This window comes from Loktanella salsilacus (genome assembly GCF_024206795.1).
Taxonomy (GTDB): Bacteria; Pseudomonadota; Alphaproteobacteria; order Rhodobacterales; family Rhodobacteraceae; genus Loktanella; species Loktanella salsilacus.
This window is the reverse complement of the sequence record NZ_CP072994.1, coordinates 2,979,621-3,092,063: the sequence shown is the minus strand read 5'-3', so window position 1 is coordinate 3,092,063 and position 112,443 is coordinate 2,979,621. Positions and strand designations below refer to the sequence as shown.

At 59.8% G+C, this 112,443-nt stretch carries 116 protein-coding genes and 1 riboswitch (2 of these 117 running past the window's edge); of the genes, 58 read left to right on the top strand and 58 right to left on the bottom strand.

Features of this window, described 5'->3' with window-relative positions:
* The 12 genes from KBW81_RS14930 to KBW81_RS14875 all read left to right on the top strand — a co-directional run.
* On the top strand, positions 1-63 hold the end of the coding sequence (locus tag KBW81_RS14930; protein ID WP_254247711.1) for a carbohydrate ABC transporter permease. Its footprint begins 867 nt before the window's first position; the window shows 63 of its 930 coding nt (coding positions 868-930); the start codon falls outside the window, past its left edge; its stop codon occupies positions 61-63.
* A 7-nt stretch (positions 64-70) separates the two neighbouring features.
* Positions 71-1,003, top strand: a complete 933-nt coding sequence (locus tag KBW81_RS14925) for a carbohydrate ABC transporter permease (protein ID WP_254249077.1) — start codon at positions 71-73, stop codon at positions 1,001-1,003.
* Positions 1,004-1,007: 4 nt separating this feature from the next.
* Positions 1,008-2,096 (top strand): ABC transporter ATP-binding protein, encoded by a 1,089-nt coding sequence (locus KBW81_RS14920; protein WP_254247710.1) that lies wholly within the window; start codon positions 1,008-1,010, stop codon positions 2,094-2,096.
* A gap of 62 nt (positions 2,097-2,158) precedes the next feature.
* The gene (locus KBW81_RS14915) at positions 2,159-4,477 is read left to right on the top strand and encodes a beta-mannosidase (RefSeq protein ID WP_254247709.1); all 2,319 of its coding nucleotides are present in this window, start codon (positions 2,159-2,161) and stop codon (positions 4,475-4,477) included.
* A gap of 9 nt (positions 4,478-4,486) precedes the next feature.
* A complete protein-coding gene (locus KBW81_RS14910; protein WP_254247708.1) occupies positions 4,487-5,230 on the top strand; it encodes a sugar phosphate isomerase/epimerase family protein in 744 nt (247 codons plus the stop codon).
* A gap of 12 nt (positions 5,231-5,242) precedes the next feature.
* Positions 5,243-6,385: a Gfo/Idh/MocA family protein gene (locus KBW81_RS14905; RefSeq protein ID WP_254247707.1), complete on the top strand. Its 1,143-nt coding sequence runs from the start codon at positions 5,243-5,245 to the stop codon at positions 6,383-6,385.
* Positions 6,382-7,425, top strand: a complete 1,044-nt coding sequence (gene mgrA, locus KBW81_RS14900; protein WP_090186196.1) for an L-glyceraldehyde 3-phosphate reductase — start codon at positions 6,382-6,384, stop codon at positions 7,423-7,425. The genes KBW81_RS14905 and mgrA overlap by 4 nt, the downstream gene beginning before the upstream one ends.
* A gap of 3 nt (positions 7,426-7,428) precedes the next feature.
* Positions 7,429-9,018 (top strand): glycoside hydrolase family 43 protein, encoded by a 1,590-nt coding sequence (locus tag KBW81_RS14895; RefSeq protein WP_254247706.1) that lies wholly within the window; start codon positions 7,429-7,431, stop codon positions 9,016-9,018.
* 57 nt (positions 9,019-9,075) lie between these two features.
* Complete coding sequence (locus KBW81_RS14890; protein ID WP_254247705.1) at positions 9,076-10,101, top strand: LacI family DNA-binding transcriptional regulator; 1,026 nt, start codon at positions 9,076-9,078, stop codon at positions 10,099-10,101.
* Complete coding sequence (gene xylA / locus KBW81_RS14885) at positions 10,098-11,393, top strand: xylose isomerase (protein WP_254247704.1); 1,296 nt, start codon at positions 10,098-10,100, stop codon at positions 11,391-11,393. Before KBW81_RS14890 ends, xylA begins: the two co-directional genes overlap by 4 nt.
* A gap of 11 nt (positions 11,394-11,404) precedes the next feature.
* Positions 11,405-12,457 (top strand): sugar phosphate isomerase/epimerase family protein, encoded by a 1,053-nt coding sequence (locus tag KBW81_RS14880; RefSeq protein WP_254247703.1) that lies wholly within the window; start codon positions 11,405-11,407, stop codon positions 12,455-12,457.
* A gap of 82 nt (positions 12,458-12,539) precedes the next feature.
* Complete coding sequence (locus KBW81_RS14875; protein WP_254249076.1) at positions 12,540-13,670, top strand: Gfo/Idh/MocA family protein; 1,131 nt, start codon at positions 12,540-12,542, stop codon at positions 13,668-13,670.
* Here KBW81_RS14875 and KBW81_RS14870 read toward each other — a convergent pair.
* Together KBW81_RS14870 and KBW81_RS14865 are read right to left on the bottom strand one after the other, a co-directional pair.
* A complete protein-coding gene (locus KBW81_RS14870) occupies positions 13,664-13,984 on the bottom strand; it encodes a hypothetical protein (RefSeq protein WP_175499175.1) in 321 nt (106 codons plus the stop codon). The two genes, KBW81_RS14875 and KBW81_RS14870, sit on opposite strands and share 7 nt — an antisense overlap.
* 22 nt (positions 13,985-14,006) lie before the next feature.
* The gene (locus tag KBW81_RS14865; RefSeq protein ID WP_254247702.1) at positions 14,007-17,486 is read right to left on the bottom strand and encodes a chemotaxis protein CheB; all 3,480 of its coding nucleotides are present in this window, start codon (positions 17,484-17,486) and stop codon (positions 14,007-14,009) included.
* Positions 17,487-17,568: 82 nt separating this feature from the next.
* Here KBW81_RS14865 and KBW81_RS14860 point away from each other — a divergent pair, with 82 nt between their 5' ends.
* Complete coding sequence (locus tag KBW81_RS14860) at positions 17,569-18,090, top strand: PAS domain-containing protein (RefSeq protein WP_254247701.1); 522 nt, start codon at positions 17,569-17,571, stop codon at positions 18,088-18,090.
* Here the strand turns inward: KBW81_RS14860 and KBW81_RS14855 are convergent.
* The 16 genes from KBW81_RS14855 to KBW81_RS14780 all read right to left on the bottom strand — a co-directional run bounded on the left by KBW81_RS14855 (position 18,087) and on the right by KBW81_RS14780 (position 31,747).
* Complete coding sequence (locus KBW81_RS14855; RefSeq protein WP_090186220.1) at positions 18,087-18,818, bottom strand: proteasome-type protease; 732 nt, start codon at positions 18,816-18,818, stop codon at positions 18,087-18,089. The two genes, KBW81_RS14860 and KBW81_RS14855, sit on opposite strands and share 4 nt — an antisense overlap.
* A gap of 30 nt (positions 18,819-18,848) precedes the next feature.
* Positions 18,849-19,646 (bottom strand): transglutaminase family protein, encoded by a 798-nt coding sequence (locus KBW81_RS14850; RefSeq protein ID WP_254247700.1) that lies wholly within the window; start codon positions 19,644-19,646, stop codon positions 18,849-18,851.
* Between the two features lie 8 nt (positions 19,647-19,654).
* The gene (locus KBW81_RS14845) at positions 19,655-20,596 is read right to left on the bottom strand and encodes an alpha-E domain-containing protein (RefSeq protein WP_254247699.1); all 942 of its coding nucleotides are present in this window, start codon (positions 20,594-20,596) and stop codon (positions 19,655-19,657) included.
* A 3-nt stretch (positions 20,597-20,599) separates the two neighbouring features.
* Positions 20,600-22,027, bottom strand: coding sequence for a circularly permuted type 2 ATP-grasp protein (locus KBW81_RS14840; protein WP_254247698.1), 1,428 nt, complete (start codon positions 22,025-22,027; stop codon positions 20,600-20,602).
* Positions 22,028-22,089: 62 nt separating this feature from the next.
* Positions 22,090-22,866, bottom strand: a complete 777-nt coding sequence (locus KBW81_RS14835) for a transglutaminase-like domain-containing protein (RefSeq protein ID WP_254247697.1) — start codon at positions 22,864-22,866, stop codon at positions 22,090-22,092.
* 66 nt (positions 22,867-22,932) lie between these two features.
* The gene (gene ureG / locus KBW81_RS14830) at positions 22,933-23,553 is read right to left on the bottom strand and encodes an urease accessory protein UreG (protein ID WP_090186233.1); all 621 of its coding nucleotides are present in this window, start codon (positions 23,551-23,553) and stop codon (positions 22,933-22,935) included.
* The gene (locus KBW81_RS14825) at positions 23,550-24,185 is read right to left on the bottom strand and encodes an urease accessory protein UreF (RefSeq protein ID WP_254247696.1); all 636 of its coding nucleotides are present in this window, start codon (positions 24,183-24,185) and stop codon (positions 23,550-23,552) included. The genes ureG and KBW81_RS14825 overlap by 4 nt, the downstream gene beginning before the upstream one ends.
* Entirely contained in the window at positions 24,175-24,624 is a 450-nt protein-coding gene (locus KBW81_RS14820; RefSeq protein WP_254247695.1) for an urease accessory protein UreE, read from the bottom strand. Before KBW81_RS14820 ends, KBW81_RS14825 begins: the two co-directional genes overlap by 11 nt.
* 28 nt (positions 24,625-24,652) lie before the next feature.
* Entirely contained in the window at positions 24,653-24,877 is a 225-nt protein-coding gene (locus KBW81_RS14815; RefSeq protein ID WP_090186241.1) for a hypothetical protein, read from the bottom strand.
* Positions 24,878-24,997: 120 nt separating this feature from the next.
* Complete coding sequence (gene ureC / locus KBW81_RS14810) at positions 24,998-26,707, bottom strand: urease subunit alpha (protein ID WP_090186245.1); 1,710 nt, start codon at positions 26,705-26,707, stop codon at positions 24,998-25,000.
* A 4-nt stretch (positions 26,708-26,711) separates the two neighbouring features.
* The gene (locus tag KBW81_RS14805; RefSeq protein WP_090186247.1) at positions 26,712-27,029 is read right to left on the bottom strand and encodes a hypothetical protein; all 318 of its coding nucleotides are present in this window, start codon (positions 27,027-27,029) and stop codon (positions 26,712-26,714) included.
* Position 27,030: 1 nt separating this feature from the next.
* On the bottom strand, positions 27,031-27,336 hold the full coding sequence (locus KBW81_RS14800) for an urease subunit beta (RefSeq protein ID WP_254247694.1): 306 nt from the start codon (positions 27,334-27,336) through the stop codon (positions 27,031-27,033).
* 42 nt (positions 27,337-27,378) lie between these two features.
* A complete protein-coding gene (locus KBW81_RS14795; protein WP_090186253.1) occupies positions 27,379-27,681 on the bottom strand; it encodes an urease subunit gamma in 303 nt (100 codons plus the stop codon).
* Between the two features lies 1 nt (position 27,682).
* On the bottom strand, positions 27,683-28,507 hold the full coding sequence (locus KBW81_RS14790) for an urease accessory protein UreD (RefSeq protein WP_254247693.1): 825 nt from the start codon (positions 28,505-28,507) through the stop codon (positions 27,683-27,685).
* Between the two features lie 83 nt (positions 28,508-28,590).
* Positions 28,591-30,681, bottom strand: coding sequence for a TRAP transporter permease (locus KBW81_RS14785; RefSeq protein WP_254247692.1), 2,091 nt, complete (start codon positions 30,679-30,681; stop codon positions 28,591-28,593).
* A gap of 55 nt (positions 30,682-30,736) precedes the next feature.
* Positions 30,737-31,747 (bottom strand): TAXI family TRAP transporter solute-binding subunit, encoded by a 1,011-nt coding sequence (locus tag KBW81_RS14780; RefSeq protein WP_090186257.1) that lies wholly within the window; start codon positions 31,745-31,747, stop codon positions 30,737-30,739.
* Between the two features lie 164 nt (positions 31,748-31,911).
* Between KBW81_RS14780 and KBW81_RS14775 the strand changes: the two genes are divergently transcribed.
* The 7 genes from KBW81_RS14775 to KBW81_RS14745 all read left to right on the top strand — a co-directional run bounded on the left by KBW81_RS14775 (position 31,912) and on the right by KBW81_RS14745 (position 38,401).
* Positions 31,912-32,418, top strand: coding sequence for a copper chaperone PCu(A)C (locus tag KBW81_RS14775; RefSeq protein ID WP_254247691.1), 507 nt, complete (start codon positions 31,912-31,914; stop codon positions 32,416-32,418).
* A 189-nt stretch (positions 32,419-32,607) separates the two neighbouring features.
* A complete protein-coding gene (locus KBW81_RS14770) occupies positions 32,608-33,060 on the top strand; it encodes a c-type cytochrome (protein ID WP_254247690.1) in 453 nt (150 codons plus the stop codon).
* Positions 33,061-33,206: 146 nt separating this feature from the next.
* Positions 33,207-33,689 carry a tryptophan-rich sensory protein TspO gene (gene tspO / locus KBW81_RS14765; protein ID WP_254247689.1) on the top strand — a complete coding sequence of 161 codons (483 nt, stop codon included), beginning with the start codon at positions 33,207-33,209 and terminating at the stop codon, positions 33,687-33,689.
* A gap of 42 nt (positions 33,690-33,731) precedes the next feature.
* Positions 33,732-35,531, top strand: coding sequence for an adenine deaminase (gene ade, locus KBW81_RS14760; RefSeq protein WP_254247688.1), 1,800 nt, complete (start codon positions 33,732-33,734; stop codon positions 35,529-35,531).
* Positions 35,528-37,003, top strand: coding sequence for an AMP nucleosidase (locus KBW81_RS14755; protein WP_254247687.1), 1,476 nt, complete (start codon positions 35,528-35,530; stop codon positions 37,001-37,003). The genes ade and KBW81_RS14755 overlap by 4 nt, the downstream gene beginning before the upstream one ends.
* Before the next feature lie 135 nt (positions 37,004-37,138).
* The gene (locus KBW81_RS14750) at positions 37,139-37,429 is read left to right on the top strand and encodes an HU family DNA-binding protein (RefSeq protein WP_090186270.1); all 291 of its coding nucleotides are present in this window, start codon (positions 37,139-37,141) and stop codon (positions 37,427-37,429) included.
* A 66-nt stretch (positions 37,430-37,495) separates the two neighbouring features.
* Complete coding sequence (locus KBW81_RS14745) at positions 37,496-38,401, top strand: DMT family transporter (protein WP_254247686.1); 906 nt, start codon at positions 37,496-37,498, stop codon at positions 38,399-38,401.
* A gap of 153 nt (positions 38,402-38,554) precedes the next feature.
* On the opposite strand, the gene KBW81_RS14740 is transcribed toward KBW81_RS14745, so the two are convergent.
* Positions 38,555-38,932, bottom strand: coding sequence for an ArsR/SmtB family transcription factor (locus tag KBW81_RS14740; RefSeq protein ID WP_090186276.1), 378 nt, complete (start codon positions 38,930-38,932; stop codon positions 38,555-38,557).
* Between the two features lie 207 nt (positions 38,933-39,139).
* Here KBW81_RS14740 and KBW81_RS14735 point away from each other — a divergent pair, with 207 nt between their 5' ends.
* From KBW81_RS14735 to KBW81_RS14715, 5 genes are all read left to right on the top strand, one after another.
* Positions 39,140-39,496 (top strand): AtpZ/AtpI family protein, encoded by a 357-nt coding sequence (locus tag KBW81_RS14735; protein ID WP_090186278.1) that lies wholly within the window; start codon positions 39,140-39,142, stop codon positions 39,494-39,496.
* A 73-nt stretch (positions 39,497-39,569) separates the two neighbouring features.
* Positions 39,570-40,331, top strand: coding sequence for a F0F1 ATP synthase subunit A (locus KBW81_RS14730; protein ID WP_090186631.1), 762 nt, complete (start codon positions 39,570-39,572; stop codon positions 40,329-40,331).
* A gap of 65 nt (positions 40,332-40,396) precedes the next feature.
* On the top strand, positions 40,397-40,633 hold the full coding sequence (locus KBW81_RS14725) for a F0F1 ATP synthase subunit C (protein ID WP_090186282.1): 237 nt from the start codon (positions 40,397-40,399) through the stop codon (positions 40,631-40,633).
* Between the two features lie 85 nt (positions 40,634-40,718).
* Positions 40,719-41,240: a F0F1 ATP synthase subunit B' gene (locus KBW81_RS14720; RefSeq protein ID WP_254247685.1), complete on the top strand. Its 522-nt coding sequence runs from the start codon at positions 40,719-40,721 to the stop codon at positions 41,238-41,240.
* A 3-nt stretch (positions 41,241-41,243) separates the two neighbouring features.
* On the top strand, positions 41,244-41,801 hold the full coding sequence (locus KBW81_RS14715; RefSeq protein ID WP_254247684.1) for a F0F1 ATP synthase subunit B: 558 nt from the start codon (positions 41,244-41,246) through the stop codon (positions 41,799-41,801).
* A 63-nt stretch (positions 41,802-41,864) separates the two neighbouring features.
* Here KBW81_RS14715 and KBW81_RS14710 read toward each other — a convergent pair whose 3' ends face one another.
* The 3 genes from KBW81_RS14710 to KBW81_RS14700 form a co-directional block, all read right to left on the bottom strand.
* Positions 41,865-42,632: a FadR/GntR family transcriptional regulator gene (locus KBW81_RS14710; RefSeq protein WP_090186292.1), complete on the bottom strand. Its 768-nt coding sequence runs from the start codon at positions 42,630-42,632 to the stop codon at positions 41,865-41,867.
* Between the two features lie 111 nt (positions 42,633-42,743).
* Positions 42,744-43,400, bottom strand: coding sequence for an OmpA family protein (locus KBW81_RS14705; protein ID WP_372803695.1), 657 nt, complete (start codon positions 43,398-43,400; stop codon positions 42,744-42,746).
* 93 nt (positions 43,401-43,493) lie between these two features.
* Entirely contained in the window at positions 43,494-44,348 is an 855-nt protein-coding gene (locus KBW81_RS14700; protein WP_254247683.1) for a methylated-DNA--[protein]-cysteine S-methyltransferase, read from the bottom strand.
* Positions 44,349-44,428: 80 nt separating this feature from the next.
* Between KBW81_RS14700 and nth the strand changes: the two genes are divergently transcribed.
* Positions 44,429-45,073 carry an endonuclease III gene (gene nth / locus KBW81_RS14695; protein ID WP_254247682.1) on the top strand — a complete coding sequence of 215 codons (645 nt, stop codon included), beginning with the start codon at positions 44,429-44,431 and terminating at the stop codon, positions 45,071-45,073.
* Here the strand turns inward: nth and KBW81_RS14690 are convergent.
* Positions 45,052-45,765: a hypothetical protein gene (locus KBW81_RS14690; RefSeq protein ID WP_254247681.1), complete on the bottom strand. Its 714-nt coding sequence runs from the start codon at positions 45,763-45,765 to the stop codon at positions 45,052-45,054. The two genes, nth and KBW81_RS14690, sit on opposite strands and share 22 nt — an antisense overlap.
* 328 nt (positions 45,766-46,093) lie before the next feature.
* Positions 46,094-46,912 carry a sulfotransferase family protein gene (locus tag KBW81_RS14685; RefSeq protein WP_254247680.1) on the bottom strand — a complete coding sequence of 273 codons (819 nt, stop codon included), beginning with the start codon at positions 46,910-46,912 and terminating at the stop codon, positions 46,094-46,096.
* A 154-nt stretch (positions 46,913-47,066) separates the two neighbouring features.
* Between KBW81_RS14685 and KBW81_RS14680 the strand changes: the two genes are divergently transcribed.
* Both KBW81_RS14680 and KBW81_RS14675 read left to right on the top strand, forming a co-directional pair.
* Entirely contained in the window at positions 47,067-48,644 is a 1,578-nt protein-coding gene (locus KBW81_RS14680; RefSeq protein ID WP_254247679.1) for a DUF5928 domain-containing protein, read from the top strand.
* A gap of 8 nt (positions 48,645-48,652) precedes the next feature.
* Entirely contained in the window at positions 48,653-49,015 is a 363-nt protein-coding gene (locus KBW81_RS14675; protein WP_090186309.1) for an HIT domain-containing protein, read from the top strand.
* Between the two features lie 63 nt (positions 49,016-49,078).
* Here KBW81_RS14675 and KBW81_RS14670 read toward each other — a convergent pair whose 3' ends face one another.
* On the bottom strand, positions 49,079-50,011 hold the full coding sequence (locus tag KBW81_RS14670) for an ABC transporter ATP-binding protein (RefSeq protein WP_254247678.1): 933 nt from the start codon (positions 50,009-50,011) through the stop codon (positions 49,079-49,081).
* Positions 50,012-50,119: 108 nt separating this feature from the next.
* Between KBW81_RS14670 and KBW81_RS14665 the strand changes: the two genes are divergently transcribed.
* From KBW81_RS14665 to KBW81_RS14650, 4 genes are all read left to right on the top strand, one after another.
* Entirely contained in the window at positions 50,120-50,302 is a 183-nt protein-coding gene (locus tag KBW81_RS14665) for a zinc-finger domain-containing protein (protein ID WP_090186315.1), read from the top strand.
* A 48-nt stretch (positions 50,303-50,350) separates the two neighbouring features.
* Positions 50,351-53,161: a DNA polymerase I gene (gene polA, locus KBW81_RS14660; protein WP_254247677.1), complete on the top strand. Its 2,811-nt coding sequence runs from the start codon at positions 50,351-50,353 to the stop codon at positions 53,159-53,161.
* Between the two features lie 100 nt (positions 53,162-53,261).
* Positions 53,262-54,743 carry a Na+/H+ antiporter NhaC gene (nhaC, locus tag KBW81_RS14655; RefSeq protein WP_090186320.1) on the top strand — a complete coding sequence of 494 codons (1,482 nt, stop codon included), beginning with the start codon at positions 53,262-53,264 and terminating at the stop codon, positions 54,741-54,743.
* A gap of 78 nt (positions 54,744-54,821) precedes the next feature.
* The gene (locus KBW81_RS14650; protein WP_254247676.1) at positions 54,822-55,304 is read left to right on the top strand and encodes a pyridoxamine 5'-phosphate oxidase family protein; all 483 of its coding nucleotides are present in this window, start codon (positions 54,822-54,824) and stop codon (positions 55,302-55,304) included.
* A 69-nt stretch (positions 55,305-55,373) separates the two neighbouring features.
* Here the strand turns inward: KBW81_RS14650 and KBW81_RS14645 are convergent, their stop codons facing one another.
* The 5 genes from KBW81_RS14645 to KBW81_RS14625 all read right to left on the bottom strand — a co-directional run bounded on the left by KBW81_RS14645 (position 55,374) and on the right by KBW81_RS14625 (position 60,822).
* Entirely contained in the window at positions 55,374-55,841 is a 468-nt protein-coding gene (locus tag KBW81_RS14645; protein ID WP_090186327.1) for an Hsp20 family protein, read from the bottom strand.
* Positions 55,842-55,974: 133 nt separating this feature from the next.
* On the bottom strand, positions 55,975-56,787 hold the full coding sequence (locus KBW81_RS14640) for a trypsin-like serine peptidase (protein WP_254247675.1): 813 nt from the start codon (positions 56,785-56,787) through the stop codon (positions 55,975-55,977).
* 55 nt (positions 56,788-56,842) lie between these two features.
* Entirely contained in the window at positions 56,843-58,246 is a 1,404-nt protein-coding gene (gene glcF / locus KBW81_RS14635) for a glycolate oxidase subunit GlcF (protein WP_254247674.1), read from the bottom strand.
* Positions 58,246-59,328: an FAD-binding protein gene (locus tag KBW81_RS14630; protein ID WP_254247673.1), complete on the bottom strand. Its 1,083-nt coding sequence runs from the start codon at positions 59,326-59,328 to the stop codon at positions 58,246-58,248. The genes glcF and KBW81_RS14630 overlap by 1 nt, the downstream gene beginning before the upstream one ends.
* 60 nt (positions 59,329-59,388) lie before the next feature.
* Positions 59,389-60,822: an FAD-linked oxidase C-terminal domain-containing protein gene (locus KBW81_RS14625; RefSeq protein WP_254247672.1), complete on the bottom strand. Its 1,434-nt coding sequence runs from the start codon at positions 60,820-60,822 to the stop codon at positions 59,389-59,391.
* Between the two features lie 82 nt (positions 60,823-60,904).
* Between KBW81_RS14625 and KBW81_RS14620 the strand changes: the two genes are divergently transcribed.
* The gene (locus KBW81_RS14620; RefSeq protein ID WP_254247671.1) at positions 60,905-61,603 is read left to right on the top strand and encodes a DUF599 domain-containing protein; all 699 of its coding nucleotides are present in this window, start codon (positions 60,905-60,907) and stop codon (positions 61,601-61,603) included.
* Positions 61,600-61,947 (top strand): hypothetical protein, encoded by a 348-nt coding sequence (locus tag KBW81_RS14615; RefSeq protein WP_254247670.1) that lies wholly within the window; start codon positions 61,600-61,602, stop codon positions 61,945-61,947. The genes KBW81_RS14620 and KBW81_RS14615 overlap by 4 nt, the downstream gene beginning before the upstream one ends.
* On the opposite strand, the gene KBW81_RS14610 is transcribed toward KBW81_RS14615, so the two are convergent.
* The 4 genes from KBW81_RS14610 to KBW81_RS14595 all read right to left on the bottom strand — a co-directional run bounded on the left by KBW81_RS14610 (position 61,944) and on the right by KBW81_RS14595 (position 68,877).
* Positions 61,944-64,025: a hypothetical protein gene (locus KBW81_RS14610; RefSeq protein WP_254247669.1), complete on the bottom strand. Its 2,082-nt coding sequence runs from the start codon at positions 64,023-64,025 to the stop codon at positions 61,944-61,946. The two genes, KBW81_RS14615 and KBW81_RS14610, sit on opposite strands and share 4 nt — an antisense overlap.
* 79 nt (positions 64,026-64,104) lie before the next feature.
* Positions 64,105-66,873: a DUF4159 domain-containing protein gene (locus KBW81_RS14605; protein ID WP_254247668.1), complete on the bottom strand. Its 2,769-nt coding sequence runs from the start codon at positions 66,871-66,873 to the stop codon at positions 64,105-64,107.
* Positions 66,874-67,003: 130 nt separating this feature from the next.
* A complete protein-coding gene (locus KBW81_RS14600) occupies positions 67,004-67,876 on the bottom strand; it encodes a DUF58 domain-containing protein (RefSeq protein WP_254247667.1) in 873 nt (290 codons plus the stop codon).
* Positions 67,873-68,877 carry an AAA family ATPase gene (locus tag KBW81_RS14595; protein WP_254247666.1) on the bottom strand — a complete coding sequence of 335 codons (1,005 nt, stop codon included), beginning with the start codon at positions 68,875-68,877 and terminating at the stop codon, positions 67,873-67,875. The genes KBW81_RS14600 and KBW81_RS14595 overlap by 4 nt, the downstream gene beginning before the upstream one ends.
* Positions 68,878-68,935: 58 nt before the next feature.
* On the opposite strand from KBW81_RS14595, the gene KBW81_RS14590 reads away from it, so the two are divergent.
* The gene (locus KBW81_RS14590) at positions 68,936-69,529 is read left to right on the top strand and encodes a DUF1285 domain-containing protein (protein WP_254247665.1); all 594 of its coding nucleotides are present in this window, start codon (positions 68,936-68,938) and stop codon (positions 69,527-69,529) included.
* Here KBW81_RS14590 and KBW81_RS14585 read toward each other — a convergent pair.
* Together KBW81_RS14585 and KBW81_RS14580 are read right to left on the bottom strand one after the other, a co-directional pair.
* Positions 69,526-70,620 carry a sensor histidine kinase gene (locus KBW81_RS14585; RefSeq protein ID WP_254247664.1) on the bottom strand — a complete coding sequence of 365 codons (1,095 nt, stop codon included), beginning with the start codon at positions 70,618-70,620 and terminating at the stop codon, positions 69,526-69,528. The two genes, KBW81_RS14590 and KBW81_RS14585, sit on opposite strands and share 4 nt — an antisense overlap.
* Before the next feature lie 158 nt (positions 70,621-70,778).
* A complete protein-coding gene (locus KBW81_RS14580; protein ID WP_254247663.1) occupies positions 70,779-72,257 on the bottom strand; it encodes an NAD-dependent succinate-semialdehyde dehydrogenase in 1,479 nt (492 codons plus the stop codon).
* Positions 72,258-72,326: 69 nt separating this feature from the next.
* Here KBW81_RS14580 and KBW81_RS14575 point away from each other — a divergent pair, with 69 nt between their 5' ends.
* The gene (locus KBW81_RS14575) at positions 72,327-73,103 is read left to right on the top strand and encodes an alpha/beta hydrolase (protein WP_254247662.1); all 777 of its coding nucleotides are present in this window, start codon (positions 72,327-72,329) and stop codon (positions 73,101-73,103) included.
* A gap of 6 nt (positions 73,104-73,109) precedes the next feature.
* Here the strand turns inward: KBW81_RS14575 and KBW81_RS14570 are convergent, their stop codons facing one another.
* Positions 73,110-73,580: a hypothetical protein gene (locus KBW81_RS14570; RefSeq protein WP_090186364.1), complete on the bottom strand. Its 471-nt coding sequence runs from the start codon at positions 73,578-73,580 to the stop codon at positions 73,110-73,112.
* Between the two features lie 263 nt (positions 73,581-73,843).
* Here KBW81_RS14570 and KBW81_RS14565 point away from each other — a divergent pair, with 263 nt between their 5' ends.
* The 8 genes from KBW81_RS14565 to KBW81_RS14530 all read left to right on the top strand — a co-directional run bounded on the left by KBW81_RS14565 (position 73,844) and on the right by KBW81_RS14530 (position 81,838).
* Positions 73,844-74,674 (top strand): L,D-transpeptidase, encoded by an 831-nt coding sequence (locus KBW81_RS14565; RefSeq protein WP_245754133.1) that lies wholly within the window; start codon positions 73,844-73,846, stop codon positions 74,672-74,674.
* Positions 74,675-74,777: 103 nt separating this feature from the next.
* Entirely contained in the window at positions 74,778-75,860 is a 1,083-nt protein-coding gene (locus tag KBW81_RS14560; protein ID WP_254247661.1) for a coiled-coil domain-containing protein, read from the top strand.
* 209 nt (positions 75,861-76,069) lie between these two features.
* Entirely contained in the window at positions 76,070-77,191 is a 1,122-nt protein-coding gene (locus tag KBW81_RS14555) for a hypothetical protein (protein ID WP_254247660.1), read from the top strand.
* A 63-nt stretch (positions 77,192-77,254) separates the two neighbouring features.
* Positions 77,255-79,192 carry an AAA family ATPase gene (locus KBW81_RS14550; protein ID WP_254247659.1) on the top strand — a complete coding sequence of 646 codons (1,938 nt, stop codon included), beginning with the start codon at positions 77,255-77,257 and terminating at the stop codon, positions 79,190-79,192.
* Positions 79,189-79,521: a hypothetical protein gene (locus tag KBW81_RS14545; protein WP_090186372.1), complete on the top strand. Its 333-nt coding sequence runs from the start codon at positions 79,189-79,191 to the stop codon at positions 79,519-79,521. The genes KBW81_RS14550 and KBW81_RS14545 overlap by 4 nt, the downstream gene beginning before the upstream one ends.
* A 10-nt stretch (positions 79,522-79,531) precedes the next feature.
* Positions 79,532-80,851 (top strand): DUF6638 family protein, encoded by a 1,320-nt coding sequence (locus KBW81_RS14540; RefSeq protein WP_254247658.1) that lies wholly within the window; start codon positions 79,532-79,534, stop codon positions 80,849-80,851.
* A gap of 9 nt (positions 80,852-80,860) precedes the next feature.
* Positions 80,861-81,130: a hypothetical protein gene (locus KBW81_RS14535; RefSeq protein WP_245754134.1), complete on the top strand. Its 270-nt coding sequence runs from the start codon at positions 80,861-80,863 to the stop codon at positions 81,128-81,130.
* Positions 81,131-81,151: 21 nt separating this feature from the next.
* Entirely contained in the window at positions 81,152-81,838 is a 687-nt protein-coding gene (locus tag KBW81_RS14530; protein ID WP_254247657.1) for a DUF1523 family protein, read from the top strand.
* Between the two features lie 100 nt (positions 81,839-81,938).
* Here KBW81_RS14530 and KBW81_RS14525 read toward each other — a convergent pair whose 3' ends face one another.
* From KBW81_RS14525 to KBW81_RS14510, 4 genes are all read right to left on the bottom strand, one after another.
* Positions 81,939-84,245 (bottom strand): aldehyde dehydrogenase family protein, encoded by a 2,307-nt coding sequence (locus tag KBW81_RS14525; RefSeq protein ID WP_254247656.1) that lies wholly within the window; start codon positions 84,243-84,245, stop codon positions 81,939-81,941.
* A gap of 42 nt (positions 84,246-84,287) precedes the next feature.
* Positions 84,288-85,286, bottom strand: a complete 999-nt coding sequence (gene deoC / locus KBW81_RS14520) for a deoxyribose-phosphate aldolase (RefSeq protein WP_254247655.1) — start codon at positions 85,284-85,286, stop codon at positions 84,288-84,290.
* A gap of 20 nt (positions 85,287-85,306) precedes the next feature.
* Positions 85,307-86,146 (bottom strand): AraC family transcriptional regulator, encoded by an 840-nt coding sequence (locus KBW81_RS14515; protein ID WP_254247654.1) that lies wholly within the window; start codon positions 86,144-86,146, stop codon positions 85,307-85,309.
* Between the two features lie 102 nt (positions 86,147-86,248).
* Positions 86,249-87,868, bottom strand: a complete 1,620-nt coding sequence (locus KBW81_RS14510) for an alpha-glucosidase (RefSeq protein WP_254249075.1) — start codon at positions 87,866-87,868, stop codon at positions 86,249-86,251.
* A gap of 202 nt (positions 87,869-88,070) precedes the next feature.
* Here KBW81_RS14510 and KBW81_RS14505 point away from each other — a divergent pair, with 202 nt between their 5' ends.
* From KBW81_RS14505 to KBW81_RS14480, 6 genes are all read left to right on the top strand, one after another.
* A complete protein-coding gene (locus tag KBW81_RS14505) occupies positions 88,071-88,463 on the top strand; it encodes a rhodanese-like domain-containing protein (RefSeq protein ID WP_254247653.1) in 393 nt (130 codons plus the stop codon).
* A 51-nt stretch (positions 88,464-88,514) separates the two neighbouring features.
* On the top strand, positions 88,515-89,534 hold the full coding sequence (galE, locus tag KBW81_RS14500) for a UDP-glucose 4-epimerase GalE (protein WP_254247652.1): 1,020 nt from the start codon (positions 88,515-88,517) through the stop codon (positions 89,532-89,534).
* Positions 89,535-89,672: 138 nt separating this feature from the next.
* The gene (locus KBW81_RS14495; protein WP_254247651.1) at positions 89,673-90,209 is read left to right on the top strand and encodes a hypothetical protein; all 537 of its coding nucleotides are present in this window, start codon (positions 89,673-89,675) and stop codon (positions 90,207-90,209) included.
* Between the two features lie 2 nt (positions 90,210-90,211).
* Positions 90,212-90,610, top strand: a complete 399-nt coding sequence (locus tag KBW81_RS14490; protein WP_090186393.1) for a phage holin family protein — start codon at positions 90,212-90,214, stop codon at positions 90,608-90,610.
* Positions 90,600-91,172 (top strand): DUF3618 domain-containing protein, encoded by a 573-nt coding sequence (locus KBW81_RS14485; RefSeq protein WP_254247650.1) that lies wholly within the window; start codon positions 90,600-90,602, stop codon positions 91,170-91,172. The genes KBW81_RS14490 and KBW81_RS14485 overlap by 11 nt, the downstream gene beginning before the upstream one ends.
* Before the next feature lie 45 nt (positions 91,173-91,217).
* Positions 91,218-91,811, top strand: coding sequence for a hypothetical protein (locus KBW81_RS14480; protein WP_090186399.1), 594 nt, complete (start codon positions 91,218-91,220; stop codon positions 91,809-91,811).
* A gap of 54 nt (positions 91,812-91,865) precedes the next feature.
* Here KBW81_RS14480 and KBW81_RS14475 read toward each other — a convergent pair whose 3' ends face one another.
* Both KBW81_RS14475 and KBW81_RS14470 read right to left on the bottom strand, forming a co-directional pair.
* On the bottom strand, positions 91,866-92,684 hold the full coding sequence (locus tag KBW81_RS14475; protein WP_254247649.1) for a Crp/Fnr family transcriptional regulator: 819 nt from the start codon (positions 92,682-92,684) through the stop codon (positions 91,866-91,868).
* Positions 92,685-92,800: 116 nt separating this feature from the next.
* Positions 92,801-93,706 carry a LysR family transcriptional regulator gene (locus KBW81_RS14470; protein ID WP_254247648.1) on the bottom strand — a complete coding sequence of 302 codons (906 nt, stop codon included), beginning with the start codon at positions 93,704-93,706 and terminating at the stop codon, positions 92,801-92,803.
* 99 nt (positions 93,707-93,805) lie between these two features.
* Here KBW81_RS14470 and KBW81_RS14465 point away from each other — a divergent pair, with 99 nt between their 5' ends.
* A complete protein-coding gene (locus tag KBW81_RS14465) occupies positions 93,806-94,732 on the top strand; it encodes a VOC family protein (protein ID WP_254247647.1) in 927 nt (308 codons plus the stop codon).
* 63 nt (positions 94,733-94,795) lie between these two features.
* Here the strand turns inward: KBW81_RS14465 and KBW81_RS14460 are convergent, their stop codons facing one another.
* Positions 94,796-95,605, bottom strand: coding sequence for a division plane positioning ATPase MipZ (locus KBW81_RS14460; RefSeq protein WP_090186648.1), 810 nt, complete (start codon positions 95,603-95,605; stop codon positions 94,796-94,798).
* A gap of 350 nt (positions 95,606-95,955) precedes the next feature.
* On the opposite strand from KBW81_RS14460, the gene KBW81_RS14455 reads away from it, so the two are divergent.
* Positions 95,956-97,296: a DEAD/DEAH box helicase gene (locus tag KBW81_RS14455; RefSeq protein WP_254247646.1), complete on the top strand. Its 1,341-nt coding sequence runs from the start codon at positions 95,956-95,958 to the stop codon at positions 97,294-97,296.
* Positions 97,297-97,409: 113 nt separating this feature from the next.
* Positions 97,410-97,796: a four-helix bundle copper-binding protein gene (locus KBW81_RS14450; RefSeq protein WP_254247645.1), complete on the top strand. Its 387-nt coding sequence runs from the start codon at positions 97,410-97,412 to the stop codon at positions 97,794-97,796.
* A gap of 76 nt (positions 97,797-97,872) precedes the next feature.
* On the opposite strand, the gene rpmE is transcribed toward KBW81_RS14450, so the two are convergent.
* From rpmE to KBW81_RS14385, 13 genes are all read right to left on the bottom strand, one after another.
* Positions 97,873-98,094: a 50S ribosomal protein L31 gene (gene rpmE, locus KBW81_RS14445; RefSeq protein ID WP_090186414.1), complete on the bottom strand. Its 222-nt coding sequence runs from the start codon at positions 98,092-98,094 to the stop codon at positions 97,873-97,875.
* Between the two features lie 11 nt (positions 98,095-98,105).
* Positions 98,106-98,483, bottom strand: a complete 378-nt coding sequence (rplS, locus tag KBW81_RS14440; protein WP_090186417.1) for a 50S ribosomal protein L19 — start codon at positions 98,481-98,483, stop codon at positions 98,106-98,108.
* A 49-nt stretch (positions 98,484-98,532) separates the two neighbouring features.
* Positions 98,533-99,360: a tRNA (guanosine(37)-N1)-methyltransferase TrmD gene (trmD, locus tag KBW81_RS14435; RefSeq protein WP_254247644.1), complete on the bottom strand. Its 828-nt coding sequence runs from the start codon at positions 99,358-99,360 to the stop codon at positions 98,533-98,535.
* Positions 99,361-99,405: 45 nt separating this feature from the next.
* Positions 99,406-99,567 (bottom strand): DUF1328 family protein, encoded by a 162-nt coding sequence (locus KBW81_RS14430; RefSeq protein WP_090186422.1) that lies wholly within the window; start codon positions 99,565-99,567, stop codon positions 99,406-99,408.
* 58 nt (positions 99,568-99,625) lie between these two features.
* The gene (locus tag KBW81_RS14425) at positions 99,626-100,438 is read right to left on the bottom strand and encodes a hypothetical protein (protein ID WP_254247643.1); all 813 of its coding nucleotides are present in this window, start codon (positions 100,436-100,438) and stop codon (positions 99,626-99,628) included.
* Positions 100,438-101,241: a sulfotransferase family protein gene (locus tag KBW81_RS14420; protein WP_254247642.1), complete on the bottom strand. Its 804-nt coding sequence runs from the start codon at positions 101,239-101,241 to the stop codon at positions 100,438-100,440. The genes KBW81_RS14425 and KBW81_RS14420 overlap by 1 nt, the downstream gene beginning before the upstream one ends.
* Complete coding sequence (rimM, locus tag KBW81_RS14415) at positions 101,238-101,765, bottom strand: ribosome maturation factor RimM (RefSeq protein WP_090186428.1); 528 nt, start codon at positions 101,763-101,765, stop codon at positions 101,238-101,240. The genes KBW81_RS14420 and rimM overlap by 4 nt, the downstream gene beginning before the upstream one ends.
* Positions 101,766-101,865: 100 nt before the next feature.
* Entirely contained in the window at positions 101,866-102,264 is a 399-nt protein-coding gene (gene rpsP / locus KBW81_RS14410) for a 30S ribosomal protein S16 (RefSeq protein ID WP_175499181.1), read from the bottom strand.
* Positions 102,265-102,306: 42 nt separating this feature from the next.
* A complete protein-coding gene (locus KBW81_RS14405; protein WP_090186431.1) occupies positions 102,307-102,603 on the bottom strand; it encodes a chorismate mutase in 297 nt (98 codons plus the stop codon).
* Positions 102,600-103,172: a GNAT family N-acetyltransferase gene (locus KBW81_RS14400; RefSeq protein ID WP_090186434.1), complete on the bottom strand. Its 573-nt coding sequence runs from the start codon at positions 103,170-103,172 to the stop codon at positions 102,600-102,602. The genes KBW81_RS14405 and KBW81_RS14400 overlap by 4 nt, the downstream gene beginning before the upstream one ends.
* A 24-nt stretch (positions 103,173-103,196) precedes the next feature.
* Positions 103,197-103,724, bottom strand: coding sequence for a GNAT family N-acetyltransferase (locus KBW81_RS14395; protein ID WP_254247641.1), 528 nt, complete (start codon positions 103,722-103,724; stop codon positions 103,197-103,199).
* Between the two features lie 80 nt (positions 103,725-103,804).
* Complete coding sequence (gene ffh, locus KBW81_RS14390; protein ID WP_254247640.1) at positions 103,805-105,298, bottom strand: signal recognition particle protein; 1,494 nt, start codon at positions 105,296-105,298, stop codon at positions 103,805-103,807.
* A gap of 173 nt (positions 105,299-105,471) precedes the next feature.
* Positions 105,472-106,395 carry an alpha/beta hydrolase gene (locus tag KBW81_RS14385; protein WP_254247639.1) on the bottom strand — a complete coding sequence of 308 codons (924 nt, stop codon included), beginning with the start codon at positions 106,393-106,395 and terminating at the stop codon, positions 105,472-105,474.
* Between the two features lie 127 nt (positions 106,396-106,522).
* On the opposite strand from KBW81_RS14385, the gene KBW81_RS14380 reads away from it, so the two are divergent.
* From KBW81_RS14380 to KBW81_RS14370, 3 genes are all read left to right on the top strand, one after another.
* Positions 106,523-107,401 carry a LysR family transcriptional regulator gene (locus KBW81_RS14380; RefSeq protein ID WP_090186445.1) on the top strand — a complete coding sequence of 293 codons (879 nt, stop codon included), beginning with the start codon at positions 106,523-106,525 and terminating at the stop codon, positions 107,399-107,401.
* Positions 107,401-108,309, top strand: a complete 909-nt coding sequence (locus tag KBW81_RS14375) for a DMT family transporter (RefSeq protein WP_090186451.1) — start codon at positions 107,401-107,403, stop codon at positions 108,307-108,309. Before KBW81_RS14380 ends, KBW81_RS14375 begins: the two co-directional genes overlap by 1 nt.
* 99 nt (positions 108,310-108,408) lie before the next feature.
* A complete protein-coding gene (locus KBW81_RS14370) occupies positions 108,409-108,756 on the top strand; it encodes a PRC-barrel domain-containing protein (RefSeq protein ID WP_254247638.1) in 348 nt (115 codons plus the stop codon).
* A gap of 20 nt (positions 108,757-108,776) precedes the next feature.
* On the opposite strand, the gene aroC is transcribed toward KBW81_RS14370, so the two are convergent.
* Entirely contained in the window at positions 108,777-109,883 is a 1,107-nt protein-coding gene (gene aroC / locus KBW81_RS14365; RefSeq protein ID WP_090186456.1) for a chorismate synthase, read from the bottom strand.
* A 250-nt stretch (positions 109,884-110,133) separates the two neighbouring features.
* Here aroC and KBW81_RS14360 point away from each other — a divergent pair, with 250 nt between their 5' ends.
* Together KBW81_RS14360 and thiB are read left to right on the top strand one after the other, a co-directional pair.
* The gene (locus KBW81_RS14360; protein ID WP_254247637.1) at positions 110,134-111,426 is read left to right on the top strand and encodes a dicarboxylate/amino acid:cation symporter; all 1,293 of its coding nucleotides are present in this window, start codon (positions 110,134-110,136) and stop codon (positions 111,424-111,426) included.
* 72 nt (positions 111,427-111,498) lie between these two features.
* Positions 111,499-111,596: riboswitch (TPP riboswitch) on the top strand.
* 35 nt (positions 111,597-111,631) lie between these two features.
* Positions 111,632-112,443, top strand: partial view of a thiamine ABC transporter substrate binding subunit gene (gene thiB, locus KBW81_RS14355; RefSeq protein WP_254247636.1) — the 5' portion only. The gene runs 163 nt beyond the window's last position; the window shows 812 of its 975 coding nt (coding positions 1-812); the start codon lies at positions 111,632-111,634; its stop codon lies off the right edge, out of view.

The window sequence follows — 112,443 nt, the reverse complement described above, 5'->3', positions numbered from 1 at the left end:
ATGGTCGTCATTATCCTGATCCCTTGGGCTTACCTAGAATTCGGAGGCAAGAAGCATGGCTGATACCGGCATGTTAAACGCGGCTGCCGCCGTCACGCAGCCCTTGCGCGGCACGCTTGCTGCCGGACCGCGTGGTCCGAAACCAAAGAACAAGTTCAGCCGTAGCAACATCATCATCTACGGCACGCTGTTCGTTGTCGCGCTGTATTACGCGCTGCCGCTTTATGTGATGATCGTCACCTCGCTGAAAGGCTTGCCCGAAATCCGCATGGGCAACATCTTTGCCCCCCCGCTAGAGGTCACGTTCGAGCCTTGGGTCAAGGCATGGCAAGAGGCCTGCACTGGCATCAACTGCGATGGCCTGTCGCGCGGGTTCTGGAATTCCGTCCGTATCCTGATCCCGTCGGTGATCCTGTCCGTCGCGATTGCGTCAGTGAACGGTTACGCCCTGTCGATGTGGAAGTTCAAAGGGTCAGAGGTGTTCTTTACCATCCTGATGATCGGTGCCTTCATCCCCTATCAGGTGATGCTGTATCCCATTGTGATCCTGCTGCGCGAGGCTGGGCTTTATGGCTCGCTGACGGGGCTGGTGCTGGTGCACGTCGCCTTCGGCATGCCGATCAACACCCTGCTGTTCCGCAACTATTTCGCGTCCATTCCAGAGGAGCTGTTCAAGGCCGCCCGCGTCGATGGGGCAGGCTTTTGGGCGATCTTTTTCAAGATCATCTTGCCGATGTCCCTGCCGATCTGCGTGGTGGCGCTGATCATTCAAGTCACGGGCATCTGGAACGACTTCCTATTCGGCGTGACCTATATTTCGTCCCCTGATCGCTACCCGATGACGGTGCAGCTGAACAACATTGTCAACTCTGTGCAGGGGGTAAAGGAATACAACGTCAACATGGCGGCGACGCTTCTGACCGGCCTCGTGCCCCTCGTCATTTACTTTGCCTCGGGCAAGCTCTTCGTCCGCGGGATCGCCGCTGGTGCGGTAAAAGGATAAGATAGTGACCATTCAAAACGCTTCCGTTTCGATCAAGAACCTCGATCTGTCGTTTGGTGCCGTGAAGGTGCTGCAAAACCTGAACCTTGATATTGGGGACGGTGAATTCCTTGTGCTGCTGGGGTCATCCGGTTGCGGTAAATCGACCCTACTCAACGTGATTGCGGGACTGCTTGAACCCACGGACGGGCAAATCTGGATCAAGGACAAGAACGTCACATGGGCAGAGCCGTCAGAGCGGGGCATCGGTATGGTGTTCCAAAGCTACGCGCTTTACCCCCAGATGACGGTCGAGGGGAACCTGACCTTTGGCCTGAAAAACGCGAAGGTGCCTAAGGCTGAAATCGCCAAACGGGTCGCCCGCGCTGCGGAAATCTTGCAGATTGAGCCGCTGCTGAAACGCAAACCCGGTGCCTTGTCCGGCGGCCAGCGCCAGCGCGTTGCCATCGGCCGCGCTCTTGTGCGCGACGTAGAGGTGTTCTTGTTCGACGAACCTTTGTCGAACCTAGACGCCAAGCTGCGCGCCGATCTGCGGGTCGAGCTGAAGCGCCTGCACAACAACCTGAAAAACACAATGATTTATGTGACCCACGATCAGGTCGAGGCGATGACCCTTGCCGACCGGATCGCGATCATGAAGGGCGGCAAGATCATGCAACTTGGCACCCCAGCCGAGATTTATGGCAAGCCGCAGAACTTGTATGTCGCCGACTTCATCGGTTCGCCCTCGATGACGTTTTTTGATGGCACGGTGGACGGCGATATCATGCGCATCCCCGGTCACGATCTGCCGCTGGGCCGCTATGAATTCACGTCCCAACCCGCCCCCGGCACCCCGGCGATCATCGGTATCCGGCCAGAGCATGTGATGACCGGCGATAACCTACGTTCTGCGCCCTACACGACGGTGGTCGAAATTGATCTGGTCGAACCTATGGGCTCGGACACGCTGGTCTATTGCAAGTTCGGCGGCCAGACGATGCGGGTCCGGATGGACGGACAAGCGCAGGTCGCTGTTGGTGACCGCCTGACCATAGGTATTGATCCCGCCGCCGCATCCTTGTTTGACAAAACGACAGAGGTGCGTTTGTGACACCTTGCGACCTTAGGGGCGGCTGGACGCTTCAATCAGCCTCTGGCGCGATGCGTGCGGCAATGACGTTTCCAGGCGACGTCGTATCCACGCTGCATGACGCCGCGCTGATCCCCGACCCTTATGCGGGGCAGAACGAATACGATCTACGCTGGATCTGCGAGGAAGACTGGACCGTGTCGCGGACCTTTGATCTGGCTGATCCGAACGTTGATCTGGTGATCTCGGAACTCGACACCGTGGCTACGGTGCGGGTGAATGGCACGGCCGTCCTGCATGCGGCGAACGCGTTCCGCAGCTACCGCGTGCCTTTAAATGCTGCGGCGAAGGTGGGGGCAAATGATATTGCGATCACATTTCATTCGCCGGTGGTGGCTGGCAAGGCGCTGGCAGACGCCCACCCCTTCGACGTGCCGTGGTCCAAGAACTGCCCGATCCCCTATGGAAATTTCCTGCGCAAACCGGCCTGCGACTTCGGCTGGGACTGGAATATCGCGCTTGCCACGTCTGGCATCTATGGTGCCCTGCATCTGGAGCCGTCAAAGGCCGCGCGGATTGACCGGCTGGCAATCAGCCAAGATCACAGCGATGGCGTCAGCGTCACGGTAGCAGTCCACACCAGCCACCACGATGGTCCCGTGACTGTGACACTGGGTAACCAAGTGGTCACGGCCAACAGCGCCGGCGGCATGTGTCAGGTGACAATCCCTGTTCCGGACCCCCAGCTTTGGTGGCCCGCTGGATTGGGTCATCAGCACCTATACGATCTGAAGGTGACCGCTGGCACCGCAACCACTACCCGCAGCGTCGGTCTGCGGCAGATGGAACTGGTGGCAGAGCCCGACGCCGCTGGCCTTGGCTTTAAGATCAGAGTCAACGGGCACGATGTGTTCTGCAAAGGGGCCAACTGGATTCCTGCTGACGCATTGCCGGGGCGGATCACGGACGAAAAGACGCGTGCCCTGCTGCAATCGGCAGTCGACGCCAACATGAACATGGTGCGCGTCTGGGGCGGCGGGCGCTACGAGCCGGACAGCTTTTACGACGCCTGCGACGAACTTGGCCTACTGGTCTGGCAGGACTTCATGTTCGCCTGCAACCTTTACCCATCAGACCCCGCCTATTTGGCCGAGGTAAAGGCAGAGGTGCGCGATAACGTCGCCCGCATGCATCATCACGCCTGCCTTGCCCTGTGGTGCGGCGACAATGAACTGGTCGGCGCGTTGACGTGGTATGACGTCAGCATCAACGACCGCGACCGCTACTTGGTCAACTACGACCGCCTGAACCGCTGTATCGAAGATGCCCTGCGCGAGACCGACCCAGCCGCAAATTGGTGGCCCTCTAGCCCCTCGACCGGGCCGCTATCGTTTGGCGATGCATGGCATGATGATAGCAGCGGCGACATGCACTTTTGGTCCGTCTGGCACGAAGGGCGCGACTTCGACCACTACCGCGATGTCGCACCCCGCTTTTGTTCAGAGTTCGGCTTTCAAAGCTATCCGTCGATGGACATCATCCGCCAGTTCGCGGACCCCAAGGATTTCAACATCGCCGCCCCGGTAATGGAGAGCCATCAAAAGAACGAGGGCGGCAACGCGCGTATTGCCGAAACCATGTTCCGCTACTTCCGCTTTCCCGTGGATTTCGAAAACTTCGTGTATGTCACCCAAGTCCAGCAAGCGCTGGCGATCAAGACGGCCGTGACTCAATGGCGCGGGCTAAAGCCCCACTGCATGGGTACGCTTGTCTGGCAGTTGAATGACACTTGGCCTGTGTGTTCTTGGGCTTCGCTTGACTATGGTGGGGGCTGGAAGGTGCTGCATCATCTGGCGCAGGATTTTTATGCGCCTGTGACGGTGGTCGTGATGCCTGATGGCGACGATCTGGTGCTGCGCGGCGTCAATGACCTGCGCGAGGCTGCCCGCATCGATGTCACCGCCTATGCCTGCGCGATGGACGGCATTGCCCGCGTGTTAGGGCAGGGCGAAGGCACCATCGGTGACAGTGCGGTTGAACTGCTGCGCATCAAGCTGGCCGATTTGGGCGCGCAAGAGATGCTGAGTTTTGGCTGGACGGCGAGCGATGGCAGCAAAGGCGGGGATGTTTTCGCGCCGCGATCCTATAAGACCTACGATCTGTTGCCGCCGCAGCTGACCTGCCATACCGAGGCAAAAGCAGGCACGCACTTGTTGCAGATCACCGCGCAAGCCATGGCATTCTATGTCACTGCCGAAGCATCTGTGCCGGGCCGGTTTAACCGCAACGCGGTCCACCTTGGGCCGGGGCATACGGCGACGCTGACCTTCACACCCGCCGATCCCGGCGCCACCCCGACCTTTACGCTGCGCGATCTGCATAGCGCGACTTATAACGATTAAGGACACCCGATGACCGATTTCTCCTATCAGCTTTACAGCTCTCGTGACTTTGGACCGACGCCGGAAACCTTCGGAATGCTGGCCGCGCTGGGCTATGCGCATGTCGAAGGCTACGGTCCCGTTTACGAAGATCTGGACGCCACCAAAAAGGCGCTGGACGAAACGGGCCTGACCATGCCGTCCGGCCATTTTGCAATGGATATGGTGGAAAACAACCCGGACCGCGTCATTGAAATTGCCAAGGCGCTAGGTATTCGGAAAATCATTGTGCCCTACCTGATGCCCGCGGACCGTCCCAAGGATGCCGCAGGCTGGACCGCTTTTGGCAAGCGTCTGGCCGCAGCAGGCAAGCCGCTGCAAGATGCAGGTTTTCAGTTTGGCTGGCACAACCATGACTTTGAATTCATCGCCCTACCAACCGGAGAGTTGCCGATCGACCTGATCCTTGCGAACGAAAGCGTCGGTTTCGAGTTCGACGTCGCATGGGCCGCCGTTGCAGGCAAAGACCCTGCGGATGTGATCGCCCAATACGGGGACCGCATTATCGCCGCCCACGTCAAGGACCGCGCGCCAGCGGGTCAGAACGCGAATGAGGACGGCTGGGCCGATGCAGGTCACGGCACACTGGACTGGCCGGGCCATTTCAGCGCATTGAAGGCGGCTGGCTGCGATCTGTTCATCATGGAACATGACAAGCCCGCAGACGACAACCGTTTTGCCAGCCGCGCGCTGGCCTACATGACCTCTCTTTAAGGACTGCGATCCATGACTATTCTGAACGTGGGCCTGATCGGCTGCGGCAACATCTCGACCGCTTATCTGACGCTGGCCCCGACCTTTAAAAATATCCGATTTGTCGCTGTGTCCGACATGAACGAAGAGGCCGCGCTGGCGCGGGGCAAGGAATTCGGCATCAAGGCGCGTACTGTCAGTGACCTGCTGGCGTCCGACGATATCGACATCGTCGTGAACCTGACGATCCCTGATGCGCATTACGATGTGACCCGGCGCATTCTGGAATCTGGTAAGCACGCCTACACCGAAAAGCCGCTGGTGCTGACGCTGAAGCAGGCGAAATCGCTGGCGGATCTAGCCGCAAGCAAAGGCCTGCGCATCGGCTCTGCCCCGGATACCTTCCTTGGCGGTGCCCATCAGCAGGCGCGCCAGATCATCGACGCTGGCGGTATCGGCACAGTCACATCCGGCACCGCCCACTTTATGGGCCCAGGCATGGAGATGTGGCACCCGAACCCCGATTTCTTTTTCAAGCCCGGCGGCGGCCCAGTGCTAGACATGGGGCCGTATTACATCACGAACCTTGTGCAGCTGATCGGCCCGGTCAAACGCGTCGCGGCGCTTAGCTCTTCTGCGCAAAAGCAGCGGACCATCACGTCAGAGCCCCGCGCGGGAGAGACGATTCCGGTGCAGACGCCCACCAACATCCATGCGCTGTTGGCGTTCGAGAATGGCGCGACGATCACCCTGTCTACCAGCTGGGATGTCAAAGCGCATCGCCATGCGAACATGGAGCTATATGGCACGACAGGTACCTTGTTCGTGCCCGATCCCAACCACTTTGGCGGCGCGCTGGAACAGGCCGACGCAGAAGGAACGATTACGCAGGTTCCGGTCTGGGATCACCCGTTTGGGCAAATGAACTGGGATCTGGACAAGGACACGCCGCGCGCCAATTATCGCACCGCCGGGCTGGCCGATATGGCCGCCGGTATCGTCGACAACAGGCCGCACCGTTGCGCCTTGGAACTGGCCGTTCATGTGACTGACGTGATGACCAGCATCTTGAAATCCGGCGAGACGGGCCAGTTTGTCGATATGACGACCACCTGCGACCGCCCGGCAGCCCTTGGCCCCGATGCGGCGCGTGACCTGTTAAAGGAAGATGCATGACCTATACACCCGCCGAAGACCGCTATGAAAAGATGACCTACCGCCGCTGCGGCGCATCGGGGGTCAAGCTGCCCGCCGTGTCGCTGGGGCTGTGGCACAATTTCGGCGGCGATAGCCCGCACGAAAACAAGCGCGATATGTGCCGCACGGCGTTTGATCACGGCATCACGCACTTTGACCTCGCAAACAATTACGGCCCGCCCGCAGGCAGCGCCGAGGAAGCCTTTGGCGAGATCCTCAAAACCGATTTCGCCGGCTACCGCGACGAGCTGATTATCAGTTCCAAGGCCGGCTACCGCATGTGGCCCGGCCCGTATGGAGAGTTCGGCAGCCGCAAGTACCTGATGGCGTCCTGCGATGCGTCGCTCAAGCGGATGGGCCTCGATTATGTCGATATCTTTTACTCCCACCGTTTCGACCCTGAAACGCCTCTTGAAGAAACGATGAGCGCGCTTGCCGATATCGTGTCGTCGGGCCGTGCGCTTTATGCCGGTATCTCTAGCTACAACACCGAGAAAACCCGCGAAGCTGTCGCGATCTTGGACGAGATGGGCGTGCCCATGCTGATCCACCAGCCCAGCTACAACATGTTTAACCGCTGGGTGGAAACCGACGGGCTAAAGGACGCGTTGGCCGATCTTGGCGTTGGCTCCATCGCCTTTACGCCGCTGGCGCAGGGCATGCTGACCAAGAAATACCTTGGCGGTATTCCTGCTGACAGCCGCGCCGCGCAGGGTAAATCGCTGGCGCAAAGCCTGATCACCGAAGAGGCGCTGAACTCTGTCCGTGCCCTGAACGATATCGCAGAAGCGCGCGGCCAGACGCTGGCGCAGATGGCGATCGCTTGGGTGCTACGCGACAACGGCATCACCACGGCGCTGATCGGCGCAAGCAAATCCAGCCAGATCGTCGATTGTGTGGGCGCTGTCAGCAACCTTGAGTTCACCGCTGACGAACTTGCCCAAATCGACAAGCACGCAGGCGATCAAGCGATCAACCTGTGGGCCAAATCCAGCCTGTCTGACAACGCACCGGAGTAACCGATGATCCGTAATCCCATCCTGCCCGGTTTTAATCCTGATCCTTCGATTTGCCGGGTAGGCGGGGATTATTACATCGCGACGTCCACCTTTGAATGGTATCCCGGCGTCCAGATTCACCACAGTACGGACTTGGTGAATTGGACGCTGGTAGCGCGGCCTCTGAACCGGGCCGCGCTGCTGGATATGCGCGGAAATCCCGACAGCTGCGGGGTTTGGGCCCCCTGTTTGTCCCATGCGGACGGCAAGTTCTGGTTGATTTATACCGACGTGAAGCGGCTAGAGGGCGACTGGAAAGACGCCCATAACTACATCACCACCTGCGAGACGATAGACGGCGACTGGACTGACCCGTGGTACGTCAACTCTAGCGGTTTTGATCCGTCGCTGTTCCACGACGAAGACGGCCGCAAGTGGTTCGTGAATATGCAATGGAATCACCGCGCAGCGGGCACGGGTGTAAACCCGGCGCATGACCGCTTTGACGGGATCATCTTGCAGGAATGGTCGCCGGATCGCGGGTTGTTCGGTCCGGTCAAGAATATCTACGCGGGCACCGATCGCGGTCTGACAGAGGCACCGCACATCTTTCGCCGCAACGGCTGGTATTATCTGACAACGGCCGAAGGCGGCACCGGCTATGATCACGCGGTGACGCTGGCGCGGTCTAGGGCTATCGACGGCCCCTACGATACGCACCCCGATAAGCACGTCATGTCAACGCAGGGCGCACCGGATCATCCCGTGCAGCGCACCGGTCACGGGCAATATGTCGAAGCGCCAGACGGCACCGCGTGGCATACCTATCTGATGGGCCGCCCAATGGTGCATGACGGCAAACCGTTCTGCGCCACAGGAAGAGAGACCGGCATCGGGCGCTGCGTCTGGCGGGACGATTGGCTTTATTTAGAGGATGGCAGTCTGCTGCCGCCCGAGACGGTAGATGCCCCCGCGGATGCAGCGCCGCGTGGTCCGGTCGTGCATGCGCGCTTCGACAGCTTGCCGCCGGAATTCCAGTGGCTGCGCACGCCTGATCCGGATCGACTGTTTGCGGTTGAAGACGGCGCGCTGGTCCTGACGGGGCGAGAGAGCATTGGCAGCTGGTTTGAACAATCCCTTGTCGCGCGGCGGCAAGAGGATGCAGCTTTTGACGCCAGCACAACGCTCGATTTTGCGCCGGATTGCTATCAGCAAGGCGCTGGGCTGATGACCTATTACAATCGCCACAAATTCCACGGTGCATTCGTGACGTTTGAGGGCGGCCAGCGGTGTTTGACGCTGATGTCGTGCAATGGTGATTGGCCGCAAGGTCGACTTGATCATCCGATCGCGCCAGTTCCAATCCCGGATGGCCCCATTGGCTTGCGGGTCGAAGTGCGCGGCGCATCACAGCAGTTTTTCTGGTCGAGCGGTGGGCAAGAGCATCCGCTTGGCCCGGCGCGAGACGCCTATCACGTCTCGGACGAGGGCGCGCAGGGAGAGCACGCGTCTTTTACCGGGGCTTTTGTCGGTATGATGGCATTCGACATCACCGGTCGTGGTGAGAAGGCGCGGTTTTCCGCCTTTTCGTACGCACCTGTTGTCATCACGTGACCGAAAAAGATTGACGTACATCATTTTCGGAAGTTAGAACTGTCGTAGGAGGACGCGATGGAAAGACCGACGATTCATGATGTCGCCCGCGAGGCGCAAGTTAGCCTTGCGACGGTTGATCGCGTTCTGAATGCGCGTGGTGGAGTCGCGGCGAAATCCATCGATAAAGTGCAGCGGGCTGTTGAGAAAACAGGATATGTCCGGGATCAGTTCGCGGCTAATCTGTCGCGCGGTCGTGGTTATCGGTTTGTATTCTTGCTGCCCGCCGGGCAATCGTCGTTTGTTCGGTCTTTGATCGCAGCAATTGGCGATGAAGCGCAGCGCGTGCGCAAAGATCGTATCAATGTTGACGTGCGGTCCTCAAAAACATTTGATTCAGCTGCGCAAGTTGCAGCACTGCGACGTATTGACCCCGAACAGACGGATTGCGCCGCTGTTATGGTGTCGGATGTGCCTGAAGTGCGCAGTGAATTGGCGCGGCTGCGCGGTGCAGGCGTTCGCATCCTCTCTCTGGTGTCTGATGTCGCGGCCCCGGGGCGCGATATCTATGTGGGGCCTGATAACGAGGTTGCTGGCCGCATGGCGGGCAGCTTTATGGGGCGCTTTATGCGCAACCCGATTGGCTCTCTGCTTGTGATCGCGGGATCGCTGGCCGCGCGGGACCACGCGCAGCGCTTGTTCGGCTTTCGGCAGGTGATCGCATCCGAATTTCCCGGGCTGAACGTATTGCCCGTGACCGAAGGCTTTGATGATGCGCGCCGCGTTGCGGCCATTGCGCAGCAGGCGATGGCCGACGCGCCTTTGATGGGCGTCTATGCGATTGGTGCCGGTAACGCGGGTCTGCTGAGTGCGATGAAAAACACCAATAGCGCGTTTCGTCCTGTCACGATCCTGCACGAGCTGACCGATGCGGCCCGCAAAGGCCTGCGGTCTGATCTATTCGATCTGGTCATCGACCAAGATCCGGCCCGCGCCGTGACGCGGGCCATGTCCATCATGCGTGACCTTGCGGACGGCGCGACTGCCGACGCCGGGCGCGGCGATATCCCTCTTAACATTTTCATCAAAGAGAACGTCCAATGACTGAATTCTTCAAAAACATCGCCCCAATCAAGTTTGAGGGCGAAAGCAGCACAAACCCGATGGCGTTTCGCCACTACAACCCGGACGAAGTCGTCATGGGGAAGCGGATGGAAGACCACCTGCGCTTCGCTGTCGCCTATTGGCACAGCTTTGTCTGGGAAGGCGGCGATCCCTTTGGCGGCCAGACCTTCGATCGTCCTTGGTTTCCTGCTGACACGATGGACCTGGCCAAGCAGCGCGCGGATGCGGCGTTCGACATGTTCCGCATCCTTGGCGTGCCATACTTTTGTTTCCACGACCACGACGTCCGGCCCGAGGGCGCGACGCTGGCGGAAAGCCGGGATCGCCTGAACCAGATCGCTGATGTGTTCGAGGCGAAGATGGCTGACGGCGGCCCCAAACTGCTTTGGGGTACCGCGAATATGTTCAGCAACCGCCGCTACATGAGCGGCGCAAGCACGAACCCCGATCCTGATGTCTTTGCTTATTGCGCAGCCACGGTGAAGGCTTGCATGGACGTGACCCAGCGCCTGAACGGCGAGAACTATGTCCTGTGGGGCGGCCGCGAAGGATACGAGACGCTGCTGAACACCGATCTGGACCGCGAATTGCAGCAGATGGGGCGCTTTTTGCAGATGGTCGTCGAATATAAGCACAAGATTGGCTATAAGGGCGCAATCCTGATCGAGCCAAAGCCGCAGGAGCCGACCAAGCACCAGTATGACTATGACGTCGCCACGGTTTACGGCTTCCTCAAGCGGTTCGGTCTGGAAGGTGAAGTGCAGGTCAATGTCGAGCAGGGCCACGCGATCCTAGCCGGCCATTCGTTCGAGCATGAACTGGCGATGGCGCGCACACTGGGCATCTTTGGGTCCATCGATATGAACCGCAACGATTACCAGTCCGGCTGGGACACGGACCAGTTCCCGAACAACACACCAGAAGCCGCGCTGGCCTATTACGAGGTGCTTAAGGCGGGCGGTTTCACGACGGGCGGTACGAACTTTGACAGCAAGCTGCGCCGTCAGTCGCTGGATGCCGAAGACCTGATCGCCGCGCATATCGGCGGGATGGACATTTGCGCACGCGGCCTGAAAGCTGCGGCTAAGATGCTAGAGGATGACGCACTCGAGGCACCGCGCCGCGCCCGTTATGCTAAATGGGACAGTGTTGATTATCTGGCCGAAGGCGCGACGCTGGATGGTATCGCTGCCCGCGCCGAGGGACTTGATCCGCAGCCCGTATCGGGCCGTCAAGAGATACTGGAAAACGTCGTTAATCGTTACGTCTGAGGGAGGACACCATGAAGACCATCAAAGGACCGGCACTGTTTTTAGCGCAATTTGCAGGGGACAGCGCCCCCTTTGATACTTGGGACGGCATTACCAAATGGGCCAAAGAGATGGGCTATGACGGTGTGCAAGTACCCAGCTGGGACGCGCGTCTGTTCGATCTGGACAAGGCCGCGACCAGCAAGACCTATTGCGATGAATGGAAAGGGCAGGCGGCCGACAACGGGATCACCGTGACAGAGCTGTCGACCCACCTTCAGGGGCAATTAGTCGCCGTCCACCCTGCCTATGATCTGGCGTTTGACGGTTTTTCCGCGCCGTCGGTGCACGGCGATCCGAAGGCCCGGCAGGTCTGGGCGGTGGAACAGGTGAAAAAGGCGCTTGATGCCTCTGCGCATCTGGGACTGACAGCGCAGGCGACGTTTTCCGGCGCGCTCGCATGGCCTTACGTCTATCCGTGGCCGCAGCGCCCCGCTGGCTTGGTCGAGGCAGCCTTTGACGAGCTTGCGAAACGTTGGCAGCCTATTCTGGATCACGCAGAGGATCGCGGCGTTGATTTGTGCTATGAAATCCACCCCGGCGAAGACCTGCACGATGGTGTCACATTCGAGATGTTTCTGGAACGTGTCGGCAACCATAAGCGCGCCAAGATGCTGTACGATCCGTCGCATTATGTGCTGCAATGCCTCGATTATTTGGACAACATCGACATCTATAAGGACGTGATCGGCATGTTCCACGTCAAGGACGCCGAGTTCAATCCGACGGGGCGTCAGGGCGTTTACGGCGGCTATCAGCCTTGGGTCGATCGCGCTGGTCGTTTCCGGTCGCTTGGGGACGGTCAGGTCGATTTTGGCGCTATCTTTTCCAAGATGGCGGCGAATGACTTTGACGGTTGGGCGGTTGTTGAATGGGAATGTGCGCTGAAGCATCCTGAGGACGGCGCGCGGGAAGGTGCGCAGTTCGTGCGGGATCATATCATTCGCGTGACGCCGCATGCCTTTGACGATTTCGCAGCAGGCGGGACGGATGATGCGATGAACCGCAAGATGCTGGGGCTTTGACAATTTGAACTGTCGGACTGGGGCGCTGCCCCAGACCCCGAGGTATTTTTGACCAGAAGAATTCGGACGCGGGAGAGATATGATGGCACGGATCAGGCTTGGCATGGTGGGCGGGGGCAAGGATGCCTTTATCGGGGCGGTGCATCGCTATGCGGCGCGGCTGGATGATCGGTTCGATTTGGTGGCGGGGGCTTTGTCGTCGACACCGGAAAAGTCGATGGAATCCGGGCGGGCTTTGGGATTGGCCGAGGACCGGATTTATCCTGATTTCGACACGATGGCCGCAGCAGAAGCGGCCCGCGATGATGGGGTCGAGGCGGTTGCGATTGTGACGCCGAACCATATGCATGCGCCCGCCGCCAAAGCGTTCCTGTCGCGCGGCATCCATGTGATTTGCGACAAGCCGCTGACGGCAACGTTGGACGAGGCGAAGGAATTGGTCGCGGTGGCCGAAGCATCGGACGCGCTGTTTGTGCTGACGCATAATTACACCGGCTATCCCCTGATGCGCCACGCGCGGCAAATGGTGGCAGATGGCAAGCTGGGCAATATTCGCGTTGTGCAGGTCGAATACGCACAGGACTGGCTGACCGAAGAGGCGGACGCGGACAACAAGCAGGCGGGCTGGCGGACGGATCCGGCGCGATCGGGCGCTGGCGGGTCCACCGGTGATATCGGCACGCATGCCTATAACCTTGCCTGTTTTGTGTCTGGGCTGACGCTGGATAGTCTGGCGGCGGATTTGCAAAGCTTTGTGCCGGGGCGGCGTGTGGATGACAACGGGCATGTGCTGCTGCGCTTTGAGGGCGGTGCGCGGGGGATGCTGTGGTGTTCACAGGTGGCACCGGGCAATGAAAACCGGCTAACGCTGCGGATTTATGGCGACAAGGGCGGGCTATCTTGGGGGCAAGAGAACCCTAATGTGATGGAATATACGCCCTTTGGACAACCAACGCAGATCCTGACGCGCAACGGGGCCTCTGGTGCGCAAGACGGCGTGCGTATTCCGGGCGGCCATCCAGAGGGGTATCTGGAAGGGTTTGCGAATATCTACGTCGCGGCTGCTGACGCAATTGAGGCAGCGCGCACCGGGCGCAAAAGTGATGCGCTTTATCCGACTGTGCGTGACGGTCTGGCCGGGGTCATTTTTGTTGATGCCTGTGTCAGGTCATCTGCAAATGATGCTGCCTGGGTATCAGTCGCGGATCAGTGATCCGTCTTTTCGGCCGCGAAAGCGGCCGAAATATCCGACAGCTGAAACGGCTTTTCGATCAGTTGAAATGAGTCGATCTTGGAAATCTCGTGACGGTTATAGCCAGACGCAAAGACGACATGCGTCCCGCGTTCGGCTAGCATCAGACCCAGCGCTAGACTGTTTTCGCCGTTGCCGAGGTTCATGTCCAGCAACGCAAAATCAAATGACGTAGTTTCGCACTTTGCCATCGCAGCGGGCAGGTTATGCGCCATATGAACGTCGAACCCTAGCTCGTGTTCTAGCCCGTCAGACACATCCAGAGCGACGATCACCTCATCCTCGACATATAGAAGTTTAGATTTCGAGGGAGTTGAACAGTGATTCATGAGGGATCTCAATTAGCGCATTTACTGGTATTTGGAGAACGCACCGCAAACCTTCTGGTTCCCAATGAAATTCAACATTTCCATTTAGACTGCCAGTGATAGTGGATTTGATCAATTGAGTGCCAAAGCCATCGTCACCGTTGACCGTTGGGGCGGGACCACCCGTTTCCGTCCAAGTAAAGATATAGGTGTCGGACTCGCCATCGTCTTGGCGCAGCCAATTAAGTCTAACCTTGCCCTGTGGATTTGAGAACGCACCATATTTTGCGGCGTTCGTGGCCAGTTCATGCACTGCCATGCCCAGCGATAGGGCCGCGCGGGCATTGACGATAATCTCTGGGCCTTTCAGTTCGACGCGGTCCGCGCCGTAGACAGCAGTCAGTTCGGGGGCAAGTATCTGGCTAAGGTTCGCAGAGGCCCAGTTCGACTGGGTCAGCAGTTTGTGCGTCTGCGCGAGCGCCTGAATGCGGCGGGCGAGCGCGGTAAACACATCGCGGTCCACCGTGGCATCGCGGCTGGCACGGGACACAAGCGCCAGCACATTTGCCAGCATATTTTTCACGCGGTGCTGCAGTTCCTGCATGACACGGCGCAGTTCGAACTGCAGTTGCACTTGCTCGGTAATGTCGCGGACGTTCAGTCCTACGCCTGTCAGGCCTCCATCGTGAAATACCGGATACCAATCCGTTTCCCAGACCCGTTCTTGCCCAGGGTTATCGGCTGTGCCGCCGCGCAACTGCTTGTTTTCGATGCGCGTGCGGTTGTCCAGAACTTCGCGTGCGATCGGTTCGATCACATCACGCAGCGCGGGTGACATAGAACCCAGTGTTTTGCCGATCAGCTCGTCGACCTCGAACCCTGCGATTTTCGCAAGGCGTTCGTTGGCGCGCATATAAACTAGATCATGGCTGAGCATGCCCATCGCGAGGGGGCTGCCATTATACAGGTCTTCAATCTCGGCCAGACGCTGGACCGACAGGCCGCGCTGATGCTCTGCCTCTTGGGCAAGGACGCGCAATTCGGTGACATCGAATAGCGACAGCACGATCCCGCCTTGGGTCGATCGGTCGGATTCAAACGGGACGATCCGGGCGCGAAAGGCTTGACCGTTACGGCTGTCGTAATCCGTTTCGATCATGGTCTGCGTTTCCAGAACCTTGCGGCAATCATCAAGGATGGCAAAGACATCAAGGTCCGACCCGATGTCATCCAGAGGCCGCCCAACGTCGCCCGACACAAAGCGGAATTGATTGCGCGCTTCTGGCGTAAACCGACGTAGGCGCAGTTTACTGTCGAGGAAGATGGTGCTGATTTTGCTGCTGGCGATAAAGTTTGCCATATCGGCATGAGCATCGCGAATTTCGGCAATCTTGGCGTTCAACTCGTCATTGGTGGTCGTCAGCTCTTCATTCGCCGATTGAAGCTCTTCGTTCATCGACATCATTTCCTCGTTAGAGCTTTTCAGCTCTTCATTCGAGGTCTCAAGCTTTTCAGTCGCACTGGTTAGCCGTTGGCGCACGTCGTCCAGCTCTGACTCTAGCTGACGCAGGTATTCTTCATTGTCTTGTCCGACCATCTGACTTGTGAGTGGAGCGTCGACGTCGTCAGTCGCGAGCGCCTCAAATGCGATCAGGATCTGGCGGTCATCGGTTTTACGGCCGGTTATCCGTAGCCGCACGGGCTTGTCGTCTAGCGCGCCGCTAAAGGTAATGGACTGATTTTGATCAAGCTTTTGATCCAGCCGTAAAAGCCGCGCAAGTGTGGTGTTCAGCTCGGGTCGGATCAACTTCAGGATCGACAGTTGCGGGCGTCCCGCGCCGACTTGCAGGTATTTGCTGGCTTTTTCAGAGGTGTAAAGCAGATCGCCCTGCATGGTCAGAACCATATAAGGCGGCGCAAAATGTTGCATCACCTCGGGTGCGCCGGGGGCCGTTTCAGGCTGCGTCACGGAAGACAGATTGTTATCGTTTGCCTTGTCAAAGATGCCATCTGCTGCGCGCAATTCCAGCCGGGACGGTGGCCCGGGCATGCGGCGAAAGATGTGGTGGTTACGCGATGTTTCTTCGAACAAGTCATGGACGCGGGGGATGCTTTCGCTGTTTCCCAAAACCAAAATGCCATTTTCACGCAGACTGTAGTGGAACGCCTTAGCGACGGAATCCTGCAACGACGTCTGAAAATAGATCATGACATTCCGGCACGACAGCAGATCGATCTGCGAAAATGGCGGATCTTTGATCAGGCTTTGGTTGGAAAATCGGATGATATTGCGCAGCCGCTCGTTGACGGAATATCCATTCGCATTGGGTCTGAAGTATTTCTGCACCAAGTCAGTTGGCATGTGACTGACGTTTTCCGTGCTGTAGTGTCCCGCACGTGCGACGCGCAGCGCGCCTTCATCGATGTCGGTGCCAAAAATTGACAGGGACGGCCAGACGTTCAGCCGTTCCATCACCTCTAGCAGGGCGATCCCATAGCTATAGGCTTCTTCGCCTGTCGCGCAGCCGGCCACCCAGATGCGCAGATCGCCCTCGCTGCCTGCGCGCGTGATCAAATCTGGCAGGGTGACATCGCGCAACTCTCTGAATGTGTCTTCGTCGCGGAAAAAGCTGGTGACGTTGATCAAAATACTATCGAACAGCAGGTCGGCCTCTCTTGGATCGTCGATCAGATAGCGCAGATATTCCGACGCGCGTTCCTGTCCAAGGATCGACATGCGCACGGCAATGCGGCGCAGTAGCGTGCCGGGTTTGTATTCGGTGAAGTCATGCCCGACGCGGTGGCGCAGGTGACGCATCACGCGCTGGATAAAGTCACTATCCGATGGCTCTTCGATGGCAAAGTTCTGGATGCGGGCAAAGAAGTCTTCGAGGACAGGCGCGATTTCGGCGACGGGTAGGATCAGGTCGCAGGCCCCGGTCGCAATCGCGTTGCGCGGCATGCCATCGTACTTCGCCTCTTCGGGGCGCTGGACCAGTACGAGGCCGCCGTTGTTCTTAATGTCACTGATCCCGACGCTACCATCGCTGCCGGTGCCTGATAGGATAATCCCGACCGCGTTCAGGCCAGAATGCCGCGCGAGTGAAATCAGGAAGTCGTCGATAGGCCGTCGTACGCCGCGCGGCTCTTGAAATTTTTCAGTGTGAAAGCGGTTGTCCGCGATCGTCAAAATATCGCCCGGCGCAATCAGATAAATGTGCCCTTCGTGGACGGGGCAACCCTCGTAGGCGGTCACGACGGGGCTCTTGGTTTGTCGGCTTAGCAGTTCCTGCATCAGGCTGTCGTGATGCGGGTCTAGATGCTGCACGATGACGATCGCCATTCTGTGCTGATCGGGCAGATGTTCCAGTAGACCTTGGATCGCCTCAAGCCCCCCGGCAGAGGCACCGATGCCGACAATGATCAAGCCGTCGTGGTCAGTGGTCGTTTGGTCAGTCAGGCGCGTCATGTCTGGTTCCGGTCGGGTGCATTCGTTAAGCTGGGTACATAAACCATAGAGGCGTTCGGTCTAGGGGCTTGGAAGTAACAACATGACGCAGCTGAATATGACCGAAGTCGCAAAGCGGCTGGATGGTGCCAACATCCCGCTGACGATTGCCGATGCAAGACGTCCCGATATGCCGCTTTGCTACGTTAATCCCGCATTTTGTACCGCGACAGGCTATGATTCAGAGCAGGTTATCGGCAAGAACTGCAGGTTTTTGCAGGGCGATTTGGACAACGACACCGCTCGGCTAAAAATGCGCCGCGGGCTGGCGCAAAGAACTGGATTTCAGGTCGTGTTCCGCAACAAACGTGCCGATGGCAGCACGTTTGACAACCTTGTGATCATTGAGCCGCTGACAGATGCAGAAGGGGAACTGCTTTATGTCGTTGGATCGCAATTCGTCCTGAAGGACGGCATGCAGGCGGAACAGGCGAACAGCGCTGGGCTAGGCATCGTGCGTGAAATCGACAAGCTGTTGCAGCTAAACGAGCGCCTGCGCGCGACATCGCGACAGGCGCTGGCGCGGTCAATGGCCGCGTCCGTTAAACTGTGGCTGGAACGTTAAAGCTTATACGTCGGAAGAGATACGAAAGCTTCTTTTAACGCATCACCCCAGCCGCTGGAAATCTGATGATAGACCTCGTCGTCAGCTTCGACGCGGGCGCGTTTGTGGATTTCAAAAGCGTCTTTTTCGTACAGCACGATGTCAAACGGCAGGCCGACAGACAGGTTCGATTTGACCGTTGAATCGAAGGACACCAACAGCAGTTTGACGGTGTCTTCGAACGTCATCTCTGGGTCATAGGCGCGCACAAGGATTGGCTTGCCGTATTTCGTCTCTCCAATCTGAAAGAACGGAGTCTCTTCGGTCACTTCGACGAAGTTGCCTTCGGGATAGACCATAAAGATCGTCGGCACGCCGCCTGCGATCTGGCCGCCGACGATGACCGTCGCGCGGAAGTTGCTGCCAGATGTGTCGCCCGTGGGGGACGAATAGGCGATGACCTCTTGCAAGGTCGCGCCGACCAGGCGGGCGACCTGAAACATGGTTGGTTCGCGCATGATGCTGGGGTCGCGGTCAGCGGCGGATTTTGACCGTTCTTCCAGCAGGGAAATCAGGGATTGCGTCGTCGCAAGGTTGCCGGCGGTCATGATCGTGATGACCCGCTCGCCCGGCGCTTCCCATGTAAACATCTTGCGGGTCATGGAAAAGTTGTCGACGCCAGCGTTGGTGCGGGTGTCGGACATGAAGACTAGGCCGCGGTTTAGACGCAGGCCAACGCAATAGGTCATGGGAATTCTCTGATTTAGGTTAAGTCGCTTCTACTGCTGGACTTGCAGCGTGACAATCAGCGATTCATCCCCGTCGCCCATGCGCATCCCCTTAACCGGGGCCGCATCGCTTGCGTCGCACCCAATAGCCAAGCGGGCATAGCGTTCATCCGGGCTGATCCCGTTAGACACATCGAACCCCACCCAACCAAGCGTCGGCAGATGCACCTCTGCCCAAGCATGGCTGGCGTCTTGATCAATCCGGTCGTCCAGTTTCAAATAGCCCGAGACATAGCGCGCAGGAAATCCGGCGTAGCGTGCGGCAGCGATCATGATGTGCGCATGGTCTTGGCACACACCCGCGCCGCCCGTCAGTGCCTGATCGGCGGTGGTGTTGGTATAGGTCTGGCCGATCAGATAGGGCACAGCCGCCAAAATTTGGGCTGATAGTGCGTGGCAAGCCCTCAGCGTATCAGTGGCTGATTTCAGCGGACGGGCCAGTGCACGGATATCCTTGCTTGGTTTTGTCAGCGCCGTGTCCTGCATGAAATGCCACAACGGTGCAGCGCCATAAACCTTGCCCATCACGCCTGCACGGTCATGCGTGCGCACGGTGCCGCTGGCGGTGACGGTCAATTCGGTCGCACCGCGGTCGGTGTTCACCAGATCGATGACGTTGCCGTGGTGGTCCTCGCAGGTCAGTTCGATCACGCCGCCATCGACGGTGACTGTCCAGTCCAGCACGGTTTGCATGATGTTCGACTGCGGCCGCAAATGCAGTCGCTGCAGCGCATAGCTGACGGGCGTGTCATAGGCGTAGCGGGTCGTGTGGGAAATATGCAGGTCCAAGGGGTATCCTAACCGTAGAACTTGTAATCACGCTCGATCATTTGGCCGAGGGCATAGTTGTCTTGAATGAAATTCGTGATGAATTCATGCAAACCCTCATCAAAGATCGAGGCGATGTCCCGCTCTTTCAGCTTTTTCAGCATCAGCTCGGCGTGGTCATGGCAGGCGTGACGCTCGCCATATTCGTCGGCCAGATAGTTCAGGTTTTCGACAGTTGTTGCCATGGAAAACACCAGCGACCGGGGTAGGCGACGATCAAGGATCAGGAACCGCGCGACGCCAGCGGCGGTCATCTCGTCCTCGTCCAGCCAGCGAAAGGCCCGGTGTGCGGATACGGATCGCAGGATCGTTTCCCACTGCACGTTATCCAAGGACGATCCGACAAAGCTGCTGGACGGCAGCAGCGTGTAATATTTAACGTCGATGATCCGCGCCGTGTTGTCAGCGCGTTCGATAAAGGTGCCGATGCGGGCAAAGTCGTAAATATCATTGCGCAGCATCGTGCCGTGCAACGCGCCGCGCACGATGGCGGATTGCTGGCGGATACTGTCCAGAACGCGGGGCAGTTCGGTTTCCTTGACCGGGCGCTTTAGCAGATCCTGAATCGTCATCCAGCTATCGTTGACGGCGGTCCAGACCTCTGACGTGAGCGCGGTGCGCACCAACCGCGCATTGTCGCGGGCCGATTTTGTCACCGAATAGACCGACGACATGTTGTCTTTGTCGCGCAGCAAATAGTCGATCACATCGGTGGCGTTAAAGGTGTCGTGCTTTTCGCGGTAGCGGGTCGCGACGCCTGCGGTGGTGGCAACGGATTCCCACTCGGTGCTTGCGTCAGTGGACCGGGTCAATGCAATGCGAAAGCCAGCCTCGACCAAGCGTGCGGTGTTTTCGGCGCGTTCCAGAAAGCGAAACATCCAGAACAGGCCGCCTGCGGTTTTTCCCAGCATAGTTTAGTCCTCCAGCACCCAAGTATCCTTGGTGCCGCCTCCTTGGCTGGAATTGACGACAAGCGATCCTTCGGTCAGCGCAACGCGCGTCAGGCCGCCGGGCGTGATGTCGACGCCATCAGGCGACACCAGCACGTAGGGGCGCAGGTCAACGTGGCGCGGAGCAAGGCCCTTTTTCACCATGATCGGCACAGTCGACAGCGACAGCGTGGGTTGAGCGATATAGTTGCTGGGCCGGGCGCGCAGTTTGTCAGCGAAATCAGCGAGCTCTTTTTTGCTGGCGGCGGGCCCGACCAACATGCCGTAACCGCCCGATCCGTGGACTTCTTTCACAACCAGCTCTGCCAGATTATCGAGCACGTATTTCAAGCTATCCGGCTCGCCGCAGCGGAACGTCTCGACGTTTTTCAGGATCGCTTTTTCACCGGTGTAGAATTCAATGATATCGGGCATATAGCTATAGATTGCCTTGTCGTCGGCGACCCCCGTGCCCGGTGCATTGGCGATGGTGATATTGCCGGCGCGGTAGACGTCCATAATGCCCGGCACGCCCAGCATCGACTTGGGATTGAACGTCAGCGGGTCAAGGAATTCGTCATCGACCCGGCGATACAGCACGTCAATTTGCTTGTAGCCGCGGGTCGTGCGCATGGCGATGTGGCCGTCCACAACGCGCAGGTCGTGGCCTTCGACCAGCTCTGCCCCCATCTGATCGGCGAGGAATGAATGTTCATAATAGGCCGAGTTATAAATCCCCGGCGTCAGCACAGCGATCACCGGCTTGCCGCCGCAGGACTTGGGCGCGGATGCCGCAAGAGAACGGCGCAGATTCTTCGGGTAATCGCTGACGGGCCGCACTTTGATGCGGCTGAACAATTCTGGGAACATTTGCAGCATCGTTTCGCGGTTTTCCAGCATATAGCTGACACCGGACGGCGTGCGTGCGTTGTCTTCTAGGACAAAGAAGTCGTCTTCGCCGGTGCGGACAATATCAGTCCCGACGATATGCGTGTAAACGCCGCCAGGGGGCGAAAAGCCCATCATTTGCGGCAGGAACGCTTCGTTTCTGGCGATCAAATCTATCGGGATGCGGCCTGCCCGCAGAATTTCTTGGCGGTTGTAGATGTCGTGTAGGAACGCGTTGATGGCACGCACACGCTGTTCGATACCGCGCGACAGCTTCGTCCATTCGCGCCCCGAAATGATGCGCGGCACCAGATCGAACGGGATTAGCCGCTCTTCGGCGGCCATCTGCCCGTAGACATTAAAGGTGATGCCGGTACGCCGAAAGAAGGCTTCGGCCTCTTTGGATTTCTTGGCAAGGCGGCCGGGATCTTGGCCGTCGAACCACGATTTATAATTGGCATAAGGCGGGCGCACCTGATCGTCGCCCATCCGCATTTCGTCAAAGTGATCTGGCTTTGTATTCATGTGACTGAAGCTAACGCTTTCCTAGGATACTGCAAATTATTCAGGCAGGTTCCGCGGAAAGGTCAACAGGTCACCACCGAAACTGTCTGCTCATTTAAGGTTGCCGCCCCAAAAGCGGTTAAAAAAGCGACATCCGCGGCGTCGCGGCCAACGCCTGCGATGATCATGCGATCAGGCGTCGTCATGCCTGTGGGATCGATTAAATGCCAGCCGCCGTTCAGGTAAAACTCTGCTACAGCATGAAAATCTGGCGGGGTGACATCTGGGCTATAGACACTGGCGATGCGTGCGGGGATCGCGCTGGACCGGCACATAGCGATTAAAAGATGGGCATAATCGCGGCAAACGCCGCGCCGGGCGTCAAATGTATCCTGCGCGGTGGTGTTGCCGTCGCTGCTTTCGCCATCATAGGTCAAATTGTCGGTGATCCAACGCGACATCGCCAGCACACGCGGCCCGCCGCGCAGGTCGCCAAACGTGTCCGTCATGAACGCGCCAAAGCTGTCAGCCGTGCAATAACGCGACGCCATCAGGTATTTTACCGTTGGCGCGTTCAGCTGATGCAGCGGCGTTTCTTTCAGGGATTTCAGTTGGGCAACCGGGCGATTGACGGTCACTTGCGCCGAATAGGTCAGCAGCAGATCACCGTTGGTTTCCAGCCAGATACGATTGCCGATACCTTCTTCGGCGGGCATGTCGCGAAAGGACTTATAGGCCGCAATTTCTGTGTTTTCCCACGTCACCGTCTGGTTGAAATCCGTCATCGCGCGGATCTGCAGCAGCAGGGTGCAAGGCTGAGGGATGCCATAGTTCAGGCGCACAGTGATCTGGCTGTCCAAGTAAATAATCCTGTCTGAAGGTGTCGTCGCAAAACCCGCCGTAACGCAGATTAGTTCCGTCCTATGTCACACCAAAGACAACCCGCCAAGGGCCGCAATGCGGGCGATGATGGGATCGATTCCCTGATCGTGGCGCAGGGCCGCAAAGCAAACCGTGCCGTCGCCGCGCATGCGTGCTGCGTCGCGGGCCATGACGTCAAGCGATGCGCCGACATGCGGGGCCAGATCGGTTTTGTTAATCACCAAAATGTCGGACCGGGTGATGGCGGGGCCACCTTTGCGTGGAATCTCCTCTCCTGCGGCGACGTCGATGACATAGATCGTCAGGTCGGCAAGTTCGGGACTAAAGGTTGCGGAAAGATTGTCGCCGCCGCTCTCAATCAGGACGACGTCCAGATCGGGATGGCGGCTGCGCATCTCAGCGACGGCGGCCAGATTGATACTGGCATCCTCGCGGATGGCGGTATGCGGGCAGCCGCCGGTTTCCACGCCGATGATCCTGTCCATAGGCAGGATTTGCATCCGCATCAGCGCCTCGGCGTCCTCTTGCGTATAGATATCGTTGGTGATCACGCCGATGGACAGTTGGTCCTTCAGCCGCACTGCCAGCTTGGCCGTCAGCGTTGTTTTGCCCGCGCCAACAGGTCCGCCAATACCAATGCGCAGTGGCCCGTGAGGAGAGGTCATGACCGGAATATCCTTGGTTGAAGTGTCTCGTGCTGCATGGCGGCGATGTCCGCCAGAAACGCGCTGCCGCCCAGATCGTCAATGCTTTGCGTCAGCGCCGCTTGCGCCAGCAACAGGCATAGCGGCGTTTGATCCGCGACAATCCGCTGCGCCTGAGTTTGTCCCAATGGCATGCAGCGCTGCGCCGCTGAAATCAGCCCTGCGGTGAACGCATGCAGGTACGCCGAAAGCGTCACATCTAGGGCGATCCCCTGCATCCGGGCCGCACGGCCGACGGCAACCGGCAAGCACATGGGCCGCAGGTCCAGCCCCCAAACGGCATTCACCGTGGTGCAAAACGTCTCGCCCTGTGCTGTCGTTTCCAGCAGCCGTTCGCGGGATGGCGCAAGGGCGCGGGCGAGTGCGTCAATCTCTTGCGCATCGTCGCTGCGATACGCCTCTGCCAACAGGATGGCGTCGTTGCGGCCAGTTCCATGCGTGAGCACGGTGGCAATCCAGTCCTGCAGGCCCGCTGCATCGCGCAACCTTCCATCCGCGACCGCCATTTCCAACCCGTGCGAATAGCTAAACGTACCCAGCGGAAAACCGGGCGAGAGCCATTGCATCAGCGTTAGTAGTCCCTCAGTGGGCATGCGGCATCGTCCGGCCGTGGCCATAAGCCCCGCCTTCGGGGGTGAAGGGTGCGTCGATTTCGGCAACATCCGCGCCCAGATGATCGCGCAACATGTGACCAATGACCGGATCGCGCAGGATCAGCAGGTGGTCGCCTGCAAACTGACAGGGCATGTGGCGATTGCCGATATGCCATGCCATCCGCACCAAATCGCCAGCGACGCGGTACAGCGGCTCTGCGGCAGCGACGACGCGAATAAACCGACCGTCGTTCAGCGCCAGCAGATCACCGTCATTTAGGGATGTTGTGTGTTCCAAATCGACCAGAACCGCGGTGCCACCATCGCAAGTTAGCACTTTGCGCCGCATCAACCGCGCATCGTAGGTCAGCGCGCAGGTGTCGAACACCTGCGCGCTGTGATTGTCAGTGACAATATTATGAACGATCAGCTGCGTCATGCGCGGCCCCCGTTCGCCGGATCAAAGATCAGACGTAGAACAGGTCGCGAAAGACGTGTTGCACGATACGGTCGCGCTTGATGCCCAGTTTGGACAGCTCTTCGTCTGTTTTTGCTTCCAGATTGTTGATCTGGTCCATCCGCGAACGGCGCTCCATATAGGCATTCATGCCCTGGCCGATCGAAGCGAAGAAAGCGTCCACTTTTTCGCGGATTGCTGCGGTGCGCGGTGCGCTGAGTGTTTGCGTAGCCATTGGAAACCTTGTCTGCGGCAATCGCCGCTAAAGTATGAATCAGGTCTCCTCCCCTGCCAGACAACATAGGGATGCTGCGGCGCAGCACAATTGCGTTTTCTGCAACCCCGATGCCCACCATCAGAATAGAAAGTATCGCTGGGCCATCGGCAGAACCTCGGCGGGTTGGCATGTCAGTAGCTCTCCGTCGGCGCGGACCTCGTATGTTTCGGGGTCCACATCGATCTGGGGCAGGGCGTCATTCAAGATCAGATCGCGCTTGCCGATGTTGCGGGTGTTCTTGACGGCGACAGTCTGCTTTGCCAGCCCAAGGCTGTCACGGATGCCTGCATCCTGCGCCGCTGCGCTGACGAAACTGACGCTGCCATGCCGAAGTGAGCTGCCATACGCCCCGAACATCGGGCGCGAATAAACAGGCTGCGGCGTTGGGATGCTGGCATTCGGATCGCCCATCTGTGCCACGACTATTGTGCCGCCCAGCAGCACCATTTCCGGCTTCACACCAAAGAATGCGGGGCTCCACAATACCAGATCGGCGCGCTTACCCTCTGTGATGGATCCCACCTCGTGGCTGACGCCATGGGCAATCGCCGGGTTGATCGTATATTTCGCAATATAGCGGCGGACGCGAAAGTTGTCGTTGTCGCCGGTTTCCTCGGCCAACCGCCCGCGCTGTTTCTTCATCTTATCGGCGGTCTGCCATGTGCGGATGAGCACCTCACCGACCCTGCCCATCGCCTGACTGTCGGACGCGATGATCGAAAACGCGCCCATATCGTGCAGAATATCCTCTGCGGCAATCGTCTCGCGGCGGATGCGGGATTCTGCAAAGGCGACGTCTTCGGGGATCGATTTGTCCAGATGGTGGCACACCATCAGCATATCGAGGTGCTCTTCGATCGTGTTCACCGTGAAGGGCCGCGTCGGGTTGGTGGACGACGGCAGAACAAACTCTTCGCCGCAAATCTTGATGATATCCGGCGCATGACCGCCGCCAGCGCCTTCAGTGTGGAAGGCGTGGATCGTGCGGCCTTTCATGGCCTTCACGGTATGCTCCACAAAGCCGCTCTCGTTCAACGTGTCGGTGTGGATCATGACCTGCACGTCCATGTCGTCCGCGACAGACAGGCAGCAATCGATGGCCGCAGGTGTGGTGCCCCAATCCTCGTGCAGCTTTAGACTGCAAGCGCCAGCTTTGACCATCTCGATCAAAGCGTCCGGCTGGCTGGCGTTGCCCTTGCCCGCAAGGCCGATGTTCATTGGGATGCCGTCAAAGGCCTGCAGCATCCGCCCGATATGCCAAGGACCCGGCGTGCAGGTCGTGGCCAACGTGCCATGGGCAGGCCCCGTGCCGCCGCCAAAACAGGTGGTGACGCCGGAATGAAGCGAATCTTCCATCTGCTGCGGCGCGATAAAGTGGATGTGCGAATCAAACCCGCCAGCGGTTAAAATGCGGCCCTCGCCGGCGATAATCTCTGTCCCCGGTCCGATAATAATATCAACGCCGCTTTGCGTGTCAGGATTGCCTGCCTTGCCGATCTTGTGAATGCGGCCATCCTTCAGCGCGACATCCGCCTTCCAGATCCCAGCATGATCAACGATCAGCGCATTGGTGATGACCGTATCCACAGCCCCGCCCGCCCGCGTGACCTGAGACTGCCCCATCCCGTCGCGGATCACCTTGCCGCCACCGAACTTCACCTCTTCGCCGTAGGTGGTCAGATCGCGTTCGACCTCAATGATCAAATCAGTGTCCGCCAGACGCACCTTGTCGCCCGTCGTCGGGCCAAAGGTGGCGGCATAATTCGCGCGGGAAATCAGGGCTGGCATAGGCTCACTTCATCAACGTTGGGCCGCGCTTGCCAAGGCGTTTGGCATTGGCGCGGGTTTTCTGGCGCAAGGGCTTTACGGCGGCATTCATGATCTCGTCCGGGCGCTTGCCCGTCATCGCCGCCAGCGTGGCACTTTGCATCGATTTGGTGATCGCTTCGGTCTTCTCGGACACCATGCGGTCGTTTTCATCGGAGGTGACGGACCACAGCCCGCCCCAGCCCATCATGCGCATGGCGATGACGCTCTGCGCTTCGGCCAGCATCATGCCGACCTCCATCTGTGTTTTGAATAATTCGAGCGGGGTCGCATTCCGGGCCATGTCACAACTCTCCCATGACGGCTGCATTGAACCCATAGATAAGCCGCCGCCCGCCGATTGCGATCAGTTTCACTTCGCGGCGCTGACCCGGCTCGAACCGCACGGCAGAGCCGGGCGGGATATCCAGCCGCATCCCGCGCGCCGCAGCCCGGTCAAAATCCAAACCCGGATTGGTCTCTGCAAAATGGTAGTGGCTGCCAACCTGCACGGGACGATCGCCCGTATTGGCGACCATCAGCGTCAGCGCCTCAGAGCCCGCGTTCAGCTCGATATCACCCTCTGCCGTCATCACTTCACCGGGGATCATTGCGATACCTCTTCTCATCATCTTGCTAAAAATACTCAAAATTCAACGGATCGGTTCGTGGACCGTCACCAGCTTGGTGCCGTCTGGAAACGTCGCCTCGACCTGCACCTCTGGCAGCATCTCTGCGATACCCTCCATGCACTGATCGCGGGTAATCACCTGCGCGCCGGCTTCCATCATATCGGCAACGGACCGCCCGTCGCGGGCACCTTCGACGACGGTATCTGTAATCAGCGCAATCGCTTCGGGGTAATTCAGCTTTACCCCGCGCGATAGCCGCTTGCGCGCGACCTCGGCCGCCATAGCGATCAGCAGTTTGTCTTTTTCACGGGGTGTCAGTTGCATATCAAAGCGTCCAAGTCGGGGGCAGGGGGCCGCGAAGAGCGGTCAAAACGGGGATCAGCGCGCGGCGTAGATCGTGGCTGTCTGCGGCCAGAACGCGCGCGAATAGGACGCCGTCCCGGATCAGGCTGACGCCAGCATTGATGGGCATCAATGCGCGCAGGGTATTCAGCCGCGCCTCGGCATCGGGGGCCACATAGGTCACGCTGGCAAGGCAATTCGCCGGGCCGCCGCACCAAGCCGCAGCCATCTGGTCAGAGATCGCGCCGTCCAGCGCGATGGCATCAGCGAAAACCAAATCGCTGCCGCGTGTGATGCGGACGTCGTCCTTTGCAAAACCTGCTTCAATCCGCTCGCCCATCAGGGCACGGCCAAGCACAAGGGTTTCGACACCTAGGAAAATAGCGTCCTCGGCCATATCAACAGTCAGCCTGCGCCGCAGGCGGCAGCGATCAAACAGGATGGTTTCCTGCGGCAGCCAGTCCAGCCGTGCGCCGGGGGCAAGGGCCGCTTCCGTCGTCATGCGGGCGGTCTGACCGGGCTGGGCTTTGTAAATCCGCTCTGCCGTTTGGGTGGTCAGGGTCAGGTGACTACCCTGTGCGACCTGCGCGGCAATGGAAAAGCGGTCGCCTCCAGTCACGCCGCCTGCGGTGTTCAGCGTCACGGCCAGCAGATCGCCACCCGCGTGGCGCGGGAACAGCGCCTTGGACGCGCCGGATTGGCGCAGCGTGTCCAGCCGGTTACTTGCCTTCACACCAATGCGCAGCACACCCTGCGCGCGGGGCGTCAGGTGATGCGGGTCATCATGCAATGGCGCGGCAAGTGTCATGGCCTAACCCTGCGCAAATTTCTCGGGCAGAGGCAACAGAACAGCCCGTCGTTACGGGCCATTCTTGAGCGATTGCCTGAAAATTAGGCGATAACCGCGCGGCGTTCCCCGCGCATGTTCAGCGCAAGCAGTCCTGCGACCACGGCCAAACCAACCAGATTGACGGACAGATGGTGCGGCCAAAGGCAGGCAATACCCGCCGCTAACGCCACAATCCGCAAGGGCCAGCCGAGGGGGCGTTCCATACAGCCCTGCAGCGCCGCCGCGACGGCGTAGATGCCAAAGACCGCAAATCCGAAAACGGTCACGACCGCCCCCCAGTCGCGTGACAGCAAGGGCGTATAGGCGAACAGGACCGGCACGATGTACAGGCCCTTAGCGAGCTTCCAACTGGCAAAGCCTGTCGCCATCGCCGGGGCCTTGGCGATCGCAGCGGCGGTAAATGCCGCAAGTGCAACGGGCGGCGTCACGTTGCTGTCTTGGGACAGCCAAAAGATGATCATATGCGCGGACAGCAGGGCTAGCGTCGCAGCCTCTGCCGGGACCGTCAGGTCGCGCAGGGGGCTTGCGACCTCTAGCGGCAAGGACGCGACCAGCGCCGCAGCCTCGGGCCGCGCCATGGGGGCCATGATCGCCTGCATCGCCTCTGGTGCGCCCAGCATCAGGACGGCGCGGGCGGTGTCGGGCAGCTGACCCAGGACCAGCGCGTCCACGACAAAGCGGTCTGCGATCATACCTGCCAATGCGGGGGCCGACAGCGTCGCCAGCACGATATAGGCCGCCGTCACCGGCAGACCCATACCAAGGATTAATGACGCCAGCGCGATCAGGACGATGGCCACCAGAATGTTGCCGCCAGCCCAATCCGAGATCATCAAGCTAAAGGTATTGCCGATCCCCGCAGTCGCGATCACGTTCACGATCAAGCCGACAGCGCACAGCAGCACGGCGGTCAAGATCATACCCTTTGCGCCCATCGACAGCGCCTCGACCACAGCCTTTGGGCCCATGGGATTGCGGGTCAGCCAGCTGGAGGCGATGACCGCGACGATGCCGTAAACGGCGGCATAGGTTGGCGTATAGCCTGCGACCAGCATCCCGATCAGCAGGCCGATGGGCAGCACGAAACTCGCCCCGCCATTACGGAAGGCGGAACCAAGGGTTTGGCCCGTGTTTTCCATCGGCGGCAGGTTTTGACGCTTCGCCTCGATCCGCACAAAGAACGCGACGGATAGGAAATACAGCAGGGCGGGCAGGGCAGCGGCCGCAACGATACGCTCGTAAGGGATCTGGGTGAAGGCAGCCATGACAAAGGCACCGGCCCCCATAATGGGCGGCATCAGCTGCCCGCCAGTGCTGGCCGCGGCCTCGACCCCGCCGGCAAACTTGGGACTAAAGCCTGCCTTTTTCATCAAAGGGATCGTGATGACGCCGGTGCTGGCCGTGTTGGCAACAGCAGAGCCGCTGATCGTGCCAGTCAGTCCGCTGGCAATGACAGCAACAATACCCGGCCCGCCGACCATCTTGCCTGCGACAGCGCGCGCCAGATCAATGACGAAATCGCCCGCACCCGACCGCAGCAGGAAGGCACCGAAGATGATGAACAAAAACACATAGGTCGAAGAAATCCGCGCAATCGACCCGAACATCGCGTCATCGCCATAGATAGAGCGGAAGGCGACAGTCTCGACACTCAGCCCCGGAAACCGGAAGACGCCGCCGACAAACTGACCCCACCACGCGATGTAGGTCAGGGCAAGGATGATCAGAACGGGGATGATCCAGCCGGTCAGCCGCCGCGTCAACTCTATCGCGCCGCCGACGCAGACGGCGATGGCGGTCCAGTCGGGCGTCGACAGCTTTACCCCGCGATCATAAATCGCGTTTTCCGCTGTGGCGAGCCAGATGGCAGAGGCGGCAACAGCAAGCCCGAGGATCAGATCAAAGATCCGCACCAGTCGGCTGTCGCGCGCTGTGCCCGCAAGAGGGTAATAGATGCAGGCCAGCAGGGCAAAGACCGCAAAGTGCAGCGCATTGCGCGTCAGTTCTGACACCACCGGATACAGCGCGATATAAAGGTGTGCCACGGATATGGCCGCGCAGAATACGGTCAGCCCACGCGCCCACGCGCCATCAATGCGCCGCAGTGCGGCGTTTTCGGTATCATCCGACATCCAAATTCCCCTTTGCGCAGAGTCCCCGGCCCGGAGGAGGGCCGGGGGATTGGTGCTATTTCGCGATCAGACGGTCAGGGACGTTGACCCCGGCCTCTTGGAAATAACGCAGCGCACCGGGGTGCAGCGGCAGGGGCAAGCCCGCAATTGCGGCCTCTAGGCTCATGGCTTGCGTGGCCGGGTGGATTGCCTGCAGGAAGGGCAGGTTTTCATAGATCGCTTTGGTGATCTGATAGACGTTTTCCTCTGACACGCTGGCGTCCACGGCCAAAAAGTTCGGCTGTGCGACGGTCGTGACGTCCTCTGACTGGCCAGAGTAGGTGTTGGCCGGCACGGTATAGGCGGTCCAAAGCTCGCGTCCGGCGTCAGCCGCCGCACGCTCTTCGTCGGTGAAGGACAGCAGACGCACGCTGTCACCGGCGGATGCGAAAAGCTGGCTTAGCGCACCAACGGGCACGCCCGCGGGGGTGCTGATGCCTTTGACCTGACCGTTCTGCAACGCCTCTGCTGCGGGACCATAGCCGCCATAGACAAGGGTGTAATCGGTTTCAGCATTGACGCCGAGCCCGTCCAGAAGGGCCGTGTTCGACCCCAAAGTGCCGGAGTTCTGCGCGCCAAGGGCGACGCTTTCACCCTTGAGCGCCACGAAATCCGCCATGGTGCCGGTGGCTGCTGCATCAGCGCTAACGACGAAATGTTCCACGTTCTGCCACAGCATCGAAACAGAGCGCAGGTTGTCTTGCGGTCCCACATCGGCCAGCGGGCCGGTGCCGGATGCTGCGAAGTAGCCGTACAGACCTTGCAGGATGCCGAACTGCGCCTCTCCTTCGCGCAGCAGGCGGATGTTTTCACCCGACCCGGCGCTGCTGATGGCGGACATGCCGATGCCTTGGCTTGGCTGCAGCTTCACCTTAACCAGTGTCGAAAGTGCGACGCCGACGGGATAATAGGTGCCGCCAGTGGATGCCGTGGCGAGGATGTAATCCGCCTCTTGGGCGTGCAGCGGTGCGGCTGCTGATATACTTAGCGCCAAGGCGGCCAGCGCGGTGCGTCCAGTGTAGTTCATTGTATTCCTCCCGGTTTTCGTCTGTTCCGTCCGGTCTATGCCGGGCTAGGGGGAAACTATGGCAGACCAAAACGGATACGCCTACGGCAAATTTCCGCACGGGTCGCGAAACTGCGGCCATTCGCCCCTTTCACGCGGGCAGCAGACTGCATAGGTCAGTGACGATGACCGATACGAAGGATTCCACCATGACGTCTTTGACCCGCCTGATGATTGCGCTGTCCGTGGCCATTTTGCCCGGCTTTGCGATGGGCCACGACTATAAGGTTGGCGATTTGCATGTCGAACACCCCTTTGCCCGCGCGACGCCAAAGACGGCGATGACCGGGGCTGGTTATCTGACGATCCTGAATTCCGGCACCGAAGACGACACCCTTGTCGCGATCGAGGCTGATTTCCCCCGCGTGATGATGCACGACAGTGCCACCGTCGACGGTATCGCGACGATGACCCAGATGGACGGCGTGACGATCCCAGCTGGCGGCACCGTCAGCTTTGCGCCCGGCGGGCTGCATGTCATGTTTATGGGCCTGAATGGCGATCCGTTGGAAGCCGGCGAAAGCGTTCCTGCGACGCTTGTGTTTGAAAAGGCCGGCCGCCTTGATGTTGTTTTCAAGGTCGAGGATTCGGGCAATGTCGCCGCTGATCACGACGCCCACGCCGATCACTAAGGCGTCATGTCGCATGGGCGCGACCAAAGGCGCAGTTGTGCGGCCAATCATACTAGGGCAATGTCCGTTGCACCCCGGCGCGATGATCGCGCCTATCAGGCGAATGATCTGGACGCCGTGGCGCAGGACGCTAAATCAAGCTTAGACCTGCGCAGATACATTTGAATTCCACCTCGAAGGAAGAACACGATGAAACTTACAACTCTTGCATTGGCGATGACGACCTTCGCCGCGCCCGCTTTTGCTGAAAGCCACATGGCTGCCCCCACCGGCGACGTTGCTGGCGGTGAAGAGCAGTTCAACCGTCAGTGCGTCGCTTGTCACGTTGTGCAAGACCCCGTGTCGGGCGAAGTGCTGGCTGGCCGTAACGCCAAGGTTGGCCCGAACCTGTATGGTCTTGCTGGTCACATGCCGGCCAGCGTCGAAGGCTTTAACTATGGCGACGCTCTGGTTGCTTACGGTGAAATCGGTACGGCTTGGGACGAGGAAAGCTTTGTCGGCTACGTCCAGAACCCAACCGCTTTCCTGCGCGACGCGCTGGATGACAAGCGCGCCCGCAGCAAAATGGCCTATCAGGTGCGTGATGCGGGTCAAGCCGCTGACCTTTACGCCTATCTGGCCAGCTTTGGTCCTGCCAACTAATCGGCACGTCGGTTAGCGATTTACGGGGCCGCCGCGGGAAACTGCGGCGGCCTTTTTCTTTGCCGAATGATCTACGTTAGCGTGCAGCTTGGCGCGGACCCGTATCAGCCCTAGGTTATGCGTGAAGCTTTAAGAAAGGCACTTTCATGTCCATCACCTTGTTCGCGATTTTTCTAGCCGCCACGGTCGCCGCTGGCGCAACCGGGATGCTGTTTCCGACAGGTGCATGGTACAAGAGCCTGCAAAAGCCAGCTTGGACGCCACCGAACTGTGCCTTTCCCGTGATGTGGACGACGATTTATCTGCTGATCGCCTTTGCTGGCGCGCGCGTTGCGCCGCTAGACGGCAATACCTTTGCCATGGCGTTTTGGGCGCTGCAAATCGCCCTGAATACGCTGTGGACGCCGGTGTTCTTTGGTGCGCGGCGGATTAAGGGCGCGCTGGTGATTATCGTGGCACTGTGGCTGGCGATCTTGGGCGCGACGATTACGCACTTTCAGCTTGATCTGTTGGCTGGCCTTGCCTTTGTGCCTTATCTGGTCTGGGTCACTATCGCGACGGCGCTGAATTTGTCGATCCTGCGGCTCAATCCCGGTCAGAAACCGCTGGAATTGCACAAACTACCCTAGGCCGGGGTTGAAGCGGGGCGGGCTTTGGTGTCACGTTTCGCCATGTCACATCATATTCCCACTTGGGCTGAAACTGCCCCCCGCCTTGTTGCCGTCGCCGCCGGTCGCGACGCAGCCGATCTGGTCGTTCGCAACGTCCGTCTGGTCAACGTCCAGTCCCGAGAGGTTCTTGAGGGTTGGCAGGTCGCCGTTGCTGATGGCCGCTTTGCCTATGTTGGTCCTGACGCCAGCCATTGCATTGGCGGCGCGACCGAAGTGATTGACGGCGCTGGGCGTTATCTGATCCCCGGTCTGTGCGATGGGCATATGCATATCGAAAGCGGCATGCTGACGCCTGCCGAATTTGCTGCCGCCGTAATCCCGCATGGCACGACAACTATGTTCACCGACCCGCACGAGATTGCGAATGTGTTGGGGCTGAACGGTGTGCGGATGATGCATGACGAGGCGTTGATGCAGCCCGTGAACATCTTTACCCAGATGCCGTCCTGCGCGCCCTCTGCCCCCGGCTTGGAAACCACAGGGTATGAGATCACGGCAGAAGACGTCGCTCAGGCGATGTCTTGGCCGGGTATCGTTGGCTTGGGCGAAATGATGAACTTTCCCGGTGTCATCAATGGCGATCCGCAAATGTTGGCGGAAATGGCGGCGACGATGAACGCGGGCAAGACTGTCGGCGGCCACTACGCGAGCCCCGACAAGGGTTTCCCGTTCCATGCCTATGCCGCTGGCGGCGCCGCCGATGACCACGAAGGCACCGCTGAATCCGACGCCATCGCCCGCGTCCGGCAAGGCATGCGCAGCATGATGCGGCTGGGGTCGGCTTGGTATGATGTCGAAAGCCAGATCACGGCAGTGACAGAACGCGGCCTTGATCCGCGAAACTTCATCCTGTGCACCGACGATTGCATGGCGGGGACGCTGGTGAATGACGGCCACATGAACCGCGTTGTGCGCCACGCCATTGCCTGCGGCTGCGATCCGGTCATCGCGCTGCAAATGGCAACGATCAATACCGCGACGCATTTCGGGCTGGAACGCGAACTTGGCTCTATCGCGCCGGGGCGGCGGGCTGACATGATCCTGACATCCGACTTGGTCACACTGCCGATCGAACATGTGATCGCGCGGGGGCGGACAGTGGCCATAGATGGCAAGATTACAGTCGATTGTCCGCATTATGACTGGCCAAGGGCCGCGCGGCAGACGGTGCATCTGGGCAAGGTGCTAGGTGCCGCGAATTTCGCGATCCCGGCCCCCCAAGGGGCGAATGCCGTCACCGCCAAGGTCATCGGCGTTGTGGAAAATCAGGCACCAACCAAGTCGCTGAAATTCGAACTCCCCGTCACCGAAGGCCGCGTTCAGGCGACAGGCGAAGTCTGCCAGATCGCGCTGGTTGAGCGGCACCGGGGCACCGGCGGCGTGACAAACGGTTTTGTGTCGGGCTTTGGCTATACCGGGGACATGGCCATCGCGTCGACCGTGGCACATGACAGTCACCACATGATTGTGGTCGGCACAGACGCGGATTGCATGGCAAAGGCTGCAAACCGGCTTGGCGAAGTGGGCGGCGGCATCACAGTGTGGAAAGATGGCGTCGAAATCGCGCTGGTCGAACTGCCCATCGCTGGCCTGATGTCTGACCGCCCTGCGGCAATGGTCGCAGCCGCGGCGGACGCCATGGTCGCCGCGATGGCCGACTGCGGCTGCTCGCTGAACAACGCTTATATGCAACACTCCTTGCTAGCGCTGGTCGTGATTCCGGAATTGCGGATCAGCGATCTAGGGCTCGTCGACGTAACCAAATTTGAACTGACACCGCTATTCGAGGGCCAGCCATGACCGAAATCCGCCATTTGCGCTGCCCCGATGTGGCAGCCCCCGAAACCTTTGATGATGCCGCCGCTGCTGTGGTGCGCCTGTGCGAGCTTTATGAGGCCGCCACCGGTTTCCTGTCTCGGCATTTCCAAGAGGTGCTCCGCAGCGGTCAATCCGACGTCAGTTATCGCGCCTACTATCCCGAAATTCGCCTAACCACGACCAGCTTTGCCCCGACAGACAGCCGCCTGTCCTTTGGCCATGTGCCGCAACCTGGCACCTATTCGACGACTGTGACGCGGCCTGATTTGTTCCGGCATTATCTGGAACAGCAGATCGGCCTGCTGATGCAAAACCACCGCGTGCCCGTCACGATTGGTGTGTCTACGACGCCAATGCCCGTGCATTTTGCTGTTGCGAACGACGCGAGCGTCACGGTGCCGCAAGAGGGTGCCGCAGATTTCCATCTGCGCGACATCTTTGACGTGCCGGACCTGTCCACGACCCATGATGACATCGTGAATGGGAATGGGTTCCTTTATCCCGACGGTGCCGCGCCTTTGGCGCCCTTTACCGCGCAGCGCGTCGATTATTCGCTGGCGCGCCTGTCGCACTACACCGCCACCAACGCCGAGCATTTTCAGAACCACGTTCTGTTTACCAACTACCAGTTCTATATTGAGGAGTTCGAGGCCTTTGCCCGTCTGATGCTGGCAGACCCGGACAGCGGCTATACCGCCTTTGTCGGACCAGGCAATCAGATCATCACGGACGCGGATGCGCCGATGCAGGCCCCGGCAAAGCTGCCGCAGATGCCGACCTATCATTTAAAGCGGAAGCACGGTGCAGGGATCACGCTGGTGAACATCGGCGTCGGCCCGTCGAACGCTAAGACCGCGACCGACCATATCGCCGTCCTGCGTCCGCACGCTTGGCTGATGGTCGGGCATTGCGCGGGTCTGCGCAATTCGCAGCGGCTGGGGGATTTTGTGCTGGCCCATGCCTATCTGCGCGAAGATCACGTGCTGGATGATGACCTGCCGGTCTGGGTGCCGATCCCGGCGCTGGCGGAAATCCAGATCGCCCTAGAAGACGCGGTCGAGGCTGTGACCCAGCTGGAGGGTTACGAGCTAAAGCGCATCATGCGCACCGGCACCGTTGCCACCATCGACAACCGCAACTGGGAACTGCGCGACCATTCCGGCCCGGTGCAGCGCCTGTCGCAGTCCCGCGCCGTGGGACTGGATATGGAAAGCGCGACCATCGCCGCCAATGGGTTTCGGTTCCGCGTGCCCTATGGCACATTACTTTGCGTCAGCGATAAGCCCCTGCACGGAGAGCTGAAACTTCCCGGCATGGCGTCGGATTTCTATCGCAGTCAGGTCGCAAATCACCTGATGATTGGCATCCGGGCGATGGAAACACTGCGCGAAATGCCACTTGAACGCATTCACAGTCGCAAATTGCGTAGCTTTGAAGAGACAGCTTTCCTCTGAACCCCACGAAATAAGCGTTTTTTTGTAAATTTGCGCTTGCACGAGGCAGCAAACCGTTGTGGTGTCCCACAACATAACGTTTAAACGCGACCAACCGGCCCCATAGGCGGGGATCATTTAAGGGAGATACGATCAATGGCAACGAAACCGATGACCAAGGCAGCACTTGTCGCAGCGCTGGCTGAAAAGACCGACATGGACAAAAAGTCCGCCGGTGCCGCTTTGGACGCCGTCGTCGCGATCATCACTGAAGAAGTGTCCGGCGGCGGTGCCGTTACGCTTCCCGGCGTTGGCAAAATTTATTGCCGCGAGCGTCCAGAGCGGATGGTTCGTAACCCCGCCACGGGCGAGCAGATGAAGAAAGACGCCGACAAGGTTGTCAAAATGACGATCGCCAAAGCGCTGAAGGACAGCGTGAACGGCTGATCTTGCATCTTGCAGGAATTAACGAAAGGGTCGCCCTCGGGCGGCCCTTTTTGCGTTTGAGGTGATATGGATTTCAAGTCTCTTTTCATGGGCTTCGCTTTTGCCGCGATGTGGTCCTCTGCCTTCACCTCGGCGCGGATTATCGTGCAATACGCGCCGCCGCTAACGGCGCTGTCGCTACGGTTTCTGATTTCGGGTTTGCTGGGCTGCGCGATTGCTTGGGCGCTGGGCCAGTCGTTTCGCCTGACAAGGCGGCAGTGGACCGGGGTCGTGATCTTTGGCCTGTGCCAGAATGCGCTGTATCTGGGCCTGAACTTTGTCGCGATGCAGACCGTACAGGCGTCACTGGCGGCGATCATCGCGTCGACCATGCCGCTGCTTGTGGCGATCGCAGGATGGTTGCTGTTTGGCACGCGCGTGCGCCCACTCGGCATCGCAGGGCTGGCTGCGGGCGTTATAGGCGTGGTCCTGATTATGGGCGCGCGGTTGTCGGGGGGCACCGATGTGCTGGGGCTGATCCTGCTGATCGTGGGCGTCTTTTCCCTGACGGCGGCAACCTTGGCCGTGATGGGCGCGTCGTCTGGCGGCAATGTGCTGGCGATTGTCGGGCTGCAACTGCTGGTGGGGGCCGTTCTGACCGCGATCCCCGCTGTCATCTTTGAACCCTTTGTCGTGGACTGGAATTGGACGCTGATCGCTGCGTTCTTTTATACAACACTGATCCCGGGGCTTGCGGCGACATGGGTTTGGTTTTTGCTGGTCGGCCGGATCGGTGCCGTGCGCGCCAGTACGTTCCACTTCTTGAACCCCTTCCTTGGGGTCGTGATTGCTGCCGGGTTTCTGGGTGAACAAATCGGCCCGCTTGATGTCGTGGGTGTCATCATCATCGCGGCAGGCATTCTGGCGGTACAGCTAAGCAAGCAACCAACTGCGCTTGCGACCAGTGACACAGCTAACAACCGATTAAACTAATACAGATCGGTAGGGAACTTTGCTCACGGATGCGTGTTTGCTCACAGATAATATAAGGAACACCCCATGCGCAGCATCATCTACATCATTGGCCTCGTCGTCGTCGTCTTGGCCGTCCTGAGCCTGTTTGGTCTTCGGTAAACCCGTTTTCTTTTACGAGTATGGGCCGTCCTGATCATCTGATCGGACGGCCTTTTTTACGTCTGGACCCGTTTGCAGTTGCTGGTCCAAAAACGCCTCGAAGGCATCAAGGTCGATCCCGCCAATTTGGCCAAACCCCTGCATCCACACCGCGGCAGAGCGCAGGGCGTCCGGTTCCAGCTTGCACCATTTGACCCGGCCCCGCTTTTCCTGAGAGATCAGACCAGCAGCAGACAGCACCCCCAAGTGTTTCGAGATCGCAGCAAGCGACATCTGAAATGGCTCTGCCACATCGGTGACGGCCATATCGTCCTCTAGCAGCATCGCCAGAATGGCGCGGCGCGTTGGGTCGGCCAGTGCGGCAAAGGTTGTGTCCAGATCTTGTGTCATGCGGCCATTAGGAGCGCGTTGCAGTGATCGTCAACCGATTGGTTGAATTTGATATATGCGGAATTGGGGGTGTTTGGCAGCCAACTTACCGAACCTCTGTTCAGGATAAGCTATGTTTTTCAGGCATTTGGGCCAATATACCCCTGCCTTGACTCGCAGCCCCACGCCGCTTAGACGAAGCCAAGTAATTTACGGGACATTTACCGCGTGTCAGACAGCCCGGACCCAGCCGACCATGCCACTCGCCTTCAGGCGTTAGAGGCGAAATTGGCGGCACGGCGCACAGTCGCGCAGGATAATGGTCAAACCGACGGTCACTACCAAGGGCAGCTTGCCTGGCGGATGGTTATCGAGCTTGTCGCCGGTCTTGGGATCGGTTTTGGCATCGGATACAGTTTGGATCGGTTCTTTGGAACTCTTCCGCTTTTTCTGGTGCTGTTCGTTTTGTTGGGTCTGGCCGCTGGTATCAAAACCATGATCAGGTCTGCCGACGAAGTGCAGAAGAAACAACTGGCGGGCCAAGAGGGGCCGACTGCCAAGAACGAGGGTGACACACGTGGCTAGTCATACGGCAACCGAGACGACCGAAGCAGCGACCCACGGCGCAGAAGCGACTGCGGCCCACGGCGGCGACGCAGTGGCACAGGGTGCCGATGCAGCGCATGACGCTGGCGGCCTGGTGTTTCACCCGCTGGACCAGTTCATCGTTAAGCCATTGTTTGGTGACGGCGCTGTGCATTGGTACACCCCGACGAACGTAACGCTGTGGTTGGCTCTGGCCGTCCTTTGCGTTGTTCTGCTGTTCGTCGTCGGTTCCCGTGGCCGCGCCACGATCCCGAGCCGCGTTCAGTCGGTCGGCGAATTGTTCTACGGCTTCACACACAAGATGGTCGAAGATGTCTGCGGCAAAGAGGGTCTGAAGTATTTCCCTTATGTCATGACACTGTTTGTCTTCATCCTGTTCGCCAACTTCCTTGGCTTGCTGCCAATGTCCTTTGCCACCACCAGCCACATCGCTGTGACGGCGGTCCTTGGTTTCGGCGTGTTCTTCGGTGTGACCATCCTGGGTTTTGTCCTGAACGGTCCGTCTTTCCTGAAACTGTTCTGGATGTCCGAAGCGCCGCTGTTCCTGCGCCCCATCATCGCCGTGATCGAGCTGATTTCCTACTTCGTGCGCCCTGTTAGCCACTCTGTCCGTCTGGCCGGTAACATCACCGCTGGTCACGCCGTCATGAAGGTTTTCGCCGCATTCGCTGGCCTCGCGATCGTCAGCCCTGTGTCGATCCTCGCGATCACAGCCATCTATGGCCTCGAGGTCCTTGTGGCCGGTATTCAGGCCTACGTCTTTGCCATTCTGACTTGTGTGTACCTCAAGGATGCACTGCACCCGGCTCACTGAGCCAAGGACCACAAGTAAGTCTACGAACCACCAACGCAATTCCACCATCGTAAGGAGATAAGATTATGGAAGGCGATATCGCAAGCATGGGTCAATTCCTCGGTGCCGGCCTCGCAGGCATCGGTACTGGTCTGGCCGCTTTGGGTGTTGGCAACGTTGCCGGCAACTACCTGGCTGGCGCACTGCGCAACCCTTCGGCCGCTGCTTCGCAAACTGCGACGCTGTTCATCGGCCTGGCCTTCGCAGAAGCACTGGGGATCTTCTCGTTCCTCATCGCTCTGCTGCTGATGTTCGCAGCCTAATACGCTGAACAACATCCTTACGACTTTCCGGCGCGGGGCAACCCTCGCGTCGGATCGTTGAAACCAACGGTAACCGGGGACACAGATGGCTACTGCAGACGTCGCACAAGAAGTCGAAGCGGGCATGCCGCAGCTTGATTTCTCGACTTTTCCGAACCAGATTTTCTGGCTTCTGATCGCGCTAGTCGTGATCTATCTGGTCCTGTCCCGGATCGCCCTTCCGCGCATTAGCGGTGTGTTGGCGGAACGGTCGGGCACCATTTCAAATGATCTTGCTGCCGCAGAAGACTTTAAACTGCGCGCAACAGAGGCTGAAGCGGTCTATGAAAAGGCCCTTGCTGACGCCCGTACAGAATCAAACCGTATCGGTGACGAAGCCCGCGCAGTTGCGCAGGCTGACCTGGACGCAGCATTGGCCGAGGCCGATGCAAAGATTGCGACCCAGACCGCTGCGGCAGAGGCGAATATCGCCGAAATCCGTGCCAGCGCGACTGACAACGTCGCCATCGTGGCAAAGGACGTCGCGCAAGCGCTCGTCGCTGCCATGGGCACAAACGCCGATCAGGCCGCAATCGACGCGGCTGTCGCAAACCGGATGAAAGGGTAAACCATGCGTTATCTGATGATCCCATTGTTCACGGTTCTGGCGTCCCCCGCCATGGCTGCGACGGGTCCCTTCTTTTCGCTGCGCAACACGAACTTCATCGTTTTGCTGGCGTTCATCCTGTTCATCGCGATCCTGATGTACATGAAAATTCCGGCAAAAATTGGTGCGATGCTCGATGCGCGCGCTGATGGTATCCGGTCTGACCTGGACGAAGCCCGCGCTCTGCGTGAAGAAGCACAGACGCTGCTTGCTTCGTACGAGCGTAAGCAAAAAGAAGTGCAAGAGCAGGCTGACCGCATCGTCGCCAACGCCCGCACCGAAGCAGAGCGTTCTGCGCAAGAGTCTAAGGACGACATCGCTGCATCCATCGCCCGCCGTCTGGCAAGCGCTGAGGAGCAGCTGGAAAGCGCCCGCGCTGCCGCCGTCAAGGACGTGCAGAACCGTGCTGTGACTGTCGCTGTCGCTGCCGCGAAGGACGTGATTGCCAGCAACATGGACGCTGCCCGCGCCAACGCGCTGATCGACGAGTCGATCGCCACGGTGAAGGCAAAGATGCACTAAGCTGCGTCTAACCATCTTAGGAACAAGCCCCGGCCGCGAATAGCGCCGGGGCTTTTTTCGTTTTTAGCGTTGGCGTTCGATATCTAGACGCTTGCGGGCGAAGCCTTCGTTCTGAATGGCTGTTTGCTGATCCTCTAGCGCGTGCTGCACGTAGTCCAAATGCGCATTGATCGCAGCCTGTGCGCCTGCCGCATCGCGGTTTTGGATCGCGACGTTGATGGCACGGTGCTGCCCAACCAGATCGCCGCGCGTCAAACGCTGCTGGAACATAACAGCCCGGTTATAAAACACGCCTTGCCGCAGCAGATCATACATCGATCGCATCATATGCAGCAGGATGATGTTGTGGCTCGCCTCGATGATGGCGAGGTGGAAATCGGCGTCCAGCTGCGCCTCGTCTGTGGGGTCAGCCTTGCGATGGGCGGCTTCCATTTTCTTGAAAATAGTATCGATCACGGCAAGATCCGTATCGGTGCCATGCTTGGTCGCGCGGACGGCGGCCAGCCCCTCCATGTCGCGGCGAAAACTGATGGTGTCGAACAACGCGACCGGGTGATCGGCGAACAGATCAATCAGCGCAGGGGCAAAGGCGCTGCCCAGCACGTCAGCAACGTAGACACCCGCCCCAGCCCGAGCCGTGAGCAAGCCACGATGCTGCAGGTCAGCCAGCGCCTCGCGCAGGGACGGGCGCGAGACCTCCATCCGCTCGCTTAGCTCGCGCTCTGACGGCAGGCGCTGACCGGGGCGCAGAATGCCGCGCAGGATCAGATCCTCGATCTGGCGGGCGATGCCGATAGATAGCTTCTCCTGAGTAACACGCTCGAACGGCATAACATTCCCTGACCTAAGGTGGTCAGGATATATAACCAATTTCGCGATGTCACATACAAAAAGGGCCACCCCGAAGGGCAGCCCGATGTGTCGTCACGGCAAAAGCGTGGTTTAGTTCGGCGTGATTACGATATCGACGCGGCGGTTCTGCGCGCGGCCTTCGGCGGTCAGGTTCGTCGCGACGGGCTGGTCTTCACCGCGGCCGATGGACCGGATACGTGCGTTGGACACACCGTAGTTGGCCAGAACAGCGGACACGGCCTGCGCGCGGCGCTGGGACAGATCAAAGTTGAACGCTGCATCGCCCACATCGTCGGTGTGACCAATCACGTTGACGGTGGAGTTCGGGTACTGGCGCAGCGAATTGGCCAGTGTCGCCAAGTTGCCTTGCGCCGCACCGGAAACAGAGGTGGAGTTCGTGGCGAACAGGATATCCTGTGGCAGGGTCACGGTCAGGTTCTGGCCGTTATTCACGATGCCGACGTTGCCGCCCAACTGGTTGCGCAGTTCCTGCTCTTGCTTGTCCATCTGGTTGCCGACAGTTGCGCCGGCAGCGGCACCCAAGGATGCACCGATCAGGCCGTTGCGGATACGCTCACTCTTGTCGTCGCCAGTAGCAGCGCCAACCAAGGCACCCAGGCCCGCACCGATGGCAGCACCCTGGCCGGTCATAACGTTGTCATTTGGACCGCCGGTGCCAGCGCAAGCTGTCGTCAGGGCCAGTGCGGCGGTTGCGAGTGTCAGGTTCAAACGGGTCATGGTGATCATGCGAATCTCTTTCATTAATGCCCCCGGTCATCCGGGTATGGTGATGGGGCTTATATGCCGCAATCATCCACGCTATCCAATAACGCGCAACTATCAGGCAAGGTTCCGCTGATCTAACGATTGTGTTTCACGTGCCGACTCCCACGCCAGAAGGGTTCGTTTCACTGGCAGACCCCAATGATACCCACCCAGCGCCCCCGATTTGCGTAGGGCGCGGTGGCAAGGAATCAGCAAGCTGACAGGGTTACGCCCGACAGCCGTGCCGATGGCGCGCACGGCCTTGTCCCGGCCGATGCATTTCGCGATCTCGCTATAGGTCGTCACATGCCCGGACGGAATGCGCAGCAGCGCTTCCCAGACTTGGATTTGAAGCGGAGTGCCGATCATCAAAAGCCGCGCCTCGCCCACACCGGTCAATGCGGCCTGCGTCCATTCCACAATACTGTCCGGTGCCTCGATATAAGTCGCGGCGGGCCACCGCGCGGTAAGGTCAGCCATCGCTGCCTGTGGACCGGACTCTGCCGCAAAAGCCAAACCGCAAAGCCCCTTGTGTGTCGCCATCGACAGAACCGGGCCAAAGGGGCTGTCGAACCATCCCCAAAACACTGTCAGCCCGTCACCTTTGCGGGCAAATTCCCCGGGCGTCATTGCCTCCCACCGGATGAACAGGTCATGCAGGCGACTGCTGCCGGACAAGCCGACCTTTGCCGCGGTGTCTAATGTGGTGAAATTATTGCGCAGCAACTCTCTTGCGTGATCCAAGGCTAGGAACTGCTGATACCTTTTGGGCGACACCCCAACCCAAGTGGTGAATACGCGCTGGACGTGGCTGGTGCTCATGCCAAGGGACTCGGCAAGTTCTGTCAGGGACAGTGGCGCGCCCGCGCGGTCATCAATCAGTGCGATCGCCCGCGCCATGACATCGTAATGATAAGGTGCATGTTCCATGATCTTAACCTTAAGGATTACCGCTGCAGCAGGCGACCCGGAACTTGCGCTTAGGTGCCGGGGCAGGGCACAAAGCGCGTATGACACAACAACTCGACTATCAGACGATCCGCGAAATCTTTACCCGGTTTGAAGCGGCCGAGGCCGAGCCGAAAGGCGAGCTTGATCATGTAAACGCTTATACCCTTGTTGTCGCTGTGGCCCTGTCGGCGCAGGCCACCGACAAGGGCGTCAACAAAGCGACGCGCGATCTGTTCGCTATCGCCGATACGCCGCAGAAGATGCTGGCGTTGGGGATTGACGGCGTGACAGAGCATATCAAGACCATCGGCCTGTTCCGGCAGAAGGCGAAGAACGTCATCAAGCTAAGCCAGATCCTAGTCGACGACTATGGTGGAGAGGTCCCCAATTCCCGCGCGGCCTTGGTGTCTTTGCCAGGTGTTGGTCGCAAAACGGCTAATGTGGTGCTGAATATGTGGTGGGGCCACCCGGCGCAGGCTGTGGACACCCATATCTTTCGTATCGGTAACCGCACCGGCATCGCGCCGGGCAAAGATGTCGACGCTGTTGAGCGCAAGATCGAGGACCACGTTCCCGCAGATTTCCAGCGCCATGCGCATCACTGGTTGATCCTACACGGACGCTACACTTGCGTCGCGCGCAAGCCAAAATGCGGGGCCTGCCTGATCCGCGATCTTTGCGCCTACGACGCCAAAGAGTTCTGAACGGCTGAAAGCCACATTGCATCCAGCGCATCAATTGCGGCTGGATCAAAGCGATCTTCTTCTTTCCAGTATTTGCCGCTGGGGACGTAATAGTTCAGCCGCGCTTCCTCCGCATCCGCACGTGCGGCGATTGCTTGGTCATAGGGAAGCGCTGCGGCGGGAAGGCCACTCGGATTCCCGCGGGGGAACACCAATTGGCTGTCCGCCGTCGATAAATTAATGCACGCACATCCCGCTCGCGCCGCCATGATCTGAAGCCTCGCCGACTTTGCCGGAAGCGATCGCAGGGTGACGTCCTGCCGCAAGGGGTCGGGCGCGCCGGTGCCATAAAAATGGGTGGGGCCAGTAGCAGGGTAAACCATATCGCAACCCAAGAAGGCCATCACCGATGGCTTTAACGCGGACAGCGCCCAGTACCCCGCTGTGAATGCCATCGTCCCCCCTGCATACACAAACCCGCCAAAGTCATTTTGGGTTGGGACATATGCGTTTGCAGTAACGATGTGTTGGGATGCCGATAAAGACGAAGGTCTGCGCTCCACCGGAAAATCGCTTGGGTGGATAAGATCATCCCAATCAGGCCGCACACGCCAAGCATTGTTGATCGCGACAATGCGGTCGAATGGTCCTCTTTCCCAATGCTCGCAATCCATGACGGATGGGCCTGAACCCAGAATAAGTACTGCAGCCATGTCCCAACCGTCCTAATTTGTGCATGATAGGAGGTAGCGGTGCCGCTGCAGATGTCGATCAGAAATCGAACTGAAGAAGCCTCCGGCGGACATATTTTTGTTCGGGTGAAAACCTAAGTGGGTGCGCCATTCCAGACTTTGTCACTTGGTGCGCACCCTGGAATGGCGGCTTTCACCGTCAGCGGTCATCGGCATGTCTGCCTGTACCGCTCGCCTATCCAAGGCCATTGAGCTTAATAGGGGATTAATTTCACCCGAATAAAAATATGTTGGGGGGTGACGACGAAGGCGGCGGGGGGCTAGCCCCCCTGCTGCGGTGCGTCCTTAACTACTCGCCAAGCTTGGCATGGACCTCTGCAAGGTCGATTTCACCCGTTGGCATCTTGTTGTCTGGGTTTTCGAAATCATAACGGAAAAGCTGGAAATCTTTCTTATAGATTTCATAGACCAGATGCATCGACAGGTCGTCGAAATAGTCTGACACTTTGTGCAGCCGCTTTGGGCCGTGGCCTTCGCTTTCGTTGAAGCGCGGAATCGTCGCAAGATCGACTTTATGCGGTGTTTCGACGGCCGACAGCACGTCCTGCATCCCGTCGTTGAAGGCTTCGGTCCAGAAAATTTTGTCATAGGTGCCGCCGTTCACGATGAACGTCGAGATGTGACCTGACATTGCTGACCAGTGGATGTCAGGCTCCATCGGGCGGCGCCAGCGAATGGTGTCGCGGGCGAAAAGCAGGAAGCGGCGGAATGATTGGATCTGATCGAATTCAAACCCGGTTTCGGGATCGCCGACTTCAATGCCGTATTTTTGGATCAGCAGCGGGACAAGGTTCCCGCGATAGCGGCGGCCATTGCGCTGGATGCCGCAGATCTTGTCAAAGAAGGACGACAGGATGCGGGTGTAGGGGTTGCGCACGCAGGTGAAGGCATAGCTTTTATGCGCTTTCACGTTGGCATTAATCAGCGGCTGGCTGTCATCCATCGCCCACTTGTGCATGCCAGCCTGAGCGTCGTGGATGTCGCCATCAAAGAACGTGCCGTGGTCCGAGTAGTACATGATCTGACCGATGGTCGAGCAGGCGCACTTTGGCACCACGCGGTAAACCATGCTTTCGCTTTCCGTCATCCAGGTGCCTGGAAAACCCATCGTGTCTACCCTTCCTATTCGGACTGAACTGCCGAAAGTCGCTTCCGGTCCTGTCTTAGTGGACTGGGAAATGCAAAGAAACCCTGTATGTTCAGGGGCCGTTCACGCTATGACGGCTATGGACGTCGGTAAACTGGAGCATAACGGCCTTTTCATGGCAAAAATCGCTTTTATTCTTCTCTGCCACAAAGACCCTGATGCGATCATCCAGCAGGCCCGGCAACTGACGGCGGCTGGTGACTGCATCGCGATTCACTTTGATGCCCGCGCCCCGAAAGAGGCTTATGCCCTTATTCAGGCTGCGCTGCATGACAATCCAAATGTTGCATTTGCACGCCGCCGGATCAAATGCGGCTGGGGTGAGTGGAGCCTTGTGCAAGCAACGCTTTACGCGGTCGAGGCCGCGGCCGAGGCGTTTCCCCGCGCAACTCATTTTTACATGGTCTCTGGCGACTGCATGGCGATCAAGTCGGCCAGTTATGCGCATGATTTTCTGGATCGCCATGACAAAGACTATGTCGAAAGCTTTGACTTTTACGACAGCGAATGGATCAAAACGGGCTTTAAAGAAGAGCGTTTGATTTATCGCCATTGGTTCAATGAGCGCACGCAAAAGCGGCGATTTTACTGGAGCTTTTGGGCGCAGCGCAAGCTGGGCTGGACCCGTCCGGTGCCTGCGGATGTGCAGGTTATGATTGGTTCGCAGTGGTGGTGTCTTCGGCGGCGCACGATCGAGGCGCTTCTTGATTTCACCAAGAACCGGCACGACGTCATGCGGTTTTTCCGCACGACTTGGATTCCGGACGAGACATTCTTTCAAACCGTGGTGCGGCATTTGATTCCAAGCAAGGAAATCGAAACGCGCACCCTGACGTTTTTGATGTTTACCGATTACGGCATGCCCGTGACGTTCTACAACGACCACTTCGATCTGCTACTCAGCCAAGACGCTCTGTTCGCCCGCAAGATTAGCCCCGAGGCGAAAGAGCTGAAGGCCAGGCTTGGGATTCTTTACGCTTCGGATCGGCAGGAGTTCAAGATTTCGAACGAAGGCCGCAGCCTTTTCACCTTTTTGACCGGGCGGGGCCGGGTTGGTCGGCGCTTTGCGGCGCGGTTCTGGGAATCGGAAAGCACGCTGGGCCGCGAGCGAGAGCTGTTGATCATCGCCTGCAAGAAATGGCATGTCGCCAAACGCTTGCTAGGGGCGATCAAATCGCACACGCAAACCCCGGCGATTGCCTATCTGTTCAACGAGGAAGGCACTGACATGCCTGACCTAGGCGGCATTCAGGGTAGCCTTGGCAAGCGGACGCGGCATCGGCGTGCCTTGATGCGGATGCTGTTTGATTACTACGACAGCGACCGCCTGATCATTTGTCTTGATACCGCGAATATTGACTTGATGCAGGACTTCTTTTCGGATCGGTCCACGACCAAGCTGCTTGAAATCCAATGCGGGCTGTCGGACGACTTTCTAAGCGGCCATGCCCGGCGTGTTGGGCTCGCTGGGGAAGAGACGCCGGCGCATGCATTGGCGCAACTTTTACCGACGATCCGTGCCGACGTGATCTTTGAGTCTGACCAGATTAAAGACGCAGAGTTCCCTAATCACCTGCGTATCCGCGAAAGCGCGACTCCGGCAGAAAACGCGCCGGCGCTTGCGGAATTCCTGCAAGTCTCTGACGAGACAGCCCGCACGTTGGCGGAAACACCTTACCTATTCGTTGATTGAGGACGGCTATGACCTTTGACTATGACGACCAAAACATCTTTGCCAAAATCCTGCGCGGTGAAATTCCGAACCGGACTGTGTTTGAAAACGATCATGCACTGGCTTTTGAAGACATCTCGCCGCAAGCCCCGGTGCATGTGCTGATCATCCCAAAGGGGGCTTACATGAGCCTTGACCACTTCGCCGCCGAGGCGAGCGCGGAAGAGCAGGCGGGGTTTATGAAAGCTGTGGCAGAGGTTTGCCGGATCAGCGGTGTCGATGACGGCTTTCGCGCCATCGCGAACACCCGCGCGCATGGTGTGCAGGACGTGCCGCATTTCCACATGCATATTCTGGGCGGAAAGCGGCTGGGCCGGATGTTGCCAGAGTAACGCCGTCCGGCGCTGTTGCCCGCCGGCGGGCGGGCAAGGCGCCCGCCCGCCGTCCCGTTTACTTTAGCGGCCGGACGTGAGGGACAGGAATACGTCTTCTAGATCAGGCTGTTCGCTGGTGACGTCGCGGATTGTAATTCCAGCGTCGCGCACAGCTTGTAGGATTTCGCCCGCAGGGGTTTTGCTGGACTGATAGGTGAACGCCAGTGTGCCGTTGTCGCGCCGCTGTCCTGTGATGCCGCCGGGCAGGGGGGGCAGGTTCGGGTGATCGGCGTCCGGTGTGATGACCAATGTCTTTTGATCCAGCGTGCCCAGCAGGTTTGCTGTGGTGTCGCGGACGATCATTTCACCGTGGTTAATGATCGCGATTTCGTCGCACATCTGTTCGGCTTCTTCCAGATAGTGCGTCGTCAGGATGATCGTCATCCCCTCGTCGTTCAGCTGTCGCACGTTCTGCCACAGCATGTTGCGCAGTTCGATATCGACGCCAGCGGTGGGTTCATCCAGCACAAGGATTTGTGGGCTGTGGACCAGCGCCTTGCCCAGCAGAAGGCGGCGGCGCATCCCGCCGGACAGTGACCGCGCATAGGCGTCAGCCTTGTCAGACAGGCCGATCAGTTCCAGCAAAGCGTCCGTTTTGCGCTGCGCTTTGGGCACGCCGTAAAGGCCAGCCTGCACATCAAGCGATCCACGCGGCGTAAAGAAAGGGTCAAGATTGGGCTCTTGCGGCATGATGCCGATGGCGGCGCGGGATTGGCGCGGGTTTTCGTCCTGATCAAACCCCCAGATGTTCACCTTGCCGGACGTTTTCACCACCAGCCCGGCCAGCACGTTGATCAGGGTCGATTTGCCAGCGCCATTCGGCCCAAGCAGGCCAAAGATCGACCCGCGCGGGATGTTCAGGTCGATGCCTTTCAGCGCCTCTTTTGCCGGGGAACGGCCCGTGGCGGCGTAGGTTTTCGTCAGGCCAGAGATTTCGATAGCGTTGTCGGTCATGGTGTTGCCTTTTGCAGTCGTGCGGGGGCTGGCACCGGCGGCGGTGCTGGGCTAGTGTCATGTCTGATCTATGGCGGGTTTGGCCCGCGACAACAGACAGGCATGCCAATGACACGTCCCGCCCCCGAAACCAAGATCGTTCACACCCGCAAGGTCGCTTGCGACGGCGGCGACGGTGGCCTTGGCCATCCCCGCGTTTGGCTGGCGATTCCCGAAGAGACAGGCTTTGTCGAATGCGGCTATTGCGACGCGAAATATGTGCTTGAGGGTGACGGCGCGGACGACCATTAAGACCGCCCGGGCGATCACCTTTTAACCGACCAAACGAGGAAGTTCACCATGGCCAACGCGTTTGGAAAAGGCTGTCATCTACATCTGATTGACGGCTCTGCCTTCATATTCCGCGCCTATCACGCGCTGCCGCCGCTCACGCGCGCCTCTGACGGATTGCCTGTCGGCGCAGTCAGCGGCTTTGTGAACATGTTGCAGCGCTATATTGAGAATAACGCCGGCCCTGATGCCGCGACGCATGTCGCTGTGATTTTTGATAAGGGCAGCCATACCTTTCGCAACGACATGTACGACCAGTACAAGGCGAACCGCGAGGCGATGCCAGAGGATCTGCGCCCGCAGATCCCGCTGACCCGCGACGCCACCCGTGCGTTCAACATCGCTTGCGAAGAGATCGAAGGGTTTGAGGCTGACGATATCATTGCCACCCTGTCCCACATGGCGCGGGATGCCGGCGGGCGGGTGACGATCCTGAGCTCTGACAAGGACATGATGCAGCTTGTCGGTGACGGTGTTGAAATGCTGGACCCGATGAAGAACAAGCGTATCGACCGCGAGGCGGTGATCGAAAAGTTCGGCGTCCCGCCTGAAGGCGTCGTTGATGTGCAGGCGCTGGCTGGCGATTCTGTCGATAACGTGCCCGGCGCGCCCGGCATCGGGATTAAGACCGCTGCCTTGCTGATCAACGAATTTGGCAATCTGGAAAGCCTGCTGGACCGCGCGACCGAAATTAAGCAGCCCAAACGCCGCCAAACCTTGATCGACCACCGTGCCCAGATTGAGCTGTCGAAACGCCTTGTGCAGCTCGACTGCGATATGACGTTGCCCTTTGGGCTGGATGATCTGGAAATCCGTGACCCAGAGCCGGAAAAACTGCTCGCCTTCTTGGCCGAGATGGAATTCCGCACTGTGACAAAGCGGATTGCGGATCGTTTGGGCGCAGAAGCGCCGGTTATCGAGACCGCCCCGGTGGCCAACGTCGCGACCCCGGACGAGGTGCCGTTCGATGCGGACGGCTACGAATGCGTTCGGACGCTGGATGCGCTGCAGGTCTGGATCGACCGGATCATGGAACGCGGCTACGTCGCCGTCGACACTGAAACCACATCGCTGAACGAAATGCGCGCCGATCTGGTGGGCATCAGCCTGTGCGTCACCGCGGGGCAGGCCTGTTATATCCCGCTGGCGCATAAGGCTGCGGCGCAGGACGATCTGTTCGGCTCTGACGCGCGGGCAGAGGGTCAGATCGATTTCGACGCCTGCCTCGCTGCGTTGAAGCCTTTGCTAGAGGATGAAAGCATCCTCAAAATCGGGCAGAACATGAAATACGACGCAAAGATTTTCGCGTTGCAGGGCATTAACGTTGCCCCGATCGACGACACGATGCTGCTGTCCTACGCGATGCACGCGGGCCTGCATAACCATGGCATGGATACGTTGTCGGAACGATACCTTGGCCATACGCCGATCCCGATTAAGCCGCTTCTTGGCACCGGAAAATCTGCCGTGACCTTTGACCGGGTGCCAATTAATGACGCGGTAAAATACGCCGCCGAAGACGCTGATATCACCCTGCGCCTGTGGGAACTGCTGAAGCCGCAGTTGCACGTCAAAGGCGTCACCACCGTCTATGAAACACTGGAACGCCCATTGGTGCCCGTGCTGGCGCAGATGGAGATGGCGGGCATTAAAGTCGACCGCGATACGCTGTCGCGCATGTCCAACGCCTTTGCCCAGAAAATGGCCGGGCTAGAGGATGAGATTCAGGAGCTTGCAGGGCGCAAGTTCAACGTAGGATCCCCCAAGCAGCTGGGCGAAATCCTGTTTGACGAGCTGAACCTGACCATGCCGGATGGCAAGAAGCCCGCGACTGGCAAGACCGGAGCCTATTCCACCGGCGCTGATGTGCTCGAGGACCTTGCCACCATCCACGATCTGCCGCGCCGTATTCTGGACTGGCGGCAGTTGGCCAAGCTGAAATCGACCTATACCGACGCGCTGCAGGACCACATCAACCCCGAAACGGGGCGCGTTCATACGTCCTATTCCATCGCGGGGGCGAACACGGGGCGTCTGGCGTCGACCGATCCGAACTTGCAAAACATTCCCGTCCGATCAGACGAAGGCCGCCGCATCCGCGAAGCCTTTATCGCCGAGGATGGCAAGGTGCTGGTAAGCCTCGACTATTCCCAGATCGAACTGCGCATCCTCGCGCATGTCGCCGGTATCGAAGAGTTGAAGCAAGCCTTCCGCGACGGCGTCGACATTCACGCGCTGACCGCATCAGAGATGTTCAACGTCCCGCTAGAAGACATGACACCCGACATTCGCCGCCAGGCCAAAGCGATCAACTTTGGCGTGATCTACGGCATCAGCGGCTTTGGCTTGGCGCGCAACCTGCGCATTCCGCGCGCCGACGCACAGGGGTTCATCGACCGGTATTTCGAACGCTTCCCCGGCATCCGCGCGTATATGGATGACACCGTGAAATTCGCTAAGGATCATGGCTACGTCCAGACCTTGTTCGGCCGTAAGATCAACACGCCAGAGATTAACGCCAAAGGCCCGCAAGCCGGCTTTGCCAAGCGCGCCGCGATCAACGCGCCGATCCAAGGCACAGCTGCTGATGTTATCCGCCGCGCGATGATCCGCATGCCGGATGCGATCAAAGGCCAGCCCGCCAAGATGCTGCTGCAGGTCCACGACGAACTGCTGTTCGAGGTCGAAGACGGTGCGCAAGACAAGCTGATCGAGACGGCCCGTGATGTCATGGAAAACGCCTCTGACCCGGCGGTAAAGCTGGATGTGAAACTCGCGGTAGAGGCCGGACAAGGGTTAAACTGGGCCGCCGCCCACTAACGCTAAGGGCAGGAAACTGCCCTTAGTTCCCAGTTTTTCGGAACTTTCCCGCCGACGTTCCCGTTGTTTTCACAATAACAGGAACAAAATCGAGGGAACAATGTCAGAGAAAAATCTGCCATCACTGGGGCTGGCGCTTCTGCCGGTCGTTTTGACACTGGGGCTATTGGCGCTTCAACTTTTCTATTACGGCGATTTCACCCCGCATATTCCGCTGGTGATCGGTCTTGCCATTACGTCTTTGCTTGGCGTGTTGCGCGGGCAAAAGTGGATGGACGTGCGCGAGGGCATCTTTCACGTGATCCACGTGTCGATGCCATCCGTCGCAGTGCTGATCGTCGTCGGTATGATCATCGGCACGTGGATCGCATCTGGCACGGTGCCGACGCTGATCTATTACGGTCTGACGATCTTGAACCCTTCGATCTTCCTCGCGGCCGCCATGATCCTTTGTGCTGTCGTGTCGCTGTCGCTGGGGACCAGCTGGGGCACCGTCGGCACTGTTGGCCTTGCGCTGATGGGCATTGGCGCGGGCTTTGGCGTGCCAGTCTATTGGACCGCGGGCGCTGTCGTGTCGGGGTCGTTCTTTGGCGACAAAATCTCTCCGCTCTCTGACACCACGAATCTTGCACCTGCTGTCACCGGCACCACGGTGTTTGACCACATCCAGAATATGCTGCCGACGACGGTTCCTGCGATGCTGATCGCGTTGGTGATCTACCTTATCGCGGGCTTCGCGCTGATCGACAGTGAGGGGTCATCCTTTGACGCCATCACCGCCATCACGACAGAGCTGCAAAGCCAGTTCGCCATTGGTCTTGTGCCATTGCTGCCAGCCGTTGTGGTCATTGGCTTGGCACTGACCAAGAACCCGCCACTGCCGTCGCTGTTTGCCGGTGTGTTAGCGGGCGCTGCCGTTGCGATCTTTTGGCAAGGCTACGGGCTGCATGACGTCTTTGCCTTTGCGCAGTCGGGCTACAGCATCGACACCGGCATCGCCGATATCGACAGCTTGCTGAATTCTGGCGGTATCCAATCGATGATGTGGACAATTTCGCTGATCCTGATCGCGCTTGGTTTTGGCGGCGCGCTGGAACGGACAGGCTGCCTAGAGGCGATCATCAACGCGATCATCTCTCGCGTCAGCAGCTTTGGCGCAGTGCAAACCTCTGCTATCGCGACATCCTTTGCGACCAACATGGTGGCGGGTGATCCGTACATCAGCATCGCGTTGCCCGGCCGTATGTATGCGCCGCTGTATCGCGGTATGGGATATTCCACGCTGAACCTGTCCCGCGCGGTCGAAGAGGGAGGCACATTGATGTCGCCGCTGATCCCGTGGAACGCGGGCGGTGCCTTTGTCATCTCTGCGCTGGGGCTTGGCATCATGGACGGCAATTTGGAAAACCTGCTGTATATTCCGCTGTCCTTTGCCTGCTGGACCGCCCCCGTGATCGGTATCTTCTATGCGCTGACGGGGCTGTTTTCGCCCAAGGCGACGGACGAAGAACGCCGCCAGTGGGAAAAGTCGAACGAGGACGTGATGGATATGTCAGACCACACCCTTGGCAAACACGCCTGATCCGCCGCGCCGTTGCCGCAGGAACAAATCGCCCTTCTGGCGGGTTCTTGCGGCAACGGACACAAAAGGATCAATGCCATGACTAAGGACGCAAAAGCCGATTTCTGGGACCGCGTAGACGACGTGCAGGCCGGCATGCTGGGCCTGACCAGCGACGGCAAGCTGGTGCCAATGTCGCCCAACCTGCGCAAGACACGCGATGGGAAAATTTGGTTTATCGCCGCCAAAGGCGAAGAGATCGTAGATAGAACATCTGCCACCCCGTCAGAGGCACGGTTTGTGATCGCCGACGCCAAATCCGGCCTTTATGCCAACGTTGAAGGCACGCTGGCCCATGACAATGACAAAGAGGTTTTGGACGAAATCTGGAACATGGTCGCCTCGGCTTGGTTCGAGGATGACAAACAAGACCCCGATCTGCGCCTACTGGCCTTCACCCCGGCCAAGGCTGCGGTCTGGCTGTCGACCACCAGCGGCGTTAAGTTTCTGTATGAAATTGCCAAGGCCAACTTGACTGACACCCAACCCGACACCGGATATCAGGCTGAATTGACGTTCTAAACTTTGCTAGAACGATCAAAAAAAAGGCGGGCCAATCGGCCCGCCTTTCGTTTGCCCGCTGATACCGGATCAGTTGACGGCTTTTGCGTCCACAACATCTGTGCGGGTTGCGTTCGACTTTTCAATCGCAATCCGGCGCGGCTTCAGCGCTTCGGGCACTTCGCGGACCAGATCGATATGCAGCATGCCGTCGGCATGGCTAGCGCCCGTCACGCGGACATGGTCAGCCAGATGAAAGCGACGCTCGAACGCGCGCGTGGCGATGCCGCGATGCAGGAACTTGCGCGCGCTTTCGTCCTCGGACTTGCGGCCCGTCACGATCAGGGCGCGGTCATTCACTTCGATCCCAAGGTCGCTATCGGCAAAGCCAGCGACAGCGATCGAAATGCGCCAAGCGTCATCCTCGGTCTTTTCAATATTATAAGGGGGGTAGGTCGATTGGCCAACGTCGGCGGCCAAAGCGCGGTCCATCAGGTCGGCGATTTGATCAAAGCCAACAGTGGCGCGGTAAAGGGGTGTTAAATCATAGCTACGCATCGGGTCATCCTTTTCAAAGCGATAACAGTGACGCCTTCCCGCAAAGGGACAGGCGTATCGTACGGACGGCCCGTTGTGGCACCGTCCTGACCTTGATGTGGGGAGCGTTTTGCAGTGGTTCAAGAGGGGGGCGCTACGGCCTGACGAACTTGGCACCCGTGTCATTGCGCGTGCCGCTGCTGGTGAAACGCGGCTGGGGTGCCTGCGGGGCCTGCGTGATTTGCCCTTGGTTCGACCGATGCGCAATCAACACCGCGTCGATGGCAGAGGCCGCCGCGACAGCAAGTGAAACCTGCTTGCCATTCGACGTGCCCATCGCGGACACGATCGCAACAATGCGCGATTGCCCGTTTTGTGTCCAAAACACGGGTGCGCCGCTGGCTCCGAAATCGGCAGAACACGACATCATCAGCACGCCGCGTGACTGGTCCAGCACGTGGCACACCCGCTGTAGGCTAGCCGCATTTGCGCGGTCGCGGGCATAGGACACGACCGCGACGTCAGCCTGCACTGTTGGTGTGGGGCCGATCCCGTAGGGCGTCAGGCTTGGCAGACGGACCGGGCGTTCAAGTTCAAGCACGGCCAGATCGACGGCCACGGCACCGTCCTGTGGTTTCTCGCCGTGATGTCGATAGTCCGGATGAGGCGTGACCTTGATGATGGCGCGGGTGGCCATCGCCCGGTCATCACGTAGGCCTGCGAGAAAGGTAAAGTTTTTGGCCGGAATAAGGCTGCCATCGTCGGCATAGACGCAATGCGCCGCGGTAATAATCATCGTCTGGGAAATGAGGGACGCGGTACAAAATCCGCTACCCGCAATGTCCAAACGGCCGACCGATTGCCAGCCACGGCTGCTTTCCCCGGTATCAAGGGATTGCAGGTTCGTATCCTGCGCAGCGGCAAGGCTAGCCCAAAGCGCCATCACGAGTGCCAGAAAATGACGCATGCCCTGCCTTATAAAACGGTCCATACGGCCTTGGTCGCACGGGTTTCAGGCTGGATTAAGGCGCCCCGCGCAAATTGGGAACAGGGTTGTCAGTAATCTGCCGTGTCAGGGCCGGCGGCTGTGGCCCTCCGGTTGCCCAGTCCAGCAGTTCGACCGTGTGCACAATCGGCACACCTGCGCCCGTGCCGATCTGCATCATGCAGCCGATATTTCCCGCGGCAACGATCTGCGGCGATAGTGCCTTAAGCGTGGCCACTTTACGCGCCTTTAACTGCCCAGAGATTTCGGGCTGCATCAGGTTGTAGGTACCAGCAGAGCCGCAGCACAGGTGACTATCAGCAGGCTCTAACACGGTGAAACCTGCGCGTTTTAGCAGCTCTTTGGGCGCGGATTTGATCTGCTGGCCGTGTTGCAGGGAACAGGCAGCATGGTAGGCGACGCGCATGCCGCTGCCCTCGACGCTGGGCTCTGATGGCAGGCGCTTCGCATCCGTTCCGGCAATGCCGCCCTTGGCCACATTCAGGTCGATATGGGGCGAGCTGGCTGGCAACAGGTCCAATATGACCTCGCTCACGTCCTTGGCGATTGCCGATACGCGCGCGGCGTCGTCGGCCAGATCGGTATTGCGGAACATATGGACGTAATCCTTGACCGTCGTGCCGCAACCAGAGGTGTTGATGACAATCGCATCAAGCCCGCCCGCATCCATCTGCGCGGTCCAGGCGCGGATGTTCTTTGCAGCAGTGGCATGGGCCTCGGCCTCTTTGCCCATGTGGTGGGTCAGGGCCCCGCAGCAGCCTTGGCCTTCTGGCACCACAACCTCTGCCCCCAGACGGTTCAGCAGGCGGATCGTGGCATCGTTGATGTCTGTATTCAGCGCGCGCTGGGCGCAGCCGGTCATCAACGCGACGCGCATTGTGGGCGCGGCCACGGCAAAGGTTTGCGGGTCATCATTGCGGCTGACAGGCGGGATCACCTTCGGTGCCATTTGGATCATCGCCCGCAGTCGCGGATCAGGGATCAGCCCCGCAAAGGGCCGCGCGATCTTGGCCCCAAGCAGCGCAAGCCGGAACCGCCCGGGATAGGGCAGCACGCGGGCTAGCACCCAACGCAGCATCCGGTCGCCCATAGGGCGCTTGTAATGCTCGTTGATGTAGGCGCGGGCGTGGTCAACAAGATGCATGTAGTGCACGCCCGACGGACAGGTTGTCATACAGGCAAGGCAGGACAGGCAGCGGTCGATGTGCTTGACTGTTTTCGCATCGGGCACACGCTCGTTTTCCAGCATATCCTTGATCAGGTAAATGCGCCCGCGCGGGCTATCCAGCTCGTCCCCCAGCACCTGATAGGTGGGGCAGGTCGCGGTGCAGAAACCACAGTGCACGCAGGCGCGCAAGATCTGATTTGCCCGCGCCGTGCCGGGGTCTTGCAGTTGCTGCTTCGTAAATGTCGTTTGCATCAGCCCATTACTCCGGCATTCAGAATTCCGCGCGGGTCAAAGCGCTGACGCAGGCCGCGGCTAAGCGCAGCAACGGCGGCAGGTTCGGGATGAAAGCGCGCGATTGCTGCACTGGCGTCGCCCCGCACCCGGGTCGCATGCCCGCTGGTGATGCTGGTGCGCAGATCGCGCCCCGCCGCGCACAAAACCCATAACAACCCGCCGCCCCAGTCCGCCATAACTTGGACGTCACCGCCGGCGCGAAGGGCACTGACCATCGCAGGCATCGCCGACGGACGGATCGACACGCGCCAGACATCACCGGGCTGCCCGGCAAAGGCACGGGCGTCGCGCACTGCAGACCAATCTACATCGCCAATCGTCACAGCACCAAATTGCGTCAACTCTTCCGCCAGCCGATCCGCGCGGTAAGCCACCGAATCGCTAAACCCTTCTAAGCGCACGATCGCCGCGCCATCCGCCCACGCCGCCCCGGTCACATCGTAGGGAGAGCCAAGCGCGGCCGACATCGCCGCGACCGCTTGCGCTGCGTCCAGATCCGGGATTGAGAGTGTCGCAACAGCTTGCGGCAGTGGCAGCACTTTCAGGCTGACTTCTGTCATGACGCCAAGGGTGCCATGCGCGCCCGCCAGCAACTTGACCAAGTCGTAGCCGGTCACGTTCTTCATCACGCGGCCACCGTTCTTGACGATATTTCCCGCACCATCGACGAACCGCACGCCAAGCAGATGATCCCGGCAGGCACCGACCTGAATCCGGCGCGGACCGCTGGCGTTGGTCGCCACGATACCGCCAATGGTCGGTGCGCCACTGGTGCTGAGTAGCGCGCGCATATCTGTCGGCTCAAAAGCCAGACGCTGCCCCTCTGCTGCCAGAGCGGCCTCAATTTCTGCTAGCGGCGTACCCGCGCGCGCCACCAGCGTCAGCGCACCGGGCTCATACAGAGTGATCCCGCTCAACCCTGCGGTCGACAATGCTTGACCGTCCGCAAACACACCTCGCGTGCCACCGCCCTGCACCGAAATCGGGCCAGAAGCATCGCGGATCATCCCCGAAAGTTCGTCTTCACTCGTCGGCATCATTCGCGGCCCTGCCTTCTTCTGGTCAAAAATATCTCGGGGGTTTGGGGGCTGGCCCCCAAGCTACGCCGCGCGATGGCTTTCGCTCGCATCCAGCGGAAATACCTTGGCTGGGTTCAGCAGCCAGCCCGGATCGAACACATCCTTGACCGCCATCTGCGCATCCAGATCGGCGGCATTGAACTGCACGTGCATCAAGTCACGCTTTTCAATGCCAACGCCATGCTCGCCCGTCAGGCATCCGCCAACCTCGACACACAGCTTCAAGATCGCCGCGCCAAATTCTTCGCAGCGTTCCAGATCGCCGGGCAGGTTCGCGTTATACAGGATCAGCGGGTGCATGTTGCCGTCGCCGGCATGGAACACATTGGCCACATCCAGCCCGTATTCAGCCGACATCTGGCGAATACGGTCCAGCACATGCGGTAGTTCCGTCACCGGGATCGTACCATCAAGACACATGTAGTCGTTGATCTGTCCCATCGCGCCAAAGGCCGACTTGCGGCCCAGCCAAATGCGGGCCGCTTGGTCCGCGTCCCGGGCCTCGCGCACTTCCACGGGGTTATGGCGTGCGGCGATCTCTCCGATCAGGGCCAGTTGGTGATCAATCTCGGCGTCAGAGCCTTCAACCTCGATGATCAGCAGCGCCTCGCAGTCAGGATAACCTGCTTTTGCAAAGGCTTCGCAGGCGACGATACAGGGGCGGTCCATGAATTCGATGGCGACGGGCAGTACGCCCGCCTTAATGATGTCGGACACGCAGGCCCCGGCCACAGCGTTGCTGTCAAAGCCGATCAACATGGGCCGCGCGCCCTCGGGCTTGTGCAGGATGCGCAGTGTCGCCTCTGTCACGACGCCAAGCTGCCCTTCTGACCCGCAGATGACACCCAGCAGGTCCAGCCCCGGCGCATCCAGATGCCCGCCGCCAATCTCGACCACGGTGCCGTCCATCATCACCATCGTGACGCCCAGCAAGTTATTCGTTGTCACGCCGTATTTCAGGCAATGCGCCCCGCCAGAGTTCATGGCGATATTGCCCGCAATCGCGCAGGCCAGTTGGGACGACGGGTCAGGTGCGTAAAAGAAACCCTCTGCTTCGACCGCGCCAGTGACGGACAGGTTCGTGCGTCCGGTCTGCACGCGAATGATCCGGTCGGCATAATCAGTCTCGAGCACCGCGTTCAGCCGCGCCACGCCAAGGATCACGCAATCCGCCGTTGGCATCGCGCCGCCCGCCAGTGACGTCCCCGATCCGCGCGGCACGACGGGCACGCCCATGTCGTGACAAATGCGCAAGATGTCAGACACTTCTTGTGTGGACGCAGGCAGGACCGCCAGCAGGGGCGGGCAGCGATAGGCGGACAGGCCATCGCATTCATAGGCGCGGGTTTCCGCGATGTCGGTAATGACCGCATCAGCGGGCATGACGCTGCGCAAGCGCGCGGCAAGCTGGTCTTTTAGCGCGATCACGCTGGCATTGGGCTGTGGCATCTGCATCGCAAGTCCCCCGTTAATTGGTAAGATATTATAACCAATTTGCGGCGCTGGCAAGAAGTCCTTCCCATGCTAAGGATTGACGATGATATTTACCTCTCATCTTGCGGCGCTGGGCGTCATTGATTTGGTCGCATTAGGCCTGATTGTTGGTCTGTGGATTCTGCTAGGTTGGCTGATCGAACACCCTAGCGCGCGCCGGCCATCGGTGACCGTGCTTGTCGCGCAGCGCCGCCGCGACTGGATGAAGGTCTTTGTGACCCGCGATCCGCGCATTTTTGACAGCCAAATTCTGGCCAGCCTGCGGCAAGGCACGTCGTTCTTTGCGTCCACTAGCTTGCTTGCGATTGGGGGGGTCCTTGCGCTGATCGGCAATACCGATCCGCTGCGCGGTGTCGCGGCAGAGGTGATGTTGGCCGAAACGCCTACGCTGGTCTGGCAGGTTAAACTTGGTCTGGTGACGCTATTTTTGGTCACCGCGTTTTTGAAATTCGTCTGGTCCAACCGTGTCTTCGGCTACTGTTCTGTCTTGATGGCTGCCGTGCCGCAGGACCCAAACGACCCGACTGCCTACCCCCTTGCCGCCCAAGCCGGAGAGTTGAACGTGCGCGCCGCGATGAACTTTAACCGCGGGTTGCGGGCGATGTATTTCGCGCTGGGCGCGCTGGCTTGGTTGATCGGCGCGTGGGCGATGATCCTCGCGACCGTCATCGTCGGCTGGACGATTTGGAGCCGGGAATTCGCATCGATCCCGCGCCGTATCTTGCTGGGTGAAACGCTATGATGCGTCCTTTTGCAGTACTATGCTTGCTGGCCCCGCCCGCGCTTGCCGATACCCCTCAGATCATGGGCATGGAAGCAACCTCTACCGGCGCAGCTTGGCAGATCGACGTGACGCTGGCGCATCCCGACACGGGGTGGGACCACTACGCCGATGGTTGGCGGATCGAGGATAGCGCGGGCACTGTCCTCGCCACCCGCACACTGGCGCATCCACATGTGCACGAGCAACCATTCACCCGGGGACTGACCGTTGCAGAACCGTTGCCAACGCGCATCTTTGTGCGCGTCAGCTGTAACGTTGATGGTTGGGCTGAAAGCGCAGCCCCTTTTGATCTTCAGCCTTAAGCTTTGCGCCCACGCCCTTCGCGCAGCCAAGCCCCGACGGTCAGCAGCGAAGCAATCAGCAAGAAGGCCCAAGCAGGCAAGACTGGCGTGATGCTAATCGCAGCCGTGCGATAAGCCCCGCGCGGCGTGATACCAAGCCAGCCGCGCCCCGCAGCAGGGCGGCCTTCGCGCACGCTGCGCAGATCGATATCCCCGCCCGAAATCGCGGCGATCCCGCCCCGCGTCCCATCGACTGCCGGTTCCAGCAGATCGCCCGTGGCGATGGTCTGCTCGAACTCTTTGGGCGCTGCAGGTCCTAGCGCGATGACGCTATCGAGCGTTCCGTCGGTCAGACGATAAAGGCCAACATCGGGCGCAGTCCAAAGTGCCTCGAACCGGCCCGGGCTGACTTCTTCTAGCTCAAGCACAGTTTCAGTCCCATCAGGCGAAGTGATGGTCACATCTGGCGCGGTCTCTTCCAGCGTGCGGCGGATGATCCGCATGGTCTGCCCGGTGGGTTCGACCCAAAGCGCCTCTTCCTCCAGTTCGGGCTCTTTCATCATCCAATGCGCAAGACGGCGTAGCAATTCTGCCTGCGGCCCGCCCCCTTCATAGCCACGATCCCACAGCCAGCTTTGGTCACTGGCAAGCAGCGCAACACGTCCTTCGCCAACGCGGTTTAGGGTTAGCAGGGGGCGATCATCTAGCCCGGTCATCAAGACCTCTGCCCCGTCCGCCACAACCGTATCGACCAGCCGGAACCAGCGCCCCCAACCGGGACCAATTCCGTCAGCAGACGGCGGCGACATCGCCTCTAAGCCTTCGGTCACAGGATGGCGTTCGCCCAGATCGCTGACCTGCGGCACAAAACCTTCCTCGAACACCCGTGCCGTCGGCGCGCCGGGCAGGATCGATTCCAGCGGAGAGCGATAGATGCTTTCCGCCCCGCCATATTCAGGGCCAGAGGATACAAGCACCGCGCCGCCATTGCGCACATAATTCGCGATGTTTTCCAGATACAGGGCGGGCAGAATGCCCCGCCGACGGTAGCGGTCAAAGACAATCAGATCGAAATCTTCGATCTTTTCCATGAATAGCTCGCGCGTCGGGAATGCGATCAACGACAGCTCCTCTACCGGCACGCCGTCTTGCTTTTCAGGCGGGCGTAGAATGGTGAAATGCACCAGATCAACCGCCGCGTCCGCTTTTAGTAAATTGCGCCATGTCCGCTCGCCCGCATGCGGTTCGCCACTGACAAGCAGCACGCGCAACCGGTCACGCACGCCATTAATCTGCACGACAGCCGCGTTGTTGCGCGGCGTCAACTCTCCGTCCACGGCGGGGGTGTCGAATTGCAGAACATTCATCCCACCATGGGGCAGATCGACAGGCAGTTCGATATCCTGGTCCACAGGCACCTGAAATCCCATCGCCTCGCCGCCGTCGATGCTGATGGTGAGGGGCACAAAGGCATCGCCCTGCGGCGCAGCACCCTGATCCTCGATCCGCAAAGTCAGCGTCACAGGCTCGCCCAGAATGGCAAAGGCGGGGGCGTTCGACACCACAAGCCGCCGGTCCCAATCATCGGGCTGCCCCGTCAGCAGCGCATGCAGCGGCGCGGGCAGGGCAGGGGTGCGCTCCAGATCGTGAAGCCGCCCGTCTGTGAGCAGGATCACCCCAGCGATGCGCCCTTGCGGCTCTTCGGCCAGCGCATCGGACAGACCCGTCATCAACTGCGTGCCGCTGTCCCCATCGCCGTCGCCGACAGTCACAACGCGCAGCTCTGTATTCTCAAGCCCCGCAACCTCGGCGCGGACATTTGCAATCGCGGCCTCGGTCTGGGCCGGGCGGTCACTGATCCGCTGGCTGGCCGAGGCATCGACCACAAGCACGACGATATCGGACAGGGCTTCGCGATCCTCTGACTGCACAGCGGGGTTCAGCAGCGCCGCCAGCAAGGCCAGCCCCGCCAGCCCGCGCAGCCACCAGCCCGGCAGGCGCCGCCAGATAGCCAACCCAACCCCAAGCGCAACCAGCGCGCCCACGATGTAAATCACCACCAGCGGCAGCAGCGGATCAAGCACAACAGTCCCGGTCACAATGCAAGTCCCCTGCTTCTTCTGGTCTTAAATATCTCCGCCGGAGGCATCCAGCCCGGGCAGATTGCGCAACGACAAATCATTGTCCCAACCTTTCCAGCAGGTTCGGCACATGGACCTGATCCGATTTATAATTGCCCGTCAGCACGTGCATGATCAGGTTTACGCCAAAGCGATATGCGTATTCCCGCTGGATCTCTCCAGCCTGTCCGCGCCCCACGGGAAACATCTTGCTGCCCCGCGCGTCGATCGCCCAAGCGCGCGCCCAGTCATTGCCGCCGATCACCACCGGCGTCACACCGTCATTCAGATTGCGGAACGGCATGCCGTCCGCCAGCTCTGCGTCCGGGGGGGATGCTTCGACCCAGACGTCACGGCTGTCCGTGCGGCCGGGGAAGTCCTGCAACAAGTAGAATGTCCGCGTCAGCACGTGGTCTTCGGGGATCGGCTCTAGCGGGGGAATGTCCAGCGACCGGGCGATGACCTGCAACTGCCGCCCTTCGGGGCTTGAAGACCCGAACCGCGCGGTATCGGCATCACGGGTGTCGAACAGAATCATGCCGCCGGACCGCAGGTAGCGGTTCAACTTGGCATAGGCGTCGCGACTGGGCAGGGGGGCGCTGGGCACGACGGGCCAGTACAAGAAGGGAAAGAACGCCAGCTCATCGCGTTCCAGATCAACGGCCATCGGGGCGGCAGGCTCGATCGATGTGCGCCGGAATAGCGTGTCCGACAAACCGCGCAGGCCTGCCTGCGAAATCTCGTCCGTCTGTGCGTCGCCAGTCGTCACATAGCCCAAAACAACGCTGCTGGTGGCCTGAATAGCAAAGTCATCGGCATCCTGCGCCGCGGCCGTACGCGGCATAAATCCGACCAGCACCGCCAGCAGCGCCATCGCTGCGACATCCGCACGCGGCCCGCGCAGGCGGCCACCAACGGCGAGAGAGGCAATCACATCCAGCATCAACATCAGCAGCGCAGCGGCCAGCAGCCAGCCTTGCAGCGGTGTTTCCGCGCGAACTTCCAGTCCTTCGACGGTAATCCGAGCAGGCCATTGGGCGGTCGACAGTGTGGTGTCGGGCCCGGCGATATTCACGGCAACACTGGCGTCGTCATTGGCATAAAGGCCCGGCGGCAGGTCTGGCCCGGCAGTGCCGTCTGCAATCAACTCGCCGGCAACGCCCGCCTGCGCACGCGCGTCGTCCAGCCGCCCAAACGCGTCCAATCGGGCCTGCGGCAGCCAGATGGTGCCTTCCAAATCGCCCGGCTCTGGCGTGGCGGCGCGGGTCGAAATGGCGAGCCGTTCCAGCATCTGCACGAACAGACCGGACAGCGGCAAGGTGGACCATTCGGCGTTTGCCGTCACATGCATCAATACGATTTGACCTTCGCCGACGGTTTTGCGCGTCACCAGCGGCGTGCCATCGGCCAGTTGCGCAATAGACCGATCCGCAAGGGACGGATCAGGCTGCGCCACGACCTGAGAGGTGACGGTGACGTCATCTGGAATTTGCAGACCGAAGAAAGGAGAGCTTTCGGGAAAGGGGGCCAGCGATTTCGGCTCTCCCCAGCTGAGCGCGCCGCCGACGCTGCGTCCGCCAGCACGCAGGCGCACGGGCAGCAGGGGGTCTTCGCTGGTGCGGCCAACGTCGGATGCCGCAAGGCGCGGGCCCGCGAAGCGCAGCAAAAGCCCGCCGTCTTCGACCCATTGCAGTAGGGAGTCTTCCTCTGTCCCAGCCAGATTGGCGACATCGGCTAGGACAACGACATCTGGGTTGGCTTGCAGCACATCGGCCAGTGTTCCGTCGATCAGATCGGCGGTCGGGGACAAGGCTTCGCGCAGGTAATATAGCGGTGACAGCAGATCGAGGCCTTCTGCCTCTCCGCCGCCTGCGATCAGCGCGACTTCGCGTCGGCGCAAAGCATCGTCGGTCAGCGTCACGGCCCCTGCAGACCGAGCCGCGGCGACGGCAAAGCGGCTGACGCGGTTGCGCAATTCTGGTGGCAGGGACAGGGTGACCTCTGCTGCGCTATTGCCTGCGTTAAATGTCATGTCGACGGCGGCAAGCACGCGTTCAGTGCCTGCCGGATCAAGGCCGATCGCTTGCACGGGCACGGTCAGTTTTGGTCCGCTGGGGGTGCGCACGGCAGACAGGGCAATCGCGCCGTCTTCGAACCGGGCGGGGCGCAGGGCGACAGTACTGCGCGGGGTTTGGAATACGGTCACAGTGCCACGCGCCTCTAGCGCAGCCAGCAAAAGCGTGCGGCTGTCGCGGGCAAGGCCGTCTGACAGCCAGAAGGTTTCGAAATTGCCGGTCAGGGTATCGGCAAAGTCTGCGACGGCGGCGGTGTCAGGTTCCCACGCGGCGGGGGTGATGTTCGGCAGTTGCTGCGACACGGCAGCGGCGGGCTGAAAGTTCGGACCATCCACGGGCGGGGCGGTCAGCGTGACGATCGCAGCGGTACGCCCCGCCCGTGCTGCTTCGTCCAGCAGTCCGGACATTCGGTCGGTCCGCGCATCCCAATCGCGGGCGTCGGCCCATGTGCCATCGGCGATGATCAGCAGCGGTCCGGTGCCGGGGCGGGCAGCTTGCGGGTTCAGGATCGGCCCGGCAAAGCCGACAATCACGGCGGCGACGGCTGCAAGGCGGAGCAGCAACAGCCACCAAGGCGTGCGGTCAGACTGGCTTTCGGCGTCGGCAAGGCCAAGCAGCAGCGCCACGCCGGGAAAGCGGCGGCGGATCGGTGCGGGTGGTACAGCGCGTAGCAGGATCCACAAAACCGGCAGCGCGATCAGGCCGAGCAAAAGCCAGCCAGACGTGAATGCGAGGGGGCCGAGGGTGAACATCAGGCGGGCCTTTTGCTAGGTGCGACGTCTTGGGGCTCTGCCGTCGCCATTGTCTCTTGGACCAATGGCGCGACAACCGCGACCCCCGGGATATTTTTGACGAGAAGAATGGCAGACCAATTGCAGCGTCTCATGCGGGCTGGGCGAGGGATTGATAAAGCCAGAGCAGCGCCTGCGTGGCGGGGGCACCGGTATGATGGGTGCTGAATTGCCAACCGGTGGTGCGGGCAAGCTGGGTCAGGTGATCTTTGCGCGCCGCTAAGCGATCCAAGTAGCGATTGCGCAAGTCGCCAGCTTTCAGGGTTTCGTGGCGCAGGGCGCCCGTCATGGATTCGAAAATGGTGCGCCCGTCGAAGGGGAACGCCTCTTCTTGGGGGTCGAGGATTTGCACGAGCGCGCCGCGCACGCCGTTGTCGGCGGCGCGCGTCAGGGCGTCTTGGACCCCGGTTACGTCGCCCATGAAGTCCGAGATAAAGACCGCCCGAGAGTGCGGGGCCATGCCGCGTGCATCGGGCAAGGCGTAGTCGGCGGCGTCATCGCGCGCCAACAGGTTGGCCATCTGGGTGATCTGGGCCGTGCCGCGGCGCGCAGGTAGGTCATTGCCTGTCAGGCCGACGCGTTCACCGCCCCGGATCAGCAAGATCGCGCAGGCCAGCGCCAGTGTGCGGGCGACGGTTGCCTTTTCCGGCAGCTTATCGGTCGACGCAAAACGCATAGAGGCCCCGAGATCCACCCAGAGCATGACGGACTGCGCGATCTGCCATTCCTTGTCTTGCACAAAGCTGACGTCAGAACGGGCCGAGCGGCGCCAGTCGATGCTACGGGCATGGTCGGTGCTTTGCGCGGGGCGGTATTGCCAGAAGGTATCACCAGTGCCCGCCCTGCGTCGCCCGTGATCCCCAAGGATCACAGTGCTGGCCAACTGTTCTGCCGCTGCCAGCAGGGGCGGCAGCGTGCTGGCCTGCTGTTCGGCAGCGGCGCGAAGGGCGAGGGCACCCGTCATGCGGCGCGGGTGGTCCGGGTGACGTCAGCGGCAATGGTGTCGATGATCGCGTCCAGATCTTCGCCGCGCGCGCGGGCGGCAAAGGACAAGGCCATGCGGTGTTTCAGCACCGGTCCCGCCATTTTGCGAACATCGTCCGCGGTGGGGGCAAGACGCCCTTCCAGCAAGGCTTGCGCACGCACGCACATCATCAGGGCTTGCGCCGCGCGCGGGCCGGGGCCCCAGCTGACGGCACCCCGGATCGCGGCGGGGGCATCGGCATCCGGGCGGCAGGACCGCACCAGATCAAGGATCATTTCCACAATCGCATCGCCGACGGGCATCCGGCGCAGCAGGGTTTGCGCGGCCAGCAACTCATCGGCGGTGAACACAGCTGTCGCCTGCTCTTCGGTCGCGCCGGTAGTGGCGATCAGGATGTCACGCTCTGTTGCGCGGTCGGGGTAGGGCACGTCGATCTGCACAAGGAAGCGGTCAAGCTGCGCCTCTGGTAGGGGGTAGGTGCCTTCTTGCTCCAGCGGGTTCTGCGTCGCAAGCACGTGGAACGGGCGGCCAAGGGGGCGGTGCTGGCCTGCAATCGTGACTTCGCGTTCTTGCATGGCTTGCAGCAAAGCCGACTGGGTGCGCGGCGAAGCGCGGTTGATTTCATCAGCCATCAGTAGCTGGCAAAAGATCGGACCCTCGACAAATCGGAACTGGCGGGTGCCGTCGGGCAGGCTGTCCAGCACCTCTGACCCCAAAATATCGGCGGGCATCAGGTCAGGGGTAAACTGGATGCGGTTGCCGTCCAGCCCCATGACGGTGGACAGGGTATCGACCAGCCGGGTCTTGCCGAGGCCGGGCAAACCTATCAGAACGGCATGACCACCGCAGATCAACGCGGTCAGCGTCAGATCGACAACACGGTCCTGCCCCAGAAAGCGACTAGCAATAGAAGCGCGTGCTTGGGCCAGCTTTTGGCCCAATGTTTCGATTTGAGTGACCAGATCTTCGGTGTCGGACATGACAATGCCTCCTGCAATTCTATGTCTGTCATATCAGCACTTATCCCGGTTGGCCCCAATGGCAAAAGCAACAGACGCACAAAAGAACGTGACACCCAGCGCTGAAGGGCTGGCTGCCGCCGCCCGCAGCGCCCAAAGCGGCAAAGGTTTGCCGCCGGTGCACCTGTGGAACCCGCCGCATTGCGGGGATATCGACATGCGCATCGCGCGGGATGGGACGTGGTTTTATCAGGGCACACCCATCGGGCGGCCTGCACTGGTGCGGCTGTTTTCCACAATCCTGCGGCGCGATGGCGATGACTATGTTCTGGTCACGCCGGGGGAAAAGGTTGGGATCACAGTCGAAGATGCACCCTTTGTCGCGGTCGATTTCCAGCAGCGCGGCGATGACCTTATATTTGAAACCAACGTGGGCGATACGGTCACGGCCAATGCGGATCACCCCATACGGGTTGTGCGCGATGCCGCGACCGGAGAGCCGTCGCCCTATGTCATGGTGCGCAGCAACCTAGAGGCGCTGATTGATCGCAAAAGCTTCTACCGTTTGGTGGATCTGGGGCAGACGCAGGTTGTCGACGGCGCGGATTGGTTCGGCCTGCGGTCTGGCGGAGAGTTTTTCCCGATCATCCCGGCGGACGAGTTGCCCGCTTAGACTGGCTTAAAGCTCATTTCCACGACGTAGCCGTCCGGCGTGCTGCGGCGGTCGACTGTGGCGGCGATCTGCTGGGCAGAGGCGTCCATGATCCGCAGGCCAAGCGATGTCATCGGGTCGCGTGTGGCGTTGTCTTCAACGACACCGACGCCATTGTCGCGGCAAGTCATCTGCACTTTGCCATCGGGCGCATAGGCGAGTGTTACGTGTACTACGCCAGGCTGATCCGCTGGAAAGGCGTGTTTGATCGCATTGGCGATACATTCGGACGCCACGACGGCCAGCGCTGTCGCTTCGGTCGAGGCAAGCTCGAACGCCGCGATATCTGAAGTGATGCGCACGTTGTCAGGGCAGGTGGCGGCCAGATGGCCCAGCACGCCGTCCATAAAGGGCTTCATGTTGACCTTGGCGATGCTGCTGGACTGATGCAGTTCGCGGTGCAGGGCGACGATGGCAGCGACACGCCGTTCGACGGCGGCAAAGGCGGTCAGGGCAGCGGGGTCTTGAATTTTGCTGGCGTAAAGGCGCAGCAAAGACTGGACGGTTTGCAGCGAGTTCTTCACGCGGTGGTCCATCTCTCCGCGTAGGATTTCTTGGTTGCGCAGGGTGCGGCGCAGTTCCAGCTGGTTCATCACCTGTTTGGCCAAAGTCCGCAGCGTTTGGCGCTGTAAATCGGTCAGGTGACGCGGCTTGTCATCCAGCACACACAGGGTACCAATCGCCAGCCCATTGGGCGCGCGCAGCTGAACACCAGCATAAAAGCGCATGCCTTTTTCCGTAATGATCAGCTCGTTATCGGCTGTGCGGGGGTCGTCTGTGGTGTCGTGAATTTCAAGCAGTTCGTCCTGAAGCAGCGCGTGGTCGCAGATTGCTGCGTCCCGCGGTGTGTCCAAGTCGTCGAAGCCATGCTTGGCCTTGAACCATTGGCGCGACTCGTCGACCAGCGAAACGAGCGACACCTTGGTGTCACAAATCCGGGACGCAAGCGCGACGACGTCATCAAAGTCGGCTTCTGCCGGGGTGTCGATGATATCGTAGTCAGCAAGCGTTTGCAGACGTTCAGCTTCTTGAGGGTGCGAAGGCGCGCGCATAATGCGGTTTTCCAGTAAGGCAACGTCATGGACGGCCGTATTTCGCCCGGCACACAAAGTGATGCAAGACCGTAAAGCTGCTCTGCTATCGGATAACATGACAAGGCCGCCCGCAATGTCTTGCGGACGGCCTGAAATCTTAAACGAGAGCAGTCTTATCAGACACTTGTGCAGATGTACTTCATCTCGAGGTAGTCGTCAGTGCCGTGGTGGCTGCCTTCGCGGCCAAGGCCGGACTGCTTGACGCCGCCAAAGGGGGCGACTTCGGTGCTGATCACACCGGTGTTCACGCCGACAATGCCGTATTCCAGCGCCTCTTGCACCTTATACACGCGGCTGATGTCCTTGGCGAAGAAGTAGGACGCCAGGCCAAAGATCGTGTCGTTGGCCATGGCGATCACTTCGTCTTCGTCCTCGAACATGAACAGCGGGGCAAAGGGGCCAAAGGTTTCTTCGGTCGCAACCTTCATGTCCTGCGTCGCGCCAGTCACGATGGTTGGCTGAAAGAATTGACCGCCCAGCGCGTGCTCTTCTCCGCCAGAGATCAGCTTGCCGCCTTTGGCCAGCGCGTCGGCAAGATGCTCTTTCACCTTTTCCTTGGCGGATGGTTCAATCAGCGGGCCAAGGTCGGTGCCAGCGGTCAGGCCGTCGCCAACTGTCAGCTTTTCGACGGCGATCTTCAGCTTTTGCGCGAATTCGTCATAGACGCCTTTTTGCACATAGATCCGGTTGGCGCAGACGCAGGTCTGGCCGTTGTTGCGGAACTTACAAGCAATCGCGCCTTCAACGGCGGCGTCGATATCGGCGTCGTCGAACACGATGAACGGCGCATTGCCGCCCAGCTCCATCGAACATTTCATGACCTGATCGGCAGCCTGCTTCAGCAAGATGCGGCCAACTTCGGTGGATCCGGTAAAGGTCAGTTTGCGCACAATGGGGTTTTCGCAGAACTCTTTGCCGACTTCGGACGACGACGACGAGGTTACGACAGAAAACACACCCTTCGGCACGCCAGCCTCTTCGGCCAGTTTACCCATCGCCAGCGCAGACAGCGGCGTCAGGGACGCGGGGCGCACGATGAAACCGCAGCCAACGGCCAGCGCAGGCGCGACCTTGCGGGCGATCATGGCGTTTGGAAAGTTCCACGGCGTGATTGCGGCGGCAACGCCAATGGGCTGCTTGATGACCATGATGCGCTTGTCTGGACCGTGGCCGGGAATGGTTTCACCGTAAACGCGCTTTGCCTCTTCGCCGAACCATTCGATGTAGCCCGCGCCATAAGCGACTTCGCCGCGGCTTTCGGTCAAAGGCTTGCCCTGTTCGGCGGTCATGATGATCGCCAAGTCTTCTTGGTGTTCCATCATCAGGTCGTACCACTTGCGCATCACGGCAGCGCGGGCCTTGCCAGTTTGCGCGGCCCAGCCTTTGCGCGCCTTATCGGCAACGGCGATGGCGGCGTTGATTTCGGCGCGGCTTAGGTCAGGCACGGTGGCAATGACGTCGCCGCGGGCGGGGTTCGTGACCTCGATGGTTTTGCCGGATTTGGCATCGACCCATTCGCCCGCCAAAAAGGCCTGCTGGCAAAGCAGGTCCGGACGCTTGAGTTGGCTGGCAAGGTCTGTCTTCTGGTCAAGCATGGCGCTCTCCGCATTTCAGGGTAGGGTTGTCACAGGCATATAGGCTCTGTGGGCGAAAGGGAAACGGCGATGGATTTGGACGATGCTTATGCAAATGGGCCCCACATACCGGGTGGCGACGCCTTTCCGGCGCAATGGGCGGCCAAGGCGAAGGCGTTTCGTGCTGCAGTACCGGGCGCGTTGAACCAACCCTATGGCCCCCGCCCAAGAGAGGTGTTCGATCTGTTTGAACCTGCCGGCGACGCGCTGGGCACTGTGGTGTTCGTGCATGGCGGTTACTGGCGCAGCACGGACAAGGATCTGTGGACCCATCTGGCGGCAGGCCCGCTGGCACGAGGGTGGCGGGTGGCCAGTGTGGACTATGACCTGTGCCCCGATGTGACGATCCCGCAAATCACCCGGCAGATCGCGGCGGCGATTGGTGTCATCGCGGATCGCTGCGCGGGCCCATTGCGGCTGACGGGGCATTCGGCTGGCGGGCATCTGGTGGCGCGGATGCTGGACCCGCAGGTGGCGGGCGATTGGATAAAACGGGTGGCAGGCGTTGTCCCGATCTCTCCACTCTGTGATCTGGAACCGTTTTTGCGCACCAGTATGAACGCAGACTTTGGTCTTGATGCGGGCACAGCGCGTGCTGAAAGCCCGATCCATCAGCCGATCCCCGATGCTGCGGTGACGGTCTGGGTCGGCGGGGCAGAGCGGCCCGCGTTTCTGGATCAAGCGCGCTGGCTGGGTCAGGCGTGGAATTGCCCGGTGGTGATTGACGATGGGCGGCACCACTTTGACATTATCGCAGGCCTAGAGGACGCGGAATCAAAGCTCACGCAGGACGTTGTCGGCGGCTAAGGCGGATTACACGTCGACGATGACATGCCCCAGATAGGTCAGATGCTCTGTGTCATCGACGGTATAGGGTAGGTCGTGAAAGGCGTTTTCCGTTATCATGATCAGCGTGTCGTCACCGGCAAGCCGCAGCATGATGTCGTCAGCCTCGTCACTCGGCATGAATTCTAGCAACCTGGCAAGGATGTCGCCGTGGACAACCTCGACCTCGTTTTCGTCGATAAAGGCACCATCGAGTTCCTGCGTCAGACGGCTGGGCAAGTCGGTGCCGGGCGGCGGGGTGCAAAAGGCGTCAGCTTCGCTGCGCGATGGAAAGTTTGCGCCAAACAGATGTAATTGCAGATGCGCCTCGTCCAGATGCACGGGCGCATGCGGCTGTTCTAGCCGGGTACTTTCAGAGGGAATCAGCTTTTTAAGATCCCGCAATCCACGCCGCGCCACATAGCGCATCAAACGGTTCAGCAGGAAGTTCATGTTCATGTCAGGCGGCCTTCGTCTGGATTTCGCGCGGTGCCGGTGATCAACCCGGTGGGATCGTTACACACCCAAGTTGCGGCGGCACAAAGGTTACACCGTGTTCAAAATAGGCCCGTGGCCACTCATTTCGAGTGATATCGCGGGGATTAAAGTCGCGCCCGCTGCTGGTCGCGCCTAAACCTTTAGCGGTCAACTGGGTTTGACGCATTGAAACATAACGCGGCACGGCATTGCATTGCCATTTTACGCCAGAATGATAACTAGGATTGACATTTTTATTTGTGGTGCTGCCCCATATGACGTTTTCGAAAGCCTTAAATCGCCGATCTTTCGGCGCTTTGCTCCTTGCTTCTTCTGCTGCGGCTTGTGCGCCGCGCGTGCCGGATTCTGCCCCCGTCGTGCCGCAAGTGAACTGGTTGCCAGAGTACGGCCCCCTGCGCGATGCGGGATATGATTTGCCCGCAATTCCGCTGCAGTACACCGAAGGCGTCAATCGCCGCATGGAAGGTATTTATACGGGCGAGGCACCTGCAGGTTCGATCGACGTCGATCCTTATGCTAAGTTTCTGTATCACGTGAAATTCGACGGTACGGCGACGCGTTATCCTGTCGGTGTCGGCCGTCAGGGTCGTACATTGTCAGGTCTTGCGACCATCCAGCTGAAAAAGGCTTGGCCGGGCTGGACGCCGACAGCGAACATGCTGCGCACTGAGCCAGAGGTCTATGGTTCATTCCGTGGCGGCATCCCCGGCGGTCTGCGCAGCCCGCTTGGCGCACGTGCGCTGTATATCTATCGTAATGGCCGCGACACCTATTACCGTGTTCACGGCACCAACGATCTGGATAGCATCGGCAATTCCGGCTCTGCTGGCTGTATTCGCATGTTCAACCAAGACATTATTCACCTATTCAATAATGTGTCGTTGCCGATGACGATCAATATTCGGTCCGAAAGTGAATCGATGCGGGTGGATCCAGAATATTATAACCGCGGCCGCGAATTGCCCCCCAAGATTGTCGATCCAGAAGATCTGTTGGGTGCCGAAGCGATTGCAAACGACAAGAAGCCTGACCTAACGCAATTGGCGTTCAACTAAGCCGCGACTTGCCTGAAAAATGCCCCAAACGCATGTGATGCGTATTGGTAAAATTGGCGTGACTCCTTATCTAGGAGTCACGTTTGGCATGTGAGGGATGAAGATGGCGTCGTTTGATCAGCAAATAGAAGATAGTCAGCAGCAGGTTGCGGCCGCGCAGGGCAAGATTGCCGCGCTTACGGGCCGGATCGAAGAGGCCCGTCAGAAGATGGCCGCTGGCACCGACGTCAGTATCGATATCGAAAACGCCACGCTGGACGATGTTCACGCCCATACCGATTTGATGAACGCGAATATCGCGGAATTGATCATGGGGCTAGACGACGTCACCGCAGGCTTTTCCCGCGATTTTGAAGAAATGCGGTCCAAGACGACCTCGGAAAAGTTGATTGGTTTCTTTTCCAAGGGTAAATCGGATTCCATGCGCGAAGAGCGTATGCGTCAGGCCAGCGTCGACGATAAATTGCAGGATTTGATTTCCAAATCCGATGTGATTACGCGCCTGCTGCAAGGTCAGCTGGAAATGCTGAACGATCAAAAGGCCCGCGTCGAAGGCAATTTGACCACCACCCTGTCCGACCGCGAAATTGCCGTGGCAGAGCTGGAGCGTGTACGCGCCGAAGTGCAAAGCATGGACCCTGCGATTATCACACTGGAAAACAAGATTAGCGTCGAACAGGACGCTGGTGTGCGCACTAAGCTGGAAAGCGAGCTTGCCGCGCTGAACACCCGCTATAACGAGCTGGTTCAGGCCGAACAGGTGCAGTTGGCGCAGTCCCAAACGCTGGAGCGTTATATCGAAAAGGGTAAGACCTGGATCGACAGTCTGCAGAACCAAGCCGCGACGCAGATGGTGCTAATTAACAAACTGCAGACAGACACCAAGCAGCGCGTTGTGCTGTATGACGCCCTGTCCAAGTCCTTGAAAACAGCGCAGCAACAGGACGTCGCCCACCGCATCAACGAGATTGGCGTCAAAACGGACCAAGAGGCGCAGACCGCCATGGCCGCCATCGGTGCCGCGACCAACAGCCGGATGGCCGACATGCTAGAAGCGCACGGCGACCACATGGTCTTTGCCCGCGATGTGCTGGAACAGAAGGCCAAGGCGGACGAGCGGTTTATGCGCCGTTTTGCCAAGATTGTAGAGAAGCACGACAGTAATCAGTATGGGGATAACAGCTAAGATGCGCCGATTCGCGGCACCGCTTTGGTTGTCGGGCGTTGCGCTGTGCTTCCCTATTGTCACGTTTCTGACGGAGTCGGGGCAGCATGGTGCGGTTTCTCCAGTGACGGCTTTTGCATATGTCATGTTCTATATTCTAACGGTCCCGATGCTGGGTATGGCTGCTTTGTGGGCTGCTTTCATAGGCATCAGAAAACTGCGCGGGCATCATGGCTGAAACCGACCTCGCCCTTGACCACTTCAAGCTGGAAGACACGCGTGTCACTCGGCGCTATTTTGACAAGTTCGCCCGGATCACGCGGCACCTGTCGCAGGTCGCGGCCACGATGCAGACCGAAGGGCGGCTGTCCAAGGCGGATATCGGGGCGCTGGCAGGCTACCTTGCAGGACTAAACTACAGCTTTACAGCGCTGGCGCATAAGTACCAGTTCGCTGGCCGGGCGTCCCATGCGGGGCAGTTGACCATCGACCGGGTTGAAAGTGGCTTTCCTGTTTACCAAGAGCTGCTTGAGATGGCGAATGATGCGCTGCAGGCAGGGCAGCATCTGGCGGGGATGCCGTCCGTTGATGATCTGAAATCGCAGATGATCCGCCAGATCGTTGGCGATCTGACGATCCCGACGCGGCTGCAATATGCCATGTCTCAGCGGCTCTATTACGAGGAATTGGTGAAGGGCGGCCAGTTTTGGGCCCGCAATGATCCGCAGGCTGTTTTCCTGTCGCACCGCGGCGACCGGCGGCATTTTCTGGTGCATTGGGCTGTCTATGACAGTCAGGTGAACCTGCCGACCCTGTACCTAATGGATGTCGAGGATACGGGCCGGGTTGGCCTGCCCAAGGATGATCGCCGTTGGCCAATGGCGCAAACGCATCTGATGGCGCAGTCGATCGCCGGGCTGAAACTGATGACGATTGCAACGGGGTTTGACGCAGACTTCGACGATCTGCACCCCGTACGGCTGCGGCGCTTTCACGTGGGGCCCATGTATTCCAGCGCCTTTACCCAACAAAACGGCCCGCTGCGCGAAGTGCTAGAGCAGGCCCAGAGTCCGGTGGGTGAGGATTGGGCGCTGGTCTGGACCGAAGAGGATTTGCAGACCGAGCGGGTCGAACAGGTCAAATCCGGCTGGTTCGGCACGGTGGAACGTCAAATCTTTGCCCGCGATCCCTTTGACGCGGGCGCGCAGGATCGGGGCGTGAGCCGGATGGATCGGTCGATCATTATGCCGGCGCGGCCCTATCAAGCGCTTGCTGAACGCCGGCCTGCGGGTTTTGACGATGTGCGTAAGTTTGTCGTTGGCGATGATGGGCGCGTGAGGGGCTATCGGTAGCGTTATGGGATGTGCAGGAGCCTCCGGCGGGAGTTTATTTGGCAAGATGAAGCGGATGATGACATGAGCGAGACCGGCAATCGGATGGAGTTGCGCGAGGCGGATATCAGGGCACATTACGCTGCAGCCTTAGCGCTTCTGAATCGGTTGGAACATGCACCGCGTCTGGCTGTCGCCTCTGCTCCGTCCCCTGCGCAGGAACGGTCGTCCGGTGTCGGTACACGGCGGGCATTTCGCAGCACGACTCCGGGCCTTGTCACCCGGCGAACGGTCGCCAGCGACGGGGTGGCCTTGCGGGGCCGGATCGCGGCAGTCGCGGATGGTGATCTGGTGACGCCTGTGCAGGCGCAGGTGACGCAAGCGCTACGGCGGGGACTTGCGATTGCTATGGGTGTCGCGGATCAGTTTGCGGATCGCACTGGGCTGGCGGCGCTGAAGCGCGCGAGCCTTGAGGGCACTTTGCCCGAAGATCGCCGCGCCGGGTTTGTACATCTGCTAGAGGCAGAGGCAGTAATTTCGCTGTTTGTGCTGGCCTCTGCTGCTGGGTTTTTGCTTGCTGATCAAGCGGGGACGGCTGCGGTCGAACTGAGCGAAGTTGAAGAGGTGTTGACCGATAATGCCCCCCTCGCGCTGAATGGCGTACTGTGGGAGCTGGATCAGGATATCGCAGCGCTGGCGAAGGATGACGACACACTGGTCGCCGTGGTCATCGCATTTTGTGATGCGCTGGCCGATAAGGTTGCGGCACGCGCCGCCGCGATGCCGGGGCTAGAGGCGTTTACCCAGGCGACATGGCACGTCGCTGCGGACGACTTTACTGTTCAGGGGTTTGCCGCGCCGCATGCGCGCAAAAGCACGAAACTGACGATGAGTTTCAAGACGCCAGAGCAGGTCGTGGGCAACCACATCGCTAAGGCGCAGGCGTTGCGCCTGTCAAAGATGCTGATGGCCTATGACTTTGATCGGCGGATGAACCCCTTTGCTGATCTGGGCGGATTTATCTTCACCTTTATGGGCGACGGTAAGCCGGGGACGGGCAAAACCACATTAATCCAGATGATGGCGGGGCTGGTGTCCGGGTATTGCGATACGGCGGGTTATCCATTCCGCTATCAGAACCTAAGCACCGATAATATCGACAGTTATCAGGGCAAGTCGGGGCAAAATGCCAAGGCCTTCATTACCAATATCATTGATCCTGCGGTGATTGGGTTTGGGACCATCGACGATATCGACCAATTGGCCGGCAAGCGCGGCGATCGCCAGTCCAGCGCGGGCCAATTGGAGATCACCGCAGTGCTGATGGAAAGCTTTGCCGGGGCGAATACCGTGGTGCGCGGCAATTGCACATTTGGCATGTTCAGTAACTATCCCGAGAACGTCGATGATGCCTTGCGCCAACGCGCCGGCGCGCGGTTTCTGGTGGACGGACCGCAAAGCCGTGAGGATTACATCGATATTCTGTCACTGCTGATGGGCAAAAACCACGATATCCCGCTGGGCGATCATGATGCCTTTGCCGCGCAGGCGATCCAAAAGGCGGTCGCAGCCAGTTATGCCAGCCACGCGCGCCCGCATGAAGAGGGTTTGCTGCGGGTATTTGAGCGTGTTCAGGCGCAACATGGCGATCTGGATACGCTGGCGAAGCTGGGCACCTATCTGAAAGCGATCCAAGAGGCGGATGAGCGCTTTACTGGCCGCGCGATCAAGAACATCACTGACGCGGTCAAGGTGCGGGCGATGGACTTTGAACTGCCGGACGATTGGATGGACCAGCCCGACCTGTTCCTGCGGCAGGACTACGACACGAAACTTGGGATGATCCGCGAGCTGCGCCAGCCGATCACGACGGATATGGTTTTGCAGGAAATCAACCGCTACGCCGATAGCGAATTCCGCTATGCGGACAAGTCGGACGAAGTCGCCATCGACAACGCGGTGCGGGACATGCAGCGCATGGACGCTGCGCGCAAACGCTATGCCGCGAGCCTTGGTGCATGACCGAAGGGCTGCTTATTCCTGCAATCGCCTTGGGCCTGCTGGGGTGGCTGGTGCCAAAACTGTGGTCGATGGTCCTGCCAGAGGGGCTGCCTGCATTGGCGGTGAATGCAGTGCTGTCAGCTTTGGTTCTAACGGCGCTGACGAGCATATACTTTATGGTCCAATATTGGGCGGCAGGGGTCACACTGGCGCGGCTGATTGATCAGGGGCTGCTGGGGAACGCCATCTATTTTGGACGTCTGGGATTGGCCGCTGCGATCATCTGGGCACCCATGATAGGGCTATCGCTGATGGGACTGCCGCGCACTTGGGTGCGGGTAACATGGTGAAGGGCGCAATATGCACCGTCTAATTGAACGCGGTCTGATGTTCGGGAACCTGTTCCGGGTCGACAGCCCGCCGCTGGTGGCGCGCTATAACCGGGCGTTGCAGGCGTTGACGGGCAAGCAGACGGCGCTGGCCGAGTTCCATATCGATATCTCGGGCTTTAGTCCCGAGATTGGCGAGGAGCTAAGCGATCCGGCCTACCTGAACCCGCGCGGCGTGAACCGGCAGTTTATCTTGCTCAGCACCAATCAGGTCAGCGCACCGCTACTGGACGCCACGTTTTCCCACAGCCGCACGATCCTGCGGCAGTTCATCATGGAAAACAAAGCGGCCCTGTTTACCCTGACCGCCAAGGATGCCGTGGCGGGCGAGTTGCTGAATTCCGTCCACAGCGCCGATACCCCGGCGCGACTGTTCAATATCCGCCGCATCACGGTCGAGGCCGATACCACCGCTGGCACTATTGAGGCGTCGGACAAACTGGGCGCGATGATTGACGATTTTACAGCCCGCTCAGATGGCTGGTACGATGATGTGCTGATCGCCAAGATGATCGATCTGGCCAAGGACACGGGCGATGTGACCCGCAACCCTGTGCGCCTGAAGCACATGACATTCGAGACACCGGATTTCTGGACCGCGCTATTTGGCGGGCTTTATGTGTTTCGCAGTGTCGATCATCCCGCCGTGATCGCCATGGGGGACGTGGATGCCTTGGGCGAATTGCCCGTGTCCCCGGTGATTGGACTGCAAGCGCGGGGCGATATCGCGACGTTTTTCAAGTTGAACGATCTGGTAGAGCCGGTGGCGCAGTCCAAAAGCCCGCAGGTCGCGGATATTCTGCGGCGCAAAATGGACTTTATGGTTGCTGACATCGCATCAAAGCTGGGCGGCGACTTGGCGCAAACCTCGCCTCGGCAAATGCGGCAACTGGCCCGGCAACATGCAGACGCGCTGCCAGAGGCGTGGCATACGCTGGCTGCGCTGGTGCGCTGGGCCGAAGATGGCGCGCCTTGGCCGCGGATCACCAGCGACGATGCGGGCTATTTCTATACCCTGCGCGCGCGGCCCGGACGCCATGCTGATTTAGTGAATATGCTGTTGTCAGAACTGGCCCCGCTAGATGCACGGCAGTTGTTCATCTGTCACAAACAGGCGTTTTACGCGGCTTATGCCACCTGGCCGGACGCAAAACGTGAATTTGTGGTAGAGATGCTGTCAAAGGAATATCTGGCGGACAAGGTCGGCACCCGTGACGCTTTGTTCGGCGCCATGCCGCATGTACCGCAAACACCGCCGCCCCTGCCCAAGCGGCGCGGCCCCTGGGGATAACGCGACACGATGATTACGTTTTTCAAACTGGTTTTCTTTGGTCTGGTCGGGCTCAGCATCATTTACCTGTCCCTATCAGTCTATTCCGCATCCTTGCGGCGCGAGCGGCTGGAAAAGGACTATGACGCTGATCCTGTGCCCGGGCAAAGCCGCGATGACTATGTCGAAACCGGCATGGCGGCCTATCGCACCAGTCTGCGGCCAAAGCTGCTTGTGCTGGTCTATGTTGTGCCTGTGGCGATCTGGGGCGGCATCGTCTATGTGATCAATACGAACTGACCCATCGCAGGAGAGACTCTGATGCGCATTTTGGCTTTCCTGTTGCGGCTGATGCCGATCCTCGCTGTCGGCGTCGTGTTGCACTATGTGCTGCCGCAGCATGACATCGTCCGGATCGTGAATACCTATCAAGAACGGCAGGACCTTAACGACTGGACGCGGATTTTCTGGTCTGACCCAAGCCCGCAGTCCGCGACGCTGGTCAACAGGGACGTGCAATTCATTCAAGCCGTGCGCAAAGAGACGTTTCTGCTAGGCTTCGTCCCGCGCGACACGACCGAGGTGATGGTCTATCGTAATGAGGATACGGGCTGGGGTTGGCCGTTCTACTTTAAGTTCGACACGGCAAGCCTGCAGACGGAAGCTGACGATCTGCGCTCTACCCCCGAAAGCCCGAAATGGGCGGTCGTGACGCACTATGGTTGGCGCAACGGCTACTTGTCGGCCTTTCCGAATGCGATTGCGATCCGCCCTGTATCCAGCCCGGACGAGACGATCATCCCATGGTTCAATATCGCGTTCTTTGTGATCGTGATTTTCTTGATCGGCATGGTGCGGGCGATGTGGTTCCAGTTCCGCGAACGGATGATCGATCCGGCGATGGACGCCGCAGGTGATCGTCTGGATATCGCGCAGGCAAACATGGATGCCCGCCGGTCAAAGATGCGGCGTTGGTTCGACAGCTGGAAGCCTAAAGACCGCCGCTGATCAACCGCAGCGACGGGGGGCCAGCCCCCCGTCGCTGCGCGACGCCCCCCGAGATATTTTTAACCAGAAGAAGGGAGCGACCCTTCCTCTGGTCTTTTGTCTAGGCCCCGTAGGGGATCCAGATATTCTTGACCTCTGTCGCGTGCGGCAGGATCGCTTTGGTGTTGTCGCGGCTCCAGTCCAGCGCACCGCACCAGGTGCGTTTCAGGTTACCTGCGGCAGCCACTTCGATGCCTTTTGCAAGCGCTGGATCGGCAAAGGACCAGACGGCGTCGATATCCATATGCCGCGCCATGGGATCTGCCAGATCGCCATGATCACCCGTCAGGATGTTCACCACACCACCCGGCAAGTCGGACGTGTCCAGCACTTGGTACAGATCCGTCGCAATCAGCGGAAACGGCTGAGAGGCGGCAAGGATCACGCGGTTACCCATCGCAATCGCGGGTGCCATTGCACTGATAAGGCCAAGCAACGGGGCGTCATCGGGGCAAAGGATGCCGATGGTGCCAACAGGTTCCTTCATCGCCAACGCGACGCCGCGGATCGGCACGTCGTGCACTTGGCCATCGTATTTATCGGCCCAAGCCGCTGCGCTGAACAGACGGCTGATGCTGGCCTCGACCTCTGCTGTGCCGTCGCTTCCGGTCAGCGATTTCAAACGCGTCGCAAACTCGGTGGCACGGGCGGACAGGTTTTCCGCCATGTAATACAGGATCTGCGCGCGCAGATGCCCGCTGGACTTGGCCCAGCCCTTAGCGGCATTGCACGCCTCGACCGCGTTACGCAGGTCTTTGCGGCTGGCAAGGCTGGTGTGACCGAGCAGTGCGCCTTTGGGGCCGTAGACCGCGCGGGAGTAGCCGCTGTCAGGCCGCGCCTGCTTGCCGCCGATATACAGCTTGGCGGTGCGATCCAGCCCGCCTGCACCGCCGTCGCCAGTATGTGCTGCGATGCTGCGCGTTTTGGCTGGGGCTGCAACTGGCTTGGTATAGCCTGTCAGCCCTTCCCAGCCGCCTTCGCGGCCAAAGCCGCTTTCGCGCACGCCGCCAAAGCCTGCTGCGGCGTCCATCATATTGGTGCCGTTGACCCATACGATCCCGGCGACCAGCTTTGGCGCGACGTCGAGCGCCAGATTGATGTTTTCCGACCAGACCGAAGCCGCAAGGCCATAGCGTGTGGAATTGGCGATCTCGACCGCCTCGACCGGGGTGCGGAAGGTTGTCGCGACCAGCACTGGGCCGAAAATCTCTTGCTGCATCAGCGGCGACGCCGGGGCGAGGCCGGTGATCAGCGTGGGTGGGAAATAGCAGCCATCCGGGGCGGTGGTCTGGAACGTCTCACCCTCTGGGTGGGCCGCCAGCATATCGCGGATGCGCGCCTGTTGGCGCGGGTGGACGATTGCACCGATGTCGATGCACTTATCCAGCGGATCACCAATGCGCAGGCCGCTCATGCGGGCCTTTAGCTTGGTGTAGAAGACATCTGCGATACCTTCTTGAACCAGTAGACGAGAGCCAGCGCAGCACACTTGGCCCTGATTGAACCAGATCGCATCAACGACGCCCTCTACGGCGCTGTCGATATCTGCGTCCTCGAACACGATGTACGGGCCCTTGCCGCCCAGCTCCAGGCTCAGCGCCTTGCCGGTGCCAGCGGTCAGTTCGCGGATGCGGCGGCCGACGCCGGTCGATCCGGTAAAGGCGACTTTGTCTACGTCAGCGGTGACGATCATCTCGCCGACTTCGCCATCGCCCGTCACGATGTTCACAACGCCCGGCGGTACGCCAGCTTGATTGCAGATGTCTGCGAACAGCAAGGCGGTCAGCGGCGTCCATTCGGCAGGTTTCAACACAACCGTGTTGCCCATCGCTAAGGCTGGCGCAATTTTCCACGCCAGCATGAGCAGGGGGAAATTCCACGGGATGACCTGACCGCACACGCCAAGCGCCTGCCGGTCCGGCAATTCGTCCGCCATGATCTGCGCCATGCCGGCATGGTAATAAAAGTGCCGCACAGCCTGCGGCACGTCGATATCGCGGGATTCGCGGATCGGCTTGCCGTTATCGAGCGTTTCCAGCACGGCAAACAGGCGCGACTGCTTCTGCAAAATGCGGGCCAGCGCATAAAGCACTTTTGCCCGCGCGTGCCCGTCCTTGGCCCAAGCGGGTTGCGCCTTGCGCGCCGCTTTGACAGCCGCGTCCACATCGGCCTGCGTGCCTTGGGTCACCTGCGCCAGCAGGGTATCCGTCGCCGGGTTCATCACGGCAAACAGCGTGCCGGGCGCGGTCCACGCGCCGCCGATGAAGTGACCAAAGTCACCCTTAGACGCAAGCCACGCCAGCGCCTCTTTGCTGCTTTCAGGTGCGGGGCCGTAGTCCATGGTCTCGAAGATCTCCTTGACGGTCATGCGCCCAGTCCTCGCTTTTTTAAAAATACTCAAAAACCGGCTTTAGCCGATCGCGTGACGCCAGCTGGCAGAATAACTGCCGGTGACGTGGTGTTCCAATTGCCGTTCGATATCGCCCAGAAGGGACGAGGCACCAAAGCGGAACAGGTCGGGCTGCAGCCAGCGGTCGCCCAGTTCGTCCTTGATCATCGACAGATAAACCAGCGCGTCCTTTGCCTTGGAGATCCCGCCAGCTGGTTTGTAGCCGACGTAAATGCCAGTGCGGTCATGATAATCGCGGATCGCGCGGATCATGGTCAGGGTCACCGGCAATGTCGCGTTTACAGGTTCTTTGCCGGTCGACGTCTTGATGAAATCCGCGCCAGCCATCATGCAAACAAGCGAGGCTTTGGCGACATTGCGCAGGGTGCCCAGCTCTCCGGTCGCAAGGATCGCTTTGACGTGGGCATCGCCGCAGGCGGCGCGCATTTCGGCCATTTCGTCATAAAGTGCCTGCCAGTTGCCGGTCAAAACGTGGCGGCGGCTGATGACGATATCAATTTCCGCGGCTCCGGCGGCGACGCTTTCGCCGATCTCGGCGATGCGCAGATGGAATGGCGACAGGCCGGCGGGAAAGCCGGTGGACACTGCGGCAACAGGAATGTCAGAGCCAGTAAGCGCGGCGACGGCGGTTTCGACCATATCGTGATAGACGCAGACGGCACCGGTGGTCAGGCCGGTCATATCCAGCGCTTCCAAAAGATCAGGCGCGACAGGCTGGCGGGCCTTGGCGCACAGGCGCTGCACGCGTCCGGCGCTGTCATCGCCAGAAAGCGTCGTCAGGTCGATCAGGCTGATGGCTTTGCACAGCCACGCGGCCTGATAGTCCTTTTTCACGCTGCGGCGACCGGGCAGGGTCGCGGCGCGGCGTTCAATGGCGGACGTATTGGCCTGCGCCGACATGACCCAGTCCATATCCAAAGGCATGCCCGGATTGCGCGGCAGATGTTCTTTTGTCGTCACGGGGAAAGCTCCTGAGGCGGCGGTGGGGTCTTGTGGCATGTTTTTGACCCTTTGGTCAATTAAGCGCTGGGCTGCACGACGTCACGTTGGAACTGTTGGCGATAGTGCAGCGGGGTCACGCCATGGTGGCTGCGGAACAGCTTATGGAAATGTGACAGGTTCGCAATCCCGACCGCAGCGGCAACCTCGGCCATTGGCTCGCTGTCGCTGGTCAGGGCGCGGGCGGCTTGGGTCATGCGGATGCGGTTGACGTATTGCGTGGGCGACTGGCCCAGCCAACGGCGCATACTGCGTGACACATGAGGGTGGCTTTGCCCGGTGGCGGCAACAAAGGTGGCCGCCCCGCCGCGATAGATCGCAGGATCATGCGCCATGGCGCAGGCGCGGTGAAGCCATGTGGGGGCACCGGTTGGCAGGCCTGTCTCGTGCCGGATCAGGTCGGCCAGCAGGGGCAGCAGAAACGCCTCTGCCGCGAGGCTGTCGCAGGGGCCGCGTTCAAGCAGGCCAGCGGCGTGGTTCAGCGTTACCAACTGCCGACTGTCGCGATGCGTGCGCGCAGGGCCGTGTTCCGCCAGCCAAAAGGGCAGTGGCGGCAGGCGGGCATCAAGACTCTGCACCAGATCGGGGTGAATCGCGATGGACACAGCCAGCGCCGCATCGCCGCGCCCTTGCAGGGCGTGTGGTTGGCCGGGGCGCAGCAGGATCAGCGCGCCTTCGGTCAATGTTTCGACCCCTGAGGGCAGGTGGTGCCTTAAGGTGCCGTTTTGCACCCAAAAGAGTTCAGTGAAATCGTGGGTGTGCAGCGCCTTGGGCCGTGCAGGCGTCAGCAGGGCGCGGGTCAGGTGGATGCTGGTCCCGGGCGGCAGAACGTCATGATGAGTGAGGGTGCGCTGCGTCATGGGATCAAGCTGACATAGTTTTGCATATTTGTGCATCTTTTGTGCCAGCAGGACGCAGCTGTTCGCGGGCAGGGCCGCGAATGCGCCCCGCCCGCTGGCCCATCAGGCCGTCAGCTTTAAAGTTGCGCTGTGACCCAGAAAGGCAAAGCCATTTCCGGGCAGCATCAATGTGCTGTCTGCTAGGGTCGCATGTTGCGGCCCGGTTAACGTCGCCTTTCCTGTCACGGTCAGCGTTTGCGGATCCTTGGACAGGTTAAACACGCAAGTCAGGTGCTGATCCGCCGTGCTGCGGGTAAAGGCCAGCATCGGATCGGGCAGGTCGATCCACGCGGTCTTGCCCCGCGTCATGCAGGGATGTGATTTGCGGAACCCGATCGTTTGCCGGTAAAAATGCAGGACGCTGTCATTTTGCGCCTCTTGCAGATCGACAGAATGGGCGACCTGCGGTGCTTTGACCGGGAGCCATGGTGTGCCAGCGGTGAACCCTGCGTTATCTGCTTTGTGGTCCCAGACCATCGGGGTGCGGCACCCGTCGCGGCCTTTGACGCCCGGCCAGTAGCGGATCGCTTGCAGGTCGGTCAGTTCCTCGAACTTCATCACGGTTTCCAGCTGGCCCAGCTCTTCGCCCTGATAGATGCCGATGGTGCCCTCAAAGCTCATCAGCATGGCGCAGGCGAGCTTAGCAATGGACTCGTCAGATACGGCGTGTTCGGCCCAGCGGGTGACATGGCGCGGCACGTCGTGGTTGGAAAAGGACCATTCCGGCTGCCCGTCGGGGGCACCTTTTTGAAAGCCTTCGATGCAGCCGCGGAAATGCTTGGGGTTAAAGTCAGGCCCAAGCATCGCAAAGCTGTACGCCATATGCAGGCGGCTGCTGCCTTTGGTATATTCGGCCATCAGATCGATGGACCGCTGGCCCATATCACCGACTTCGCCGACCATCATGATGTCGTCGTATTGGTCGCAAAGCGCGCGCAGCTGTTCAAGAAATGCAAGGTTTTCAAGCTGGTTCTTGTTGTGGATGTTGTCCTGCATCCCATACAGATCTGTCGCCATGACCTGCCGCCCGCCCTTGGCCGCGGGGTTAGAGCGCAGATGTTTGTCGTGGAAGTAGTAGTTCACGGTATCAAGGCGGAAACCATCAAGGCCGCGGTCCAGCCAGAACTTGGCTGTGTCCAAAATGGCGTCGACGACGTCAGGGTTGTGAAAGTTCAGGTCAGGCTGCTGCGACAGGAAGTTGTGCAGATAGTACTGACCGCGCACAGCCTCGAATTCCCAAGCGGGGCCACCAAAGTGACTGTGCCAGTTCGTTGGCGGGCTGCCGTCAGGCTTTGGGTCAGCCCAGACGTACCAGTCTGCCTTTGGGTTGGTGCGATCCTTGCGGCTTTCGATAAACCACGGGTGCTGATCAGAGGTGTGGGACAGCACCTGATCGGTGATGACCTTGAGCCCCAGTTCGTGCGCGCGCGCCAGCATCCGGTCGAAATCATCGAGCGTGCCAAAGATCGGGTCGATGTCGGTATAATTCGACACGTCGTAGCCCATATCCGCTTGCGGGCTGGTAAAGATCGGGGACAGCCAGATGCAATCCACCCCAAGGCTGGCGATATGCTCTAACCGCTGGGTAATCCCGTTCAGATCGCCGACCCCGTCACCCGTGCTGTCTTGAAAGGATCGCGGATAGATCTGATAGATCACCGCGTCACGCCACCATTCCCGCATCATATCGCTCCGCTTATTGTTGCGGTGAGCTTAGCAGTGACTTTGCAAAGTGTAAGGCGCAGCGCCGGGAAAAGCGTGTGCGAGGGCAAAAAAATCAGTCGAATATCTGCGAAATGGTGGCGCGTGCTTGACCTTGATGCGCGATGCGGGTGGTGTTGAGGGCAGGCGGCGGCGGGCGCGCAACGGTAAAAGGATATGTGCGATGGCGATTACACCGGTCTCTGAAATGGTCGCCGCAGCGCGGGCGCGGATCGAAGAATTGGATACGGCCGCTGTCATGGCGCTGCTGGATGACCCTGACGTTGTCATCGTCGATATCCGCGACGTGCGCGAGCGCAAGAATGGCTATATCCCCGGCAGCATCCATGCCCCGCGCGGGATGATTGAATTCTGGGTCGATCCGGCCAGCCCCTATCACAAGCCGGTTTTTGCCCAAGACAAGCGGTTCATCCTGCATTGCGCCAGCGGCTGGCGGTCTGCCTTAACCGTGGCGGCGCTGAACGACATGGGCTTTGCGGCCGCCCATCTGCGGGACGGATTTAGCGACTGGACAGCCCAAAGCGGCCCGGTCGAGGTGCCCGCGCCGCGGGATTGATCCGGCAGCGGTGGTCGCCTAAGCAGGCGCTGTATTCAAGGGAGGCATTTCATGCGCGTTCTGGTCACCGGCGGTGCCGGTTATATCGGCAGTCATACGCTTGTCGAATTGCTAGGGCAGGCGCATGAAGTCTGTGTGCTCGACAACTACGACAACTCTAGCCCTGTCGTGCTGGACCGGGTGCGCAAGCTGACCAATGGCACGGTGACTGCAGTCGAAGGCGACGTGCGCCATGACGCGACCCTGAACGCAGTGATGGCTGATTTTCGCCCTGATGCGGTGATCCACTTTGCCGGGCTCAAGGCCGTTGGCGACAGCATGAAAGACCCACTTGGCTATTACGATGTCAATGTGAATGGCACCATTGCGCTGCTGCGCGCGATGGATGCGGCGGGCTGCAAGCGGATCATCTTTTCGTCGTCCGCCACGGTTTATGGCGAGCCAGTCTATTTGCCGTATGACGAGGCGCACCCGCTGAACCCGACCTCTGTCTATGGTCGCACCAAGATGATTGCAGAGCAGATCCTGACCGATTGGGCTGTGGCCAAGGATGGCTCGGCGGTGCTGCTGCGCTACTTCAATCCGGTTGGTGCCCATGCCTCTGCCACGCTGGGCGAGGATCCATCGGACGTGCCGAACAACCTGATGCCCTATATCGCGCAGGTTGCGGTGGGGCAGCGGGCTCATCTGAACGTCTTTGGCGATGATTACGATACGCCTGACGGCACGGGACAGCGTGATTATATCCACGTTGTCGATCTGGCACGGGCCCATGTTGCCGCCGTCGATTACGTGGCAAATCATAGCGGCGCGCGGGCGTTCAACATCGGCACCGGACAGCCCTATAGCGTGCAGCAGATGGTAGAGGCGTTCCGCAAAGCCTCTGGCCATGCGATCCCCGTTGTCATCGCGCCGCGCCGTGCAGGCGATATTGCGGCGATGCAGGCGGATTCGACGCGTGCGCATGCCGAACTTGGTTGGTCCGCGACCCATACGCTGGATGACATGGCGGCTAGCACATGGGCTTGGCAGTCTGGTAATCCCCACGGATTTCGCGGAACCTATGACTGACGTCATTGGCGATTCTGGGGCAATTCTGGCAACCCGCCGGAACCAAATCATCTGCTGCGCTGTTTTGTCTACAATGACATGAACGCCGAATGAGGAGCCCGTAATCGCGCCTCCTTCGGCCCAGCCGGAGAGATTGCAATGACGGATATCAAGAACACGGTGGACGCCGCTGCGCGTGACGCAAAGTCCGCAGCCCATGACGCAAGCGCCGAGGCGAAAAGCGTCGTAAATGACGTGGCAGAGCAGGCCAAGTCGGTCGCTCATGATGCCAAAGAGACCATTAAATCCGAAGTCAGCGCCCGCGCGGACGCAGCCAAAGGTGCCGCCGCGCAAGAGGTGAACAACGTCGCCTCTGCCCTGCGTAAGGCTGCGAACGAAAGCCGCACGGGCAGCCCGCAGGAACGCACGTTTGGCCAGATTGCCGATACGCTGGCGGATGCGTCTGATGCGATCAGCAACAAGGATCTGGGCACAGCGCTTAGCGACGTTGGCCACTTTGCCCGCCGCAACCCGCTTGTTTTTCTGGCTGGTGCTGCATTGGCCGGTTTCGCGGTTAGCCGCTTTGCCAAAGCGTCAGAGCGCAATGGCGCGGCTACTTCGCAGCCCGATTATCACGGCAGCGACGATTTCATGCCGCCGCGCCACGGCAATGCTGACACAGACGGTCGGGGCTGAACATGGAGTCCCATGACCCCCGTAGCACCGGTTCACTGCTGAACGATGTGCTAAGCAGCGTCGGCAATTTGCTGCGCCAAGAGGTCGATCTGGCGCGTGCCGAGGTTGACCAGAACCTGAAACGTGCAGGCGCGGCGCTGGGCCTTTTGGTCGTCGCTGTGATCCTTGCCTTCATCGGCTTGTCCGTGCTGTCCACGGCTGTGATCTCTGCGCTTGTTCTGGCCGGGATCAGCCAGCTTTGGGCCACCGTCTTGGTGGGCCTCGTTGTCCTGCTGATCGCCATCATTTTGGTGATCGTGGGCGTTAAGCGGCTGAAGCTGTCCAGCATCGCGCCGACCCGCACAGCCCGCAGCCTAAAGGCCGACGCGCAGATGATGAAAGAGGCCTATAATGACCGCTGATACGCGTAAACCGGCAGAGATCGAGGCTGAGATCGCGCTAGAGCGCGCGCGGCTTGGACGTGATCTGGATGTCCTGCAAAACCGTTTGACCGTTGATGGTCTGATGGAAGAAGTAAAGCTGCAGGTGCGCGGCCAGATCGACGAAGTTACCGCCCAACTGCGTGGCCAAGTCGGCATCGTGACACGTGACGTTTCGGTTGTGATGCGCGATCAAATCGCAACCGCCAGCGAAACGGTCAGCCGGACGGCGCAGAAAAACCCTTGGCCGTTTGCGGTCATCGGTCTGGGCCTTGCTTGGCTGGCGATTAGCGCTGTGACGCCTGAACGCGCGCCGCGCAGTAAAAAGCCGCGGATCGGTATGGCTCCGGTCAAACCCGCGACCCGTCCAGAAGTGCATCACTATGACAGCAGCCCGGCCGATATGGCTGCGGCCCAGTTGGAAGAGGACGCCGACGTCTGGGCCGACCAGGCGCTGTCTGCGCAGGCACGCCCTGTGCCAGCTTATGATTCTGATCCGCTGTGGGCCCGTGATGATCAGGACCCGAACCCGCGCCGTCGTTGAACATTTATGCAGGTTAAAGGCCTGTAACCCGTAAAGGAAAATCCCATGAGCAATACTGCAAAAGACATGCTGAACAGCGCTAGCGATACGGCGCAAAAGTTGGCCCACGATGCAAACGACACGATGCACCGGGTCGGTCATGACGTTAGCGCCGAAGCGCGCCGCCTGCGCGACCGCCTGTCCGAAGGGACCGAAGGTCTGTCAGAAGCCGCGCGTGAACGCGTCGTTGCCGCCCGTCACCGTGCCGTTGAGGCGCGCCGCCAGGCCAGCAGCGCCGTGTCGAACGGCCGCGACTCTGCCGGTGATTTGTTTGACCGCCAGCCACTGGTGATCGGTGCTTTGGCCTTTGCCGTCGGTGCTGCGGTTGCGGCCCTGCTGCCAAAGACCCGAACCGAAGACAGCTATTTGGGTGCGCGCCGCGATGCCCTGATGGACGAAGCAGAGCGCGTGTATCACGAGGAACGCGCCCGCGCAGAACGCGCCATCGCTGCCGCCCGGTCAGAGTTAGAGACCGCCGCGCAAGAGGCTGCAGGTTCGGCCAAGGCCGCGTTGAAAGACGCCGCATCGCAGGCCGAAGATAAAGTTCGCAAAACGGTGGATGATGTCGCCGACAAAGCTGCAAAAGCTGCTGATAAATAAGCGAAAGATACGTTCCTAAATGAAAGGGCCCCGCAGTGCGGGGCCCTTTTTTCGTTAGCTTGCCCAGCTGAAATCTAAGGCTGCATAGCGATCTTGAAAGTTTAGCCGCGTCGCCCAGACGCTACGTTCGTTAATCTTTACGTTCGGGCGGGTCAGGGACAGTTGTCCCGACTTCTGCAAACCCCGCAGCAAACGATTGACGTAGATATCGGTCAAGCCAAGCGCATCACCGATCTCTTTCTGCGACAAAGGCAGCGGAAACCGATCAGAAGCGTGTTCGCTGATTTGTTCTGATTTGGCTTTGATCGTGAGCAGAAAATGCATCAGCCGATCTTCGGCCGAATAGCGCGTGATGGCGTGCAGGCGATCATTCAGCGCCGTGGCATCAAGGCTGGCCAGCGACAAAATCAGCGCAAACAGGCGCGGGTGCTGGGCACCGAAATCGCAAAGAGCCTTGCGGCTAAGGAGATGCACAGACCCATCAGTCTGCATCGTCGTCTCGTGCGGGGGGCGATTAAGTCCGATGTCAGAAAGGCCGATGATGTCACCGGCCATAAAAATTTGGGAAATAGTGGTCTGATTGCCATCACTGCGCACACGCGACACGGCCCACCCAGACCGCACGATGGCGATCCGATCGTTTGGCTTCGAGTCTGAAAAAACGTGATCCCGCTTACCCAAAGCCACGGCCTGACCTTCGAGGCGCGACAGGGCGTCCCGCTCGGTATCAGTTAATAGGATGTGCCGGCTGATCCGGGATTGAAACGCACTTTGAACAGTCTTTAACATAAACCACCTCTTGCTTGGCAAGGCGGCAGTCACCGACTTGCACGCCTTACATGACGCAACACTTGAAACTTGATGTGGTTTCATAGGTCGTGATTCGACGTGGCGGTATAAACTGGTTTAATCGCGCGGCGGGTTGCGCGTTTTTTCGCGCGATATCGTTTCTATCACTGCCCTGCATCTGGCCGGGCGCGCCTAAACCGCTATAGCGGGGTGCCCCCAAGGGCGGTCACGACGCAAGCGGTGAAGCGGTCCAGCGCGGCAGGCAAGCGGCGGTAGGGCGGGAAAAACGCGGTCAGCCAAATCTCTGGCGGGTTCCAGCCGGGCAGCAGGCGCACCAAATCCCCCGAGGCGATTGCATCGCGCAGCAGGAAATCGGGCAAAAGGGCGATGCCTTGATCCGCCTGCGCCAGTTGCGCCAGCAGGTCACCGTTGTCGCAGGTCAGCCCTGCCTTGATGCGCACGGGCTCTGTCAGGCCGCTTGCAGCGCTGGTCAGCTGCCAGACGTTCCCGTTGGCGAGGTGGGTGTAGGCCAGCGCCGTATGCGCCGTCAGGTCGCCTGGTGTCTGCGGCGTGCCGTGCTGCGTTAAATAATTCGGTGACGCGACCAGCGAGCGCGGGACTGGCGCGATTTTACGCCAAATGGTCGACAGATCAGATGGCGCGCCCGATATCCGCAGAGCCATGTCGAAATCTTCGGTTAGGATATCAACAAAGCGGTCCGTCAGGCTGATTTGCAGGTCAACATCAGGCGTCGCATCGCGAAAGCTGATCAAAGGCGCCGACAAGCGGTGCAGGCCAAATGATAGTGGCGCTGACACCCGCAAGGTGCCGGTCAAGGTGGTCTGAAACGCGCGGACGTCGTTCTGCGCTTGCGCCAATCCGGCCATAAGCGGCTCTACTTGTGCGCGAAAGGCCGTGCCGGCTTGCGTGAGGGATACGCGCCGCGTCGTGCGGACAAGCAGTTGGACGCCAAGGCGAGCTTCCAGTTCCGACACCGTTCGGGTGACAGAGGATGGTGCCACCCCAAGGCTTTTGGCCGCACGCGCAAAGCTATGCTCGGCTGCGACGGCCAGAAAGGCTGTGATTTGCTCGGCGTGGCCAGTCATCTATTGTTGCGGTTTCTGCAATTAATTCTGCTGATTTATTGCGGTTATCGCAATCACTGTCCAGCATTAGGTTTGCATCAACCAAAAGGAGGATGCACCATGTTGCACCAGATCAAAGGCCTTCACCATGTCACGTCGATCGCTTCTGATGCGGCGGAAAACAATGCATTCTTTACGCAGGTCTTGGGCCAGCGCCGCGTTAAGAAGACCGTGAATTTCGACGCGCCTGATGTTTATCATCTGTATTATGGTGATGAAGTCGGCAGCCCCGGCAGCGTCATGACCTACTTTCCATTCCACAATGCAGTCCGCGGTCGGCGCGGAGCCGGCGAAGTTGGTGAAACGGTCTATTCCGTTCCCAAGGGCAGCCTGCCGTTCTGGGCGGACCGCCTTGGCGCGGCTGCAGAGGGTTTAGAGGCCGTTAATCATTTCGGCGAAGATCGTCTGCGGTTTCAAACCTCTGATGGCGAAGGCTTTGCGCTTGCGGAAATCGCGGACGACAACCGCCATGGTTGGACTGGAAATGGAATTGCCGACGATTACGCCATTCGCGGCTTTCACGGTGCGACGATGCGGTTGCAGGATACGGGCGCAATGACCGAGCTGTTAACCTTCATGGGGTATGAAAAACAGGACACAATCGGCAACGTCTCTCGCTTTGCTGTGGCGGATGGGACAGGTGCAAACACCATCGATCTGGAAAAACTGCCGTCTGCCAAGCATGCGTCGCAGGGGGCCGGATCTGTCCACCACATTGCTTTTGCCGTGGAAAATCGCGCAGCCCAGCTAGAGGTTCGCGCGGCGCTATTGGACACAGGCTATCAGGTGACCCCCGTCATCGACCGTGATTATTTTTGGGCGATCTATTTCCGCACGCCGGGCGGAATTTTGTTCGAAGTCGCAACGAATGAACCGGGATTTGATCGCGACGAAGATATCGCTCACTTGGGCGAAGCCCTAAAACTGCCCAAGCAACACGAAGACCATCGGTCGCTTATAGAAAGCCATTTGCAGCCGCTCGCATAGGTTCAGGCCTGCTGCGGTTACAATGACGATGTAGGCGAGGGGAGCACCTTGGTGCTCTCCTCTTTAAAAATCGGCAGTTACACCGGGCAGGTTCAACGCTTTGATCAGGTCGCGAAGTTCCTGTCTGGCTGCAATATTCGAAATGTTAAGGTTCTTGACCCCAACATCACGCAGATCAAGCAAGGTTAGGCCGCGGGGGAACAGTTCACGGAAAATGACGCGCTCGTTAAAGCCGGGCGCATTGCGAAAGCCGATGCGCTTTGCCAGCTTGTCGATGACACGCTCCATCTTGTCCTTGTTGACCATTTGCTGTGCGCCAACGCGGTTGCGTACGACGACCCAGTCAATCGGGGTCAGACCTGCCTGCGCACGTAACTGGCGCGCGTTCCAGACCATTTCGGAGTAAACGCTAGGCCCCGTGATGGTTTCGCCGGCCGTATCGACGTGGGCCAACAGGTCGAAGTCGACAAAGCTGTCGTTCAGCGGCGTCACCAACGTATCAGCGAGGCTGTGCGCAACTTGGCTTAGCCGGGTATGGCTGCCGGGGCAGTCGATCAGGATGAAATCGCTGGTCGGCTCTAGCTCTGCCACCGCCATGGACAGGCGATGGTCATAGATGTTTTCGTTCGGGCCAAGCGCCGACTGATCGATGTCAGGCAGATCGGCATAGCTGGGCGATGGCAGATCAATGCCCTCTGCCGCAAGGTATTCGCGGCGGTTCGCCATATAACGGCCAAGGGATTTCTGGCGTAGGTCCAGATCCAGCGTGCCCACGCGGTGCCCCATGCGCGCCAGCGCCGTCGCGACGTGCATCGCCACTGTGGACTTGCCTGCGCCGCCCTTTTCGTTGCCCACCACAATGATATGCGCCACAGTCAGCCCCACGCCTTTTTCAGTTGTAGACACTTTATCTTGTGTCTGTCCGCGATGAAAGCGCAAGCGCACCCCTGCCGTCCCTTTTCACAGCCCTTGACACATTGGACGCAAAGGTCCACATGCGCCTCAGACGATTGATCCTGCCGCGTGAGCAGGGCCGAGCCATAGGCTCCGCAAATCACCGTCGCCAACTTCGGTTCCCATGATCACGCAGGGGGTCCAGCGCCAGATCGGCGTCAGGGCAATGTGGCTTTGACTGTCAGGATTTCGGCGCAACCTTTTGTCGCCGCGCGCACACCCCCGTGCGCCCGAACCGTTTGGGCCGATGCGGCCCGGAAAGAATACTGATGGATTTTGATATGCTGGGCCTCGCGCCCCGCCTTGTGGCGAAGCTTGCCGAACAAGGCATTACTGACCCGACCCCAATTCAATCGCAAGCCATCCCGCACGCCATGAATGGCCGTGACGTGATGGGCTTGGCGCAGACCGGCACGGGTAAAACTGCCGCCTTTGGTCTGCCAATGATCGACGCTTTGATGAAGGCTGGCGTAAAGCCAAACGCCAAGACCGCGCGCGGCCTGGTGCTTGCCCCGACGCGCGAGCTGGCCAAGCAGATTGCAGACAACCTAACCGACTACACCAAAGGCTCGCACCTGAAGGTGGCTTTGGTCGTCGGCGGTGCTGGCATCGCGGCACAAACCAAGCGTTTGCAGAACGGCGTCGACCTGCTGGTTGCAACGCCTGGCCGTCTGATCGACCTGCTGGATCGCCGCGCGATCCGTCTGGACGAAACGATTTATCTGGTCCTCGACGAAGCTGACCAGATGCTGGACATGGGCTTTATCCACGCGCTGCGCCGGATTGCACCGCTGCTGGCGACGCCGCGTCAGACGATGATGTTCTCGGCCACTATGCCGAAACTGATGTCCGAACTGGCTGATGCCTTCCTGAACGATCCAGTGCGCGTGCAGGTTAACCCTCCGGGTCAGGCTGTTGCCAAGATCGAACAGTCGGTGCACTTTGTTGCACAGGCTGCCAAGACCGACCTGCTGGTCGATCTGCTGGACAAGCACCGGGACGAGCTGGCGCTGGTCTTTGGCCGTACCAAGCATGGCTGCGAAAAGCTGTACAAGCAGCTGGAAGCGAAAGGCTTTGCCGCCGCGTCCATTCACGGCAACAAGTCCCAAGGTCAGCGCGAACGCGCGATCGAGGCCTTCAAATCCGGCAAGATTCGCGTGCTGGTCGCCACTGACGTCGCTGCCCGTGGCATCGACATTCCTGGCGTGCGTCACGTCTATAACTATGACTTGCCGAACGTCGCCGAAAACTACGTTCACCGCATTGGCCGTACGGCTCGCGCTGGTGCCGATGGTGCCGCGATTGCACTGGTCGCACCCGACGAGATGATCGAGCTGAAGGATATCGAAAAGGCCATGAAGGCCGAGATTCCTGTCGCATCTGGCCGTCCGTGGGACATCCTGCCGGGCCAGAAAAAGCGCCCGAATGGTGGCGGCGGCGGCGGTGGTGGCCGTGGTCGCGGTGGTGCTGGCGGCGGCGGCGGCGGCGGTGGCCGCGGTAAGCCTGCTGCCGCAGCGGGCAAGCCTGCTGGTGGCAAGCCGCAGGGGCAGCGTCGCCGGACCGGTGGCGGTGCTGGCGGTGGCGGCGGCCGTGGTCGCACTGCCGCTTAAACGCGCGCATTGATTTGATGAAAGGCGCATCCCTTGGGGTGCGCCTTTTGCGTTTCGGAACCCCTTGCGGGGCAAGTGGGTTGGGCTGGCAGAACCTGAAACAGGAGACGCCGATGTCCATCAAGGAAATGATTGCCGAACACCCCGATGTTGCGGGCCAAGATAATGAATTGCTAACCGAGGCTGTGAAGCATGCCATGTATTGCGCCGCGATCTGCAATTCTTGCGCGGATGCGTGCAGCGCCGAAGACGGCGACCGCGCCCAGTGCATCCGGTTGTGCATGGACTGTTCCGACATCTGCACCGCGACCTATCGTGTTGCGACGCGCCGAACCGGCGAGAATGTCGCGATCATCAAGCAAATGCTAGAGTTGTGCGCTACCGCCTGCGATGCCTGCGAGAAGATGTGCGATATGCACGACGACGCCCACTGCAAGCGCTGCGCCCAGATGTGCCGTGAATGTGCCGCAGACTGCCGCAAGGCCGCGCAGAACCTTTAAGCTGCGACACCGCGACCCTGAAACGCAAAACGCCGCCCTTGAAGGGGCGGCGTTTCGTGTGTCAGCGTTGGTTGGCTTAGAAGCCCAGACCGGCGTACTTGTTCTTGAACTTCGACACGCGGCCGCCGGAGTCCATCAGGCGAGACGTGCCGCCGGTCCATGCAGGGTGCACAGAAGGGTCGATGTCCAAGGACATCTGGTCGCCTTCTTTGCCCCAAGTGGAGCGCATCTGAATCACGGTGCCATCGGTCATCTTGACATTGATGTCGTGGTAGTCGGGGTGAATACCTTTTTTCATCGTCAGATTCCTTATTTCTGGGCCAGAGGCTTGTAGTTGGAGACTTCGGTAATCCGAGCGGACTTACCGCGACGAGCGCGCAGGTAATACAGCTTGGCGCGACGGACTTTACCGCGACGCACAACTTCGATCGTGTCGATGTTGGTGGAGTGCAGTGGAAACACACGTTCCACGCCTTCACCGAAGGAAATCTTACGCACGGTGAACGAACCGGCGATGCCAGAGCCGTTCTTGCGTGCGATGCAGACGCCTTCGTAATTCTGAACCCGAGTACGGGTGCCTTCGGTCACTTTGTAACCGACGCGGATGGTGTCACCCGCTTTGAAATCGGGGATCGTCTTCCCCAGCGCAGCAACCTGCTCCGCTTCGATTTGTGCGATCAAGTTCATGATTCGCTCCTATGATAGCACGGGTTTTCCCGCGACGTTGATGCTGGCCCTAGAGCTCTTGGTCTTCACCCGGGTCCCTACCATGCTGTGCACAATAAGCCCGCCAGAGGTCAGGTCTGCGTTCCTTTGTTAGCCTTTCGGCCTGTTCCCGCCGCCAGTCGGTGATTTTCGCATGGTGCCCTGACAGAAGAACGTCAGGTATCATGCGACCGTGCCAGTCAGCGGGTTTCGTGTAGTGAGGGTGTTCCAGCAACCCATCGGAAAATGATTCTTCCTCTGTGGATGCCTGATTCCCAAGCACGCGGGGTATAAGACGGACAGTCGCGTCAATCAAGGCCATTGCGGCGATCTCTCCGCCGGTCATGACAAAGTCGCCAAGGCTGACCTCTATCATGTCGAAATGTTCGATGACACGCTCGTCGATGCCTTCAAATCGGCCGCATAGAAGGGTGACTCCGTCAGCTTGCGACAGCTTTTGCATCAGGGATTGGGTCATGGGGCGGCCACGTGGCGACAGATAGATGAGCGGCATGTTTCCACGCGCGCCGCTGCGCACCTCTCGCAACGCCTGTTCCAACACATCAGCACGCAAAACCATGCCAGCGCCGCCGCCTGCAGGGGTTTCGTCAACGTTGCGATGCTTGCCGATTCCAAAGCGGCGCAGGTCGGTGACCTGCAATTGCCACACGTCGTCTTTCAACGCGCGGCCAAGCAGACTTTCGCCAAGGATCCCGGGAAAGGCGTCTGGCAGCAGGGTCAGGACCTGCGCAGTCCAGACACCAGCCAGATCCGGCGTATCGGTCATCAGCTCTTGCGGCTTCAGCGTTGGGCGAATGGTTTTGCGGCCTTGGGCGCGGGGGGGCGGTGTATCGGTCATAACCGCGTCTTAGAACATCGCCTCCCGCACGCAAACGCTAATTCGTCAGATCAAGGTAATCAGGCCGAAAAGCATCAATAGGAACAGGATCAGGACAACGAAAATCAGAACCTTTGCGCCGGTCAGCGCCGCGCCGGAAATCCGGCCAAAGCCAAGAAGTGCCGCGATCGCAGCGACAACCAATAGTGTGACGATCCAGCCAATCATGATGCGGTCCTTTCAAAAGTGTTACGACGTCTAACACTTGATAGGCGCACTCAGTTCCCTAGCTGGCAGCACCCGCATCCTTAGCCGCTTTCAGCATCGCGTCCTTCGCGGACTTCAATGCGGCCTTGTCCCGGCTGTCGCGGTTCATCCGTAGAAATTCAGCCTCTAGCGCTTGTGTCTGTCCGGTGTTGGCGCGGCTTGCAGGGGGTAGGGCATTGCGTACCGCTTGCGGCACGCCCAACAGGTCCAGCACGGCGGCAGCAGGCCCCTCTGGCAGGTGACCAACATCAGCGAGGTCGACGAAGTGGGCGGTGACCCCAAGAGCCTTGGCGATGACCTCTGCCTCTGCCCTTGGATCGATCAGTTTTGGAAATCGGGCGCGGAAGGTATCATAGTCATCGCGCAGATGGATCGACCGCAGCAGGTGACCATAGACGCTGCGAATCCAGCTTTCGCGGTCACGCAGCGTGTACAGGAACGTAATCTGCACATCCGCGCCGAACCGGGCCTGCAGGGCGGCGATGATCTGTTGGCCCAGTGGCACGGCCACGCTGCGATATCCGGTGATCAGTCGCCCCGGAAAACGGCGGTGCCCCGGCATCGACCCGCTAAAGGTTTCGCGCGACAACACGATCACGGGCGCATCAGGGATCTTGCCCAAGAACCGATCAAGACTGCGCCGGAACGCACGCAGCCGCCAAGGATAGGGCTTTTGCCCATAAATCCGTGCAGCGCTGCCAGCGGTCAGGAAATCGGCTTTACCATAAAAGCTAAGGTAAGGTTTCAGCGCGCGGCGGTTTTGCCCCAGCCAGCTTTGCAGGCTGGATGTGCCTGTCTTGTGAAACCCCGGATGAACGATGACATGCACCATCAGTTTCTTCGCCAGCCGCCAAGGTCGGTCGCTTGGGCGAGCTCCGCTTTCGCAGCCTGCACGGCGCGGTCATCCAGATCGCTGCGGTTCAGGTCTAGGAATTGCTGCCACAGCGCTTCCTCTGGCCCGGCGTTGCCTGCACCTACGGGGGATAGCTTGGTGGTGACCTCTGCCGGCAAGTCCAGCAGTTTGCAGATCGCGCCGCCGGGGCCAAGCGGGTGGTCGCGCATTGCCGATAGGTTCAGCGACTGCACTGAAACGCCGCCCAGCGCCACAGAGATTGCGTTGACGTCACTGTCCAGATTGCCAGCGCCTACATAGGTCGCCGCAAAATCGGCGGCCGACAGGGTCATGCGCTGCCCCCGTAGGTGGTGGCGATAGGCGCTGAATAACCAGCTTGCCGCGTCACGGGTGGTCAGCACGACGCTGAGCTGGGCATCTGGGTAGCGGTCTTGGAAATAGCCCGCGAAGTAGGTGATCAACGTCGGGGCTGCGGCGTAGCTATCGACGCCGGTCCAGCCGGGCAGGTGGCCAAGTAGCCCCTCGCAAGACACGATGATGTCCTGACCCGCACGCGGCGCGGCCTGAGCCATGGCGGTATCCATGGCGGCGACGATATCAATTAGATCAATCGGATTGTTGTACCGCGAAAACCGGCAGGCCATACGCACGACGGGTTTCAGGTGGCGCAGCAGCACAGGCGCGGCATAGGGGGCCAGCACCGCGCGATTGAGCCACAAAAAATGCTGGATCGAGCTTGTGCCCGTCTTATGAAACCCCGGATGCAGCAGGATTTGGGTCATGCGGTTGGGAAAAGCCCGTCAGGCGGGTCCGCCACAATACGTCCGGTGGCCAAGTCCACTGTCGGCACCACAGCCTGCGTGAACGGCAGCAGAATCGTCTCTGACTGGCCGGGCACCGCGATATCAAGCAGATCACCAGCGCCGTGATCGACAACGCGCACGACCTTGCCAAGCGTTACGCCGCCGGTATCCAGAACGGTCAACCCTTCTAGGTCGGCGTAGTAGTATTCGTCGTCATCCGTCGCAGGCAAAGCGCTGCGCAGGGCGTACAGATCGACATTGGTCAGGTCATCAGCGTCTTCTTTGGTGACCACGCCGTCAATCCGGGCGGTAAACCCGCCCTTAATCTGTCCGGTCAGCACGATCTGCGCAAAAGTCAGGCCGGTGTCTGTGGTCAGGGGCGTGTAATCGGCAATCGCGGCAGGGTCGGCGCAAAAGGATTTCAGGCGGACTTCACCGCGCACGCCAAAGGACCCCGACAGGCGGCCGACGATAACGCGGGGATCGGATGCAGTGTCTGTCATAGCGGAACCTCTGATTGGCGGGGCGCTGGCGATCAGCGCTCGGCAAAGCAGGGGAGGGGTGCAGGCCGGATCATGACGATCCGGCCTGCGGCAGGCAAGATTACTCTGCTGCGGCTTCTTCAGCAGGTGCTTCTGCTGGTGCGTTTGCAGCTTCGTCGATCGCAGCCTGCTTGGCAGCTTTCTCGGTTGCGCGTGCTTTAGCAGCTTTGCCTGGCTCACCCTTTTTCAGGTTAGCGCGGTCTTTCTTAGGCATCGCGCCAGCAGCTTCCAGCATACGCGCAACGCGGTCGGTTGGCTGGGCGCCTTGGTCCAGCCAGTACTGCACGCGCTCCATGTCCATTTTGACGCGGTTTTCGTCGTCCTTGGACAGCATTGGTGCATATGTGCCTAGCTTTTCCTTGAAACGGCCGTCGCGCGGCATGCGGCTGTCGGCAGCAACGATCGAATAGTAAGGGCGCTTCTTGGAGCCGCCACGGGCGAGACGAATTTTCATAGACATAGTGTATTTCCTTACGTTTGGCAGAAGTGACAGCAAATGCCGTCAGGATTGGTGTTGTTCGTGGTGGTGGATGACTTCCTGAATGATGAAGTTCAGGAATTTCTTGGCGAATTCAGGGTCCAAATCGGCCTGATCCGCAAGATTGGTAAGGCGGGCGATCTGGGTCGCCTCGCGCGTCGGGTCCGAAGGCGGCAAGGCATGTTCTGCCTTCAGCCGGCCTACGGCCTGTGTATGTTTGAACCGCTCGCCAAGCGTATAGACAAGGATCGCGTCCAGCCGGTCGATGCTGGCGCGGTGATCCTTCAGGACTTCGGCGGCGCGGTTCGTGTCGTCTGTCACAGCTCGTACTCCGGCCGTGCATAGCGCCAGACTTCGCAGCCGTCGTGCATTTCGCCCGGTACTTTTTCAGCGCCAAGGCGCTTGGCCAGCGCGATGGCGCGGTCATTTTCGGGGTCGATGTAGCTGACCAGCGTGTCAAAGCTTAGGGCGTTCCACGCGTTGTTGCGGGCCTTTTCCGACGCTTCAAAGGCATAGCCTTGGCCTTCGGCCTCTTCGGTGAACAAAAAGCCCAGTTCTGGCTCTGGATCGCCGGTTTCATGGCCGAGCAGCACAAAGCCCAAGACGCGCTTGTCGTCCTGATGTTCGACTGTCCACAATCCGCAGCCGCGCAGAATCCAGCTTGCGGTTAGCTGGATGAAATCATCCCAAGCGCCTTCGCGCGTCAGCGGGCCAGAGACATAGCGGCCACGGTCGGACGTCACCAGATCAGCAAAGACGTTGAAGTCTTCCATGTAGGGGCCGCGCAAGATGCAGCGGTCCGACGCAATGCGCGGCAGCGACTGCGCGATCCGCTCGACGGCGACGGCGGCTTGTCCGGCGGGGGGCTGTTCCCAGGGGTGAATGGTCATGGCAAGTCCTTGGATGCTGTGGCGCTAAATGCCGGGTTGCGGGGCGGGGTGGCGCCAAGCGGCGCTGTCGGGATAGCTGGTTGGCATCGGGGCCGCAGGATCGCGCACAGCGCCAAGTTTTTCAGCCAGTCCGATGGACCGGATGTTGCCCGGGTGGATATAGCTGACGGCAGTCGTCCATCCGAGCACATCAAAGGCGTGGGTGATGGCGGCGCGGGCGGCTTCGGCTGCGATGCCGGTGCCTTCGGTCGCGGGATCGAAGATCATCCAGCCAATTTCAGTCTCTGGCCAGTCGGGCGGGGTCCAAGGGCCGACAAGGCCGATGGCGGTATTGTCGCCGCGCCGGGTCACGGCCCACATGCCGTAGCCAAAGATATCCCAATGCCCCAGCTCGGCCGCGAAGCTGCGCCAGGTGCTGCCGATATTGCCCTGATGGTCGAAAAACGCGGCGCGATCCGATTGCATGAAGTCACGGAACGCCGCCCAGTCGCCAGCAACGGGCTGGCGCAGGATCAGGCGTTCTGTTTGCAGGTTTGGCGCAGTCTTCAGCATAGCGCAGCCTCGTGCGCGCGGCGGGCACAGGATGCCTCCAGCGGGAGTTTGTGGGCCAGATGAAAACGCATCGTCATCGCTTATTTCTTTTTCCCAAAGCCAGACAGACCGGCGGGCAGCTTCATGCCGCCGCCGCCAAGGCCGGGCAGGCCGCCAGCGGGCATCTTGCCTTGCAGGGCTTTTGCGGCTTCTTGCATGGCAGCGGGGTCGTTCATGTCGGGCATGCCGCCACCTTTGCCCATCATCTGCTTCATGGCCTGCTTCAGCATGCCGCCTTTACCCATTTTCTTCATCATGTCGGCCATCTGGCGGTGCTGTTTGACCAGCTTGTTTAGTTCCGACACTTCCAGACCCGCACCCTTGGCGATCCGCTTTTTACGGCTGGCGGCCATCAGGTCGGGGTTGGCACGTTCTTGTTTCGTCATAGAGTTGATGAGCGCGATCTGGCGGCGCAGGATGCCGTCATCCATGCCAGCGGCGTCCATCTGCTTGGACATTTTGCCCATACCGGGCAGCATGCCCATCATGCCTTCCATACCGCCCATTTTGAGCATCTGGTCCAGCTGCATCTTGAGGTCGTTCATGTTGAAGCGGCCCTTTTGGAACCGTTTCATCATCTTTTCGGCTTGTTCAGCCTCGATGGTTTGTTGTGCTTTCTCGACCAGCGCAACGATGTCGCCCATGCCAAGAATGCGGCCCGCGATGCGCGACGGCTCGAAGGTCTCGATCGCGTCCATCTTTTCGCCAAGGCCGACAAAACGGATCGGCTTGCCGGTGATGGCGCGCATGGACAAAGCCGCGCCGCCGCGACCGTCGCCGTCCATACGGGTCAGTACGACACCGGTGACGCCGATTTTGTCGTCGAATTCTTGTGCAACGTTGACGGCGTCCTGACCCGTCAGGCCGTCGACGACCAACAGGGTTTCGCGCGGGTTGGCGATGTCGCGCACGGCAGCGGCCTGCGCGATCAGTTCAGCGTCGATGTGCAACCGGCCCGCTGTGTCGAGCATGTAGACATCGTAGCCACCAAGGGAGGCCGCAGTCTTAGCGCGTTTTGCGATCTGGACAGGGTTTTCGCCCTTGACGATCGGCAGCGTGTCGACGCCGATCTGCACGCCAAGGATGGCCAGCTGTTCCATCGCGGCAGGGCGGTTGGTGTCGAGGGACGCCATCAGAACGCGCTTGCCTTCACGCTCTTTCAAGCGCTTGGCCAGCTTGGCGGTCGTGGTGGTTTTACCAGAGCCTTGCAGGCCGACCATCAGGATCGGGGCAGGCGGGTTGTCAATTTTCAGCGCGCCGGGGTCAGTGTCGCCAGTCAGCACACGTTCCAGTTCGTCATGGACGATCTTGACGACTTGCTGGCCGGGGGTGATCGACTTGGTGACGGCCTGGCCGGTCGCCTTTTCCTGCACAGCGGCGACGAAATCGCGGGCGACTGACAGAGAGACGTCAGCCTCTAGCAAGGCCACGCGGACCTCGCGCAGGGCGGTTTTGACGTCGTCGTCGGACAGCGCACCTTGTTTGGTGAGCTTGTCAAAAACGCCTGACAGGCGGTCTGATAGGTTCTCGAACATCGGCGCGGGCCCCGTTTCGTTACATCCAGACCCCAATATAGGGCGGATGGGTCAATGCAGTAACGCCCCCGTGGGCGCAACGCGCTGACGAGGGGCGATCCTTTGACAAGCAAAGGACCGGAAGGCTTTGCTTCCGGGTGTTACAAGGCGTTTAGAATGTGCAGGGCTGCGAGTCAAGTATACTGGCGTTTGGTGCCGGGCAGGGTGTGGCTGGCAAGGAACTGGCCGATTTCAGCAACGCTCGCGTCCGCCTCTGGTGTGCGGCCAACGCCCATGTGCCAGACGTGGGGCAAGCCGGTTTGCGTGTGAAGGGTCACGTCGACGCCCTGCGCGCGCAGATGGTCTGCCATCAGGCGGGCGTCGTCAAACAGGACCTCTGTGGTGTCGGCATGGATCAGCACGGGCGGCGCGCCGGTGAAGTTGCCCAAGATCGGCGATGCATCAGGTTGCGCCGGGTCCGCGCCTGCCAAATAGGCCGCGACACCGCGCGCGCCCCAGCGGGTCGAGACAAGCGGATCACTGCGGCGGTTGGTCGTGAGGCTTGGGTTATTCATGCGCAGATCGGTAATCGGCGACATGACGGCCACGGCAGCAGGCAGTGTCAGTCCCTGCGCGATGATCCGTTGCAGCAGCGCCAGTGCGATATTTCCGCCAGCGCTGTCGCCTGCCAGCGTCAAAGGCCCGCAATCTGGATCATCCGACAGGGCGCGCCACGCGGCCTCTGCATCGTCTAGCGCGGCGGGAAAGGGATGCTCTGGTGCCATGCGGTAATTTAGGAACACAGCGCGCATACCCGCGGACTTGCCGATGGCCGCAACCAAGTGGCGGTAGCCGCGCAGGTTACCCATGACGAAAGCGCCGCCGTGAATATAAAGTAAGGTGCCGTGGTTCTGCGCTTGCCCGGCGTCGCACAGGGTGCAGTTGCGCGCGCCAAGCTGGATTGGTGCCGTTGTCAGCCCCGCTGGCGTGCGCATATGAATGATCGCGTTGAGCGTAAACAGCCGCCGCAAGATCGCAGGGCTGCGCACGACCGCCAACAGCGGCTTTTGCACGAAACGTGCGTTCAAAGTTGCAAGGCGCTGGGGCAAGGAATGCATATGCCCATGTTTGCGGCATAGGGCGTGCAGTCAAGGCCGATGCGACCTGTTGCACCGATTGGTCATTGCAATTTCAAACAGAATTGCGGAACGATTGCGCGCAAGGTTCATTACTGCACAGGACAACATGGATAGCTGGGACGAAATTCGCACTGCATTTCAGGTTGCGCGCGCTGGCACGGTGAGCGGCGCTGCAGATGCGCTTGGCGTACACCATGCCACCGTGATCCGTCATATCGACGCGTTAGAGGGGCGTTTGGGCGTGAAGCTGTTCCAACGCCATGCGCGGGGATACACCCCAACAGAGGCAGGCGTGGATTTGCTGCGCGTTGCCCAAGCGACGGACGAACAGTTCACCCAGCTTGCAGGGCGGATCAAAGGTCTTGGCGACGGCGTGCGCGGGGAACTGGTCATCACATCTCTCGCGTCGCTGAGTCCTGTGCTGATCCCAATCTTGACAGATTTCCAGCACGACTACCCTGAAATCAGATTGCAGTTCCTGACTGATGACCGGGTGTTCCGCCTTGAATATGGCGAGGCGCATGTCGCGATCCGCGCGGGTAGCCAGCCGTCAGAGCCTGATAACGTCGTGCAGTTGCTGGTGTCGCAAAGCATGGCTTTGGTGGCCTCTGACGACTACATCGCCCGCTTTGGCATGCCAAAGGGCGAGGATGATCTAAAGAACCACTACTTCGTGTCGCATGTCGAAGAGCCGCATCGCGCGCCGTTTTTCCGCTGGCTGCATGAAAAAGTCGGACCGTCCCGGATGGTGCTGCGCGCCACTGATATGCGCGTTATGACCGACGCGATCGTAGCCGGGGCCGGCATCGGCTTTATCTCAGAACTAGAACTGCCGCTTTACCCGACCCTAAAGCGGGTGATGCCGTCGCCAGCAGAGTGGACGGTGCAACTGTGGCTGGTGACCCACGTCGACCTGCATCGCAGCGTCAAAGTGCAGACCTTCCTTAGCCACCTTAAGGCGCGTGCCGCCGAATTTGAAATTTGATGCGGCCAGCGACAGGCGGGCACCTTGCCATGTTGGCGTTCTCGGCGCTGGTGGCCGGGTCGTTTGCGCTTGGCTCGCGGGCGGCCAATGATATCGACCCGCTGGTGATGACCGCGGCGCGGTTTTGGATCGCGTCCGCCGTATTGGCCGCACTGGCCGTTGCTTTGGGTAAGTGGGACAACCGCGTCTTTCGCGCGCCGTGGCGCTTTGTGCTGCTGTCAGGGATTATCTCGACCTATTTCGTGTCGATGTTCGAGGGGCTGAAAACGGCACCGCCAATCAGTACCTCGGCGGTGTTCACGCTGACCCCAATTATCGCCGCGGGCTTTGGCTGGCTATTGCTGCGCCAGCGGCTGACTGGCCGGATGATGGTTGCCTTGGCCATTGGCGGGGTTGGCGCGCTTTGGGTGATCTTTCGCGCAGATTTGCAAGCGGCGCTTGCCTTTGATGTCGGACGCGGAGAGTTCATCTTTTTCTGGGGCTGCGTGGCCCATGCGCTGTACACACCGTTGATCGCCAAGCTAAAGCGCGGTGAAAACACGTTGGCCTTTGCGTGCATGACCTTGCTTGGCGGTGCGATCTTGACCAGCATCTACGGCGCGCGCGAAATCATTGCGACGGATTGGTCGCAACTGCCACGCATCGTCTGGATTACACTGCTCTATATTTCAATCTTTGCTTCTGCCTCTAGCTTTGTGTTGTTGCAGTTCGCGGCGACGCGGCTGCCTAGCGCCAAGGTCATGGCCTACACCTATCTGACCCCCACATGGGTCATCTGCTGGCAGCTTGCACTTGGTTCGCCGCCGCCGCCCACGCTGATCCTGATCGGGATCGCCTTGACCATTTTTGCACTGATCCTGCTGCTGCGTGACGATGATGCGCCAAAGGCTGCCGCCATTCCGGCCTAATCGGCCAAAATCTGCCAGATGATCCGTCGGGCCTTGGCCGCAATGCAACCCAATGCGGCGCAGTGCGTTTCAACCCTAGGTAATCTAGGAGGATACGCCATGGAAACCGAACACAACCTGATCGACTCTGGCCGCGTGAATGGCACCCATGTTTTTGGGTCTGACCGAGAGCAGATTGGCCATATTGACCACCTTATGATCGACAAACTGTCCGGAAATGTCGCCTATGCCGTCATGAACTTCGGCGGCTTTCTTGGCATGGGCGAGGAACAGCACCCGCTGCCGTGGAAATCACTGCGCTACGATACGTCGCTTGGCGGCTATTTCACTGACCTGACCAAAGACCAGCTGACCGGCGCGCCAGAGCGTGTCAGCGATTGGTCGCGTGACCGCGCCTACGAGACGCGGCTGCACGATTATTACGGGCTGGCACCTTACTGGCTATGACGGATTTGCGCGGGGGCGGATCAGCCGATCTGCCCTCGCACCCCGCCAGTTTGGCCGCGGTCTAGCAGGATGTGATCCAAGATCACGCAGGCCATCATCGCCTCGCCTACCGGAACGGCGCGAATGCCGACGCAGGGATCGTGGCGACCTTTGGTGATCACCTCAATCGGTTGGCCATCCATCGTGATGGACTTGCGCGGCGACAGGATCGAAGACGTCGGCTTGACCGCAAAGCGCACGACAACGTCCTGCCCGGTGCTGATGCCGCCAAGGATGCCGCCCGCGTGGTTTGACGAATAGACGGGTTGTCCGTCGTTCCCCATAAAAATCTCGTCCGCGTTGTCGCGCCCAGTCAGGGCAGCGGCGGCCATACCTTCGCCAATCTCAACACCTTTGACGGCATTGATGCTCATCATCGCGGCGGCCAGATCGGTATCAAGCTTGGCATATACCGGCGCGCCGATACCTGCCGGCACACCGCGGGCGACGACTTCGATGATCGCGCCGACAGAGTTGTGGTCGTCCTTGCGCAGCCAAGTCAGGTACTCTTCCCATTCGCCTGCGGCCTGCGCGTCAGGGCACCAAAAGTCGTTCTGGCTGATCTGGTCCCAATCGAACCGCGCACGGTCGATCTTTTTCTCGCCCATTTGCACCATGTAGCCGGTGATCTGCACGCCGGGCGCAATCGCAGTAATCGCCTCGCGGGCCACCCCGCCAGCGGCCACGCGCGCCGCGGTTTCGCGCGCAGAGGATCGCCCGCCGCCGCGCGGATCACGCAGACCGTATTTCTGGTGGTAGGTGATGTCAGCATGGCCGGGACGGAAGGTGTTCAGGATGTCGCCGTAATCCTTGGACCGTTGGTCCGTGTTGCGGATCATCAGCTGGATCGGCGTGCCCGTTGTGCGCCCCTCATAGACGCCGGACAGGATTTCGACCGCGTCAGGTTCATTGCGCTGGGTCGTGTTCTTGTTCTGACCGGGGCGCCGTTTATCCAGCCACTGCTGGATCATCGCAGGGTCCAGCGGCACACCCGGCGGGCAGCCGTCGATCGTTGCGCCCAAGGCGGGTCCGTGGCTTTCGCCCCATGTGGTAAACCGGAACAGGTGACCGAAAGAGTTGACTGACATGCGCGGCCCTTTGTGTTGTTGCACAGGGCTTAAACCATAGGCGGCGCGGGTTCAATTCGGGCGTTACCTTTGTAAAATACCAGTTGTAAGCCGTTGTAATCGCAGCCGGCATGCAACTTTAAAATGTTTTCGTCGCCAAGCTGACGTTTCTGTGACAGCCTAAGACCTACCAAGTTTGACGTATCATGATGAAGGAGCTGCCTCATGACGGACGCAAGTCACACTTCCCCCCCCGGTTCACGACGGTAAGATGTCATTGACGATGAAGATCATGCTGGCGATGGGGCTGGGTATTGTTGTGGGTGTTGTTTTCAACACGCTGAACATCGCCTTCATCAATGATCACGTCGTCGCTGGCTTCTTTGGCATGATTGGCAAGATGTTCGTCAGCGCGCTGAAAATGCTGGTCGTGCCGCTGGTGTTCTTTTCCTTGATCGGGGGCGTTGCCGGGATCGGCGATGTGCGCGTTCTTGGCCGTGTGGGGACCAAATCCTTTGCGCTTTATATCGCAACGACAGCGCTTGCGATTACTGTCGCGCTCGTGCTGGCCACGATCATTGGGCCGGGCACAGGCTTTGACATGACCGGCATCGACGCAAGCGGTATTTCCGCAGCCGAGGCGCCAAGCGTCTGGAACGTCTTTGCCGCCATCGTGCCGACCAACCCGATTGCCGCCTTTGCGTCGGGCGAAATGCTGCAGGTGATTTTCTACACGGTGGTCCTTGGCATAGCGGTGCTGATGCTGGGCGACCGGTCCAAGCCCTTTATCGAAGCGTGCGATTACATGAACGAAGTGATGATGAAGATCGTCGATCTTGTCATGCGCGCAGCGCCATACGGGGTGTTTGCCTTGATCGCTAAGACCTTTGCTGAACAGGGGCTTGGCCTGTTCATGCCGGTCATTGCCTATGTGCTGACGCTTGTTGCGGCGCTGATGATCCACCTGTTCATCACACTGCCTGGCATGCTGAAGCTGTTGTCCGGCCTAAGCCCGATCACCTTTATGAAAAAGATGCGCCCGGCGCAGATCTTTGCCTTCTCGACCGCGTCGTCAAACGCGACGATCCCCGTCACCTATCAGTGCACGACGGAACGGGTTGGCGTGGACGAAAGCGTTGCGTCCTTCTGCATCCCCTTCGGTGCGACCATCAACATGGACGGCACCGCGATCATGCAGGGCGTGGCAACGGTGTTCCTTGCGAACGTTTACGGTATCGACCTTGGCCTAATGGGGTATTTGACCGTGATCGGTATGGCCGTGCTAGCATCGATTGGTACGGCCGGTGTTCCGGGCGTTGGTCTGGTCATGTTGACTATGGTGCTGACGCAGGTCGGCCTGCCGATTGAGGGTATCGCAATCATCCTTGGCGTGGACCGCCTGATGGACATGATCCGCACGGCGGTGAACATCACCGGCGATGCCATCGTCACAACCATCGTCGCCAAGGGCGAAGGCAAGATCGACATGGCGATCTTTGACAACCCTGACGCAGGCACAACTGGCGAAGGCGAGGCCCATTTGCCCGACCACGCCATCGCCTAAACGACGCGACATCGTTGAACGGGGCCGCAGCATTTTGCGGCCCTTTTCATTTCGCAGGCTGATTGTTAACGTCATCCAACCTCGGGGGGCCAATCTGGCTGAGATGCGCAAGCGGACCCGTTGAACCTGAACCGGTTAAGACCGGCGGAGGGAAGGTCCGGCAATCACGCTGTCCCCCATTCCGCCCGTCGTTTTGGAGGATGACATGAAGACCAAACTCTTGAGCGTCGGCGCGATCCTGTGTGCAAGCACGGCTATCGCCCAGACGCCGACCCTGAACGTGCTGACCTACGACAGCTTTACATCCGAATGGGGCCCCGGTCCGGCGATTGAGGCTGCGTTCGAGGCGGAATGCGCCTGTGATCTGGTGTTCACCGGCGCGGGTGACGGCGCAGCCCTGCTGGCGCGGCTGCAACTGGAAGGCACGCGCACGGATGCCGATATCGTGCTAGGCCTTGATACAAACCTGACCGCCGCTGCCCGCGATACGGGGCTGTTTGCGCCTCACGGCGTGACGGCCGACCTGACGCTGCCCGTCGCGTGGGACGACGACACCTTTCTGCCATTTGACTGGGGCTATCTGGCGTTTGTTGCAAACAAAGACACGCCGGCCGTTGCATCCTTTCGCGCGCTGGCTGACAGCGACCTGAAAATCGTCATCCAAGACCCGCGATCATCCACCCCCGGTTTGGGGCTGCTGATGTGGGTCTATGCAAGCGAAGGCGACGCTGCCCCGCAAATCTGGGCGGATCTGGCGGACAATATCGTCACCGTGACCCCGGGCTGGACCGAGGCCTATAACCTGTTCCTAGAAGGCGAGGCGGACGCGGTCCTGTCCTACACCACCTCGCCCGCCTATCACCTGATCGCCGAAGAGGACGACAGCAAGACGTCCTGGGGCTTTGATGCGGGCAACTATCTACAGGTCGAGGTTGCAGCCAAACTTGCCGGGACCGATCAGCCGGCGCTGGCGGATCAGTTCATGGCCTTTATCACAAGCCCCGGATTTCAGGACGT

Bases quoted from the DNA above. Each gene is read 5' to 3' on its own strand.
- KBW81_RS14490 (WP_090186393.1), top strand. From the start codon at position 90,212: ATGGAGTCCCATGACCCCCGTAGCACCGGTTCACTGCTGAACGATGTG.
- KBW81_RS14480 (WP_090186399.1), top strand. From the start codon at position 91,218: ATGAGCAATACTGCAAAAGACATGCTGAACAGCGCTAGCGATACGGCG.
- KBW81_RS14370 (WP_254247638.1), top strand. From the start codon at position 108,409: ATGGAAACCGAACACAACCTGATCGACTCTGGCCGCGTGAATGGCACC.
- KBW81_RS14495 (WP_254247651.1), top strand. From the start codon at position 89,673: ATGACGGATATCAAGAACACGGTGGACGCCGCTGCGCGTGACGCAAAG.
- KBW81_RS14640 (WP_254247675.1), bottom strand. From the start codon at position 56,787: ATGCGTCATTTTCTGGCACTCGTGATGGCGCTTTGGGCTAGCCTTGCC.
- KBW81_RS14560 (WP_254247661.1), top strand. From the start codon at position 74,778: ATGGCGTCGTTTGATCAGCAAATAGAAGATAGTCAGCAGCAGGTTGCG.
- tspO (WP_254247689.1), top strand. From the start codon at position 33,207: ATGTCCATCACCTTGTTCGCGATTTTTCTAGCCGCCACGGTCGCCGCT.
- KBW81_RS14755 (WP_254247687.1), top strand. From the start codon at position 35,528: ATGACCGAAATCCGCCATTTGCGCTGCCCCGATGTGGCAGCCCCCGAA.
- KBW81_RS14485 (WP_254247650.1), top strand. From the start codon at position 90,600: ATGACCGCTGATACGCGTAAACCGGCAGAGATCGAGGCTGAGATCGCG.
- trmD (WP_254247644.1), bottom strand. From the start codon at position 99,360: ATGACCGATACACCGCCCCCCCGCGCCCAAGGCCGCAAAACCATTCGC.
- polA (WP_254247677.1), top strand. From the start codon at position 50,351: ATGGCCAACGCGTTTGGAAAAGGCTGTCATCTACATCTGATTGACGGC.
- nth (WP_254247682.1), top strand. From the start codon at position 44,429: ATGACACAACAACTCGACTATCAGACGATCCGCGAAATCTTTACCCGG.
- KBW81_RS14555 (WP_254247660.1), top strand. From the start codon at position 76,070: ATGGCTGAAACCGACCTCGCCCTTGACCACTTCAAGCTGGAAGACACG.
- KBW81_RS14795 (WP_090186253.1), bottom strand. From the start codon at position 27,681: ATGCAACTGACACCCCGTGAAAAAGACAAACTGCTGATCGCTATGGCG.
- KBW81_RS14860 (WP_254247701.1), top strand. From the start codon at position 17,569: ATGACGCAGCTGAATATGACCGAAGTCGCAAAGCGGCTGGATGGTGCC.
- KBW81_RS14360 (WP_254247637.1), top strand. From the start codon at position 110,134: ATGTCATTGACGATGAAGATCATGCTGGCGATGGGGCTGGGTATTGTT.
- KBW81_RS14820 (WP_254247695.1), bottom strand. From the start codon at position 24,624: ATGACGCAGCTGATCGTTCATAATATTGTCACTGACAATCACAGCGCG.
- nhaC (WP_090186320.1), top strand. From the start codon at position 53,262: ATGTCAGAGAAAAATCTGCCATCACTGGGGCTGGCGCTTCTGCCGGTC.
- mgrA (WP_090186196.1), top strand. From the start codon at position 6,382: ATGACCTATACACCCGCCGAAGACCGCTATGAAAAGATGACCTACCGC.
- KBW81_RS14775 (WP_254247691.1), top strand. From the start codon at position 31,912: ATGACCGATACGAAGGATTCCACCATGACGTCTTTGACCCGCCTGATG.
- KBW81_RS14395 (WP_254247641.1), bottom strand. From the start codon at position 103,724: ATGCTGAAGACTGCGCCAAACCTGCAAACAGAACGCCTGATCCTGCGC.
- KBW81_RS14815 (WP_090186241.1), bottom strand. From the start codon at position 24,877: ATGGCTACGCAAACACTCAGCGCACCGCGCACCGCAGCAATCCGCGAA.
- ffh (WP_254247640.1), bottom strand. From the start codon at position 105,298: ATGTTCGAGAACCTATCAGACCGCCTGTCAGGCGTTTTTGACAAGCTC.
- KBW81_RS14455 (WP_254247646.1), top strand. From the start codon at position 95,956: ATGGATTTTGATATGCTGGGCCTCGCGCCCCGCCTTGTGGCGAAGCTT.
- KBW81_RS14745 (WP_254247686.1), top strand. From the start codon at position 37,496: ATGGATTTCAAGTCTCTTTTCATGGGCTTCGCTTTTGCCGCGATGTGG.
- KBW81_RS14400 (WP_090186434.1), bottom strand. From the start codon at position 103,172: ATGACCATTCACCCCTGGGAACAGCCCCCCGCCGGACAAGCCGCCGTC.
- KBW81_RS14450 (WP_254247645.1), top strand. From the start codon at position 97,410: ATGTCCATCAAGGAAATGATTGCCGAACACCCCGATGTTGCGGGCCAA.
- KBW81_RS14845 (WP_254247699.1), bottom strand. From the start codon at position 20,596: ATGCTGGGAAAAACCGCAGGCGGCCTGTTCTGGATGTTTCGCTTTCTG.
- KBW81_RS14620 (WP_254247671.1), top strand. From the start codon at position 60,905: ATGATATTTACCTCTCATCTTGCGGCGCTGGGCGTCATTGATTTGGTC.
- KBW81_RS14790 (WP_254247693.1), bottom strand. From the start codon at position 28,507: ATGACACTTGCCGCGCCATTGCATGATGACCCGCATCACCTGACGCCC.
- KBW81_RS14875 (WP_254249076.1), top strand. From the start codon at position 12,540: ATGGCACGGATCAGGCTTGGCATGGTGGGCGGGGGCAAGGATGCCTTT.
- KBW81_RS14800 (WP_254247694.1), bottom strand. From the start codon at position 27,336: ATGATCCCCGGTGAAGTGATGACGGCAGAGGGTGATATCGAGCTGAAC.
- KBW81_RS14840 (WP_254247698.1), bottom strand. From the start codon at position 22,027: ATGAATACAAAGCCAGATCACTTTGACGAAATGCGGATGGGCGACGAT.
- KBW81_RS14605 (WP_254247668.1), bottom strand. From the start codon at position 66,873: ATGTTCACCCTCGGCCCCCTCGCATTCACGTCTGGCTGGCTTTTGCTC.
- KBW81_RS14375 (WP_090186451.1), top strand. From the start codon at position 107,401: ATGCGGCCAGCGACAGGCGGGCACCTTGCCATGTTGGCGTTCTCGGCG.
- KBW81_RS14525 (WP_254247656.1), bottom strand. From the start codon at position 84,245: ATGACCGTCAAGGAGATCTTCGAGACCATGGACTACGGCCCCGCACCT.
- rpmE (WP_090186414.1), bottom strand. From the start codon at position 98,094: ATGAAAAAAGGTATTCACCCCGACTACCACGACATCAATGTCAAGATG.
- KBW81_RS14825 (WP_254247696.1), bottom strand. From the start codon at position 24,185: ATGCCCACTGAGGGACTACTAACGCTGATGCAATGGCTCTCGCCCGGT.
- rplS (WP_090186417.1), bottom strand. From the start codon at position 98,483: ATGAACTTGATCGCACAAATCGAAGCGGAGCAGGTTGCTGCGCTGGGG.
- ureC (WP_090186245.1), bottom strand. From the start codon at position 26,707: ATGCCAGCCCTGATTTCCCGCGCGAATTATGCCGCCACCTTTGGCCCG.
- KBW81_RS14550 (WP_254247659.1), top strand. From the start codon at position 77,255: ATGAGCGAGACCGGCAATCGGATGGAGTTGCGCGAGGCGGATATCAGG.
- KBW81_RS14470 (WP_254247648.1), bottom strand. From the start codon at position 93,706: ATGACTGGCCACGCCGAGCAAATCACAGCCTTTCTGGCCGTCGCAGCC.
- KBW81_RS14475 (WP_254247649.1), bottom strand. From the start codon at position 92,684: ATGAAACCACATCAAGTTTCAAGTGTTGCGTCATGTAAGGCGTGCAAG.
- ureG (WP_090186233.1), bottom strand. From the start codon at position 23,553: ATGACCTCTCCTCACGGGCCACTGCGCATTGGTATTGGCGGACCTGTT.
- KBW81_RS14380 (WP_090186445.1), top strand. From the start codon at position 106,523: ATGGATAGCTGGGACGAAATTCGCACTGCATTTCAGGTTGCGCGCGCT.
- KBW81_RS14725 (WP_090186282.1), top strand. From the start codon at position 40,397: ATGGAAGGCGATATCGCAAGCATGGGTCAATTCCTCGGTGCCGGCCTC.
- KBW81_RS14595 (WP_254247666.1), bottom strand. From the start codon at position 68,877: ATGTCCGACACCGAAGATCTGGTCACTCAAATCGAAACATTGGGCCAA.
- ade (WP_254247688.1), top strand. From the start codon at position 33,732: ATGTCACATCATATTCCCACTTGGGCTGAAACTGCCCCCCGCCTTGTT.
- KBW81_RS14895 (WP_254247706.1), top strand. From the start codon at position 7,429: ATGATCCGTAATCCCATCCTGCCCGGTTTTAATCCTGATCCTTCGATT.
- KBW81_RS14650 (WP_254247676.1), top strand. From the start codon at position 54,822: ATGACTAAGGACGCAAAAGCCGATTTCTGGGACCGCGTAGACGACGTG.
- KBW81_RS14425 (WP_254247643.1), bottom strand. From the start codon at position 100,438: ATGGTGCATGTCATCGTTCATCCGGGGTTTCACAAGACAGGCACATCC.
- KBW81_RS14465 (WP_254247647.1), top strand. From the start codon at position 93,806: ATGTTGCACCAGATCAAAGGCCTTCACCATGTCACGTCGATCGCTTCT.
- KBW81_RS14905 (WP_254247707.1), top strand. From the start codon at position 5,243: ATGACTATTCTGAACGTGGGCCTGATCGGCTGCGGCAACATCTCGACC.
- KBW81_RS14680 (WP_254247679.1), top strand. From the start codon at position 47,067: ATGGCAAAAATCGCTTTTATTCTTCTCTGCCACAAAGACCCTGATGCG.
- KBW81_RS14625 (WP_254247672.1), bottom strand. From the start codon at position 60,822: ATGCAGATGCCACAGCCCAATGCCAGCGTGATCGCGCTAAAAGACCAG.
- KBW81_RS14890 (WP_254247705.1), top strand. From the start codon at position 9,076: ATGGAAAGACCGACGATTCATGATGTCGCCCGCGAGGCGCAAGTTAGC.
- KBW81_RS14505 (WP_254247653.1), top strand. From the start codon at position 88,071: ATGGCGATTACACCGGTCTCTGAAATGGTCGCCGCAGCGCGGGCGCGG.
- KBW81_RS14535 (WP_245754134.1), top strand. From the start codon at position 80,861: ATGATTACGTTTTTCAAACTGGTTTTCTTTGGTCTGGTCGGGCTCAGC.
- KBW81_RS14710 (WP_090186292.1), bottom strand. From the start codon at position 42,632: ATGCCGTTCGAGCGTGTTACTCAGGAGAAGCTATCTATCGGCATCGCC.
- KBW81_RS14910 (WP_254247708.1), top strand. From the start codon at position 4,487: ATGACCGATTTCTCCTATCAGCTTTACAGCTCTCGTGACTTTGGACCG.
- KBW81_RS14540 (WP_254247658.1), top strand. From the start codon at position 79,532: ATGCACCGTCTAATTGAACGCGGTCTGATGTTCGGGAACCTGTTCCGG.
- KBW81_RS14615 (WP_254247670.1), top strand. From the start codon at position 61,600: ATGATGCGTCCTTTTGCAGTACTATGCTTGCTGGCCCCGCCCGCGCTT.
- KBW81_RS14715 (WP_254247684.1), top strand. From the start codon at position 41,244: ATGCGTTATCTGATGATCCCATTGTTCACGGTTCTGGCGTCCCCCGCC.
- KBW81_RS14430 (WP_090186422.1), bottom strand. From the start codon at position 99,567: ATGATTGGCTGGATCGTCACACTATTGGTTGTCGCTGCGATCGCGGCA.
- deoC (WP_254247655.1), bottom strand. From the start codon at position 85,286: ATGCCACAAGACCCCACCGCCGCCTCAGGAGCTTTCCCCGTGACGACA.
- KBW81_RS14545 (WP_090186372.1), top strand. From the start codon at position 79,189: ATGACCGAAGGGCTGCTTATTCCTGCAATCGCCTTGGGCCTGCTGGGG.
- KBW81_RS14675 (WP_090186309.1), top strand. From the start codon at position 48,653: ATGACCTTTGACTATGACGACCAAAACATCTTTGCCAAAATCCTGCGC.
- KBW81_RS14770 (WP_254247690.1), top strand. From the start codon at position 32,608: ATGAAACTTACAACTCTTGCATTGGCGATGACGACCTTCGCCGCGCCC.
- rpsP (WP_175499181.1), bottom strand. From the start codon at position 102,264: ATGTCTATGAAAATTCGTCTCGCCCGTGGCGGCTCCAAGAAGCGCCCT.
- KBW81_RS14880 (WP_254247703.1), top strand. From the start codon at position 11,405: ATGAAGACCATCAAAGGACCGGCACTGTTTTTAGCGCAATTTGCAGGG.
- galE (WP_254247652.1), top strand. From the start codon at position 88,515: ATGCGCGTTCTGGTCACCGGCGGTGCCGGTTATATCGGCAGTCATACG.
- KBW81_RS14575 (WP_254247662.1), top strand. From the start codon at position 72,327: ATGGATTTGGACGATGCTTATGCAAATGGGCCCCACATACCGGGTGGC.
- KBW81_RS14600 (WP_254247667.1), bottom strand. From the start codon at position 67,876: ATGACGGGTGCCCTCGCCCTTCGCGCCGCTGCCGAACAGCAGGCCAGC.
- rimM (WP_090186428.1), bottom strand. From the start codon at position 101,765: ATGACAGACACTGCATCCGATCCCCGCGTTATCGTCGGCCGCCTGTCG.
- KBW81_RS14855 (WP_090186220.1), bottom strand. From the start codon at position 18,818: ATGACCTATTGCGTTGGCCTGCGTCTAAACCGCGGCCTAGTCTTCATG.
- KBW81_RS14690 (WP_254247681.1), bottom strand. From the start codon at position 45,765: ATGGCTGCAGTACTTATTCTGGGTTCAGGCCCATCCGTCATGGATTGC.
- KBW81_RS14720 (WP_254247685.1), top strand. From the start codon at position 40,719: ATGGCTACTGCAGACGTCGCACAAGAAGTCGAAGCGGGCATGCCGCAG.
- KBW81_RS14740 (WP_090186276.1), bottom strand. From the start codon at position 38,932: ATGACACAAGATCTGGACACAACCTTTGCCGCACTGGCCGACCCAACG.
- KBW81_RS14705 (WP_372803695.1), bottom strand. From the start codon at position 43,400: ATGATCACCATGACCCGTTTGAACCTGACACTCGCAACCGCCGCACTG.
- KBW81_RS14585 (WP_254247664.1), bottom strand. From the start codon at position 70,620: ATGCGCGCGCCTTCGCACCCTCAAGAAGCTGAACGTCTGCAAACGCTT.
- KBW81_RS14630 (WP_254247673.1), bottom strand. From the start codon at position 59,328: ATGATGCCGACGAGTGAAGACGAACTTTCGGGGATGATCCGCGATGCT.
- KBW81_RS14420 (WP_254247642.1), bottom strand. From the start codon at position 101,241: ATGACCCAAATCCTGCTGCATCCGGGGTTTCATAAGACGGGCACAAGC.
- KBW81_RS14925 (WP_254249077.1), top strand. From the start codon at position 71: ATGTTAAACGCGGCTGCCGCCGTCACGCAGCCCTTGCGCGGCACGCTT.
- KBW81_RS14750 (WP_090186270.1), top strand. From the start codon at position 37,139: ATGGCAACGAAACCGATGACCAAGGCAGCACTTGTCGCAGCGCTGGCT.
- KBW81_RS14700 (WP_254247683.1), bottom strand. From the start codon at position 44,348: ATGGAACATGCACCTTATCATTACGATGTCATGGCGCGGGCGATCGCA.
- glcF (WP_254247674.1), bottom strand. From the start codon at position 58,246: ATGCAAACGACATTTACGAAGCAGCAACTGCAAGACCCCGGCACGGCG.
- KBW81_RS14665 (WP_090186315.1), top strand. From the start codon at position 50,120: ATGACACGTCCCGCCCCCGAAACCAAGATCGTTCACACCCGCAAGGTC.
- xylA (WP_254247704.1), top strand. From the start codon at position 10,098: ATGACTGAATTCTTCAAAAACATCGCCCCAATCAAGTTTGAGGGCGAA.
- KBW81_RS14580 (WP_254247663.1), bottom strand. From the start codon at position 72,257: ATGCTTGACCAGAAGACAGACCTTGCCAGCCAACTCAAGCGTCCGGAC.
- KBW81_RS14865 (WP_254247702.1), bottom strand. From the start codon at position 17,486: ATGACGCGCCTGACTGACCAAACGACCACTGACCACGACGGCTTGATC.
- KBW81_RS14780 (WP_090186257.1), bottom strand. From the start codon at position 31,747: ATGAACTACACTGGACGCACCGCGCTGGCCGCCTTGGCGCTAAGTATA.
- KBW81_RS14570 (WP_090186364.1), bottom strand. From the start codon at position 73,580: ATGAACATGAACTTCCTGCTGAACCGTTTGATGCGCTATGTGGCGCGG.
- KBW81_RS14515 (WP_254247654.1), bottom strand. From the start codon at position 86,146: ATGACGCAGCGCACCCTCACTCATCATGACGTTCTGCCGCCCGGGACC.
- KBW81_RS14670 (WP_254247678.1), bottom strand. From the start codon at position 50,011: ATGACCGACAACGCTATCGAAATCTCTGGCCTGACGAAAACCTACGCC.
- KBW81_RS14685 (WP_254247680.1), bottom strand. From the start codon at position 46,912: ATGGGTTTTCCAGGCACCTGGATGACGGAAAGCGAAAGCATGGTTTAC.
- KBW81_RS14530 (WP_254247657.1), top strand. From the start codon at position 81,152: ATGCGCATTTTGGCTTTCCTGTTGCGGCTGATGCCGATCCTCGCTGTC.
- KBW81_RS14385 (WP_254247639.1), bottom strand. From the start codon at position 106,395: ATGCATTCCTTGCCCCAGCGCCTTGCAACTTTGAACGCACGTTTCGTG.
- KBW81_RS14805 (WP_090186247.1), bottom strand. From the start codon at position 27,029: ATGGCCCGGAATGCGACCCCGCTCGAATTATTCAAAACACAGATGGAG.
- KBW81_RS14590 (WP_254247665.1), top strand. From the start codon at position 68,936: ATGGCAAAAGCAACAGACGCACAAAAGAACGTGACACCCAGCGCTGAA.
- KBW81_RS14510 (WP_254249075.1), bottom strand. From the start codon at position 87,868: ATGCGGGAATGGTGGCGTGACGCGGTGATCTATCAGATCTATCCGCGA.
- KBW81_RS14915 (WP_254247709.1), top strand. From the start codon at position 2,159: ATGACGTTTCCAGGCGACGTCGTATCCACGCTGCATGACGCCGCGCTG.
- KBW81_RS14645 (WP_090186327.1), bottom strand. From the start codon at position 55,841: ATGCGTAGCTATGATTTAACACCCCTTTACCGCGCCACTGTTGGCTTT.
- aroC (WP_090186456.1), bottom strand. From the start codon at position 109,883: ATGTCAGTCAACTCTTTCGGTCACCTGTTCCGGTTTACCACATGGGGC.
- KBW81_RS14785 (WP_254247692.1), bottom strand. From the start codon at position 30,681: ATGTCGGATGATACCGAAAACGCCGCACTGCGGCGCATTGATGGCGCG.